Origin of the sequence: Lysobacter koreensis (assembly GCF_042677045.1) — a bacterium.
GTDB classification, from domain to species: domain Bacteria; phylum Pseudomonadota; class Gammaproteobacteria; order Xanthomonadales; family Xanthomonadaceae; genus Lysobacter_K; species Lysobacter_K koreensis.
Map to the genome: position 1 here is coordinate 55,153 of NZ_JBHTIH010000008.1, position 108,875 is coordinate 164,027.

At 69.0% G+C, this 108,875-nt stretch carries 113 protein-coding genes and 2 pseudogenes (1 of these 115 running past the window's edge); 50 read left to right on the forward strand and 65 right to left on the reverse strand.

Going from position 1 to position 108,875, the window contains the following annotated elements:
- Window positions 1-443: 443 nt before the first annotated feature.
- From hsdR to ACFQZQ_RS14025, 5 genes are all read right to left on the reverse strand, one after another.
- On the reverse strand, window positions 444-2,774 hold the full coding sequence (hsdR, locus tag ACFQZQ_RS14005; protein WP_386813544.1) for an EcoAI/FtnUII family type I restriction enzme subunit R: 2,331 nt from the start codon (window positions 2,772-2,774) through the stop codon (window positions 444-446).
- Window positions 2,775-2,852: 78 nt separating this feature from the next.
- Window positions 2,853-3,017 carry a hypothetical protein gene (locus ACFQZQ_RS14010; RefSeq protein WP_386813545.1) on the reverse strand — a complete coding sequence of 55 codons (165 nt, stop codon included), beginning with the start codon at window positions 3,015-3,017 and terminating at the stop codon, window positions 2,853-2,855.
- A 9-nt stretch (window positions 3,018-3,026) separates the two neighbouring features.
- On the reverse strand, window positions 3,027-3,740 hold the full coding sequence (locus ACFQZQ_RS14015) for a zeta toxin family protein (protein ID WP_386813546.1): 714 nt from the start codon (window positions 3,738-3,740) through the stop codon (window positions 3,027-3,029).
- A gap of 10 nt (window positions 3,741-3,750) precedes the next feature.
- Complete coding sequence (locus tag ACFQZQ_RS14020; protein ID WP_386813547.1) at window positions 3,751-4,944, reverse strand: restriction endonuclease subunit S; 1,194 nt, start codon at window positions 4,942-4,944, stop codon at window positions 3,751-3,753.
- Entirely contained in the window at window positions 4,941-6,395 is a 1,455-nt protein-coding gene (locus ACFQZQ_RS14025; protein WP_386813548.1) for a class I SAM-dependent DNA methyltransferase, read from the reverse strand. Before ACFQZQ_RS14025 ends, ACFQZQ_RS14020 begins: the two co-directional genes overlap by 4 nt.
- Window positions 6,396-7,259: 864 nt before the next feature.
- Between ACFQZQ_RS14025 and ACFQZQ_RS14030 the strand changes: the two genes are divergently transcribed.
- Window positions 7,260-7,742 (forward strand): hypothetical protein, encoded by a 483-nt coding sequence (locus ACFQZQ_RS14030; RefSeq protein ID WP_386813549.1) that lies wholly within the window; start codon window positions 7,260-7,262, stop codon window positions 7,740-7,742.
- A 197-nt stretch (window positions 7,743-7,939) separates the two neighbouring features.
- On the opposite strand, the gene ACFQZQ_RS14035 is transcribed toward ACFQZQ_RS14030, so the two are convergent.
- Complete coding sequence (locus ACFQZQ_RS14035; protein WP_386813550.1) at window positions 7,940-10,618, reverse strand: excinuclease ABC subunit A; 2,679 nt, start codon at window positions 10,616-10,618, stop codon at window positions 7,940-7,942.
- 261 nt (window positions 10,619-10,879) lie between these two features.
- Between ACFQZQ_RS14035 and ACFQZQ_RS14040 the strand changes: the two genes are divergently transcribed.
- Both ACFQZQ_RS14040 and ACFQZQ_RS14045 read left to right on the forward strand, forming a co-directional pair.
- Window positions 10,880-11,389 carry a hypothetical protein gene (locus tag ACFQZQ_RS14040; RefSeq protein ID WP_386813551.1) on the forward strand — a complete coding sequence of 170 codons (510 nt, stop codon included), beginning with the start codon at window positions 10,880-10,882 and terminating at the stop codon, window positions 11,387-11,389.
- A 252-nt stretch (window positions 11,390-11,641) separates the two neighbouring features.
- The gene (locus tag ACFQZQ_RS14045) at window positions 11,642-12,100 is read left to right on the forward strand and encodes a hemerythrin domain-containing protein (protein ID WP_386813552.1); all 459 of its coding nucleotides are present in this window, start codon (window positions 11,642-11,644) and stop codon (window positions 12,098-12,100) included.
- 121 nt (window positions 12,101-12,221) lie between these two features.
- Here ACFQZQ_RS14045 and ACFQZQ_RS14050 read toward each other — a convergent pair whose 3' ends face one another.
- The 10 genes from ACFQZQ_RS14050 to putP form a co-directional block, all read right to left on the reverse strand.
- Window positions 12,222-12,755: an REP-associated tyrosine transposase gene (locus ACFQZQ_RS14050; protein WP_386813553.1), complete on the reverse strand. Its 534-nt coding sequence runs from the start codon at window positions 12,753-12,755 to the stop codon at window positions 12,222-12,224.
- A gap of 116 nt (window positions 12,756-12,871) precedes the next feature.
- Complete coding sequence (locus tag ACFQZQ_RS14055; protein ID WP_386813554.1) at window positions 12,872-13,411, reverse strand: DUF2058 domain-containing protein; 540 nt, start codon at window positions 13,409-13,411, stop codon at window positions 12,872-12,874.
- A gap of 253 nt (window positions 13,412-13,664) precedes the next feature.
- Complete coding sequence (locus ACFQZQ_RS14060; protein ID WP_386813555.1) at window positions 13,665-14,957, reverse strand: adenylosuccinate synthase; 1,293 nt, start codon at window positions 14,955-14,957, stop codon at window positions 13,665-13,667.
- 219 nt (window positions 14,958-15,176) lie between these two features.
- Window positions 15,177-15,365 (reverse strand): DUF2065 domain-containing protein, encoded by a 189-nt coding sequence (locus tag ACFQZQ_RS14065; RefSeq protein ID WP_386813556.1) that lies wholly within the window; start codon window positions 15,363-15,365, stop codon window positions 15,177-15,179.
- Window positions 15,366-15,368: 3 nt separating this feature from the next.
- Window positions 15,369-16,232 carry a protease modulator HflC gene (hflC, locus tag ACFQZQ_RS14070; RefSeq protein ID WP_386813557.1) on the reverse strand — a complete coding sequence of 288 codons (864 nt, stop codon included), beginning with the start codon at window positions 16,230-16,232 and terminating at the stop codon, window positions 15,369-15,371.
- Window positions 16,229-17,371, reverse strand: a complete 1,143-nt coding sequence (hflK, locus tag ACFQZQ_RS14075; RefSeq protein ID WP_386813558.1) for an FtsH protease activity modulator HflK — start codon at window positions 17,369-17,371, stop codon at window positions 16,229-16,231. Before hflK ends, hflC begins: the two co-directional genes overlap by 4 nt.
- 217 nt (window positions 17,372-17,588) lie before the next feature.
- The gene (hflX, locus tag ACFQZQ_RS14080) at window positions 17,589-19,022 is read right to left on the reverse strand and encodes a ribosome rescue GTPase HflX (RefSeq protein ID WP_386813559.1); all 1,434 of its coding nucleotides are present in this window, start codon (window positions 19,020-19,022) and stop codon (window positions 17,589-17,591) included.
- Window positions 19,023-19,119: 97 nt separating this feature from the next.
- Entirely contained in the window at window positions 19,120-19,407 is a 288-nt protein-coding gene (gene hfq / locus ACFQZQ_RS14085; protein ID WP_386813560.1) for an RNA chaperone Hfq, read from the reverse strand.
- Window positions 19,408-19,568: 161 nt separating this feature from the next.
- Window positions 19,569-20,534 carry a tRNA (adenosine(37)-N6)-dimethylallyltransferase MiaA gene (gene miaA / locus ACFQZQ_RS14090; RefSeq protein WP_386813561.1) on the reverse strand — a complete coding sequence of 322 codons (966 nt, stop codon included), beginning with the start codon at window positions 20,532-20,534 and terminating at the stop codon, window positions 19,569-19,571.
- A 90-nt stretch (window positions 20,535-20,624) separates the two neighbouring features.
- Window positions 20,625-22,112, reverse strand: coding sequence for a sodium/proline symporter PutP (gene putP, locus ACFQZQ_RS14095; RefSeq protein ID WP_386813562.1), 1,488 nt, complete (start codon window positions 22,110-22,112; stop codon window positions 20,625-20,627).
- Between the two features lie 258 nt (window positions 22,113-22,370).
- On the opposite strand from putP, the gene ACFQZQ_RS14100 reads away from it, so the two are divergent.
- The gene (locus tag ACFQZQ_RS14100; RefSeq protein WP_386813563.1) at window positions 22,371-23,441 is read left to right on the forward strand and encodes an alkane 1-monooxygenase; all 1,071 of its coding nucleotides are present in this window, start codon (window positions 22,371-22,373) and stop codon (window positions 23,439-23,441) included.
- Window positions 23,442-23,490: 49 nt separating this feature from the next.
- Here the strand turns inward: ACFQZQ_RS14100 and folP are convergent, their stop codons facing one another.
- The 4 genes from folP to rlmE all read right to left on the reverse strand — a co-directional run bounded on the left by folP (window position 23,491) and on the right by rlmE (window position 27,310).
- Complete coding sequence (folP, locus tag ACFQZQ_RS14105) at window positions 23,491-24,390, reverse strand: dihydropteroate synthase (RefSeq protein ID WP_386813564.1); 900 nt, start codon at window positions 24,388-24,390, stop codon at window positions 23,491-23,493.
- The gene (locus ACFQZQ_RS14110; RefSeq protein ID WP_386813565.1) at window positions 24,383-24,577 is read right to left on the reverse strand and encodes a hypothetical protein; all 195 of its coding nucleotides are present in this window, start codon (window positions 24,575-24,577) and stop codon (window positions 24,383-24,385) included. The genes folP and ACFQZQ_RS14110 overlap by 8 nt, the downstream gene beginning before the upstream one ends.
- Before the next feature lie 98 nt (window positions 24,578-24,675).
- On the reverse strand, window positions 24,676-26,568 hold the full coding sequence (ftsH, locus tag ACFQZQ_RS14115; protein WP_386813566.1) for an ATP-dependent zinc metalloprotease FtsH: 1,893 nt from the start codon (window positions 26,566-26,568) through the stop codon (window positions 24,676-24,678).
- Between the two features lie 94 nt (window positions 26,569-26,662).
- Complete coding sequence (rlmE, locus tag ACFQZQ_RS14120; protein WP_386813567.1) at window positions 26,663-27,310, reverse strand: 23S rRNA (uridine(2552)-2'-O)-methyltransferase RlmE; 648 nt, start codon at window positions 27,308-27,310, stop codon at window positions 26,663-26,665.
- Window positions 27,311-27,395: 85 nt separating this feature from the next.
- On the opposite strand from rlmE, the gene yhbY reads away from it, so the two are divergent.
- Both yhbY and ACFQZQ_RS14130 read left to right on the forward strand, forming a co-directional pair.
- Window positions 27,396-27,701 carry a ribosome assembly RNA-binding protein YhbY gene (gene yhbY, locus ACFQZQ_RS14125; RefSeq protein WP_386813568.1) on the forward strand — a complete coding sequence of 102 codons (306 nt, stop codon included), beginning with the start codon at window positions 27,396-27,398 and terminating at the stop codon, window positions 27,699-27,701.
- A gap of 54 nt (window positions 27,702-27,755) precedes the next feature.
- Window positions 27,756-28,130 (forward strand): Mth938-like domain-containing protein, encoded by a 375-nt coding sequence (locus tag ACFQZQ_RS14130; protein WP_386813569.1) that lies wholly within the window; start codon window positions 27,756-27,758, stop codon window positions 28,128-28,130.
- 72 nt (window positions 28,131-28,202) lie between these two features.
- On the opposite strand, the gene ACFQZQ_RS14135 is transcribed toward ACFQZQ_RS14130, so the two are convergent.
- The 4 genes from ACFQZQ_RS14135 to surE all read right to left on the reverse strand — a co-directional run bounded on the left by ACFQZQ_RS14135 (window position 28,203) and on the right by surE (window position 31,247).
- Complete coding sequence (locus tag ACFQZQ_RS14135; protein WP_386813570.1) at window positions 28,203-29,006, reverse strand: peptidoglycan DD-metalloendopeptidase family protein; 804 nt, start codon at window positions 29,004-29,006, stop codon at window positions 28,203-28,205.
- A gap of 77 nt (window positions 29,007-29,083) precedes the next feature.
- A complete protein-coding gene (locus tag ACFQZQ_RS14140) occupies window positions 29,084-29,740 on the reverse strand; it encodes an exopolysaccharide biosynthesis protein (protein WP_386813571.1) in 657 nt (218 codons plus the stop codon).
- A gap of 5 nt (window positions 29,741-29,745) precedes the next feature.
- Window positions 29,746-30,441, reverse strand: coding sequence for a protein-L-isoaspartate(D-aspartate) O-methyltransferase (locus tag ACFQZQ_RS14145; RefSeq protein WP_386813572.1), 696 nt, complete (start codon window positions 30,439-30,441; stop codon window positions 29,746-29,748).
- Window positions 30,438-31,247, reverse strand: coding sequence for a 5'/3'-nucleotidase SurE (gene surE, locus ACFQZQ_RS14150; RefSeq protein ID WP_386813573.1), 810 nt, complete (start codon window positions 31,245-31,247; stop codon window positions 30,438-30,440). The genes ACFQZQ_RS14145 and surE overlap by 4 nt, the downstream gene beginning before the upstream one ends.
- A 200-nt stretch (window positions 31,248-31,447) precedes the next feature.
- On the opposite strand from surE, the gene ACFQZQ_RS14155 reads away from it, so the two are divergent.
- A complete protein-coding gene (locus ACFQZQ_RS14155) occupies window positions 31,448-32,026 on the forward strand; it encodes a Smr/MutS family protein (protein WP_386813574.1) in 579 nt (192 codons plus the stop codon).
- Between the two features lie 7 nt (window positions 32,027-32,033).
- Here the strand turns inward: ACFQZQ_RS14155 and ACFQZQ_RS14160 are convergent, their stop codons facing one another.
- From ACFQZQ_RS14160 to ACFQZQ_RS14205, 10 genes are all read right to left on the reverse strand, one after another.
- Window positions 32,034-32,210 carry a hypothetical protein gene (locus ACFQZQ_RS14160; protein WP_386813575.1) on the reverse strand — a complete coding sequence of 59 codons (177 nt, stop codon included), beginning with the start codon at window positions 32,208-32,210 and terminating at the stop codon, window positions 32,034-32,036.
- 210 nt (window positions 32,211-32,420) lie between these two features.
- On the reverse strand, window positions 32,421-33,479 hold the full coding sequence (gene truD, locus ACFQZQ_RS14165; protein WP_386813576.1) for a tRNA pseudouridine(13) synthase TruD: 1,059 nt from the start codon (window positions 33,477-33,479) through the stop codon (window positions 32,421-32,423).
- Between the two features lie 87 nt (window positions 33,480-33,566).
- A complete protein-coding gene (ispF, locus tag ACFQZQ_RS14170; protein ID WP_386813577.1) occupies window positions 33,567-34,049 on the reverse strand; it encodes a 2-C-methyl-D-erythritol 2,4-cyclodiphosphate synthase in 483 nt (160 codons plus the stop codon).
- 100 nt (window positions 34,050-34,149) lie between these two features.
- Window positions 34,150-34,887 carry a 2-C-methyl-D-erythritol 4-phosphate cytidylyltransferase gene (gene ispD, locus ACFQZQ_RS14175; RefSeq protein WP_386813677.1) on the reverse strand — a complete coding sequence of 246 codons (738 nt, stop codon included), beginning with the start codon at window positions 34,885-34,887 and terminating at the stop codon, window positions 34,150-34,152.
- Window positions 34,887-35,231, reverse strand: a complete 345-nt coding sequence (ftsB, locus tag ACFQZQ_RS14180) for a cell division protein FtsB (RefSeq protein ID WP_386813578.1) — start codon at window positions 35,229-35,231, stop codon at window positions 34,887-34,889. The genes ispD and ftsB overlap by 1 nt, the downstream gene beginning before the upstream one ends.
- Before the next feature lie 17 nt (window positions 35,232-35,248).
- Window positions 35,249-36,535 (reverse strand): phosphopyruvate hydratase, encoded by a 1,287-nt coding sequence (gene eno / locus ACFQZQ_RS14185; protein WP_386813579.1) that lies wholly within the window; start codon window positions 36,533-36,535, stop codon window positions 35,249-35,251.
- Between the two features lie 124 nt (window positions 36,536-36,659).
- Complete coding sequence (gene kdsA, locus ACFQZQ_RS14190; protein ID WP_386813580.1) at window positions 36,660-37,490, reverse strand: 3-deoxy-8-phosphooctulonate synthase; 831 nt, start codon at window positions 37,488-37,490, stop codon at window positions 36,660-36,662.
- Window positions 37,487-39,181 (reverse strand): CTP synthase, encoded by a 1,695-nt coding sequence (locus ACFQZQ_RS14195; RefSeq protein ID WP_386813581.1) that lies wholly within the window; start codon window positions 39,179-39,181, stop codon window positions 37,487-37,489. Before ACFQZQ_RS14195 ends, kdsA begins: the two co-directional genes overlap by 4 nt.
- A gap of 162 nt (window positions 39,182-39,343) precedes the next feature.
- On the reverse strand, window positions 39,344-39,991 hold the full coding sequence (locus ACFQZQ_RS14200; protein ID WP_386813582.1) for a hypothetical protein: 648 nt from the start codon (window positions 39,989-39,991) through the stop codon (window positions 39,344-39,346).
- A 305-nt stretch (window positions 39,992-40,296) separates the two neighbouring features.
- Window positions 40,297-40,548 (reverse strand): hypothetical protein, encoded by a 252-nt coding sequence (locus ACFQZQ_RS14205; RefSeq protein WP_386813583.1) that lies wholly within the window; start codon window positions 40,546-40,548, stop codon window positions 40,297-40,299.
- A gap of 269 nt (window positions 40,549-40,817) precedes the next feature.
- Between ACFQZQ_RS14205 and parE the strand changes: the two genes are divergently transcribed.
- On the forward strand, window positions 40,818-42,740 hold the full coding sequence (parE, locus tag ACFQZQ_RS14210; protein WP_386813584.1) for a DNA topoisomerase IV subunit B: 1,923 nt from the start codon (window positions 40,818-40,820) through the stop codon (window positions 42,738-42,740).
- Between the two features lie 2 nt (window positions 42,741-42,742).
- Complete coding sequence (locus ACFQZQ_RS14215; protein ID WP_386813585.1) at window positions 42,743-43,375, forward strand: methyltransferase domain-containing protein; 633 nt, start codon at window positions 42,743-42,745, stop codon at window positions 43,373-43,375.
- 125 nt (window positions 43,376-43,500) lie between these two features.
- Here the strand turns inward: ACFQZQ_RS14215 and hutG are convergent, their stop codons facing one another.
- From hutG to ACFQZQ_RS14235, 4 genes are all read right to left on the reverse strand, one after another.
- Window positions 43,501-44,280, reverse strand: a complete 780-nt coding sequence (gene hutG / locus ACFQZQ_RS14220) for an N-formylglutamate deformylase (protein ID WP_386813586.1) — start codon at window positions 44,278-44,280, stop codon at window positions 43,501-43,503.
- A 149-nt stretch (window positions 44,281-44,429) separates the two neighbouring features.
- Window positions 44,430-45,779, reverse strand: coding sequence for a glutathione-disulfide reductase (gorA, locus tag ACFQZQ_RS14225; protein WP_386813587.1), 1,350 nt, complete (start codon window positions 45,777-45,779; stop codon window positions 44,430-44,432).
- A 156-nt stretch (window positions 45,780-45,935) separates the two neighbouring features.
- A complete protein-coding gene (locus ACFQZQ_RS14230) occupies window positions 45,936-47,192 on the reverse strand; it encodes an NAD(P)/FAD-dependent oxidoreductase (RefSeq protein ID WP_386813588.1) in 1,257 nt (418 codons plus the stop codon).
- 122 nt (window positions 47,193-47,314) lie between these two features.
- Window positions 47,315-47,794, reverse strand: a complete 480-nt coding sequence (locus tag ACFQZQ_RS14235) for an FKBP-type peptidyl-prolyl cis-trans isomerase (RefSeq protein WP_386813589.1) — start codon at window positions 47,792-47,794, stop codon at window positions 47,315-47,317.
- Window positions 47,795-47,952: 158 nt separating this feature from the next.
- On the opposite strand from ACFQZQ_RS14235, the gene ACFQZQ_RS14240 reads away from it, so the two are divergent.
- The 3 genes from ACFQZQ_RS14240 to ACFQZQ_RS14250 all read left to right on the forward strand — a co-directional run bounded on the left by ACFQZQ_RS14240 (window position 47,953) and on the right by ACFQZQ_RS14250 (window position 50,476).
- The gene (locus ACFQZQ_RS14240) at window positions 47,953-48,576 is read left to right on the forward strand and encodes a C40 family peptidase (RefSeq protein WP_386813678.1); all 624 of its coding nucleotides are present in this window, start codon (window positions 47,953-47,955) and stop codon (window positions 48,574-48,576) included.
- 140 nt (window positions 48,577-48,716) lie between these two features.
- Complete coding sequence (locus tag ACFQZQ_RS14245) at window positions 48,717-49,388, forward strand: C40 family peptidase (protein WP_386813590.1); 672 nt, start codon at window positions 48,717-48,719, stop codon at window positions 49,386-49,388.
- A 155-nt stretch (window positions 49,389-49,543) separates the two neighbouring features.
- Window positions 49,544-50,476, forward strand: a complete 933-nt coding sequence (locus tag ACFQZQ_RS14250; protein WP_386813591.1) for a TolB family protein — start codon at window positions 49,544-49,546, stop codon at window positions 50,474-50,476.
- An 87-nt stretch (window positions 50,477-50,563) separates the two neighbouring features.
- Here the strand turns inward: ACFQZQ_RS14250 and ACFQZQ_RS14255 are convergent, their stop codons facing one another.
- Window positions 50,564-51,058: an acyl-CoA thioesterase gene (locus ACFQZQ_RS14255; RefSeq protein WP_386813592.1), complete on the reverse strand. Its 495-nt coding sequence runs from the start codon at window positions 51,056-51,058 to the stop codon at window positions 50,564-50,566.
- 224 nt (window positions 51,059-51,282) lie between these two features.
- Between ACFQZQ_RS14255 and ACFQZQ_RS14260 the strand changes: the two genes are divergently transcribed.
- The 3 genes from ACFQZQ_RS14260 (at window position 51,283) to ACFQZQ_RS14270 (ending at window position 53,198) form a co-directional block, all read left to right on the forward strand.
- On the forward strand, window positions 51,283-51,705 hold the full coding sequence (locus tag ACFQZQ_RS14260; RefSeq protein WP_386813593.1) for a hypothetical protein: 423 nt from the start codon (window positions 51,283-51,285) through the stop codon (window positions 51,703-51,705).
- 96 nt (window positions 51,706-51,801) lie between these two features.
- Window positions 51,802-52,710, forward strand: a complete 909-nt coding sequence (bla, locus tag ACFQZQ_RS14265; protein ID WP_386813594.1) for a subclass B3 metallo-beta-lactamase — start codon at window positions 51,802-51,804, stop codon at window positions 52,708-52,710.
- On the forward strand, window positions 52,710-53,198 hold the full coding sequence (locus ACFQZQ_RS14270; protein ID WP_386813595.1) for an NUDIX hydrolase: 489 nt from the start codon (window positions 52,710-52,712) through the stop codon (window positions 53,196-53,198). The genes bla and ACFQZQ_RS14270 overlap by 1 nt, the downstream gene beginning before the upstream one ends.
- Window positions 53,199-53,316: 118 nt before the next feature.
- Here the strand turns inward: ACFQZQ_RS14270 and ACFQZQ_RS14275 are convergent, their stop codons facing one another.
- Genes ACFQZQ_RS14275 through ACFQZQ_RS14285 form a run of 3 tightly spaced genes read right to left on the reverse strand, consistent with a single transcriptional unit; the run spans window position 53,317 to window position 55,709 of the window.
- Entirely contained in the window at window positions 53,317-53,874 is a 558-nt protein-coding gene (locus tag ACFQZQ_RS14275) for a hypothetical protein (RefSeq protein WP_386813596.1), read from the reverse strand.
- 42 nt (window positions 53,875-53,916) lie between these two features.
- Entirely contained in the window at window positions 53,917-54,363 is a 447-nt protein-coding gene (locus ACFQZQ_RS14280; protein WP_386813597.1) for a GNAT family N-acetyltransferase, read from the reverse strand.
- Window positions 54,363-55,709: a dicarboxylate/amino acid:cation symporter gene (locus ACFQZQ_RS14285; RefSeq protein WP_386813598.1), complete on the reverse strand. Its 1,347-nt coding sequence runs from the start codon at window positions 55,707-55,709 to the stop codon at window positions 54,363-54,365. The genes ACFQZQ_RS14280 and ACFQZQ_RS14285 overlap by 1 nt, the downstream gene beginning before the upstream one ends.
- Window positions 55,710-55,897: 188 nt before the next feature.
- On the opposite strand from ACFQZQ_RS14285, the gene ACFQZQ_RS14290 reads away from it, so the two are divergent.
- A complete protein-coding gene (locus ACFQZQ_RS14290) occupies window positions 55,898-57,619 on the forward strand; it encodes an alkaline phosphatase (protein ID WP_386813599.1) in 1,722 nt (573 codons plus the stop codon).
- 155 nt (window positions 57,620-57,774) lie between these two features.
- Here the strand turns inward: ACFQZQ_RS14290 and ACFQZQ_RS14295 are convergent, their stop codons facing one another.
- Together ACFQZQ_RS14295 and ACFQZQ_RS14300 are read right to left on the reverse strand one after the other, a co-directional pair.
- Window positions 57,775-58,194, reverse strand: coding sequence for a CopD family protein (locus ACFQZQ_RS14295; protein ID WP_386813600.1), 420 nt, complete (start codon window positions 58,192-58,194; stop codon window positions 57,775-57,777).
- Between the two features lie 132 nt (window positions 58,195-58,326).
- Window positions 58,327-58,593 (reverse strand): hypothetical protein, encoded by a 267-nt coding sequence (locus ACFQZQ_RS14300; RefSeq protein WP_386813601.1) that lies wholly within the window; start codon window positions 58,591-58,593, stop codon window positions 58,327-58,329.
- 113 nt (window positions 58,594-58,706) lie between these two features.
- On the opposite strand from ACFQZQ_RS14300, the gene ACFQZQ_RS14305 reads away from it, so the two are divergent.
- From ACFQZQ_RS14305 to ACFQZQ_RS14315, 3 genes are all read left to right on the forward strand, one after another.
- On the forward strand, window positions 58,707-59,315 hold the full coding sequence (locus ACFQZQ_RS14305; protein WP_386813602.1) for a class I SAM-dependent DNA methyltransferase: 609 nt from the start codon (window positions 58,707-58,709) through the stop codon (window positions 59,313-59,315).
- A gap of 136 nt (window positions 59,316-59,451) precedes the next feature.
- The gene (locus ACFQZQ_RS14310) at window positions 59,452-60,720 is read left to right on the forward strand and encodes a polyhydroxyalkanoate depolymerase (RefSeq protein WP_386813679.1); all 1,269 of its coding nucleotides are present in this window, start codon (window positions 59,452-59,454) and stop codon (window positions 60,718-60,720) included.
- Window positions 60,721-60,795: 75 nt separating this feature from the next.
- Window positions 60,796-61,074, forward strand: a complete 279-nt coding sequence (locus tag ACFQZQ_RS14315; protein WP_386813603.1) for a TFIIB-type zinc ribbon-containing protein — start codon at window positions 60,796-60,798, stop codon at window positions 61,072-61,074.
- An 88-nt stretch (window positions 61,075-61,162) separates the two neighbouring features.
- On the opposite strand, the gene ACFQZQ_RS14320 is transcribed toward ACFQZQ_RS14315, so the two are convergent.
- The gene (locus ACFQZQ_RS14320) at window positions 61,163-62,116 is read right to left on the reverse strand and encodes a sensor domain-containing protein (protein ID WP_386813604.1); all 954 of its coding nucleotides are present in this window, start codon (window positions 62,114-62,116) and stop codon (window positions 61,163-61,165) included.
- Window positions 62,113-62,478, reverse strand: a complete 366-nt coding sequence (locus tag ACFQZQ_RS14325) for a PadR family transcriptional regulator (protein WP_386813605.1) — start codon at window positions 62,476-62,478, stop codon at window positions 62,113-62,115. The genes ACFQZQ_RS14320 and ACFQZQ_RS14325 overlap by 4 nt, the downstream gene beginning before the upstream one ends.
- Before the next feature lie 170 nt (window positions 62,479-62,648).
- Here ACFQZQ_RS14325 and ACFQZQ_RS14330 point away from each other — a divergent pair.
- Both ACFQZQ_RS14330 and ACFQZQ_RS14335 read left to right on the forward strand, forming a co-directional pair.
- Window positions 62,649-62,819 (forward strand): annotated as a pseudogene (locus ACFQZQ_RS14330) (HupB); the annotation flags it as partial.
- A gap of 304 nt (window positions 62,820-63,123) precedes the next feature.
- Complete coding sequence (locus tag ACFQZQ_RS14335) at window positions 63,124-63,948, forward strand: peptidylprolyl isomerase (RefSeq protein WP_386813680.1); 825 nt, start codon at window positions 63,124-63,126, stop codon at window positions 63,946-63,948.
- Between the two features lie 116 nt (window positions 63,949-64,064).
- Here ACFQZQ_RS14335 and ACFQZQ_RS14340 read toward each other — a convergent pair whose 3' ends face one another.
- A complete protein-coding gene (locus ACFQZQ_RS14340) occupies window positions 64,065-64,643 on the reverse strand; it encodes an NADPH-dependent FMN reductase (protein WP_386813606.1) in 579 nt (192 codons plus the stop codon).
- A gap of 75 nt (window positions 64,644-64,718) precedes the next feature.
- Window positions 64,719-65,291, reverse strand: coding sequence for a spermidine N1-acetyltransferase (gene speG, locus ACFQZQ_RS14345; protein ID WP_386813607.1), 573 nt, complete (start codon window positions 65,289-65,291; stop codon window positions 64,719-64,721).
- Between the two features lie 104 nt (window positions 65,292-65,395).
- Between speG and ACFQZQ_RS14350 the strand changes: the two genes are divergently transcribed.
- The gene (locus tag ACFQZQ_RS14350) at window positions 65,396-65,704 is read left to right on the forward strand and encodes a hypothetical protein (RefSeq protein ID WP_386813608.1); all 309 of its coding nucleotides are present in this window, start codon (window positions 65,396-65,398) and stop codon (window positions 65,702-65,704) included.
- A 7-nt stretch (window positions 65,705-65,711) separates the two neighbouring features.
- On the opposite strand, the gene ACFQZQ_RS14355 is transcribed toward ACFQZQ_RS14350, so the two are convergent.
- Window positions 65,712-66,581, reverse strand: coding sequence for a DUF2785 domain-containing protein (locus tag ACFQZQ_RS14355; RefSeq protein ID WP_386813609.1), 870 nt, complete (start codon window positions 66,579-66,581; stop codon window positions 65,712-65,714).
- A 148-nt stretch (window positions 66,582-66,729) separates the two neighbouring features.
- Between ACFQZQ_RS14355 and ACFQZQ_RS14360 the strand changes: the two genes are divergently transcribed.
- From ACFQZQ_RS14360 to ACFQZQ_RS14395, 8 genes are all read left to right on the forward strand, one after another.
- Entirely contained in the window at window positions 66,730-69,189 is a 2,460-nt protein-coding gene (locus ACFQZQ_RS14360) for an FdhF/YdeP family oxidoreductase (protein ID WP_386813610.1), read from the forward strand.
- Window positions 69,186-69,422 carry a helix-turn-helix domain-containing protein gene (locus ACFQZQ_RS14365; RefSeq protein WP_386813611.1) on the forward strand — a complete coding sequence of 79 codons (237 nt, stop codon included), beginning with the start codon at window positions 69,186-69,188 and terminating at the stop codon, window positions 69,420-69,422. The genes ACFQZQ_RS14360 and ACFQZQ_RS14365 overlap by 4 nt, the downstream gene beginning before the upstream one ends.
- The gene (gene fdhD, locus ACFQZQ_RS14370) at window positions 69,407-70,225 is read left to right on the forward strand and encodes a formate dehydrogenase accessory sulfurtransferase FdhD (protein WP_386813612.1); all 819 of its coding nucleotides are present in this window, start codon (window positions 69,407-69,409) and stop codon (window positions 70,223-70,225) included. Before ACFQZQ_RS14365 ends, fdhD begins: the two co-directional genes overlap by 16 nt.
- Before the next feature lie 96 nt (window positions 70,226-70,321).
- Window positions 70,322-72,136: a DUF885 domain-containing protein gene (locus ACFQZQ_RS14375; RefSeq protein ID WP_386813613.1), complete on the forward strand. Its 1,815-nt coding sequence runs from the start codon at window positions 70,322-70,324 to the stop codon at window positions 72,134-72,136.
- 470 nt (window positions 72,137-72,606) lie between these two features.
- Window positions 72,607-72,816 (forward strand): hypothetical protein, encoded by a 210-nt coding sequence (locus tag ACFQZQ_RS14380; protein ID WP_386813614.1) that lies wholly within the window; start codon window positions 72,607-72,609, stop codon window positions 72,814-72,816.
- Entirely contained in the window at window positions 72,816-73,694 is an 879-nt protein-coding gene (locus ACFQZQ_RS14385) for a DUF72 domain-containing protein (protein ID WP_386813681.1), read from the forward strand. Before ACFQZQ_RS14380 ends, ACFQZQ_RS14385 begins: the two co-directional genes overlap by 1 nt.
- 90 nt (window positions 73,695-73,784) lie before the next feature.
- Entirely contained in the window at window positions 73,785-74,753 is a 969-nt protein-coding gene (locus ACFQZQ_RS14390) for an aldo/keto reductase (RefSeq protein ID WP_386813615.1), read from the forward strand.
- Between the two features lie 7 nt (window positions 74,754-74,760).
- Window positions 74,761-76,104: an NTP/NDP exchange transporter gene (locus tag ACFQZQ_RS14395; protein WP_386813616.1), complete on the forward strand. Its 1,344-nt coding sequence runs from the start codon at window positions 74,761-74,763 to the stop codon at window positions 76,102-76,104.
- A 79-nt stretch (window positions 76,105-76,183) separates the two neighbouring features.
- Here the strand turns inward: ACFQZQ_RS14395 and ACFQZQ_RS14400 are convergent, their stop codons facing one another.
- Window positions 76,184-77,110 (reverse strand): cyclase family protein, encoded by a 927-nt coding sequence (locus ACFQZQ_RS14400; RefSeq protein ID WP_386813617.1) that lies wholly within the window; start codon window positions 77,108-77,110, stop codon window positions 76,184-76,186.
- Complete coding sequence (locus ACFQZQ_RS14405; protein WP_386813682.1) at window positions 77,110-77,991, reverse strand: DMT family transporter; 882 nt, start codon at window positions 77,989-77,991, stop codon at window positions 77,110-77,112. Before ACFQZQ_RS14405 ends, ACFQZQ_RS14400 begins: the two co-directional genes overlap by 1 nt.
- Window positions 77,992-78,242: 251 nt before the next feature.
- Here ACFQZQ_RS14405 and ACFQZQ_RS14410 point away from each other — a divergent pair, with 251 nt between their 5' ends.
- Window positions 78,243-79,127: a LysR substrate-binding domain-containing protein gene (locus ACFQZQ_RS14410; protein WP_386813618.1), complete on the forward strand. Its 885-nt coding sequence runs from the start codon at window positions 78,243-78,245 to the stop codon at window positions 79,125-79,127.
- 19 nt (window positions 79,128-79,146) lie between these two features.
- On the opposite strand, the gene ACFQZQ_RS14415 is transcribed toward ACFQZQ_RS14410, so the two are convergent.
- The gene (locus tag ACFQZQ_RS14415; protein ID WP_386813619.1) at window positions 79,147-79,281 is read right to left on the reverse strand and encodes a hypothetical protein; all 135 of its coding nucleotides are present in this window, start codon (window positions 79,279-79,281) and stop codon (window positions 79,147-79,149) included.
- 24 nt (window positions 79,282-79,305) lie between these two features.
- A complete protein-coding gene (locus tag ACFQZQ_RS14420; RefSeq protein ID WP_386813620.1) occupies window positions 79,306-79,506 on the reverse strand; it encodes a TfoX/Sxy family protein in 201 nt (66 codons plus the stop codon).
- Between the two features lie 224 nt (window positions 79,507-79,730).
- On the opposite strand from ACFQZQ_RS14420, the gene ACFQZQ_RS14425 reads away from it, so the two are divergent.
- From ACFQZQ_RS14425 to ACFQZQ_RS14435, 3 genes are all read left to right on the forward strand, one after another.
- Window positions 79,731-80,672 (forward strand): DMT family transporter, encoded by a 942-nt coding sequence (locus ACFQZQ_RS14425; protein ID WP_386813621.1) that lies wholly within the window; start codon window positions 79,731-79,733, stop codon window positions 80,670-80,672.
- Window positions 80,673-80,834: 162 nt separating this feature from the next.
- The gene (locus ACFQZQ_RS14430; protein WP_386813622.1) at window positions 80,835-82,439 is read left to right on the forward strand and encodes an ExeA family protein; all 1,605 of its coding nucleotides are present in this window, start codon (window positions 80,835-80,837) and stop codon (window positions 82,437-82,439) included.
- Window positions 82,440-82,442: 3 nt separating this feature from the next.
- Window positions 82,443-83,234, forward strand: coding sequence for a general secretion pathway protein GspB (locus ACFQZQ_RS14435; RefSeq protein WP_386813623.1), 792 nt, complete (start codon window positions 82,443-82,445; stop codon window positions 83,232-83,234).
- A gap of 20 nt (window positions 83,235-83,254) precedes the next feature.
- Here the strand turns inward: ACFQZQ_RS14435 and ACFQZQ_RS14440 are convergent, their stop codons facing one another.
- Window positions 83,255-83,596: a cupin domain-containing protein gene (locus tag ACFQZQ_RS14440; protein WP_386813624.1), complete on the reverse strand. Its 342-nt coding sequence runs from the start codon at window positions 83,594-83,596 to the stop codon at window positions 83,255-83,257.
- Window positions 83,597-83,785: 189 nt separating this feature from the next.
- Here ACFQZQ_RS14440 and ACFQZQ_RS14445 point away from each other — a divergent pair, with 189 nt between their 5' ends.
- Entirely contained in the window at window positions 83,786-84,181 is a 396-nt protein-coding gene (locus ACFQZQ_RS14445; protein ID WP_386813625.1) for a DoxX family protein, read from the forward strand.
- Between the two features lie 67 nt (window positions 84,182-84,248).
- Here the strand turns inward: ACFQZQ_RS14445 and dbpA are convergent, their stop codons facing one another.
- Complete coding sequence (dbpA, locus tag ACFQZQ_RS14450; RefSeq protein WP_386813626.1) at window positions 84,249-85,640, reverse strand: ATP-dependent RNA helicase DbpA; 1,392 nt, start codon at window positions 85,638-85,640, stop codon at window positions 84,249-84,251.
- A gap of 227 nt (window positions 85,641-85,867) precedes the next feature.
- Between dbpA and ACFQZQ_RS14455 the strand changes: the two genes are divergently transcribed.
- The 6 genes and pseudogenes from ACFQZQ_RS14455 to ACFQZQ_RS14480 all read left to right on the forward strand — a co-directional run bounded on the left by ACFQZQ_RS14455 (window position 85,868) and on the right by ACFQZQ_RS14480 (window position 91,620).
- Entirely contained in the window at window positions 85,868-86,359 is a 492-nt protein-coding gene (locus ACFQZQ_RS14455) for an RNA polymerase sigma factor (protein WP_386813627.1), read from the forward strand.
- Window positions 86,360-86,384: 25 nt separating this feature from the next.
- Window positions 86,385-87,056 (forward strand): serine/threonine protein kinase, encoded by a 672-nt coding sequence (locus ACFQZQ_RS14460; RefSeq protein WP_386813628.1) that lies wholly within the window; start codon window positions 86,385-86,387, stop codon window positions 87,054-87,056.
- 84 nt (window positions 87,057-87,140) lie between these two features.
- A complete protein-coding gene (locus ACFQZQ_RS14465; protein WP_386813629.1) occupies window positions 87,141-88,943 on the forward strand; it encodes a hypothetical protein in 1,803 nt (600 codons plus the stop codon).
- Window positions 88,944-89,061: 118 nt separating this feature from the next.
- Window positions 89,062-89,388, forward strand: a pseudogene (locus ACFQZQ_RS14470) (toll/interleukin-1 receptor domain-containing protein); the annotation flags it as partial.
- Between the two features lie 3 nt (window positions 89,389-89,391).
- Window positions 89,392-91,140: a hypothetical protein gene (locus ACFQZQ_RS14475; RefSeq protein WP_386813686.1), complete on the forward strand. Its 1,749-nt coding sequence runs from the start codon at window positions 89,392-89,394 to the stop codon at window positions 91,138-91,140.
- Between the two features lie 78 nt (window positions 91,141-91,218).
- Window positions 91,219-91,620 (forward strand): hypothetical protein, encoded by a 402-nt coding sequence (locus ACFQZQ_RS14480; RefSeq protein WP_386813630.1) that lies wholly within the window; start codon window positions 91,219-91,221, stop codon window positions 91,618-91,620.
- Between the two features lie 120 nt (window positions 91,621-91,740).
- Here the strand turns inward: ACFQZQ_RS14480 and ACFQZQ_RS14485 are convergent, their stop codons facing one another.
- Entirely contained in the window at window positions 91,741-92,760 is a 1,020-nt protein-coding gene (locus tag ACFQZQ_RS14485) for a fatty acid desaturase (protein WP_386813631.1), read from the reverse strand.
- 205 nt (window positions 92,761-92,965) lie between these two features.
- On the opposite strand from ACFQZQ_RS14485, the gene ACFQZQ_RS14490 reads away from it, so the two are divergent.
- The 3 genes from ACFQZQ_RS14490 (at window position 92,966) to ACFQZQ_RS14500 (ending at window position 94,047) form a co-directional block, all read left to right on the forward strand.
- Complete coding sequence (locus ACFQZQ_RS14490) at window positions 92,966-93,307, forward strand: YkgJ family cysteine cluster protein (protein WP_386813632.1); 342 nt, start codon at window positions 92,966-92,968, stop codon at window positions 93,305-93,307.
- Between the two features lie 101 nt (window positions 93,308-93,408).
- The gene (locus ACFQZQ_RS14495) at window positions 93,409-93,714 is read left to right on the forward strand and encodes a GIY-YIG nuclease family protein (RefSeq protein ID WP_386813633.1); all 306 of its coding nucleotides are present in this window, start codon (window positions 93,409-93,411) and stop codon (window positions 93,712-93,714) included.
- Window positions 93,715-93,819: 105 nt separating this feature from the next.
- A complete protein-coding gene (locus ACFQZQ_RS14500; RefSeq protein ID WP_386813634.1) occupies window positions 93,820-94,047 on the forward strand; it encodes an RNA-binding S4 domain-containing protein in 228 nt (75 codons plus the stop codon).
- A 154-nt stretch (window positions 94,048-94,201) separates the two neighbouring features.
- Here ACFQZQ_RS14500 and ACFQZQ_RS14505 read toward each other — a convergent pair whose 3' ends face one another.
- The 4 genes from ACFQZQ_RS14505 to ACFQZQ_RS14520 form a co-directional block, all read right to left on the reverse strand.
- The gene (locus tag ACFQZQ_RS14505) at window positions 94,202-95,248 is read right to left on the reverse strand and encodes a COG3904 family protein (RefSeq protein ID WP_386813635.1); all 1,047 of its coding nucleotides are present in this window, start codon (window positions 95,246-95,248) and stop codon (window positions 94,202-94,204) included.
- A gap of 475 nt (window positions 95,249-95,723) precedes the next feature.
- A complete protein-coding gene (locus ACFQZQ_RS14510; RefSeq protein ID WP_386813636.1) occupies window positions 95,724-96,644 on the reverse strand; it encodes a methyltransferase domain-containing protein in 921 nt (306 codons plus the stop codon).
- Between the two features lie 217 nt (window positions 96,645-96,861).
- The gene (locus ACFQZQ_RS14515) at window positions 96,862-97,338 is read right to left on the reverse strand and encodes a hypothetical protein (protein ID WP_386813637.1); all 477 of its coding nucleotides are present in this window, start codon (window positions 97,336-97,338) and stop codon (window positions 96,862-96,864) included.
- A gap of 240 nt (window positions 97,339-97,578) precedes the next feature.
- A complete protein-coding gene (locus tag ACFQZQ_RS14520; protein WP_386813638.1) occupies window positions 97,579-98,271 on the reverse strand; it encodes a GNAT family N-acetyltransferase in 693 nt (230 codons plus the stop codon).
- Window positions 98,272-98,409: 138 nt separating this feature from the next.
- Here ACFQZQ_RS14520 and ACFQZQ_RS14525 point away from each other — a divergent pair, with 138 nt between their 5' ends.
- From ACFQZQ_RS14525 to ACFQZQ_RS14540, 4 genes are all read left to right on the forward strand, one after another.
- Window positions 98,410-99,621 carry a GAF domain-containing sensor histidine kinase gene (locus tag ACFQZQ_RS14525; RefSeq protein WP_386813639.1) on the forward strand — a complete coding sequence of 404 codons (1,212 nt, stop codon included), beginning with the start codon at window positions 98,410-98,412 and terminating at the stop codon, window positions 99,619-99,621.
- 203 nt (window positions 99,622-99,824) lie between these two features.
- Window positions 99,825-100,190, forward strand: coding sequence for a DUF1428 domain-containing protein (locus ACFQZQ_RS14530; RefSeq protein ID WP_386813640.1), 366 nt, complete (start codon window positions 99,825-99,827; stop codon window positions 100,188-100,190).
- 173 nt (window positions 100,191-100,363) lie between these two features.
- Window positions 100,364-100,738 (forward strand): hypothetical protein, encoded by a 375-nt coding sequence (locus tag ACFQZQ_RS14535; RefSeq protein WP_386813641.1) that lies wholly within the window; start codon window positions 100,364-100,366, stop codon window positions 100,736-100,738.
- Between the two features lie 658 nt (window positions 100,739-101,396).
- Window positions 101,397-102,707, forward strand: coding sequence for an aminotransferase class V-fold PLP-dependent enzyme (locus ACFQZQ_RS14540; protein ID WP_386813642.1), 1,311 nt, complete (start codon window positions 101,397-101,399; stop codon window positions 102,705-102,707).
- A 144-nt stretch (window positions 102,708-102,851) separates the two neighbouring features.
- On the opposite strand, the gene ACFQZQ_RS14545 is transcribed toward ACFQZQ_RS14540, so the two are convergent.
- Complete coding sequence (locus ACFQZQ_RS14545) at window positions 102,852-103,310, reverse strand: REP-associated tyrosine transposase (protein ID WP_449284332.1); 459 nt, start codon at window positions 103,308-103,310, stop codon at window positions 102,852-102,854.
- 114 nt (window positions 103,311-103,424) lie between these two features.
- On the opposite strand from ACFQZQ_RS14545, the gene ACFQZQ_RS14550 reads away from it, so the two are divergent.
- Window positions 103,425-104,228, forward strand: a complete 804-nt coding sequence (locus ACFQZQ_RS14550) for a hypothetical protein (RefSeq protein ID WP_386813644.1) — start codon at window positions 103,425-103,427, stop codon at window positions 104,226-104,228.
- Window positions 104,229-104,346: 118 nt separating this feature from the next.
- On the opposite strand, the gene ACFQZQ_RS14555 is transcribed toward ACFQZQ_RS14550, so the two are convergent.
- The 4 genes from ACFQZQ_RS14555 to ACFQZQ_RS14570 form a co-directional block, all read right to left on the reverse strand.
- Window positions 104,347-105,066 carry a hypothetical protein gene (locus tag ACFQZQ_RS14555; protein ID WP_386813645.1) on the reverse strand — a complete coding sequence of 240 codons (720 nt, stop codon included), beginning with the start codon at window positions 105,064-105,066 and terminating at the stop codon, window positions 104,347-104,349.
- A 65-nt stretch (window positions 105,067-105,131) separates the two neighbouring features.
- Window positions 105,132-106,796 (reverse strand): urocanate hydratase, encoded by a 1,665-nt coding sequence (gene hutU, locus ACFQZQ_RS14560; protein WP_386813646.1) that lies wholly within the window; start codon window positions 106,794-106,796, stop codon window positions 105,132-105,134.
- A 122-nt stretch (window positions 106,797-106,918) separates the two neighbouring features.
- Window positions 106,919-107,263 carry a hypothetical protein gene (locus tag ACFQZQ_RS14565; RefSeq protein ID WP_386813647.1) on the reverse strand — a complete coding sequence of 115 codons (345 nt, stop codon included), beginning with the start codon at window positions 107,261-107,263 and terminating at the stop codon, window positions 106,919-106,921.
- 89 nt (window positions 107,264-107,352) lie between these two features.
- A complete protein-coding gene (locus ACFQZQ_RS14570) occupies window positions 107,353-107,949 on the reverse strand; it encodes a DUF4440 domain-containing protein (protein ID WP_386813648.1) in 597 nt (198 codons plus the stop codon).
- Window positions 107,950-108,053: 104 nt separating this feature from the next.
- On the opposite strand from ACFQZQ_RS14570, the gene ACFQZQ_RS14575 reads away from it, so the two are divergent.
- Window positions 108,054-108,875, forward strand: partial view of an alkaline phosphatase family protein gene (locus tag ACFQZQ_RS14575; RefSeq protein WP_386813649.1) — the 5' portion only. 486 nt of this gene lie beyond the right edge of the window; only the first 822 of its 1,308 coding nucleotides appear in the window; its start codon is at window positions 108,054-108,056; its stop codon lies beyond the right edge, outside the window.

A 108,875-nucleotide genomic window follows, 5' to 3' on the forward strand; every position in this document is an offset into this window, starting at 1 on the left:
CAGGGGCCAGGCGGTCAGCGATGGTCGTCGCGTTTGCCGCTGCTCTTCTGCGAGTGGTCGTTTCCGGACATCCCTGACTTGGACATCCGATCCTCCGATCCAGCGGTCTGCTTCCTGACCCGATCCTGGTCGGATGTGCCGGTGTTCCGACGGCCATCCTGACTCGGCTTACCGGTCTGGTTGCGATCATGGATCGGCATTGCCTAGCACTCCTCCCGTTCGACGACCCGCATGGGTCGATGCGGAGAGTACCCAGCCCCACGTTACGGACGCGAAACCCGGGCGTGACGCCCGCCTAACATTTCGTAGGATGGGTTGAGCCGAAGGCGATACCCATCGCCTCGTGACACATGCCGGGTGTGTGTCGCTTGATTCGAGTTGTGCAGCCTTGACCCAGGCGATCATCTTGTCGATGTCAACAAAATGATCCTCGGCCGTCGAATTCACGCCGGCGCGGTGTAAAGGTACTTCTGGAAACCCACGAACACGCCACGAATTTGCTCGGCGGTTCCCAGATCGGCGGCGGCGTCCGCAATCGCGCCGCTGTACTGGAGTCGCAGCAGCGGGGAGAGCTTGTCGAGGTCGAGTTCGTCGACGCCCTCCTCCACGTAGTGGCCCAACACGAACTCCAGGAAGGCCAACTGCTTGTTGTTCCGGTAGCTGGTGTTGATACCCGCTTTTGCCAGAACCGCTCGCTCGCCACGAGTGATCGGTGCGCGCGCATAGGCCACGTAGGCGAGCACGTCGAACAGGTCGCTGTCCTCGGCCTCGATGATCTTCTGCATCTCGACCAGTTGCGTGCGGCCGAAACCCTTGTCGGCCAGTCCCGCCAGCAGCGCCTTGCGGGTGGAGGGATCGCTCCAGATCGCGCGCAGTTGGTCTTCGTCAGCGAAGAACTCGGGCAGTGCGCCGAACAGACTCTCGATGAACTGCTTGCCCGACATCGGCTTGCCGTCGGCGCCGAGGTAGCTGGTCGACGACATACTCTGGATCTTGCGAGCCTTGCCGTCGGCTAGCTGGATCTTCAGCGGAGGCAGACAAGCGGCTCCTTCGTCGCCGTCGACGCCACTAGGCCCGTCTATCGATGGACCATCGCCCTCGACCCGCGCCGCACGCGGCCCGGTCAGAACTGGCTCGGCCGGCTCGCCGTCCCATTCCGGATCCTCGAAGTGCTCGTAGGCCTTTACGAAATCGAAGATCGTGAAGTAGTCCTTGCCGTCTAGCAGGCGCGTGCCACGTCCGATGATCTGCTTGAACTCGATCATCGAACCGACCGGCCGCATCAGCACGATGTGGCGCACGCCGCGCGCATCCACGCCGGTGGACAGCTTCTGGGAGGTGGTGAGCACGGTCGGGATGACGTTGTCGTTGTTCTGGAAATTCTTCAGGTGCTCGTCGCCGATCGCGCCGTCGTTCGCGGTCACCCGCACGCAGTAGTCGGGGTGGGCGACTGTCTTGCGCTGGTTGATCAGGTCCCGCACCAGCGCCGCATGTTCCTGGGTGGCGCAGAACACCAGCGTCTTCTCCTGCGGCCCGATTTCGGCCATGAACAGCCCGACGCGGTAGGCCTCACGCTCCGGGATGATGATCAGGCGGTTGAACTCGGTCTCGGTATAGCGCTTGCCTGGCACCACCTCGCCGGCCACCACGGCGTCGTCGGGCGTCCAGGTGTAGTCGTCCATGGTGGTCGCGAACTGGCGCACCTTGAACGGAGTAAGGAAGCCGTCGTTGATGCCCTCCTTCAGCGAGTACGTGTACAGCGGCTCGCCAAAGTAGGCGTAGGTGTCGACATTGCCGCGGCGCTTGGGGGTGGCGGTCAGGCCCAGCTGCACCGCTGGTGCGAAGTGCTCGAGGATGTCGCGCCAATTGCTCTCATCGTTGGCACCGCCGCGGTGGCACTCGTCGATGACGATGAAGTCGAAGAAGTCCGGCGGGTACTCGCCGAAATAGGGCGCGCCGCCCGGCCCGCTCATGAAGGTCTGGAAGATGGTGAAGAAGACGCTGCCGTTGGTCGGCACCGTGCCCCTCTGGCGGATGTCCGCCGGCGAGATGCGCACCAGCGCATCGTCGGCAAAGGCCGCGAATGCGGCGAAGTCGGAGAACGCCTGGTTGGCCAGCGTGTTGCGGTCGGCCAGGAACAGGATGCGCGGCCGGCGCGTGGGTTCGCCACTGAGATTCCAGCGCGTCTGGAACAGCTTCCACGCCAACTGGAACGCGATCGAGGTCTTGCCGGTGCCGGTCGCCAGCGTCAGCAGCATCCGATCGCGGCCGGTGGCGATCGCCTCCAGCGCGCGGTTGACGGCGATGTCCTGGTAATAGCGGATCTGCCACTGGCCGCTCTTGTCCGGGAATGGCACCGTGGCGAAGCGGTCGCGCCACACATTGGCCTGCGCGAAGGTCGCATCCCACAGCGCCTCCGGCGTTGGCCAGGCGTCCACCGGCCCCTCGGCGCCGGTCAGCATGTCGACCCGGTAGATGCCGTCGCCATTGGTCGAGTATGCGAACCGCACCTGCAGCTTGGCGGCGTAGCGCTTGGCTTGGCCCAATCCCTCAGTGACCCCAGCGGCGCGCTTCTTGGCTTCGATCACCGCCAAGCGCTGGCCGCGGTGCACCAGCACGTAATCGGCGATCTCGGGTTTGGCGCGCTGGCCAGCGCCCTGCAAGCGGCCCAGGGTGATGTGTTCGCGGCGGACGCGGCTGGCGTCCACCACGCCCCAGCCGGCGTCATGCAAGGCGGGGTCGATCAGCTCGGCCCGGGTCTCGGCTTCATTCACGCGGTTCTATCCCCTGTTCCTCCGGGGATAGTAGCCATTGCGGGGTGGGATCAGAAACGCGGAAGCACCGCGTCTGGCTTACTTGGCAGTGGCAGCCTGGAACAGGACGCGCTGCTGACGCTCGGTGGCCCGTTCGAGCACGACTTTGTACACCTTCTTCTTCTCGGCAGAAGAGGCGTTACGGATGAAGTCGGAGAAGGGCGTGGACGCCACTTTCTTGGGCTTGGGGCGCAGAGAAAACATGGTTCTTGCCTAGGTCAGGCCCAGCATCGTGCGCAGGGCAATGGGATCGTATTTCTCGGGCACGTGGCTGTCAATTTGGTCGACGTTGTTCACAAATGTCCGGTTGGTGCCATCCAGGTTCTTCAATAGCAGGTCGATCCGGATGTCGCCGTCAAAGTGGCGCTTGAGCCGGTTGACCACGTCGCGGGCCGCGAAATACTGCTCAACAAAGGTTTCCGGGTGGATCTTGCGTCCTTCCAGACACTCCCTGGCCTGAACGAAGGCCCAGGCCTGCGCCGGCTCCTGGTACACGTACAGCACCTGAACGGCCCGGCCCTTGGCCAGCGAACGGTCGATGTTGTCGACCGCCCGGTCGAAGTGGGTCAGGGTGCCGTCGAGCAGAAAGCTCTGCGACTGGCGGAACGCCACATCCAGTATCCGGTCGACCAGCACCGCCACCGCGCGCTGGAACAGCCAGGCGTTCTCGCCGGTGTATCCCGGCAACTCCTTGCGCAGTTCGTCCGGGTCGATCCGCAGGACGCAGCCGCCGACCCGCTCGATCAGTTCGATCGAGGCCTCGGTCTTGCCGGCGCCGGGCGAGCCGGCCATGAACACCGACACTGGCGATTCCTCGGCCGGAAACGTGTCCGGGTTGGCCAGCCGCGCCGCCAGCGCCTTGCGATTCGCCTTGGCGAACGCCAGCGCTTCGTCGTAGATCTGCTGTTCGGCGACGGTGAGCGCCATCGCGCCTCCTTCAGGACAACTCGCCGGCGAAGGCTTTGGCAAGCAGGGATTGTTTGAGTTCGTCGAGGGCGGCGAGCTTCTGGCGTTGGGTGCGTTCTAGACGCAACGACTCTGACTTCAATGCGTCCAATTGAGAGACGAGTCGCTGCTGCTCGGCGAGATCACGGGGAAAACTGATCTCGATTTTCTTCAGCAGGCTCGCCTTTATCCCGAGCGCGGTTGCACCGGTAGCCTTGTCGCGAATGCGTTCTTGGACCGTCGGCGAAAGCAGCAGGTACTTGAGGAGCGTGTTGTCGAGCACAGCTGGATCGGGCTGCATGATGATCACGCGCTGGGCGAAGACCACCTTTTCATCCGTATCCAATTGCGCCACGTTGCCGAGCGGCGCTTCCGTGGTGAACAGCACGTCCCCCTTCTTTGGTATCCCACGCGTCATCCAGCTGCCGTAGCTCCTCGGATCGACGAACTCCATAGGGGTTCTCTGAAGAAATCCCATTTTGACGTTCTTGGCGGTTATGAGGCGCAGCCCGGCTTCGGTCTTGGTGGGCGTCCGCCCCCGGTAGTCAATGAAACGGATGCAGCGGTCAATCGTGGTGTCGACCCATCCTTCTTTACCGCTACCAAACACTTGCTGCAGATGGCTCTCGAACAGCGCCCGGGCGTTCTGCAGGTTCTTCTCGGAATTGGCCTTGGCGGTGGCGATACCGGCAAACGCTTGGTCGAGGATGGCGACGATGCGCTTCTGCTCGTCCATAGGCGGCAGGAAAATCTCAACAGCCTTTAGCTTTCCTCCGGATAGCTCCTTGAACGTGGCTCCGGTTCCGAGACTTTCGAGCAGTTCTGCGACGTTGCCCAAGTAGTAGTAGAGGAACTTGTGGTGCACTCCGGACGCGGGGACGAGACCCTTACAACCTTGATTGGTCGCCATCGGCTCTGCATTGATCACTAAATGACCGATTGGTGCCCGCGACGAAAGGATGACTGAGTTCGCGGGCAGCAATTTGGCTGAGCAGTCTTGTAGCCCCGCATCGGTCAGCGTACGCGCCGTCTCATCCACATACGGATTGCTTCGCTTGCCCATCTCTGCCGGCGTGATCCACCGATGATGACCGCCCCAGTACTGGGCAACGCTGGTCTTTGGCGTCGCGCCATTCACAACCTCGCAAACTTCTCCGATGGTGCTGAGCTGCCAGCCCGCTCTCACAACAAACCCCGGATACCCAGCAGGATTTCCCCACTCTCCGCGTCCAGCGCCGCGATTTCGTCGAGGATCGCCTGCGGACTGCGCAGCGCCACGGCATCGCCTCCATTCGGATTCTTCACCGACAGATCGAACGTCGACGCATCGATCCCGCCCACATCCACCGACCACGACTGCGCACTGTCGGCGAACGTCTTCTGCCGCGCGACAAAATCGGCCAGGTCGTTGTCGTTGAGCGGGCTGGTCTTGCCGAAGTTGCGCCCCGCATCGAGCTGGTAGTACCAGACCTGGCGTGTCGGCGCGCCCTTGTCGAAGAACAGCACCACGGTCTTGACGCCGGCACCCTGGAACGTACCGCCGGGCAGGTCGAGCACCGTGTGCAGGTTGCAGCTTTCCAGCAGCAGCTTACGCAAGGACACGCTGGCCTTGTCGGTGTTGGACAGGAAGGTGTTCTTTATGACGATGCCGGCGCGGCCGCCGGCGCGCAGGCTGCGGATGAAGTGCTGCAGGAATAGGTACGCGGTCTCGCTCGACTTGATCGGGAAGTACTGCTGGAGCTCGGCGCGCTCCTTGCCGCCGAACGGCGGGTTGGCCAGCACCACATCAAAGCGGTCCTTGTCTTGGATGTCGTCAAGGTTCTCGGCCAGGGTGTTGGTGTGGATGACGTTCGGCGCCTCGATGCCGTGCAGGATCATGTTCATGATCGCGATCACGTAGGCGAGGCTCTTCTTCTCCTTGCCGACGAAGGTGCGCTTCTGCAGCGTGTCGACGTCGTTGGTGCTCAGGCCGGGCTTGGCGTTGAGGTAGTCGAATGCCTCGCAGAGGAAGCCCGCGCTGCCAACGGCGCCGTCATACACGCGCTCGCCGATCTTCGGATCGACCACCTGGATGATCGCGCGGATCAGCGGGCGCGGCGTGTAGTACTCGCCGCCGTTGCGCCCGGCGTTGCCCATGTTGCGGATCTTGGCTTCGTACAGGTGCGAGAGCTCGTGCTTCTCGGTCTGGCTGCGGAAGCGCAGGCCGTCGATCAGCTCGATCACCTCGCGCAGGTTGTAGCCGGACTGGATGCGGTTCTTCAGTTCGCCGAATATCTCGCCGATCTTGTACTCAATGGTGTCGGCGCTACTGGCCTTGCCCTTGAACGCGTGCAGATAGGGAAAGAGTTTGCCGTTGACGAACTCGCGCAGGTCGTCGCCGGTCATCGCCTTGTGGTGGTCGATGCGGCCATCGGCCTTCTTCGGCGCGGCCCACGTATCCCAGCGGAACTCAGGATCGAGGATGTGGCGGTACTTCTTGCCCGCAAGACCGGCGTCGATCGCCTTGTCCTGCTCCAGCGCATCGAGGTACTTGAGGAACAGCAGCCACGACGACTGCTCGGTGTAATCCAGCTCGCTGGTGCAGCCGGCATCCTTGTGCAGGATGTCGTCGATGTTCTTGAACGCTTGCTCAAACACTACGGTGGGATCCCCAAATTGCCCGGACGTGACTTTACAGGAGCGTCCGGGTTGGCCCGTTCCGCCGCGGTGGCGCTTGGCGGATTGCTCCCTCAGCCATTGCGCCCTGCAAGTGCCCCGATCTCAACTGGCTCTACTCCTCTCTCGGGCGTGCCCTCGTCGTGGGTCTCACCGTCGGCGACCGGGGGCTAGAAAAAGCCCTGATCGCGGCTGGGCGGGGAGCGGTTCCTAGGGGCGCGATGGGCGGGATGGCAGTGGTGACCTGAAGGGGCCAAGCCCAGCCTACGGCGCTGGCGCGCAAGCTGTTGTTTTTGCGTGACTTTGGCGGCCGTGAGATGCGGATACGGCCGCTCCGATGCGGTTGATGGGCCGCTCTAAAGCAGTGCAACAACCGCTCTAGATCGTTTCCGGACCCCTCTAGAGCGGTGCAGTAGCCGCTCTGGAGGTATCGGACAACCGCTCTCGACCTATGCGATAGCCGCTCTCGACCCTTCGGGAACCGCTCTGGAGCGGTGGGGGAACCGCTCTAGAGCGGTGCAAGAGCCGCTCTCGACCCTCGGCAGACCGCTCTGTCGGGTTCCGGAACCGCTCTGGAGCGGTGCGGTGACCGCTCTCGAGGTACGGCGTGACCGCTCTGGCCCATCCGCAGGTGGACTGAGCCGGAGGCGGTGCGCATCGCCGGTGGCGTGGCGGTCGGCTCGGGTGGTGCATGGCGGTGATGGGTATCGCTGCGCTCAACCCATCCTACGGGTGACGGGTAGGTGCATCGGCCGCTTGGACGCGGCCGTGCTCGCGGATAAGCTGCGGCGGCGGGCCAATGACGGCCTGCAACGGGAAGTTCAACCAAGACAGGGAGTAAGGGACATGAGTCAAAACCTCGCAAGCAAGCATTTCGACGACGCCCAGTGGAGCGGTGTCGACCAGGCGATCGCGGCGCTGGAACAAAGCTGGGGGCCGGTGCTGGTGGCTCTCAACGGCACCGCGCAACGCCGCAGCCTGATCAAGATGGGCGACGGCTCCGAGGCGTTCTGCCGCAAGGCATTCGATGTGATGCGCGAGAACGCGGACCTGCTGCCGCGCAACCTGGACCTGGCCGAGATGGGCCGCGACCTGGCCAGCCACGACGCGCTCAACGCGCGCCTGCAGCGGCTGACCCGGCTGCTGGAAAAGGTGCGCGACACCGACATGGCATTGGGCAGCGACGTGATGGTCGCCGCGCTGGGCGGTTACGCGATCCTGAAGGTGGCCGGCAAGGGCGAAGGCCTGGACGCGGTCAACCGCGACCTGGGCAAGCGCTTCGAAGGCAACGGCCCGCGCGCGGTGGAGCCGGGGTCGGTATCGGAATAAGCGCGTCGCTGGTTGCAGTACGAAAGGCCCCGCATTGCGGGGCCTTTTTTGTGCGGTCGCGGAGCGTGTGTGATGGGTATCGCTTTGCTCAACCCATCCTACGAACTGCGGCAACGGCCTTGCGTAGGGCGGGTTTCAACCCGCCTTCGGGGGTGGCGCGGTGGTCGCGTATGGCGATGGCGGGTTGAAAACCCGCCCTACCCCGGCGCGAACCAGCGGCGCAGGTAGGGCGCGGTGCGGCTGGCCTTGGCCTGGCTGACCTGGCGCGGGGTGCCGCTGGCGACGATGCGGCCGCCCTCCTCGCCGGCGCCGGGGCCGACGTCGATCACCCAGTCGGCGTCGGCGACCACGCGCAATTCGTGTTCGACCACGATCACGGTGTTGCCGGCGTCGACGAGGCCGTGCAGCTGCCTCATCAGCTTGTCGACGTCGAACGGGTGCAGGCCGGTGGTCGGTTCGTCGAGCACGTACAGGGTGTCGCCGCGCTGGCTGCGCTGCAGCTCGGTGGCCAGCTTGATGCGCTGCGCCTCGCCGCCGGACAGCTCGGTCGCCGGCTGGCCCAGGCGCAGGTAGCCCAGGCCGATGTCGTGCAGCAGTGTCAGGGGCCGGTGCACCGCCGGCTCGTCGGCGAAGAACGCGCGCGCCTCGTCGACGGTCATCGCCAGCACCTGGGCGATGTTGCGCTCGTTCCAGGTGACCTCCAGGGTCTTGGCGTTGTAGCGCGCGCCGTGGCAGGTCGGGCATGGCGCGTAGACGCTGGGCATGAACAGCAGCTCGACGCTGACGAAGCCTTCGCCGTCGCAGGTCTCGCAGCGGCCGGACTGCTTGCCGGCGCGGGCGACGTTGAACGAGAAGCGGCCGGCGTCGTAGCGGCGCGCCTTGGCGGCCTTGGTCGCGGCGAACAGCTTGCGCACGTGGTCGAACAGGCCGGTGTAGGTGGCGAGGTTGGAGCGCGGCGTGCGGCCGATCGGTTTCTGGTCGACGTTGACCAGCCGGCGGATCGCGTCCGCGCCGGCGTGCAGGCGGCCGGTGGTGGTGGCGGCGACAGTCGGCGGCAGTTCCTCCTCGCCGGACGGGGTCTCGTCGGCGGGCGGCTCGTGGCCCAGGTGCGCGCCGACCAGTTCGACCAACGCCTGGCTGACCAGGCTCGACTTGCCCGAGCCGGACACGCCGGTCACCGCGGTGAAGGCGCCCAGCGGAAACCGCGCATCGAGGCCGTGCAGGTTGTTGCGGCTGACGCCGCGCAGTTCCAGCCACGCGGCAGGCGTGCGCGGTTCGCGGTGTGCGCTGGCGTCGGTGGCGAACAGGTAACGGGCGGTGTGCGAACGCGCGACCGCGCGCAAACCGTCCGGCGGACCGCTGTAGAGCACCCGGCCGCCGTGTTGGCCGGCGTCGGGGCCGACGTCGACCAGCCAGTCGGCGCGGCGCATGGTGTCGAGGTCGTGCTCGACGATGAACACGGAGTTGCCCGAGGCCTTGAGCTGGTCGAGCGCGCGGTGCAGCGCCTCGCTGTCGGCCGGGTGCAGGCCGGCCGACGGTTCGTCGAGCACGTACACCACGCCGAACAGGTTGGAGCGGATCTGGGTGGCCAGGCGCAGGCGCTGCAACTCGCCGGGCGACAGCGTCGGCGTGCTGCGGTCCATCGACAGGTACCCCAGGCCGAGCGCCTGCAGCGTGGCGATGCGTTCGACCAGGTCGCCAGCGATGCGCTGCGCGGCGATGCGTTTCTCCTCCGACAGGTTCGGCGTGCGCCGCACGTCCGAGCCGCCGGCGTGCGCCGAACCACCGGCGGCGACGCGGCGCGCGGTGTCCTGGCGCGCGGCGGCGCGGCTGAGGGTGACTTGCGCCCGCGCGGCGGCCTGGTCGAAACGGCCGTGCGCGGCCGGTTCCAGCACCTGCGCCATCGCGTTGAGCGACAGCTGCGACAGCGTGCCGATGTCGAGCCCCGCGAACGTCACCGACAGCGCCTCGCGCTTGAGGCGGCGGCCGTCGCAGGCCGGGCAGCGGCTGCCGACCATGTAGCGCGCGACGCGCCGCTTCATCAGCGCGCTCTGGGTGGTGGCGAAGGTGTGCAGCACGTATTTGCGCGCGCCGATGAAGGTGCCCATGTACGCCGGCTCGGTCTTGCGGCGCAGCGCGGCGCGGGTCTCGGCGGGGGTGAAACCGGGGTACACCGGCACGCTGGGCTGCTCGTCGGTGAACAGGATCCAGTCGCGGGTCTTCTTCGGCAGGTCGCGCCAGGGCGTGTCGACGTCATGGCCGAGCGTGACCAGGATGTCGCGCAGGTTCTGGCCGTGCCAGGCCGGCGGCCACGACGCGATCGCGCGCTCGCGGATGCTCAGCGACGGGTCGGGCACCATCGACTGCTCGGTGACCTCGTAGACGTGGCCGAGGCCGTGGCAGTTCGGGCACGCCCCTTGCGCGGTGTTCGGCGAGAAGTCCTCGGCGTAGAGCATCGCCTGCTTCGGCGGGTAGCTGCCGGCGCGCGAGTACAGCATCCGCAGCAGGCTCGACAGCGTGGTCACGCTGCCGACCGAGGAACGCACGCTCGGCGTGCCGCGCTGCTGCTGCAGCGCCACCGCCGGCGGCAGGCCCTCGATCGAATCGACATCGGGCACGCCGACCTGGTCGATCAGCCGGCGCGCGTACGGCGCGACCGATTCGAAGTAGCGGCGCTGCGCCTCCGCGTACAGCGTGCCGAACGCGAGCGACGACTTGCCCGATCCGGACACGCCCGAGAACACCACCAGCGCATCGCGCGGGATGTCGACGTCGATGTCCTTGAGGTTGTGCTCGCGTGCACCGCGGACGCGGACAAAGCCACCAGAGGCGGCAGGGTCGGTCGGGTCGGGGCGCGGCGGGGAGCGACGGGTCATGCGCGACGGCCCTGCACGGGGGTGCGGAAAGTGGCCGCCACTCTAGCGCCGCGGAGGTGAAGCGCCCGCGGCGGCGAAGCGCCTCCGCGCATCGACTGCGCGCACGGTTTCGCCGGATGCACCAGGCAGGCCCGGGGGTCGGCGCGCGCGACGCCACCGGTGACGGATTTGTGTAGCCGCGTCTATACGCGCCGTTGATTGCGTGCCGCGCACATTGACGGCATCCGGCGATCCGGCCGGCTCTTCCGCAAAGGAATCCCGATGAGCATCAACGACAAGAACGACAGCAACGACATGAACCGCGATCCGATCAGCGGCACCCCGGGCGCGCATCCGGTCGGTACCGGCCTGGGCGCGACCGCCGGTGCGGTGGCCGGTGCGGCGGTGGGTTCGGTCGCCGGCCCGGTGGGCACGGTGGTCGGCGGCGCGATCGGCGCGGTGGTCGGTGGGCTGGGCGGCAAGGCCGCCGGCGAAGCGGTCAACCCGACCGCCGAGAACGCCTACTGGCAGGAGAACTACAAGAACGAGCCGTATGTCAACAAGGACTACGACTACAACGAGTACGCGCCGGCCTACCGCACCGGTTACGAGAACCGCGCCAAGTACGAAGGCCGCACCTTCGAGCAGGTCGAGTCGGAACTGCAGAACGACTACGAGCGCGTCAAGGGCAACTCGCGCGTGGCGTGGAACGAAGCCAAGGGCGCGACCCGCGCCGCGTGGCACCGCGTCGAGCGCGCCGTACCGGGTGATGCGGACGGCGACGGCCGCTGAAGCTGGCGTAATCAGGTAACAGCAGAAGGCCCCGGTTTCCGGGGCCTTTTTTTGGTTGTTCGTAGGATGGGTTGAGCGAAGCGATACCCATCGGCGGTTGCACCATCGACGTGGCGGCGGGGTCTGCGCGGTGATGGGTATCGCCTTTGGCTCAACCCATCCTACGAATGCGCAAGGCGGTGTGTGCGTGGCGTTGACGCGGGCGCCGGTATCGTCGGCGGCGCCCTTCCACTCACTTCCCGGAACCCCTGCATGGCCGAGTCCATCTACGACGCGCTGCGCGAAAGCCACGAGATCCAGCGCGCGCTGCTGCGCAAGCTGCTGCGCAGCAAGGCCGGCACCCAGGCGCGGATCGCGCTGTTCACCCAGGTGCGGATCGAGCTGGCCGCGCACGAGGCGGCCGAGGAGCGCTACCTGTACGCGCCGATGCTGATGGACGACATGGGACTGATGTCCACCCGCCACGCGCTGCACGAGCACCACGAGATCGACGAGCTGGTCGAGGAGCTGCAGTCGTTGGCGCCGGCCGGCGCGGCGTGGATCGAGAAGGCGAAGGAGCTGTCGCACGAGGTCCACCACCATTTGCGCGAGGAGGAGAAGAAGTTTTTCCAGGTCTCGGGCAAGGTGCTCAGCGCGGCACAGAAGACCAAGCTGGCGAAGCAGTACCGCCGGGATTACCAGCGCATGCACAAGGTGCTGGCGGCGGCGTGATGGGTTGAACATAGCGATGCCCATCGCCTGCTGCACCCGCGAGGGGTGATGGGTATCGCCTTTGGCTCAACCCATCCTACGGATGGCATTGCGTAGGATGGGTTGAGCGTAGCGATACCCATCAACCCCGCTCGCCGAAGCCAGCCCCGGTTCCCACCGCGATGCCCCAGTCGGGTGGCAATCGCCCTTCCGCCACATGGCGGTGAAAGGTCGAATACGGCCAATCCGCCACCCGCGCCACGTGCCCGTGCTTGACCGGGTTGAAATGGATGTAGTCGACATGGCGACGCAAGTCGTCGTCATCGCGGATCAGGTGTTCCCAGTAACGTCGCTGCCAGATGCCGCGTTCGCCCTTGGCAATGCGGCTGTCGCCGCGTCGTTCGCCCCGCGGCAGTTGCCGCGAGAACCACGTCTTCAGCAGGCGCCAACGCAGGGAGTGGTCGGCATCGTCTTGCGGCAGCGTCCACACGGCGTGCAGGTGTTCGGGGAGCACGACCATCGCGTCGATCGCGAATGGGTGGTGGGCGCGGACGTAACGCAGCGCGTTGCGCAGGTCGTCGATGCGCTCGGTCAGCAGCGTGCAGTCGCGGCGGGCGAGGTTGACGGTGAAGAAGTAGCTGGCGCCGGGGGCATGGGCGCGGCGGTAGTTGGTCATCCTTGACCTCTTGGTATTGCGCGGTGATGGGTATCGCTTTGCTCAACCCATCCTACGGGTGGGTATCGCGGGGTGATGGGTATCGCCTTTGGCTCAACCCATCCTACGGGGACGGGTTACCAGGTCAGGTCGTCGGGGACGACGAACTGGCTGTAGTAGTCGTCGTCGCTGCCCGGCTCGGCGGGCGATGGGTTGCGGCCGTGGTCGAGCACGATTGCGGCGGCCTCGCGCTCGTAGACCATCTGGGCCGCGGCGCGCGGCAGCAGTTCGTAGCCATCGCCGTGGCGCGCGATCACCAGCGCGCCGCTGGCCAGTTGCAGGCGCAGGGCCTCGTTGACCAGCACGTTCCTGATCTTGCCGGCGTCGGTGAAGGCGTAGGCGATCTCGCCCTCGCGGCGGACCTTGTGGGTGTCGACGATCTGCTTCACCTGCGCGCGCAGTTCGTGCGCGCGCGCCTGCGCGTTGCGCTGTGCCGACAGCGCGCGGTCGCGTTCGGCGCGCTCGGCCTGCAGCTTGTGCGCATCGACCGCGTCGGCGGCGGGCGCGGCCGGCGCCTTGGCGTGGCGCTGGCGGGCCTGCTCGCGCACGGCTTCGGCGACCTTGTGCTTCTTGGCCAGGCCGGCCTTGAGCAGTTGCTCTTGCAGGGGATTGCGCATGGTGGGGTCGAACGATGGCGTCGCAAGGTCGCGAACAGTGATTGTAGCGTCGGCGGTTGCGGCGGACCGCCGTGGGCGGTGGGGCGCAGGGCGATGGGTATCGCTGCGCTCAACCCATCCTACGGGGGCGTGTAGCGCGGGTTTTCAACCCGCCGTCGGGGGAGACGCGGGTGGCGGGACGGCGGGTTGAAACCCGCTCTGCGAAAAGGCCGCCCGGAGGCGGCCTTTTCTTCGCACGGTTCAGCGCCGACGCTTACGCCCAGGGATCGCGCAGGGTCATGGTCGCTTCGCGGCCGGGGCCTGTGGATACCATCGCCAGCGGGCAGCCCGACAGTTCTTCCAGCGCGCGCAGGTAGGCGCGCGCGGCGGCGGGCAGCTTGTCCCACTCGGTGACGCCGGCGGTGGATTCGGTCCAGCCCGGGAACTCCAGGTACACCGGCTCGCACTCGTCCCAGCCCTGCGCATCGAGCGGGGCGTACTCGGTCTGCTTGCCGTGGTACTTGTAGGCCACGCACAGCTTGAGCTTGTCCATGCCGTCGAGGATGTCGAGCTTGGTGATGCACAGGCCGTTGATGCCGTTGATCGCGACCGCGCGCTTGAGCGCGACCAGATCGATCCAGCCGCAGCGGCGCGGGCGGCCGGTGGTGGCGCCGTATTCCTGGCCGCGGTCGCGGATGCCCTGGCCGATCTCGTCGTTGAGCTCGGTCGGGAACGGGCCGCCGCCGACGCGGGTGGCGTAGGCCTTGGCGATGCCGAGCACGTAGTCGATCGCGTCCGCGCCGACACCGGTGCCGGCCAGCGCGCCGCCGACGGTGGTGTTGCTGGACGTGACGTACGGGTAGGTGCCGTGGTCGATGTCGAGCAGCGAGCCCTGCGCGCCTTCGAACAGCACGCGCTTGCCCTGCTTGCGCAGGTCGTGAAGGATGCCGGCGACGTCGGACTTCATCGGCTGCACGTAGTCGCCGAATGCCAGCGCCTCGTCGAAGGTCTGCTGGAAGTCGACGGCGTCGACGCCCAGGTACTTGGTCAGCACGAAGTTGTGGTAATCCAGCGCGGTGCGCAGCAGTTCCTCGAGCTGCTTCGGGTAATGCAGGTCGGCGACGCGGATGCCGCGGCGCGCCACTTTGTCCTCGTACGCCGGGCCGATGCCGCGGCCGGTGGTGCCGATCGCCTTGCCGCCGGCCTTCTTCTCGCGCGCCTGATCCAGGGCGATGTGGTACGGCATGATCAACGGCGTGGCCGGGCTGATCTTGAGGCGCGAACGCACCTCGACGCCGGTGGCCTCGAGCTCGGCGATTTCCTTCTTGAGCGCGGCCGGCGAGAGCACGACGCCGTTGCCGATCAGGCACAGCGCGCCTTCGCGCAGGATGCCCGACGGGATCAGGTGCAGGACGGTCTTCTTGCCGTTGATGACCAGGGTGTGGCCGGCGTTGTGGCCGCCCTGGAAGCGCACGACCGCACCGATCTCCTCGGTCAGCAGGTCGACGATCTTGCCCTTGCCTTCATCGCCCCACTGGGCCCCGAGAACGACGACTGACTGACCCATTGCAACGCTCCTGTTGAGTCGTCCGCGCGGCGAGGCCGCCGCGGACGGGACGCCACGGACGGAGCCGGGCGCCACAAACGATAAAAGCCGAAGGGAATGCCCCTCCGGCTTTTGTGCATTATCCGGGTTTTGTCGGGTGCCGGCCACCCCGGCGAGCGGGGAATGCCGGCGAGCGGTAAATGCCGGCGGGCGGTAAAAGCCGGCGGGCCTGGGCCCGCCCTACCCGCGCACGACCCACAGCGAGAGCAGGCCGACGCCGGTTACGACCGCGCCCAGCACCCGCAGCTTGGGGTTGGGCACCGCGTACAGCTGCGCCGCGGCGCGCTTCCAGCTGCCCGGCGCGGCAAACAGCAACAGGCCCTCCAGCACCGCGACCAGGCACAGGGCCGACAGCAATCCCTCGCCCATCGGTCAGCGGTCGGACTTCATGTACTGCAGGAACGGATCGTCGCGGTCGAGCACGATCACGCCCTCGCCGTCGGCGAACGAGGCGCGGTAGGCCTCGAGGCTGCGCTGGAACGCGTAAAAGCCCGGGTCCTTCTGCGCCGCCGCGGCGTAGGCGCGGGTGGCCTGGGCATCGCCCTCGCCGCGCAGGCGCTGCGCGTCGCGCTCGGCCTCGGCGACGATCACGGTGCGCTCGCGGTCGGCCTGGGCGCGCACGGTCTGGGCCTGCTCGGCGCCCTCGGCGCGCAGCTGGCTGGCGACCTGCTGGCGCTGCGCGCGCATGCGCCGGTAGACGTCCTGGATCACCTGGCTGTCGGTCGGCAGGTCGATCTGCTTGATGCGCAGGTCGATGATGCGCACGCCCATGGTCGCCGCGCCCTGGTTGATCGACTTGAGCTGGCGGCCGATGACCTCGGCGCGGTCGCCCGACACCACCTGCTGCAGGGTGCGCGCGCTGATCTCGTTGCGCAGCGAGTCCCTGATGATCGGCGCCAGGCGCTGGATCGCGACCGACTCGTCGCCGCCGGTGGCGCGGAAGAACGCGCGCGCGTTCTCGATCTTGCCGATCGCGAAGAAGTCGATGCTGACGTCCTTGCGCTCGGAGGTCAGGTAGCGCTCGGGCTCGGCGTCGAGCACCTGGAAGCGCTGGTCGAACACGCGCGCGGTTTCCAGCAGCGGCACCTTGAAGTGCAGGCCGGGCTTGAGGTCGGTGCGTACGACGCGGCCGAGGTTGAGCACCATCGCGGTCTGGCCTTCGCTGACCACGAACACCGAGCCGAGCAGCGCCAGCAGCACGGCGACGGCCGTGGCAATCCAGAACGAGAACTTCATCGCGTCACCTCCTCACGGCCGGCCGGGCGCGGCGTGCGCGCCCCGCGGGTTTCCTCGGCCTGTTCGAGCACATTCACCGTCGGCGCCAGCGCTTCGGGCGCCAGCAGGTTGGGCAGGCTGGACTTGGCGGCGGTGCCGGGCTTGTCGTGCATCGGCACGTAGATCAGCTGGCGCGAATCGCCGCCAACGATCTTGCGGTTGCCGGCCAGCACTTCCTGCACGGTCTCCAGCCACAGGCGCTTGCGGGTGACGTCGGGCGCGGCCTTGTACTGGTCGACCAGCAGCGAGAAGCGGTCGGCATCGCCTTGCGCGCGCGCGACCGAGGCGGTCTTGTAGCCCTCGGCGACGGTGCGCACGCGTGCGGCCTGGCCGCGGGCTTCGGGCACGACCTGCGCGGCGTAGGCGCGCGCCTCGCTGATCAGGCGGTCCTTGTCCTGCTGGGCGCTGTTGACGTCGTCGAAGGCCGGCTTGACCTCCTCGGGCGGGCGCGCGTTGGGCAGGTTGAGTTCGGTCACGACCAGGCCGGTGCGGTAGGCGTCGAGCGACTTCTGCAGCTGGTCGCGGGCGAGTACCGCCAGCGCGGCGCGCGCGCCGAGCACGGTATCCAGCGTGGAGCGGCCAACCTGCTCGCGCACGGTGCTGAGCGCGGCCTGCTGCAGCACCTGGTCGGCGTCGCGGCTGCCGAACAGGTACATCTGCGGATCACTGACGCGGTACTGCACGTTGACCTCGACCTGGACGATGTTCTCGTCGCGGGTCAGGACCGGCACGTTGTCGCTGAAGGTCTTGATCTGGGTGGCGTTGAGCTTGGTGACGCGCTCGATCGGCCACGGCGCCTTGAGGTGCGGGCCGGGCTGCAGCACGCGCGCGAACTGGCCGAAGCGCAGCACCACGCCGCGCTGCTGCTCGGTGATCAGCACGAAGCAGTTGAACAGCAGCCACAGGCCCAGCGCGATGCCGGCCCAGCGCAGCATGCTGCGGCCGTCGCCGGCAGCGCCGCCACCACCACCACCACCGCCGTTGCCGCCGCCGAACAGGCCGCGCAGGCGCTCGAGCAGTGCATCCAGTCCGCCGTCGTTGGGCCTGCGCCGCGGCGAGCGATCGCCGGAATTGTCACTGCCGGGGGTGTTCCAGGCCATGCCTGCTCCTAGGTTGGGGGGTCGCGCGGGCCATCCGTGGTCCGCCTGCGGGCCGTGGCAACGGCGCCGCGTCGAGGTGTGGGCTGCGGTCAGGATCGCATGGGATCGCAGCGTCGGGGGATTCTAGGTGGGGGTGTGGCGGGTCTCAAGCAAGCCGGTTTGCCGTCGCTCCCGCGGCGGGCGAATGCCGCGCAGGACTGCAGCGGCACCCATTCGATCAGAACAGCTCGCTTTCCTCGACATCCAGCAGATGCCGCAACGCCTCGCCGTGCGCCTGCACGAACAGCTTCTGCACGTCGACGTGGGCCATGTCGACCTGCAGCAGCCAGCCGTCGTGGTCGGCCTGCTCGCCGCGCACCGCGCCCAGTTCGTGCAGGCGTGCGCGCAGCCGCGCGGCCTGCGACGGCAGCCGCACTTCGCCGATCACGTGGCGCAGTTCCAGCGCTTCGGCCAGCGCGCCGCGCAGCAGGTCCAGGCCGAGGCCGTCGCGCGCCGACACCCAGACGCGCTGGCGGCCTTCGCCGGGGCGGTCGTGGCGCGGCGCCATGCTGTCGGGCACCGCGGTGGGCGACGCATCGACGAGCGGCGCATCGACAATCTGCTTATCGACAGCCGGCTCATCGACAGCCGGCTCATCGACAGCCGGCGACTCGCCGAGCGACGCCTCGTCGAGGGGCGCCGGCACGATCCGGTCGATCTTGTTGAACACCATCAGCTGCGGGATGTCGCCGGCGCCGATTTCATTCAGCACCAAGTCGACCTGGGCGATGCGTTCGTTGCGTTGCGGGTCGGCGGCATCGACCACGTGCAGCAGCAGGTCGGCCTCGCGCGCCTCGGACAGGGTCGAGCGGAACGCGGCGACCAGTTCGTGCGGCAGGTTGCGGACGAAGCCGACGGTGTCGGCCAGCACCGCGGCGCCGCCGGACAACTCGATCCGGCGCACGGTCGGGTCGAGCGTGGCGAACAGGCGGTCGTCGGCGTAGGCCTCGGCGCCGGTCAGGGCGTTGAACAGGGTCGACTTGCCGGCGTTGGTGTAGCCGACCAGCGCGACGCGCGGCAGTTCGCTGCGCAGGCGCGCGCGGCGCATCTGGGTGCGCTGCACCTCGACCTTGTCGAGCCGCTTCTGCAACTGCTCCAGGCGCTTCTGCAGCAGCCGGCGGTCGGTTTCGAGCTGGGTTTCACCCGGCCCGCGCAGGCCGATCGAACCGCCGCGCTGGCGCTCCAGGTGGGTCCAGCCGCGGATCAGGCGCGTGGCCATGTGCTTGAGCTGGGCCAGCTCGACCTGCAGCTTGCCTTCGGCGCTGTGCGCGCGCTGCGAGAAGATGTCGAGGATCAGGCCGGTGCGGTCGACCACGCGGCGCTCGAGCAGGCGCTCGAGGTTGCGCTCCTGGCCGGGGCTCAGCGGGTGGTTGACCAGGATCAGGTCGGCGCCGCTGGCGTCGGCCGCGGCCTTGACCTCCTCGAGCTTGCCGCTGCCCAGCAGCATCGCCGCGTTGGGCTTGTCGATGCGCGCGGTCAGCACCGCCGCGATCGACGCGCCGGCCGAGCGGGCCAGGTCGGCGAACTCCTCCAGCAGGTCCTGGTCCGGCTTGCCGCCGGCGTGGGGCTGGATCAGCAGCGCGTGCTCGCCCTTCTTCGATCGTTCAAACAAGGGCGTGTTTCTCCGCAGGGCATGGTGTGGTCATGCCCATGGAGATGGTGGCGCGGCCACCCGAACGCAAGTGCGCTAGGGCCGCGCGACGGACCGGCTATTCGGCCTCGTCGTGGGCCTCGTCGCCGTGCTCGCCGGCGCCTTCACCGGACTGCACGAAGCCGCCGCCCGGACCCACGCGCACGTTGCGCGCCGGGACCACGGTCGAGATCGCGTGCTTGTAGACCATCTGGCTGACGGTGTTGCGCAACAGCACCACGAACTGGTCGAACGACTCGATGGTGCCCTGCAGCTTGATGCCGTTGACCAGGTACACCGAGACCGGGACGCGTTCGCGACGCAGCGCATTCAGGAAAGGATCCTGCAAAGATTGCCCCTTGGACATTCGTAACTCCCCAACTGGTCTTAATTGCTGTTTCTAGTTATGTGGTGCGGGGCGCCCGTGGAGCGGCATCCGCATCGCCGGCAGGTTCCCCACCGCGGCGACCGTTCGATGGTAGCGCAACTGGGCTTGGCCAAGTCTGCCGGCAGGTCTCAGTCCGGGATTTATGCCTGCCCCGGCCCGATGAACATCGCCAGCGCGTGCTCCAGGGCCGGGCGATCGGACGCCGGATCGAACCAGCGCGCGTCGAGCTGGCCGCGCAGCCAGGTCAGCTGGCGCTTGGCGAGCTGGCGGGTGGCGTAGATGCCGCGCGCGCGGAACTCGGCCGCGTCGGTCGCCCCGTCCAGGTGCTCCCAGGCCTGCCGGTAACCGACCGCGCGCAGGGCCGGCAGCTCCAGCGGGCGCTGCTGCGCCGCCAGCTCAGGCAGCGCGCGCAGACGGCGCACTTCATCGAGGAAGCCGTCGCCGAGCATCGCGTCGAAGCGGCGTTCGATGCGCGCGTGCAGCACCGCCCGGTCGTGCGGCGCCAGCACCAGCTTGAGCACGCGGAACGGCAGGCGCGGCGACGCCAGGCCTTGGCGACGCCACTCGCTCATGGTGCGGCCCGACAATCGATGCACTTCCAGCGCGCGCTGGATGCGCTGGGCGTCGGTGGCGTGGATGCGCGCGGCCGCTTCGGGGTCGAGTGCGCGCAGCTCGTCGTGCAGCGCCGCCCAGCCGCGCCGGTTCGCCTCGGCCTCGATCTGCGCGCGCGTCGCCGGGTCAGCGGTCGGCATCGGCGACAGGCCGTGCAGCAGGGCGTGGAAGTACAGGCCGGTGCCGCCGGCAAGGATCGGCAGCCTGCCGCGTGCGGCGATGGCATCCATGGCCAGGCGCGCGTCGGTGGCGAACTCGGCCGCCGAATACGGTTGCCACGGTTCGCGGAGGTCGATCAGGTGGTGCGGCACCTGCGCGCGCTCGGCCGGCGTCGGCTTGGCCGCGCCGATGTCCAGCCCGCGGTAGACCAGCGCCGAATCGACGCTGACGATCTCGCCGCCCAGCCGCTGCGCCCACTCCAGCGCGAGCGCGGTCTTGCCCGAGGCGGTCGGCCCCATCAGCGCGATCGCCAACGGGCGGGGGTCGGCCTTCATAGGTTTCTGTAGGGCGGGTTTTCAACCCGCCGACACGATTGCGGACGGCGCCACGATTCCCGACAGCGGGTTGAAACCCGCCCTACGGCTTCAGTAGCCATTCTCTTTCAACGACGCGCGCACCTGCTGGTGGGTGACCTGCACCTCGTGCGGTGGCTCGCGGTCGAGCAGGCTGCCGATCAAAATCGCGACGGTCGCGGCGATGAAACCGGGCACGATCTCGTACAGCGCGCTGCCGGTGTACTTCCACAGAATCACGGTCAGCGCGCCGACCACCATGCCGGCCAACGCGCCGTTGCGGGTCATGCGCTGCCAGAACAGCGACAGCAGCACCACCGGCCCGAACGCGGCGCCGAAGCCGGCCCACGCATAGCTGACCAGGCCGAGCACGCGGCTCTCCGGGTCGCGCGCGATCGCGATCGCCAGCAGCGCCACCAGCAGCACGGTCAGGCGGCCGACCCAGACCAGCTCGCGCTGGCCGGCATGCTTGCGCACGAAGCCGCGGTAGAAGTCCTCGGTCAATGCGCTGGAGCACACCAGCAACTGGCACGACAGCGTGCTCATGACTGCGGCAAGGATCGCCGACAGCAGCACGCCGGCGATCCAAGGATTGAACAACTGTTCGGCCAGGGTGATGAACACCCGCTCGGCGTTCTGGTTGACCGGGCCGGCATCGGCCGGGTGCGCGGCGTAGTGGGCGATGCCGAAGAAGCCGACCGCGATCGCACCGGCCAGGCACGCGATCATCCACGCCATGCCGATGCGCCGCGCCTTGGGAATCGTGGCGAGGTTATCCGCGGCCATGAAGCGCGCGAGGATGTGCGGCTGGCCGAAGTAGCCCAGTCCCCAGGCGATCGCGGAGACCACCGCGACCAACCCACCCTTGCCGATCCACTCCAGCCGCGCCGGATCGACCTGCTCGATCAGCGCCAGGCTGTTCGCCACGCCGCCGTTGCTGAGCACCACCACCACCGGCGCCAGCACCAGCGCGAAGATCATCAGCGACGCTTGCACGGTGTCGGTCCAGCTGACCGCGAGGAAGCCGCCGATCAGGGTGTAGATGATCGTGGCCGCCGCGCCCCACCAAAGCGCCTGTACGTATGGCAGGCCGAACACGCTCTCGAACAGGCGCGCACCGGCGACGATGCCCGAGGCGCAGTACACCGCGAAGAACACCAGGATCACCAGCGCCGACAGTACGCGCAGGATGCGGCTGTGATCGGCGAAGCGGTGGGTGAAGTAGTCCGGCAGCGTCAGCGCGTTGTGGGTGCGCTCGGTATAGACGCGCAGCGGACCGGCGACGAAGCGCCAGTTGCACCACGCACCGATGATCAGCCCGATCGCGATCCAGGCCTCCGACAGCCCGCTGAGGTAGAGCGCGCCGGGCAGGCCCATCAGCAGCCAGCCGCTCATGTCCGAGGCGCCGGCCGACAGCGCGGTGACGTAGCTGCCCAGAGAGCGGCCGCCGAGGATGTAGTCGTCGAAGTTCTTGGTCGATCGCCAGGCCAGGAAGCCGATCATCACCATCGCGATGAGGTAGATCGAGAACGTGATCAACAACGGCGTGCTGGCGGTCATGCGGCGGCGTCCCCCGGATCGAGCGGGCAAGCTTACCGTGTCGCCAGCCGGGGGTTGGCGGAGCGCATGCCCGCGCCCGGTTGTGCACAGGGCTTGTGGACAACGGCCCGGAGGAAGCTGTGGACAACTGGCGCAGAGGCAAGCCCGGCGTGGTACGCAGACGGATTGCTCAATTATTGGCCACGGCCGGCGACCGGCACGCGCCAGGGGGTGCCGCGCGCCCGGCGTCACCCCTAGTGGCAGGCGTAAACTGCGCACATGCCACTGTGGAAACGCCTAGGGTTCCTGGCCGTGTTCGTGGTGCCGCTGCTGATGCCGGCCGCGGCCTGGCTGGGCACGCGCTTCGGACACGTCGACGTACTGGCCTGGTTTCCGCTGTTCTTCCTGTTCGTGCTGCTGCCGCTGCTGGACTACGCGCTCGGCCACGACCCTCACAACCCCGCGCCTGCCGCGGCGGCGGCACTGGAACGCGACCGCTGGTTCCGCGGCATGACGCTGGTGGCGCTGCCTGCGCAGGCGGCGGTGCTGGGGTGGTCGGCCTGGCACTTCGCCGGCGCGGGATTCGGCCCTGCCGGGATCGCCGGCTGGCTGCTGTCGCAGGGGATCGTCGGTGGCGTGCTCGCCATCAACGTCGCCCACGAACTGATCCACAAGGACACGCGACTGGAGCGTGGCGCCGGCGGCGTGCTGCTGGCCAGCGTCGGCTACCACGGCTTCAAGATCGAACACCTGCGCGGACACCACGTGCACGTGTCCACGCCACGCGACGCGTCGAGTGCCCGCCTGGGCCAGTCGTTGTGGCATTTCCTGCCCCGGGCACTGGTGCGCAACACGGTCAACGCCTGGCGATTGGAAGCCCGGCGCCTGCAGCGCCTCGGCCGCCCGTGGTGGCATGCGCGCAATGAAATGATCGGCTGGAGCGCGCTATGGCTGGCGTTCGCCGCCGGATTCACGCTGTGGCTGGGCGCGACCGGGCTGGCGTTTTTCCTCGCACAGGGATTCTTCGCGGCCTGCGCACTGGAGGTCATCAACTACGTCGAGCACTACGGGTTGCAACGCGAGCGGCTTGGCGACGGGCGCTTCGAACGCACCACCCACCTGCATTCGTGGAACTCCGACTATGCGTTGAGCAACCTGTTCCTGTTCCACCTGCAGCGACATTCCGACCACCACGAAACGCCGCGCCGCCGCTATCAGTCGCTCCTGCACCACGCTGACAGCCCGCAACTGCCGGGCGGGTATGCGGTGATGTTTGTCCTGGCGCTGTGTCCGCCGCTGTGGTTCCGGCTGGTGGATCCCCGTGTCCGCGCGTTCCGCAGGTCGGGCTGAGACAGTCGCGACGCCGCGTCCGGGTCGTCCGGCACGTCCGGCGCGCGACTCAATCGTCGTCCGGCCAGCGAATTGAGGCTGCACCTGCGCTCGCCCGGGGCATCGGTTGCGCGGCCACGGCGTGCCAGACCTTGAGCGCATCGACGGTGGCGGCGACATCGTGCACGCGCACCAGCCTGGCGCCGCGCTGCACCGCGACCAGGTGCGCGGCGACCGAGCCGTGCACGCGCTCGCGCGGCTCGTCGCGGCCGGTGAGGTCGCCGATGGTTTTCTTGCGCGACAGCCCGGCCAGTACCGGCACGCCCAGTTCGGTGAAGCGTTGCAGCTGCGCGAGCAGCGCGAGGTTGTGCTCGCCGCTCTTGCCGAAGCCGAAGCCCGGGTCGACCACGATCTGCTTCTTGGGAATACCCGCCATCTCGGCGGCGAAAATCCTCTCGGCGAGGAAGCGGTGCACCTGCGCGACGACGTCGTCGTAGTTCGGCGCCGCCTGCATCGAACGCGGCTCGCCGAGCATGTGCATCAGCACCACCGGCACGCGTAACTCCGCCGCGGCGTCGAGCGCGCCGTCGCGGCGCAGTGCGTAGACGTCGTTGATCATACCAGCGCCGGCGGCGACCGCGGCACGCATGACCTCGGGCTTGGAGGTGTCGATGCTGATCGGCAGCGAGGTCTCGCGCGCGAGGCGCTCGATCACCGGGATCACCCGGCGCAACTCTTCCTCTACGCCGACCTCGTCGGCGCCGGGGCGGGTCGATTCGCCACCGACATCGAGCACGTCCGCGCCCTCCCCGGCCAAGCGCAGGCCATGGGCGACCGCGGCCTCGAGCGTGTCGTGCGCGCCGCCGTCGGAGAACGAATCCGGGGTGACGTTGACGATGCCCATGACCCGGGCGCGATCGAGGGTGAGCACGCGGCCGTTGCAGCCGAGTTGTGGAGCCAGGTCAAACATCGCCGCCACGTCCTCCATGTCGAATCATCGCCGCACCTGCCATCACCAGCCACACCGATGCCAGCACGATACCGACGCCGGCGAAGATGCGCAGCTGCCCCAGCCACCAGCCGAGCAGCGGAAACATCAGCACGGCAAACAGCGCTGCCAGCAACAAACGTCTCGTCGAGGCCGGCGACCAGGCCATCACGCCACCAAAGAAAAAGGCCAGAGCGGACTCTGGCCTTTTCGTCATGGCGCGGCAAGCGGACCCCGCGCGATGGGTATCGCTGCGCTCAACCCATCCTACGTCTGCGCCGCTGGCCCGCCGATCGCCGGACGGCCGCGGTCTTCCTTCGACGTGCGCCCCGACTTGATCCAGTCGGCCGGCGGACCGGGCTCGCGGCCGTTCATGATGTCGTCGATCTGGTGGGCGTCGATGGTCTCGTACTGCAGCAGCGCGTCGGCCATCACGTGCAGCTTGTCGAGGTTGGCCTTCAGCAGTTCGGTCGTGCGCACGTAGGCCTTGTCGAGAATGTCGCGCACAACCTCGTCGATCTTGCGCGCGGTCTCGTCGGAGACGTTCTTGTGCTGGGTCACCGAGCGGCCGAGGAACACCTCGTCCTCTTCCTCGCCGTAGGTGATCGGCCCGAGCTCGGACAAGCCCCACTTGGTGACCATGTTGCGGGCCATCTTGGTGGCGCGCTCGATGTCGTTGCTGGCGCCGGTAGTGACCATGTCGGCGCCGAAGATCAGTTCCTCGGCGACGCGACCGCCGTACAGCGAGCACAACTTGCTCTCGATGTTGATCTTGTTGTAGCTGTAGCGGTCGCCTTCCGGCAGGTACATGGTCACGCCCAATGCCCTGCCACGGGGAATAATGGTGACCTTGTAAACCGGGTCGTGGTCCGGCACCAGGCGGCCGACAATGGCGTGGCCGGCCTCGTGGAAGGCGGTGTTGCGCTTCTCTTCCTCGCTCATCGCCATCGAGCGGTTCTCGGTGCCCATCATGATCTTGTCGCGGGCCTTGTCGAAGTGCTCCATGCGCACGTCCTTGCCGTTCTCGCGCGCCGCGAACAGGGCCGCCTCGTTGACGAGGTTGGCCAGGTCGGCACCGCTGAAGCCCGGGGTACCGCGCGCGATCGTCATCGGCTCGACGTCATCGGCCAGCGGCACCTTGCGCATGTGCACGCGCAGGATCTGCTCGCGGCCACGCACGTCCGGCAGGCCGACCACGACCTGCCGGTCGAAACGGCCCGGGCGCAGCAACGCCGGATCGAGCACGTCGGGACGGTTGGTCGCGGCGATCACGATCACGCCCTCGCCGCCCTCGAAGCCGTCCATCTCGACCAGCAACTGGTTGAGTGTCTGCTCGCGCTCGTCGTGACCGCCGCCCAAGCCGGCACCGCGATGGCGGCCGACCGCGTCGATCTCGTCGATGAAGATGATGCACGGCGCCTGCTTCTTGGCCTGCTCGAACATGTCTCGCACGCGGCTGGCGCCGACGCCGACGAACATCTCGACGAAGTCCGAACCGGAGATCGAGAAGAACGGCACCTTGGCCTCGCCGGCGATCGCGCGCGCGAGCAGGGTCTTGCCGGTACCCGGCGGGCCGACCATCAGCACGCCGCGCGGGATCTTGCCGCCGAGCTTCTGGAAACGGCCCGGGTCGCGCAGGAACTCGACCAGTTCGCCGACTTCCTCCTTGGCCTCGTCGCAGCCGGCGACATCCGCCAGGGTGACCTTGACCTCGTTCTCGCCCTGCAACTTGGCGCGCGAGCGGCCGAAGCTCATCGCGCCCTTGCTGCCGCCCTGCTGCATCTGGCGCATGAAGTACACCCAAATGCCGATAAACAGCAGCCAGGGCAGCACGTTGATCAGGATGTACAGAAGCGACGGGCCAGTGGCCGGCGCCACCCGCTCAATCGTGACCTTGTGCTGGAGGAGATCGTTGACCAGATCCTTGTCATTTGGGTTGATGGTGGTGAACGTCTTGCCGTCCTTGGCCTCGCCGGTGATGGTGATGCCGTCTTCGGCGATCTTGACCTTCGACACGCGGTCGTTCTGGACCTGCTGCACGAACTGGTCGTAGGCCATCGTCTCGGTGCCGGCGGCGCGCGGCCCAAAGGCCTGGAACACCACCATCAGCACGACGGCGACGACCACCCAGAGCAACAGATTCTTGGCCAAATCGTTCATTCGTTCCTACCTGTCCGCCCTTGCGGGCCTGGTTACAACCGTTGGTGCTGCTGGCGCGTCGCCGCGTCCGTGAATGATCTAGCTACGTCGCACCTTACTTAATCTGCGCCCGCTTGCCCTGTGCCAGCGCGTAGACCTCCGGCGACCGCTTGCGCGACGCCTCGGGCTTGCGGATCGACACCTTGGCGTAGCGCCGGCGCAGTTCCTTTACGTATTCATCGAAGCCCACGCCCTGGAACAGCTTGATCAGGAACGTGCCGTCGGTGCGCAAATGCCGGTCGGCGAAATCCATGGCCAGCTCGGCCAGGTACATCGCCCGCGGCATGTCGACCGCGTCCATACCGCTCTTATTGGGGGCCATATCCGACAGCACAAGGTCCACCGGCTTGCCGCCCAGCATGTCGACCAGCTGCGATAGGACCGCATCCTCCCTGAAATCCCCATGAAGGAATTCGACCCCGGCCAGGGTGGGCATCTCGAGGATGTCGAGCGCGATCACCCGCCCCGGGTTGGCCTTGTCCACATCGCCCAGCGCCGCGCGCACCCATTGCGACCAGCCGCCGGGCGCGGCGCCCAGGTCGACCACCACCATGCCCGGTTTGAGCAGGCGGTCGCGCTCGACCAGCTCCTCGAGCTTGTACGCCGCGCGCGAACGCAGGCCCTCCTTGCGGGCCTTGATCACGAACGGGTCGGAATGGTGCTCTTTGAGCCAGCGTTGGCTGCTGATGCTGCGGGTTGCCATGGGGGGTGCTGGAACGCAGGGACTGCGGAGCCGGAGGGCCGCCATGATACCCTGCCGACCCTGTATGACTTCGTTTGCGTGCCCGATGCCTACCGTCCTGACCTCCGCCCAGACCCGTTTCCTGCGCGGACAGGCGCATGACCTCAAGGCGATGCTGCAGGTCGGCGGCAAGGGCATCAGCGACACGCTGGTGGCGGAAATCGATCTGGCGCTCGAGCACCACGAGCTGATCAAGGTCAAGGTCGCCGCCGAGGACCGCGACGGCCGCGACGCGATGATCGGGGAAATCACCGAACGCACCGGCGCGGCGCTGGTCCAGCGCATCGGCCACACCGCGGTGCTGTACCGCCAGAGCAAGGACAAGCGGCACATCGTACTGCCGCGCGCCTGAGCGAACGCCGCCGGAACCGCCACGAGGCGGCCGCCGGACTGATCGGACGCTGCCATGCAACTCACGCTCGAACGCCCCGACCATGAATTCTTCCTGCGCGGCGCCGACGGCGCGGTCGCGCTGGTCAACGAGCGGCGCCTGTCCGCCAGTTTCGTGATCGCCCCCAATACCCTGCTTGAGGACTGGGCCGTGACCGATGCGCGCACGCTTGCCGCGGACGACCTGGCGCCGTTGCTGGCCCTGGACCCGGAAGTGATCCTGCTCGGCAGCGGCGCGACCCAGACGTTCCCGCCGGCGGCCACGCTGGCCGCGTGCCTGGGCCGCGGCATCGGCCTGGAAGTGATGACCAATGCCGCCGCGGCGCGAACCTTCAACGTGCTCGCCGGCGAAGGCCGGCGCGTGGTCGCGGGGTTCATCCTGAATCCGTAGGGCGGGTTTAAACCCGCCGCCACTGCCGACGTACGATCCGATGGCGGGTTGAAACCCGCCTTACAACCCGCCCTACCGCTTGGGCAGGTACTGCAGTGGATCCACCGGCTTGCCGTTATAGCGCACCTCGAAATGGAGCATGTCGCGCGCGGCGCCGCTGCGGCCCATCTCGGCGATCTGCTGGCCGCCTTTCACCAGCTGGCCTTCGTTGACCAGGCGGTTGCGGTTGTGGCCGTAGGCCGACAGCCACGCATCGTTGTGCTTGATGATGATCAGCTCGCCGTAGCCGACCAGGCCCGAGCCCGAATACACCACCACCCCATCGCCGGCGGCCCGCACCGGCGCGCCACCGCTGCCGGCGATGTCGATGCCCTGCTTGGTGGGTTCGCCCGACACGTAACGGTTCAGCAGCTGGCCGTCGGCCGGCCAGCGCCAGGCGATGCCGCTGTCGATCGGCAGCGCCGCCCGGGGCGTGGGCGGCGCGATGGTCGGGCGCGAAACGGCCGGCCGCGTCGCGCTCGGCGGGACGGCGCTGCGGGTCGGGGCGCGACTCGCGCCGCTTGCGGCCACGCGGCCGCCCGTGGGCGCGCTGCCGCGCGACGCCGATTTCGGATACAGGTGCAGCCGCTGCCCCGGGTAGATCGTGTAAGGCGCGCCGATGCCGTTCCACGCGGCCAGCTCGCGCACGTCGACGCCATTGCGGAACGCGATGCCGAACAAGGTGTCGCCGCGTTGCACGACGGTGGTGGCGCCGTACTTCGGCGTCGACACGCGTGGTGCGACGCGCGCACTGCCGCTCTCGCGCACCACGGTGCTGGAGCACGCCGCCAGCGACACCACCAGCACGGCCGCCACGATCTTGCGAAAACTGATCATCTCTATTGGGTCCTCCCGACCCGCCAGCCCGGTGCGGCCGGCAGCAGTATCGAGCGCGCTACGCACCAGCGACCTGCTCAACTTGAAAGCCGCTGGAACAGCTCGCGCGCGGCAACACCGCCGCCGCCGATCAGGATGCCGAAGTAGACGATCGTCCCGACGTTCGCCAGATGGCCGAGCAACATTGCCCCTCCGTCGCGCTGGATCAAGCCGACGGCGTAGAACAGCAGGGCCAGCGCCGGCAGCGTGTTGCTGAACGGAACGAATCCGAACGGTGCCATCAGCAGCAAGGCTGCCAGGATGAAACCGAGGTTGTTGAGCAGGTTTTGCACGCGTCCCTCGACGAACACGCGCAGTCGGTGCGGTCGACTGATCTTCTCCAGACGCTGCACCCACACCATGCCCGCGGTCAGGCCTGGACGCAGTTTTTGAGCCGGCAGGGCTTTGTCCCGCAGTTTGGCCGGAAGCCACAGCGGCCGGCCGACCAGGCGACTGATGCCGACCAGCAGGATCACCGCCCCGAATACTGTGCTGACGCCAGGGATCGACACCGGGATCAGGAAGACCACGGTCAGCAGCATGGTCAGCAGCAGCAGGCCGTCCTCGCCGAACACATCCAGCAGTTCGCGCAAGGTTAACTGATCCTCGGGAAGTTCGCGGATGATCGTGGCGAGTTGCTCGCCCAGCGTCGCTGCATCGAGGTTGTGCGCGTCCTGCGGGTTCGGATCTGCCATGGTGCTCAATCGATCATGCCCGACAGCAGCGGCACGAATACCACCGGCGCCAGCGCCTGCTGGGTGACGACGCCGTCGGCGTCCTTGCGCAGCTTGAGCAGCGACTGCGACGACGACGGCCCCACCGGCGCGATCAGGCAGCCGCCCGGCGCGAGTTGCGCGGTCAACGCCTCGACCAGGGCCGGCGCCGCGGCGGTGACGATGATCGCGTCGAACGGGCCGTTCTCGGGCCAGCCGATGCGGCCGTCGTCGTGCTTGCTGCGCACGTTCATGCCGAGCTGGCGGAAGCGCTTGCGCGCGGTGCGCAGCAGCTCGCCGATGCGCTCGACGGTATGAACTTCCAGCCCGAGCGCGGCCAGCACCGCGGCCTGGTAACCCGAGCCGGTGCCGATCTCGAGTACCTTGCCGGGCATCACGTCGGCGATCAGCGCCTCGGTCATCTTCGCCACCACCCACGGCTGCGAGATGGTCTGGCCATGGCCGATCGGCAGCGCGGTGTCCTCGTAGGCACGCATCGCCAGGGCCTCGTCGACGAACAGGTGGCGCGGCACGGTGCGGATCGCGTTGAGCACGCGCTCGTCGACGATGCCGCCACCTTCATAGGAGCCCGCGCGCAGGCGCTCGACCAGGCGGTCGCGCACGCGCTGCGAGGTCATCCCCGAGCCGAGCGCCTCGGGTTGCAGGCGCATGCGCAGGCTCATGCCCGGTCCTCGGAAACGGGTTGCGCAGACGCCGGCGATCGCAACGACGCGGCCAGCCCCCCGACCCAACTGGCGACGTGCTCGAGCGCCTGGTAGCGGGTCAGGTCGACGTGGATCGGGGTGATCGAGATGTGCCCGGATTTCACCGCGTGGAAGTCGGTGCCCGGGCCGGCGTCCTGCTCGCGACCGGCCGCGCCGATCCACCACCACTGGCGGCCGCGCGGGTCCTTCTGCGGGATGCAGGCTTCGGCGCGGTGGCGGTTGCCGAGCCGGCTGACCTCGAACCCGGCGATCTCGTCCCAAGGCAAGTCCGGCACGTTGACGTTGAGGATGGTGTCGGCCGGCAGCGGGTCGGTCCTGAGCCGGGCGATGATCTCGACCGCGGCGCGCGCGGCGGTCTCGTAGTGACGGCCGGCGTGGTCGGCGGTCGCCAGCGACACCGCGACCGCGGGCAGGCCCAGGAAGCGGCCTTCCATCGCCGCGGCGACGGTGCCCGAATAGATGACGTCATCGCCAAGGTTGGCGGTGTTGTTGATGCCCGAGACCACGATGTCCGGCTCGGCCTCGAGCATGCCGGTGATCGCCACGTGCACGCAGTCGGTCGGGGTGCCGTAGACGCGCCAGGTCGCCTCGCCCTGCTGGACCACGCGTACCGGCATGTCGAGCGTCAGCGAATTGCTGGCCCCGGAACGGTCGCGGTCGGGGGCGACCACCAACACCTCGTGGCCGGCGTCGCGCAGGCCCTGCGCGAGCACGCGGATGCCGGGGGCGTCGACGCCGTCGTCGTTGCTGACCAGAACTCGCATGGACTCCCTTGCACGGCTGCGGATTTCGAACGATCGCGGCGGACGGTGGTGAATCGCCGTCGCCGCGCGCAGCCATGATAGCCGATGCGGTTTGCCGCCCCGCTGCGAAACCGCGACCGCGTGGGATCGGCGCAGCGGGCTTGACGTGCGCGCTTGACGTGCGGGATTGCGCGGCGTCGCGGTCGGGTTAGGCTGGCCGCATGGCAGCGGGCCCAGACAACCCCGAAGACGACCTCGACCTGTTCCGGGCCGCGGTCGGGCCGGTGCGCAAGTTGCCCGAGACCGCGCCGCCGCCACGCGCGCCGAAACCCAAGCCCCGCGCGCGCATGGCCGAACGCGACGAAGCCGCGGCCCGCGACGAATTCCGCCATGCGCTCGACGCCAGCCTGCTCGATACCGACGATCCCCTGGCCTACCGCCGCGATGCGCTGCCCCCGCGCCTCTACCAGCGGCTCAAGCGCGGCGAGATCGCGGCCCAGGAGGAACTCGACCTGCACGGCGCCGGTACACGCCAGGCCGAAGCGCTGCTGCGCGACTTCCTCAACGGCGCGCGCCAGCACGGCGTCGGCTGCGTACGCATCATTCACGGCAAGGGATTGCGCGGCCAGGCATCGCGGGGCGATGCGCCATTCGATGGCAGTGGCCTGCCGGTGCTGAAGAACCTGGTGGACCGGATGCTGCGGCAACGCGCGGACATCCTCGCCTTCCACTCCACGCCGCCCGCGCAGGGCGGCACCGGGGCGGTGCTGGTACTGCTCGCGCCGCCGAAGCGGCGCTGAGCAGGATTTACTTGTTGTCGTCCTGTTGGGCGACCAACTGCTTGCGCGGCACGTTGACCCAGACGATCTCGATGCCACGACGGCGGGCGATACGCTCCACCGCGGCCATGTAGGCCTCGTCGTTGTCCATGATCGAGGGCGCCCGTTGCGGCGCGACGAAAGCCGAATCCGACTTCTCGTGCATGCCGGCACAGGCGGCCAAGCCCAACACTGACAACGACAGAACCGCAATACGACACGATGCGTTCATGACGACGTCTCCGTATGCGTGCGCCCGTCGCTCGACGCCGGCGCACGCGCTGCGCCCGGCCCGATGCCGGGCGTCAACTTCGGTTTATACGCCCGCGGTTTGGGGCCTCCAGTGCCGCCGGGTGCTTTCCGACCAACGGTCGATCTAGCGGCCTGCAGCGGCGCGGATCTGGCCAAGTTCGGACAACACCACGGTCGCGTAGGTGCCCGCCGGCAGCACGAAGGCCAGCTCCAGCGCACCGTCTTCGAGCCAGCGCCACGCCAGTTCCGCGGGCCGCAGCCGCAGCGCGCGGCGCTCCTGGTTGAGGCCGGCGTGTTCGAGGCCGTCGCGCAACGCCAGTGCCTCGTCGTCGGCCAAGGCGGCCAGTTCGACTGCCCTCGCCGCCGCGCGGCTGCGCAGTTCGCCGCGTCCCCACAGCGGGCCGCTGGGGTGGATGTCGAACGCCGCCAGCCGCTGCGCCAGGGTGTCATCGAAACCCTCGGGGCCGAACACGCTGCGGCTGCCGTCGAGCATCCAGACCTCGCCGTCCAACGGTTGGTCCCAGCTGCCGGCGAGCACCCGCGCCGCGAGCACCCGGTTGAACAGTTCGGAACGCGCGGCCGACAGCAGCAGGCTGCGCTGTTCGCGCCGCACGCGGCGGCCGGCGAACATCGCGCGGGCGTTGGCGACGTTGTCGCCGTCGCGGCCGAAACGCTGCTCGCCGAAGTAGTTCGGCACGCCGCGCGCGGCCATCTGCTGCAGCCGCGCCTCGACCGCGTCGCGGTCGCCCTGTGGATCACGCAGCACCAGCACGAAGCGATTGCCGGCCAGCGCGCCGCGCGGCAGCTTGCGCGCGTGCCAGTGGTGTTCGATCACGCGCAGGCTGTCGTCGGCCGCGGCATCGTCCTGCAGCGCGGCCAGGTCCGGGGCCACGCGCTTGGGCAGGTGCACGCTGAAGCGCTGGCGGGTGACGGCGTGGCGGTCCTTCAGGCCGGCGTAGCCGATCGCGACCTCGCCCACGCCGGCCCACTGCGCGATGCGCTTGGCGGCGAACGCGGTGTTCATGCCGCGCTTCTCGATCGTCAGCAGCAGGTGCTCGCCCTCGCCGCTGGGCTCGAAACCGGGCAGCTCCTCGACGAAGAAATCCTCGGGCGTGGCACGCATCTGCGCGCTGAGCACAGCAGCGCCGTGAGCGCGCGGCAACGTGGTGTCGATATCGGTCATTCGTGTCCTTGTGGTGCCGAGCTTGCTCGGCGCCAGTGCGCAAAGGTGGCTGGCACGGACGCAAGAGCGTTCCGCGCGGGCTCGGAATTACGGAGAGCGAACCAGCAGCACCACCGCCATCGCCGCGATGCCCTCGCCGCGACCGGTGAAGCCCAGGGTCTCGCTGGTGGTCGCCTTGACGCTGACCGCATCGAGCGCCAGCCCGAGTTCGCCGGCCAGTGTTTCGCGCATCGCCAACGCGTGCGGCCCGACCTTGGGGCGCTCGCAGACCACGGTGATGTCGGCGTTGCCCAGCTGCCAGCCGCGTTCGCGCAGCAGCGCGCGGCAATGGCGCAGGAACGCGAGACTGTCGGCGCCCTTCCATTGCGGGTCGCTGGGCGGGAAGTGCTGGCCGATATCGCCCAGCGCCAGCGCGCCGAGCATCGCGTCGCACAGCGCGTGGATGACCACGTCGCCGTCGGAATGGGCGAGCACGCCGCGGTCGTGAGCCACGCGCACGCCGCCGAGCATGACGTGGTCGCCGTCGCCGAACGCGTGCACGTCGAAGCCTTGGCCGATGCGGATGGTCATGTACAGGGCCTCGTTGAAATAGCGGTCATTGTAGGAGCGGCTTCAGCCGCGATCGGAGTTCGACCGCTCGACCGTTTGCCAATCGCGGCTGAAGCCGCTCCTACGCCCCGAAGGAAGTTCCCTTGGGGGACATGGCCATCGCCGGATCGCGCCGGGCGAGCAGGTAATGCACCAGCGCAAGGTCGGCCGGGGTGGTGACTTTGAGATTGTCCTCGCGGCCCTCGACGAGCCGCGGTCGCGCACCGAGCCGCTCGACCGCCATCGCCTCGTCGGTGACGGCGATGCCGGCGGCGTGCGCCTGCTCGAGCGCGGCGATCAGCATGCCGCGGCGGAAGGCCTGCGGCGTCATCGCGCGCCAGAGGCCGTCGCGCGGCTGGGTCGCGGCGATGCGGGTATCGGCGTCGGCGCGCTTGAGAGTGTCGCGCACCGGCGCGGCGAGGATCGCGCCGTCGGCGTGGGCGGTAGCCGCCTTGATCAAACGGTCCAGGTCATCGGCGTGCAGGTTCGGGCGTGCGGCGTCGTGGACCAGCACGAGCGCGTCATCGCCGACCGACGCGGGCAGCGCGCGCAAGGCCGCGAGCACCGAATCGGCGCGTTCGCCGCCGCCGATGCATTGCGATACCGGCTTGCCGCGGCGTTCGGTCCAGCCCGGCCAGAGCGGATCGTCGGGCGCCAGCGCGACCATCGCCCCCGCCACCCGCGGGTGCGCGAGCAGCGCATCGAGCGCGTGCGCGATCAGCGGCTGGCCGGCGGCTTGCAGGTACTGCTTGGGGATGTCGCCACCAAAGCGGGTGCCGCGACCGGCCGCGGGGATGACCGCCCACAGCGGCGCGTCAATCACGGCGTGTCGCTGTTATCGGCGGCCGCCGGAGCGTTGGCGTCCGGTGCGGTCGACCCGCCATCGGCCTCGACCACGCGGTAGAACGTCTCGCCGGGCTTGATCATGCCCAGCTCGCTGCGCGCGCGTTCCTCGACCGCGGCCTCGCCCGACTTGAGGTCCTCGACCTCGGCGGCGAGTGCGTCGTTGCGCTGCTTGAGGCCGGCGTTCTCGCGGCTTTGCTGCTGCACCTGCTCCTGCAGCGTGGCGACCGAGCGGCTGCCGCCCTCGCCCAGCCACAGGCGGTACTGCAGCAACGCGAACGTCACCAGCAGCACCACCAGCAGCACCCGCAGCACGCGCATCGCCCTGGTTCCCTGCCTCAGCGCTTCAGCGAGACGAACGCGTTGCGGCCGGCGTACTTCGCGGCGGAACCCAACTGCTCTTCGATCCGCAGCAACTGGTTGTACTTGGCCACGCGGTCGCTGCGGCACAGCGAGCCGGTCTTGATCTGGGTCGCGGTAGTCGCCACGGCGATGTCGGCGATGGTGGTGTCCTCGGTCTCGCCCGAGCGGTGCGAGACCACCGCGGCGTAGCCGGCGGCATCGGCCATCGCGATCGCTTCCAGGGTCTCGGTCAGCGTGCCGATCTGGTTGACCTTGATCAGGATCGCGTTGGCGACCTGCTGGTCGATGCCCTGCTGGAAGATGCGCGGGTTGGTCACGAACAGGTCGTCGCCGACCAGCTGCACCTTGTTGCCGATCTTGTCGGTGAGCAGCTTCCAGCCGGCCCAGTCGCCCTCGTCCATGCCGTCCTCGATCGTCACGATCGGGTACTGCGCGGCCCAGTTGGCGAGGAAGTCGACGAACTGCTCGCTGGTCAGGCGCTTGCCTTCGCCGACGAGGTGGTACTTGCCGTTGTCGAAGAACTCGCTGGAGGCGACGTCGAGGCCGAGCAGGATGTCCTCGCCGGCCTTGTAGCCGGCCTTGCCGATCGCCTCGAGGATGGTTTCCAGCGCTTCCTCGTTGCTGCGCAGGTCCGGCGCGAAGCCGCCCTCGTCGCCGACCGCGGTGCTGAGGCCGCGGCCCTTGAGCACGCTCTTGAGCGCGTGGAAGATCTCGGTGCCGGCGCGCAGGCTTTCCGCGAACGTGTCGAAGCCGACCGGCAGCACCATGAACTCCTGCATGTCGACGTTGTTGTCGGCATGCGCACCGCCGTTGATGATGTTCATCATCGGCACCGGCAGCACCGGCGTGCGGTCGCCGGCCAGGTGCTGCCACAGCGGCACCTTCTTGCTCATCGCCAGCGCATGCGCGTTGGCCATCGACACGCCGAGCAGCGCGTTCGCGCCGAGCCGGCCCTTGTTCTCGGTGCCATCCAGGTCGATCAGGCGGCGGTCGAGGCCGGCCTGATCGGCGGCATCGAAACCGGCCAGCGCGGTGGCGATCGTGGTGTTGACGTTCTCGACCGCCTTGCGCACGCCCTTGCCGAGGTAGCGGGTCTTGTCGCCATCGCGCAGCTCGACTGCTTCCTTGCTGCCGGTGGACGCGCCCGACGGCACCATCGCGCGGCCGAAGCTGCCGTCGGCCAGCGTGACCTCGGCTTCGAGCGTGGGATTGCCGCGGGAGTCGAGGATTTCGCGGGCGTGGATCTTGGCGATGCTGGTCATGGGTGGGGTCGGGTCTTGAGTTGGGATTCGTAGGGCGGGTTTTAACCCGCCGGCTTGGGCGATGACGATGGAATTGCAGGCGCGATGGTTGCTGCCGGCGGTGGCGACGGGTTGAAAGCCCGCCCTACGCGGACTCGAGGAAGCCGTTCTTCTTGGTGACCTGGTCGATCGCCATCAGCGTTTCCAGCAGCGCGCGCATCTTCGGCAGCGGCCACGCGTTCGGGCCATCGGACAATGCCTTGTCGGGGTCCGGGTGGGTTTCCATGAAGATGCCGGCGATGCCGACCGCCATCGCCGCGCGCGACAGCACCGGCACGAACTCGCGCTGACCGCCGGACTTGCCGTCGGCGCCGCCGGGCAGCTGCACCGAATGGGTGGCGTCGAACACCACCGGGCAGCCGGTGTCGCGCATCACGCTCAGCGAACGCATGTCCGACACCAGGTTGTTGTAGCCGAAGCTGGCCCCGCGCTCGCACGCCATGATCTGCTGGTTGCCGGTGGCCTGGGCCTTGGCGGTGACGTGCTTCATCTCCCACGGGGAGAGGAACTGGCCCTTCTTGATGTTGACCGGCTTGCCGGCGCTGGCGACCTTCTGGATGAAGTCGGTCTGCCGGCAGAGGAATGCCGGCGTCTGCAGCACGTCGACGACCGCGGTCACCTCGTCGAGCGGGGTGTACTCGTGCACGTCGGTCAGCACCGGCACGCCGAGTTGGCGCTTGACCTCGGCCAGCACCTTCAGGCCTTCCTCCACGCCCGGGCCGCGGAAGCTAGTGCCCGAGGTGCGGTTGGCCTTGTCGAAGCTGGACTTGAAGATGAAGGGGATGCCGAGTTCGCCGGTGATTTCCTTGAGCTTGCCGGCGGTGTCGAGCTGCAACTGCATCGATTCGATCACGCACGGGCCGGCGATCAGGAAGAACGGCTGGTCGAGGCCGATCTCGAATCCACAAAGCTTCATGCGGTGGCTTCCTTCAGCAAACGTCCACCGACAGCTTGCCCTTTATTGGCCTTGTGCTCGCGCGCGGCGCGGATGAATCCGATGAACAGCGGATGCCCGTCGCGCGGGGTCGACAGGAACTCCGGGTGCGCCTGGCAGGCCAGGTACCACGGGTGCTGCGACTTCGGCAGCTCGACCATCTCGACCAACAGGTCGTCCATCGACTTGGCCGAGATCACCAGGCCGGCGTCCTCGAGCTGGGTGCGGTAGCGGTTGTTGAACTCGTAACGGTGGCGGTGGCGCTCGCCGACCACGTCCTTGCCGTACAACTCGCGCGCCAGCGTGCCCGGCTTGAGGCGCTGGTCCTGCAGGCCCAGGCGCATGGTGCCGCCCAGGTCGCTGTCCTCGCTGCGGCGCTCGACTTCGCCGGTGGCCGTGCGCCATTCGGTGATCAGTCCGATCACCGGATGCGGGCTGGCCTTGTCGTTCTCGGTGCTGTTGGCGCCTTCCAGGCCGGCGACGTGGCGGGCGTAATCGACCACCGCCGCCTGCATGCCGTAGCAGATGCCGAAATACGGGACGCCGGTTTCGCGCGCGTGTTGCGCGGTCAGCACCTTGCCCTCGAAGCCGCGATCGCCGAAGCCGCCCGGCACCAGGATGCCGTCGACGCCGGCCAGGGTCGCGACTCCGTCGTTCTCGATCTCGCTCGATTCCAGCCACTTCAGCTTGACCTTGGTCCGCTGGCGCAGGCCGCCGTGCTTGAGCGCCTCGGCCAGCGACTTGTAGGCGTCCTGGTGGTCGATGTACTTGCCGACGATGCCGATCGTGACCTCGTCGACCGGGTGTTCGCTGGCGTCGACCACCGCGTTCCATTCGGTCAGGTCGGCCGGGCCGGCCTTCAGTTTCAGGCGCTCGATGACGATGTCGTCCAGGCCCTCGTCGTGGAAGCGCGCCGGCATCTTGTAGATGTTGTCGAGGTCGACGGCCGAGATCACCGCGCGCTCGGAAACGTTGGTGAACAGCGCGATCTTGCGGCGGTCGCTGTCGGGCAGCGGCTGCTCGGAGCGGCACAGCAAGATGTCGGGCTGGATGCCGATCGAGCGCAGTTCCTTGACCGAGTGCTGGGTCGGCTTGGTCTTGAGCTCGCCGGCGGCGGCAATCCACGGCACCAGGGTCAGGTGCATGAACAGCGCGCCCTCGGGACCGCGCTCGCTGCGGATCTGGCGGATCGCCTCCAGGAACGGCAGCGACTCGATGTCGCCGACGGTGCCGCCGATCTCGACCAGGCCGACGTCGAAACCGTCGGTGGCATCGACGATGCAGCGCTTGATCTCGTCGGTGACGTGCGGGATCACCTGCACGGTGCCGCCGAGGTAATCGCCGCGGCGCTCCTTGCGGATCACGTTGTCGTAGATGCGCCCTGTCGTGATCGAATTCTTGCGGCTAAGGCGCGTGCGCAGGTAGCGCTCGTAGTGGCCCAGGTCGAGGTCGGTCTCGGCGCCGTCGTCGGTGACGTACACCTCGCCGTGCTGGAACGGGCTCATCGTGCCGGGGTCGACGTTGATGTACGGGTCGAGCTTCATCATCGTCACGCGCAGGCCGCGCGCTTCGAGGATGGCCGCCAGCGAGGCCGCCGCGATGCCCTTGCCGAGCGAGGAGACCACGCCGCCGGTGACGAAGATGAGCGGCGTGACAGAGCTGGGGGGAGTCATGGTTTTGCTGCCGCTGGAAAGCGGTAGTTTACCGGCTGCAGGATCGGGCCGCGACCGCTTGACGGCGGCCGGGGCAGGCGTTCCGTTCACGAGTGCCCGCCGCTGCAGGCAAACGCCCCGGCGGCCGGGGCGTTTGCGGGCTACGGCCGGGACGAGGTTGAGTTACTCCTCGTGGCGGCTTTGCTCGCGCTTGGCGCGGCGCTCGGATGCGCGCGCGGCCTGGCGTTCGGCACGCGACGACGGCTGCTCGGAGCCCGAGGCGTCATTCGCATCGGCCTGTGGGACCTGACCTTGCTGGCCGGCGGTTACCGCGCTGTTCGCCGCGGCGTTGGCGTTGCCGGATACCGTCGCGATCGCGCGGTCGTCGGCATTGGCAGCGCCTTGGGCGTCGAGCGAGCCGCTGGCGTCAATACTGGCGCTACCCGAACCGGCCGTCGCCGCCTCGGCCAGGGCGCGGCCGCTGACCGCGGCACCCGTCGCCGCGGCCGCCTGCGCCGTGCCCGACGCCGCCCCGATCACGTGGGTGCCGGCCTGGTGAGCGGCCGAGACGCCGGCCGCCGCTGCGGCCTGCCCCTGCGTTTGCGTACGTGCGGCGAGGTCGCGCGCACGACGGCTGCCGGCGCGCGCGGCATCGGTGTGCACGCCGATGTCGCCGCGGGCCTGCGCGCCGGCGCCGATGCCGACGGGCCCGGCCTGCACGCCGGCGCCGCCGCCGATGTTGACCCCGCCACCCAGGACCTGCGCCAAGGCGGTCGGGGCCAGCATCGCGCCAGCGACCAGGAGCGGAACGACGAATTTGTTCTTGTGCATTGCGGATCTCCGTTATCGGGGGAATAGCCGCCATGTCTATGATGGCGGCGCGGCGACCGTAGCCACGCGCGTTTGGCTGGGCACTGAACCGGGCGCCGGCGTGGGGGTATTCCCGGATTGACCTGGTTCTGGTCGCAAGGCGGGTTTCAACCCGCCTTGCGCGTTGCGGCGGACGTGGTACCGAGCAGCCGAAAAACCGGCGGGTTGAAACCCGCCCTACCTCGGGCTCGGTTTGCCGGACTTGGGGGAAACAAAAAAAATGCCCCGGAAAGCCGGGGCATTTTGTTGGGAGCTTCGAACGCCAATCAGCGGCGATCGTCTTCCTCGGGTTCGTCGGCCTGCGCCTCGCGATCCTTCCTGGCCTTCTTGGCCTGGTCGGTTTTCTTGTCGGCCTTGGCCGGCGCGTCCTTGCTCGTGTCCTGGGCGGCGGCGTCTCGCGCGGCCTGCTCGGCCTGCGCCTTGGCCTGCGCGTCGGCGTCCGCGGTCTGCGCCATGGCGAGCGGCGCGGCCAGGGCGGCGGCGATCAGGGTCGGAAGCAACAACTTGCGGGTGGTCATGCGAGGTCTCCAAAATGGGGATATGCGGGTGAAACCAGGACGAAATGCCGTCCCAAGCCGCTCCCCTCAGCGACGCCGCAGACCGTAACGGCCGCTTCCATGCTCGCGACTGAACAAGGATACGCCGCTGCGGCGGCCCTCTGCGGGCGCCGCTGGACGCCAGCGCGATCCCATCCCGCTTTGTCCAAGCTGTTGTCCGTCTTGTTGTCCAGCTTGACCCCCCTGCCCGCCGTCGCCATCCTCGCCGCTTCGCTAATCCCCCGTGACGCATGAACAACCGCTACAACGCCGCCGACATCGAAGTCCTTTCCGGGCTGGACCCGGTCAAGCGCCGCCCGGGCATGTACACCGACACCACCCGGCCGAACCACCTCGCCCAGGAAGTCATCGACAACGCGGTCGACGAGGCGCTCGCCGGCCACGCGCGCAGCATCGACGTCACCATGCACGCCGACGGGAGCTGCGAGGTGTCCGACGACGGCCGCGGCATGCCGGTCGACATCCACCCGGAAGAGAAGATCCCCGGCGTCGAGCTGATCCTCACGCGGCTGCACGCGGGCGGCAAGTTCAGCAACAAGAACTACACGTTCTCCGGCGGCCTGCACGGCGTCGGCGTCAGCGTGGTCAACGCGCTGTCGACCCAGGTCGAGCTGTTCATCAAGCGCGACGGCAACGAATACCGGATGGCGTTCCGCGACGGCGACCGCGCGTCCGAGCTCGACATCGTCGGCACGGTCGGCAAGAAGAACACCGGCACCCGCCTGCGCTTCTGGCCCGACCCCAAGTATTTCGATACCCCCAAGTTCAACCTGCGCGCGCTCAAGCACCTGCTGCGCGCCAAGGCAGTGCTGTGCCCGGGCCTGACCGTGCGCCTGCACGATGTCGCCACGGGCGAGAAGCTCGAGTGGTTCTACGAGGACGGCCTGCGCGACTACCTCAGCGTCGAGCTGCACGCCGGTTACCCGCAGGGCCGCGAGCTGCTGCCGCCGGAGCTGTTCGTCGGCAAGCTCAGCAAGGACACCGAGACCGCGGACTGGGCGGTGGCATGGGTCCCGGACGGCGAGTTGGTGCAGGAGAGCTACGTCAACCTGATCCCGACCGCGCAGCACGGCACCCACGTCAACGGCCTGCGCACCGGCTTCACCGATGCGCTGCGCGAGTTCTGCGACTTCCGCAACCTGCTGCCGCGCGGCGTCAAGCTCGCGCCGGAGGACGTCTGGGACCGGGTCGCGTTCGTGCTCAGCATCAAGCTGACGGATCCGCAGTTCAGTGGCCAGACCAAGGAACGCCTGAGCTCGCGCCAGGCCGCCGGCTTCGTCGAAGGCGCCGCGCACGATGCGTTCTCGCTGTGGCTCAACCAGCACACCGAGCTGGGCGAGAAGATTGCGCAGCTGGCGATTGAACGTGCCAGCGCAAGGCTGAAGACCGAGAAGCAGATCACCCGCAAGAAGATTACCCAGGGCCCGGCCCTGCCCGGCAAGCTCGCCGACTGCAGCTCGCAGGACCTGTCGCGCACGGAACTGTTCCTGGTCGAGGGCGATTCGGCTGGCGGTTCCGCCCGACAGGCGCGCGACAAGGACTTCCAGGCGATCCTGCCGCTGCGCGGCAAGATCCTCAACACCTGGGAAGTCGCATCCGGCAGCGTGCTCGCCTCCCAGGAAGTGCACGATCTGGCCGTCGCGATCGGCTGCGACCCGGGCAAGGACGACATCTCCGGCCTGCGCTACGGCAAGGTGATCATCCTGGCCGACGCCGACTCCGATGGCCTGCACATCGCCACCTTGCTGACGGCGTTGTTCCTCCGGCATTTCCCAACCCTGGTGTCGGCCGGGCACGTGTTCGTGGCGATGCCGCCGCTGTTCCGCGTCGACGTCGGCAAGCAGGTGTTCTACGCGCTCGACGAGGAAGAGAAGCGGATCCTGCTGGAGAAGATCGAGCGCGAGAAGGCCGACCGCAAGAAGGGCATGACCGGCGCGGTCAACGTTACTCGCTTCAAGGGCCTGGGCGAGATGAACCCGTCGCAGCTGCGCGAATCGACCGTGCACCCGGACACGCGCCGGCTGGTGCAGCTGACCGTCGGCGAGGAGGACGGCACCCATTCGCTGATGGACATGCTGCTGGCCAAGAAGCGCGCGGGTGATCGAAAGGCGTGGCTGGAAACCAAGGGCGACCTGGCAACGCTGGAAGTCTGACGATGGCCCTGCCCGATCGCCACCTCGACCTCGGCTGCGGCCCGGTGCCGCGCAATCCGTACCGGCGCGGCCAGCTGTGCGGGATCGACATCCGCCCGCCCTCGGGCGACGTGGCGTTCGAGCACCGCAGCGCGAACCTCACGCTCGAACCGATCCCCTACCCCGACGACAGCTTCGGCTCGGTGTCGGCCTACGACTTCCTCGAACACGTGCCGCGGATCTTCCCCAGCGCGGACGGGCGCGACACCATCTTCCCGTTCGTGCGGCTGATGCAGGACATCTGGCGCGTGCTCGCCCCGGGGGGGCGGCTGTACGCGCTGACGCCGGCATGGCCGCATTCGGAAGCGTTCGTCGACCCGACCCACGTCAACTTCATCACCGCCGAAAGCCACACCTATTTCTGCGGCGAGCAACCCAAGGGCCGCATGTACGGCTTCGATGGCCGGTTCGAGGTGATCCGCGTGGCCTGGGTCGATCGCGCCGAGGCCTACAGCGCGCTGCCGGGCTCGGACGAGAACCACCCCCCGCTCAAGCGCCTGTCGCGGCGGCTGCGACGCTGGTCGCGCTGGCTGCGCGGCAAGCGCGCGAGCGCGAATCCCGGCTACCTGTTGTGGGAACTGGAAGCACGCAAATGATGCGCGCCGCGTAGGGCGGGTTTTCAACCCGCCATTGCCATCTTGCCCTGTCGACGCTGCGCCACCGAGAGGACGACGCGCGACGATGCCGCATCGTCATAAGGCGCGGCGGGTTGAAACCCGCCCTACTGCAACGCGGCTTCCAACAGCTCGCGGATCAGCCGTTGCAGGCTAGCCGCCTTGCCCTCGTCGTACTCGAAAGACGCCTCGTCCATGTAGTTGCGCTGGCTGATCTCCAGCTGCACCGCGTCGATGCCGGCCGCCGGAGCGGCGTAGTGGCGGGTGATGTAGCCGCCCTTGAAGCGTCCGTTCGCGACCCAGTCGTACCGGGACTGCGCGGCGAGCACCGCCTCCAAGCGTGCCTGCAACGCCGGTGCGCAACTCGCGCCGGCGGAGGTGCCCAGGTTCAGGTCGGGCAGGCGTCCGTCGAACAGGAACGGCAGCTCGCTGCCGCGAATCGAATGGCCTTCCCACAGCAGCACCCGGCCATGACTCGCGCGCAGGCGGTCGAGCTCGGCGCGCAAGGCGGCGTGGTACGGCCGCCAGTAGCTGTCGACGCGTGCGGCGATCTGGTCCGGAGTCGGCGACTCGCCCTCGCGGTACACCGGCGCGCCGCTGAACTGCACCGCCGGGCACAGGCCGGTGGTGTTCTGGCCCGGGTACAGCGAGGTGTCGTCGGGGGGACGGTTGAGGTCGACGACGTAGCGCGAATAGCGCGGTACCAGCACCGACGCGCCCAGATCGCGCGCAAATGCGTACAGCCGCGACACGTGCCAGTCGGTGTCGGGCGCGCCGCGCGCGGCGTCGGTCATGCGCGCGGCGAGCGCGGCGGGGATCTGGCTGCCGTCGTGCGGCAGGCTGACCAGCAGCGGCGCGCTGCCGCGGTGCAGGGTGTAGGTGTCCATCGGACTTCCTTCCAAGGGGTCGGAGCGACCTTAGTCGCGGCCTTGTTGATGATGGGGTGGGTGGTTCGCAACTTACGTCGCGCCTACAAAAAATTGGGGGCGCAGGGCGGGTTCCACCCGCCATCCCGCGGCGGCGGGTTGAAACCGCCCTACCGCATCAGCACCACTTCCTCGGCGCTGGTCGGGTGGATCGCGATGGTCTCGTGCAGGTCGTCCAAGGTGATGCCGCGCTTCAGCGCGACCGCGAAGCCCTGCAGGATCTCGTCGGCGCCGTCGCCGAGCAGGTGGATGCCGGCCACGCGCCGCTGTTCGCCCACGCACACCAGCTTGAATGCGCTGCGCTGCGGCACGTCGGCCAGCGCGTTGAGCATCGGCCGGAAGCCGCTGCGGTAGACGTGCACGTCGCTGCCGTGCCGCTCGCGCGCCTGCGCCTCGGTCAGCCCGACGGTTGCCAGCGGCGGGTGCGAGAACACCACGGTGGCGATGTCGGACTGGTCGAGCGCGTTGTCGCTGCGGCCTCCGAACAGCCGGCCCATCAGGCGACGCGCGGCGGCGATCGCGACCGGGGTCAGCGCCAGGTTGGTGGTGACGTCGCCGACCGCGTGCACGCCGGCCACGTTGGTGGCGTGCAGCGCGTCGACGACGATCCGGCCGCGCGCATCGGTGGCGACGCCGGCCGCGTCCAGGCGCAGCGCGGCGGTATTGGCGCGGCGGCCGGTCGCGAACAGCGCCGCGTCGAAGCGTGGCGTGGGCTCGCCGTCGACCGCGCGCAGCTGCACGCCGCCGCCGACCGCCTCCACCGCGGCGAGCCGATGCTGGAAGTGGAAGTGCACGCCGGCCTGGCGGTAGTCCTCGGCGAGTTGCTCGGTCAGTTCGGCCTCGAAGCCGTCGAGCAGCCGCGGGCCGCGCACGAACACCTCGACGCGGCTGCCCAGCGCCTGCAACACGCCGGCCAGCTCGACCGCGATGTAGCCACCGCCGACGATCGCCACCCGCTCCGGCGCGGCGGTCCAGTCGAAAAAGTGGTCGGAGACGCCGCCCAGCTCGGCGCCGGGAATGTCGGGCTTGACGGCGTGGCCGCCGGTGGCGATCAGGATGTGCTTCGCACCCAGGCGCACGCCGTCGTGGCATTCCACGGTGTGCGCGTCGACGAAATGCCCGCGCATCGGCAGCAGCGCGATGCCGGAGGCTTCCAGGCGCTTTCGGTAGCTGTCGTGGATGTTGCCGATGTAGCGCTGGCGGTGGGCGATGAAGGTCGGCCAGTCGAGCGGCGCCGGCGGCAGCGCGAAACCCAGCGTCCGCGCGAGCTGCAGCTTATGGGCGACGTCGGCGGCCAGCCACATCGCCTTCTTCGGCACGCAGCCGACATTGACGCAGGTGCCCCCGAGCAGCGCCGGTTCCAGCAGCGCGACCCGCGCGCCGTGCTCGGCGGCGCGGAACGCACCGGCCAGGCCGCCGGAGCCGCCGCCGATCACGATCAGGTCGAAGTCCTTGCTCATGCTGGTCCCTCAGGGCGAGATGTTGTCGCTATTGGCTCGCCCGGTTGTGCTCCCTCCTTTAGTAAAGGAGGGATGGGGAGGATTTGCTTCCACAGTTTCGCAGCAGGCGAGAGCAAATCCCCCTTGATCCCCCTTTTGCAAAGGGGGAGAAAGAACTCAGACGAACCGCTCCGGCCGGTACGGCGCCGGATCGATCGCCGGCGCGCGGCCGGCCAGCAGATCGGCGAGCAATTGCCCGGTGCCGGCGCTCATGCCCACGCCCATCATGCCGTGCCCGGTGGCAAGCCAGAGGTGCTCGCGGCCCGGCGCGCGGCCGATGATCGGGATGTCGTCGCAGCTCATCGGCCGCCAGCCGAACCAGCGCTCGTGCACCTGCGGGCCGACCGGCTGGTGCAGGTACTCGCGCGCGCCGCGCTCGAGCGCGGACAGGCGCCGCGGGTTGAGCGTGTCGTCGAAGCCGGAGAATTCCATCGTGCTGCCCAGCCGGAAACCGCTGCCCCACGCTGTCACGCAGACCGAACGTTCGCGCAGCACCAGCGGCCGCCTGGGCACCAGCGACGGCGAGGAGTAAGTGATCGAGTAACCCTTGCCCGGCTGCATCGCGCGGCGCAGCCACGGCTGGCCGACCGCATCGGCCAGGCGCGGCGACCAGGCGCCCGAGGCCAGCACCACGTCGCGCGCGCGCAGGTGGCCCTGGACGGTGTGGATGGTGACGCCGTCGCGATCGAACGCCAGCGACTGCATCGAACAGTGTTCGACCACCGCGCCACCGCGTTCGCGCACCGCTCGGGCGAGTTCGGCGACGTATCGGTCCGGTCGCAGTGCCGCGTCGCCGGCGAAGCGGATCGCGCCGGCCGCGCCGGGCCTGATCGCCGGCTCCTGGGCTTCGTAGGCCTGGCCGTCGATGACCTCGACCCCGACCCCGAGCTGGTGCAGCAGTTCGGTTTCGCGCTGGCCGTGCGCGAACGCGCGTGGGTCGCGATAGACGTAATCCTCGCCGGACTCGACGAACTCGCAGTCCAACCGGTAGTCATGCACCCACTGCCCCAGGCGCGCGCGCGAATCGTTGAGCAGCGCTGACTTGACGCGCGCGCTGTGTTCCCAGTCGCGCACGTTGCAGCGGCTGGCGAAGCCCAGCAGCCAACGCCACAGCACCGGATCCACGCGCGGCTGGATGTACAGCGGCGCGTCGGGCATCAGCATCATCCGCAACGCGGTGGCGACCATGCCCGGGGCCGCCAGCGGCGGCGCGTGGCTGGGGGTGACGGTGCCGCAGTTGCCGTGGGAACTGCCGCCACCGACCCGCCCGGCATCGATCACCCGCACGCTGCGTCCGGCTTCGACCAGGGCCAGTGCGCACGCCAGCCCGACCACGCCGGCGCCGATGATGACCACGTCTTCGGGTTGCTCCATGCGCGCAGTTTACGGTGCATGCACGGCCGCGGGCCGCGGTGCTCCCGCGTGGTGCTGGACCGCAAAAACGAAACGGCCCGCTTGCGCGGGCCGTCGTCGCACACCTGCAGTGGGGGCAGCACTCAGTGCTGGTGGCCGCCCTCGCCGTGCACGTGGCCGTGCTGCAATTCTTCCTCGCTGGCCTCGCGCACTTCGACCACTTCGATCGCGAAGCTCAGGTCCTTGCCCGCCATCGGGTGGTTGAGGTCGACGTCGACCACGCTCATGCCCACCTTCTGGATGGTGACCGCGCGCGGGCCGAAGTTGGTCGGCAGCACCGCCTGCATGCCCGGCACCAGGCGCGCGCCCTCGAAGTGCTTCTTCGGCACGCGCTGGGTCAGGCCTTCCTGACGCACGCCGTAGGCGTCGGCCGCGGCCACGTCGACCTCGAACTTGTCGCCGGCCACGTGGCCTTCCATCGCCTTCTCCAGGCCCGGAATGATGTTGCCGTGGCCGATCAGGATCGCCAGCGGCCCGCGGCCTTCCGAGCTTTCCAGCGGCTCCTGGCCCTGTTCGGACACGGTGTAGTGGAAACGCACGACGCGGTCTTTCTCGATGTTCATGGCAGGACTCGGTTGGGCTGCGACGGGGCAGCGGAACAAGATGCGGTGGCAAGGCCGGTTTCGCCCGGCAGCCGGTAACTTCAGGATCGGTGGCAAGCCCGTCGGGGCCGGCTCTGTCCAGCCGCCGCGGCTTGCTGGCGACGGCGGGACCGGCCAAGCTGTCGGCCGTGACCAAGCCTGCCCTGAGCGCCGCCGAAGGGGCCGCGCATTATCCCGGCAACACCGCCCCCGCGCCAGCGTGCGCGGCGCCGGTTCCGTTCTCCTTGCATTTCCGTGGGCGTTGGCTCGGCGCGCTGGTGCTCGGCGCCGCCCTCGCCGGCTGCGGGGGCGGACGCGAGAACGTCCGCCAGCGCCCCCCCGTCCCACCCACGCGCAGCTGGGCCACGGTCGCACCGGCCGACCCGGCCGCCGCCAACGCGGTGCTGATGCGCGCCATCAGCCTGGTCGGCACCCCCTACCGCTACGGCGGCAATACCCCCGATGGCGGCTTCGACTGCAGCGGGCTGGTCAACTACGTGTACCGGGACATGCTCGACCTGCGCCTGCCGCGCACCTCGCGCGACCTGGCCGGCTGGCAGGGGCCGCGGATCGCCCCCGACCGGTTGGCCGCTGCCGACCTGGTGTTCTTCGGCAGCGCCGGCGCGGTCAGCCACGTCGGCATCTACGTCGGCGAGGGCCGCTTCGTGCACGCCCCGAGCAGCGGCGGCACGGTGCGGCTCGACCACCTCGACGGCCCCTATTGGCGCGACCACTACAGCGGCGCCAAGCGCGTCGTCGAGTAGGCGCCACGCAAAACCTGAACAGGGGAAGCGGTCGAATCTGCGACTCAGCCCGTCAAACTTAACTAAAAAATAACGAAATCTGAACCAACTGTCCGGCTTCGGCGGGCATGATCGCCCGGTCAAGACTTCGTGATGAGCGCGTGACGTCCTTTCCGACCTACTCAGGCCACCAGGCCACCGCCACCACCGGCCGCTCCCTTCGGGCGCCGATTCGGGTGTTTTTCGCGCTGGCATTGGCGGTCGCCGCCCTGCCGGCGTTTGCCGACCCCGCGCTGAGCATGGGCTTGGCCAGCGACTCGGCCGACGCGCCCGCGCCGACCACCCGCACCCTGCTGCCCGACTCGATGGGCCTGTCCGACCGCGCGCTGCTGCTGGCCAGCGACTTCCAGCGCCGCGTGGGTCCGGCCGAGCCGGCCTCGCCGGCCGAAACCGGCCGCGTCAAGACCATGCTGGAGCGCGCGCTGGGCTTGCTCGGCACGCCCTACCGCTGGGGCGGCACTTCGCCCGACGGCGGTTTCGACTGCAGCGGCCTGGTCGGCTACGTGTTCCGCAACGCCCTGGGCATCGAACTGCCGCGCGTCTCGCGCGAGATGGCCAAGAGCGGCCGCTTGATCAGCGATCGCGCCGCGTTGAACGAGGGCGATCTGGTGTTCTTTGGCCGCAAGGGTCGCGTCGACCACGTCGGCATCTACCTGGGCGAAGGTCGCTTCGTGCATGCGCCCAGCACCGGCAAGGACGTGATGGTGTCCAGCCTCGACGGCGGCTACTGGGGCAACAAGTTCATGTCGGCCCGCCGCGTCGCCGGCATCTGACCGTCGGCGCAAGCGCAGACAACAAGACTTGACCGAAAGGCCGCCGCGAGGCGGCCTTTTGCATGTGTTGGCCAGGTAGGCCGGGGGTGACCTTCGACCCGCCACCGCTCGACGCCAGGCCGCTACCCTGCCAGCGCCAAAGCAGAGGCCACGACATGCGATCGAAACTGCGCCTGGGGACCTCCCGCAGGCAGCCACGGGCTGCGGGTGTACCGCACTGGCTCACGCCGCTGGCGATCGCGGCCGGCATTGCCAGCCTGGCTCCCATTCCGGCAGCGGCGGCCGAGGCGCCCACACGCCTGGTGCGCGTCGTCGATTACGAATCCTCGGTTTCGCGCGATGGCCGGCTTGCGTTCGTCTCGAACCGCAGCGGCGCGTTCGAGCTGTACACGACCGACGCCGATGGCAAGCAACCGCGACAGCTGACCTTCGATGGCGGCGGCAAGGACAACCCGTCGTGGTCGCCCGATGGCACCCGGATCGCCTACGTCGCACAGGTGGGCGACAACGCCGACATCCACCTGATCGACGCGCACGGCACGCGGCAGCGTCGATTGACCACAGGTCCGCACCGCGAGCTGCACCCGTTCTGGTCGCCCGACGGCACGCGCATCGTGTTCACCCGCTACGTCGATTCGCCGCCGGGCGCCGGCGTGCTCAGCGTGCACGCGATGGACGCCGACGGCGGCAACGAAACGGCGCTGACGCACGGCACCTCGGCGAGCTATGCCTCGTTTTCACCCGATGGCAAGCACCTACTCTACTGGCGGCTGTTCGGCGACAACGCCGAGATCGTGATCGCCGACGCCGATGGCCGCGACGAGAAGCGACTGACCCGCGACCCCGCGTTCGACGGCTGGCCGTCGTGGGCGCCGGACGGAACCAGGATCGCGTTCGCGCGCGAGCGCGGTGATGCGGCCGACATCTACACCCTCGACCTGGCGACTGGCACCGAGCGCCTGCTGTCCGGCGGCCGCGGACGCAAGACGGCGCCCAAATGGACCGCCGATGGAACCGCGGTGCTGTTCGACCGGACGCTGGACGGGGAAACCGGAATCTGGCGGATCGATGCGGGCGGCGGTCGCTAGCCGCGGCGCCAACCGCGCTCGAGGTTGGGCGTGCTCGTCGGGCTTCGGCAGGCCGGATCAACCGGTGCCGCCGGGAAGACCTTCTTTCTACGCCGCCGGGTCGCGGTAGCGCGCGATGGTCTGCTCGATGCCCTTGCTCAGCTCCATCACCTTCATCGCGTATTCGGCCAGGCGGTGGTCGTCGTCGCTGGTGGGCACCCACGCCGGTACCGGACTGGGCTTGCCCTCGGCCTGGTCGAGCGCCACGAACACGATTACGCAGTGCGTGCACAACCGCTCCGCCGCGGCGCCGAGCATCGGGTCGCGGGCGGTCACGTCGACCGAGAAATGCATGCTGCTGGTGCCGGTGTGGACCAGCTTGGTGGTCACCGTGACCAGGTCGCTGGTGCGGATCGGGGCGACGAAGCGGATCCCGCCGACCGCGACGGTGACGCTGTAGCGGCCACTCCAGCCGACCGCGGCGGCGTAGCCGGCCTGGTCGATCCACTTCATCACCACCCCGCCGTGGACTTTGCCGCCGTAATTGACGTCGGTCGGCTCGGCCAGGAAGCGCATCGTGAGTTCGCGCTGCTGGCCGCTCATGCGGGCAGCCCCGGCGAGCGGCCACCCAGTGCGGGCGCCAGGCAGGTGCGCGCGCGGCGTGGAAAAGCGGTTGCGGCCATCGGGGATTCTCCAGTCGGCGAGCGGGGTCGCCGGGCGATTATGCGCGGGACCATCATGCGCAGGGCCGGGTGGTTGCGGCGTCACCGCGCGCGCGCGATCCTGCGGCCTGGGCCGGGCGTCTGGTCGACACAAGGGAACGCCGCATGGGTCGCACGATCCTGGGAATGCTGGCCGGCATCGTGGCCATGGTGCTGGTGATCATGGGCGTGGAAGCCGTCGGCCACATGCTCCATCCACCGCCGCCGGGACTGGATCCGCTCAACCCGGCGCACGCGGCCGCATTCGCCGCGTTCGTCGCGCAGATGCCGTTCGCGGCCAAGGCGATGCTGGCCTTGGCGTGGACCTCGGGCGCGTTCGTCGGCGGCCTGGTCGCGGCGAAGATCGCGCGCCACCAGCGCGCGGCGGCGCTGCTGGTCGCGTTGGTGGTGATGAGCGGCGTGGTGGGCATGGTCGTGGCGGTGCCGCATCCGTCGTGGCTGGTCGCGGCCGGCCTGCTGCTGCCGATCCCGGCCGCGTTGCTGGCCGCGCACCTGGTCGACCGGCGCAGGACCGTGCCCCACGTGTGATCGAAGCGCGCGCGGTGCACCGACACCGCAAAGGCCGACGCTGGCCGTGCCAACGCGAATCATCGACACTGTCGCGCCCGCCGCGAGCCGTTGCCGATGCCGTCGATCCGTTGCTCCGCCCTGGCTTGCGCACTGCTGGTCGCCGCCCCGCCCTCTCTTGCCGCCGGTGCCGAGCCCGTCCTGCCGCCGTCGCAGGCCTACCAGACGCGCGACAGCTGGCGCCAGCCGGTACCGCCGTTCCGCATCGCCGAGCGGACCTGGTACATCGGCACCGCCGGCCTCAGCGCGCTGCTGGTCAAGACCGAAGCCGGTGCGGTGCTGATCGACGGCGGCATGCCGCAGGCCGCGGACATGCTGCTGCGACGCATGGCTGACCTCGGGGTCGCGCCCGGCGAGCTCAAGCTGATCCTGCACAGCCACGCCCATGCCGACCACGCCGGCCCGCTGGCCGCGGTCCAGCGCGCGACCGGCGCGCGCCTGCTCAGCAACGCCGAGTCGGCCGTGTTGCTGGCCCGTGGCGGCAGCAACGACCTGCATTTCGGCGACGGCATGCTGTACCCGGTGCCACGCGTCGACCGCCTGCTGATGGACGGCGAAGTGGTCGAACTGGGCGGCATGCGCTTCACCGTGCATTTCACACCGGCGCATACACCCGGCAGCATGAGCTGGACCTGGGAGGACAACAGCACCGACGAAACCAGGACCGGCCAGCGCGGCGGCAAGCCGCTGCGCATCGCTTATGTCGATAGCGTCAGCGCGCCGGGCTACGAGTTGATTGAAAACCCGCGCTACCCGCGCATCGTCGACGACTACCGCCGCGGCTTCGCCGCCGTGCGCGCGCTGCCCTGCGACCTGCTGCTGACCCCGCACCCCGATGCCAGCGGCTGGGCGCCGGCCGATCCGGCCGCGTCGCATCCCTCGCCGATGACCTGCGATGCCTACGCCGAGCGCGCCGAACGCGCGCTCGATGCGCAGATCGAGAAGCAGCGCGAGGCCCGCCGCTGATGCCGTACACGCCGATCGTCGCGACCCTGGGCTACGTGCTCTCGCCCGACGGCCGCGAGGTGCTGCTGGTCCACCGCAACGCGCGCGCCGATGACGCCCACCTGGGCAAGTACAACGGCCTGGGCGGCAAGATCGAGCCGGACGAGGACGTGCTCGCCGGCATGCGCCGCGAGATCCATGAGGAAGCCGGGATCGACTGCGAGCAGCTCAGCCTGCGCGGCACGATCAGCTGGCCCGGCTTCGGCAAGCACGGCGAGGACTGGCTGGGTTTCATCTTCGTGGTGACCCAGTTCAGCGGTTCGCCCTTCGCGAGCAACCCGGAAGGCACGCTCGATTGGGTGCCACTGGACCAGATCGAAGCGCTGCCGATGTGGGAAGGCGACCGCCAGTTCCTGCCGCTGGTGTTCGATGCCGACCCGCGCCCGTTCCACGGCGTGATGCCGTACCGCGACGGGCGCATGGTGTCGTGGCGGTACTCGCGGATGTAGGGCGGGTTTCAACCCGCCCTCCCGCCGCTACGACCTCGCGAGGAGTTGCGTAGCCGAGACGACACCCCGCATGCCGGGAACGCGGGGATGGCGATGGCGGGTTGAAACCCGCCCTACATCATTTCCCGATCCGCACCGAACCGTGACCGTCGCGCTGCTCGAACACGAAGCGGTAGGCCAAGCTCACCGGCACCGGGACTTCCTCCCCGCCGCTGCAGCTGGCCTCGACATGCTCCTTGGCCGCGACCGTCGGAAACACGCAGCGCAGCGCCGGATCGAAGCGCCAGCCGGAAACCACCGTTTGCGCCGCGTGGAAGAAGGCGGCGTCGATGGCATGGATGTCCGGGCATGCAGGCGCACCCTCGTCAATCGGCGCCGACGCCATCACCGCGCCATCGACGCCGATGCTGACCCGCAGGCATAGCGCCTGCGGCGGCAGCCGCCGCGCCAGCAGCGACTCGGGGTACACCGGCATCGCGTTGTCGTGGTCGTCCAGCGGCATCAGGAACGATTCGTGGTCCGCCAGTTCCATGCGCGCCGCCAGCGGCACCAGTCCGGTGATATCCCGCACGCCGACCTGGCCCGAGAGTGCCACGTCGTCGACGAGCGACTGCGTCGCACATCCACCGGATAGCATGGCCAACCCCCAGATCAACACCCTCGCGCTGCGCTTCATGCACATGTTCTCCCGGCTATCGAAAGCCAGCGCGCCCATCGCTCAACCGGCGTCGGTCGAGCGCCGGCCGCCCGCCAGCATCATGTATTCCATGTTGATCGACGCGGGCGCCGAATCGACAAAGCCGAACTTGGCATAGAGAAACTTCGCGTCGCCATCGGCGATCAGGGTCACGTAGGCCGACTCGGGCACGTTCGCGCGCAGCCACGCGTCGAGCGCGACCAGGATGCGCCGGCCCAGGCCCCTGCCCTGCAGCGCCGGGACCACGGCGATGTCGGCCACGGTGAACACCGTGCCGTTGTCGCCGATGATGCGGCCCATGCCGACGACCTGGCCATCGCGGACCAGGCTCACGCCGTACAGCGTGTTGGGCAATCCACGGGTCGCGGCCTCGCGTGTCTTCGGGGTCATTCCGGCTGCGACGCGCAACCGGCAGTAGTCGTCGACGTCCGGAAAGCGCTCTATCAGCTCGATTCCGTGATCGCCCATCACGCGCCCTCCTTCGCGCCACGCTCCGCGGACTCGTGTTCGGCCAGCCCGACGTTGCTCGAGGCGGCGTTGTACACCTCGTGATCGAGCAGCCCGGTCTCCTTCGCCACCAGCACCGGCACCAGCATCTGCCCGGTCACGTTGGTCATCGTGCGCATCATGTCGAGCACGCGGTCGATCGCGTACAGGTAGCCGATCGCTTCCAGCGGCAGGCCCGCGGCGCTGAGCACCACGGTCGCCATGATCACCGCGGTGCCGGGCACGCCGGCGGTGCCGAAGCTGCCGAGCACCGAGGCCAGCACGATGATCACGTACTGCGCCAGCGACAGCTCCAGGCCCATGTACTGGGCGATGAACACCGAGGCCAGCGCCGGGTAGATCGCGCCGCAGCCGTCCATCTTGATGCTCGCGCCCAGTGGCACCGCGAACGCCGCGTAGTCGCGGTCGACGCCGTGGTTGTGGGTCGCGCTGCGCAGCGACACCGGCAGCGCCGCGAAGCTCGACGAGGCCACGAACGCGACCTGCATCGCCGACGCCGCGCCGCGGAAGAACTTCAGCGGGTTGAGCCCGTGCGCGAGCAGCAGGCCGCCGTACACGACCACGATGTGGATCGCGCAGGCGAGGTACAGCGCGAGCACGAAGCTGCCCAGCGGCAGCAGCTTCTCGAAGCCGTAGGCACCGACCAGGCCGGCAATCAGGCCGAACGTGCCCAGCGGGGTGAACTCCAGCACGAAGCGCGTGACCTGGATCATGGTCTCGCTGGCTTCGCCCATCAGCGTGCGCAAGCTCGCGGTCTTCGCGCCGAGCTTGACGAACGCGAAGCCGATCAGGCCGGCGAAGAAGATCACCTGCAGCACCGTGCTGTTGCTCGGCACCAGCACGTTGGTGCCGTCGGCGGTCTTGCCCGCGGCCGCGCCGGACAGCGCACGGAACGGGTTCTGCGGGACGATGTTGAACAGCACCTCGAGCGGCCCGGGCACGTCCCTGGGCTTGTAATCCGCGGCGACCTGCAGCACGCCCACGCCGTGGCCGGGCTGCACCACCAGCCCGACCAGCAGGCCGACGCACACCGCCAGCACCGCGGTGATCGCGAACCACCCGAACGTGCGGCCGCCTAGCGCGGCGATGGATTTCTGCCCGTGCAGCGACGAGACCGCGCTAATCACCGCGAAGAACACCAGCGGGATCGCGATCATTTTGATCAGGTTGACGTAAACGTCGCCGAGCGGCTCGAACCAGGTCTTCGCCGCCGGGCCCATCAGCCAGCCGACCAGCGCGCCGAGCACAAAGCCGGCCGCGACCCGCTGCCAGAAGGGAATCTTCAACCAGGCCGACACCAGCTTCATCGCCATTCCTCATGCAGTCCTGCGCGGGCGACGCCGCGAACGCCCCGGACCGGGCACGCTTCCAGGACAGGAATCGCACCATAGCCGAGCCGCGGCGGCGCTGGCGAGGGCGCGAGCGCGGTATCTGCATTCCATTGCGGCAACGACGCCCCGGCATAATCGACCGATTCCCACCGATCACGCCGTCCATGCCCCGACTTCGCCTCGCCTGCCTCGCCCTTGCCTCGACCCTCGCCGCCGCCTGCGCCAGCACCGCGCCGACCCGCGGCAGCTCGCCGGCCACAGCGGGCAGCGCGGGCGCATCGATAAAAGTCGCGGTGCCGATGATCAAGCACCCCGACGGCGAAACCCCGGCGTGGTGGTTCCGCGACGGCGCTGCGCAGGCCGCGCAGCGTGGCGCGATGGCGGGCCGGGCGAAGAACGTGATCCTGTTCGTCGGCGACGGCATGAGCCTGACCACCGTCGCCGCCGCGCGCATCCTCGACGGCCAGCGCCAGGGCCGCCCGGGCGAGGAGAATCGGCTGGCGTGGGAGCACTTTCCGGCCACGGCGCTGAGCAAGACCTACAACACCGACACCCAAACACCGGACTCGGCCGGCACCATGAGCGCGATGGCGACCGGGGTGAAGACTCGCGCCGGCGTGCTCAGCATCGGCCAGCAGCCGCTGCTCGGCGACTGCGCCGGCGCGCGCGCGAACCCGCTGCTGACGCTGTGGGAGCTGGCCGCGCACAGCGGCCTGGCGACCGGCGTGGTCACCACCGCGCGCGTGACCCACGCCACCCCGGGCGCGACCTTCAGCCACTCCGCGCACCGCAACTGGGAGAACGACAGCCAGGTGAGCGAGGCGGGCAAGGCCGCTGGTTGCATCGACATCGCCCGCCAGCTGGTCGAGTCGCCCTACGGACGCGGACCCAACGTGCTGATGGGCGGCGGCCGCCGCGAGTTCATGCCCGTGCAGCAGCGCGACCCCGAGTACGACGACAAGGTCGGCCAGCGCCTCGACGGCCGCGACCTGATCGCCGCATGGCAGCAGCGCCATCCCGGCGGCCGCTACGTCTGGAACGCCGCGCAACTGCGCCAGGCGCCCGCCGACGCGCCGCTGCTCGCGCTGTTCGAGCCCAGCCACATGCAGTTCGAGCACGACCGCAAGCGCGATCCCGCCGGCGAACCGACCCTGGCCGAGATGACGCGCGCGGCGATCACCCGCCTGCAGCAGAACCCCGCCGGCTACGTGCTGCTGGTCGAGGCCGGCCGCATCGACCACGCCCACCACTTCGGCAACGCCCACCGCGCGTTGACCGACACCATCGCCCTGAGCGAGGCGGTGCAGGCCGCGACCGAACTGGCCTCGGCCGACGACACCCTGATCCTGGTCACCGCCGACCACTCGCACACGCTGAGCTTCGTCGGCTACCCGGTGCGCGGCAATCCGATCCTGGGCAAGGTGCGCGGCAGCAGCGGCGAGGATGACGACCCGGGCCAGTACGCGCTCGACGCGACCGGCCTGCCCTACACCACGCTCAGCTACAGCAACGGCCCGGGCTACACCGGTGCCAGCGCGCAGCAGCCCGAGGGCATCAAGACCTTCGAACACACCGCCAGCGGCTACCAGGCCGCAACCCGCGGACGCCCGGACCTGAGCCAGGTAGACACCGAGCACCCGGATTTCCTGCAGGAAGCGATGGTGCCGGCCAGCAACGAATCGCACGGCGGCGATGACGTCGGCATCTGGGCGCGCGGCCCGGGCAGCGAGGCGGTGCGAGGCAGCGTCGAGCAGAACGCGATCTTCCACTTCATGCTGCAGGCGACGCCCAAGCTGCGCGCGGCGCTGTGCGCGAAGGGCGGCTGCGACGCGAACGGAGTGCCGGTGGAGTTGCCACGACCAATCGATTTTCGCGCGAAGCCGTGAGCGTCGCCATCGGTTGCCTTGTAGTGCCGAGCCTTGCTCGGCACGCTTCCGCCGCGCAAGAACGTGCCGAGCAAGGCTCGGCAACACGACGGCGGTAGCTCGGGTGGAGCTGCGGGACTCTCAACCGCAGCGTAGGACAGCCCCCGACATCGCGATCAGAACGGCTTTGCCAGCACCAGGTACACGATCGCCACCAGCAGCAGCACCGGCAGTTCGTTGAACCAGCGCAGCGCCTTCGACGACGGCAGGCTGCGCCCGGCCTCGGCGCCCTTGAGCCAGCGCCCGCTGACGACGAAGTACGCCAACATCAGCGCCACCAGCGCCAGCTTCGCGTGCAGCCAGCCGCCGCTGACCTTGAAGTGCAGCCACAGCACCAGGCCGAGCACGAAGGCGAAGCCGAACATCATGTGGCCGAAGCGGTACAGGCGCCGGCCCATCAGCAGCAGCCGCGCGCGCACCGCGGGCTCGTCGCGGGCCTCGGCCAGGTTGACCAGGATCCGCGGCAGGTAGAACACCCCGCCCATCCACGCCATCACGAACACCAGGTGGGCGGTTTTGGTCCATAGATAGGCCACGGCAGTCACTCGGAAAACGCGGCCGCAGAGGATGCCACGGAGCGGTCGCCGACGCAGCGGACGCGCTCGCCTACCCCGCGCTCGGGCCACGAAGCAACGGCCATGGGTTTCCTGGCCGAAGAACCTCAGGCCTCAGGCACTGTCACCGGCCTGGGGCTTGTCGCGCTGCTCGGCTTCGGGCGGGTTGTCGACGCTCTCGTGCGCGTGGTCGCGCGGCGCATCGCCGTCCTTGTACATCTCGCGGGCGCGCGTGTTGGAGGGGTCGGTGTCGTCGTCGACCTGCGCCGGCTTCTTGCCCGGCTGCGGTTGCACGGCGGCGTTGCCGGTCGGGTCTTCGCCGCGGTTGCGTTTCTCGTCGGCGACCTTCTTGTCATGGGCGATGTTGCGCTCGTCGGTCATGCGGCGTTCCTTGGAGTGGGGAGCGTGCACGCTAGCGCCGCGCCTGCGCGCATCGCGTGAACAGCCACGCTAGGATGCCCGCGCCGAATTCCGCGATTGCATTGAGCCTGCCGATGACCAAGCACTACGACGCCGCCTACTTCGACCGCTGGTACCGCGGTCCCGTCGCCCGCGGCGAGGAAATCGGCGGGCGCGCGCGGCTCGTGCGCAAGGTCGCGCTGGCGGTCGCCACCGCCGAGTACCACCTCGAGCGCCCGATCCGCAGCGTGCTCGATATCGGCTGCGGCGAAGGCCCGTGGCGCGCACCGCTGCTGAAGCTGCGGCCGAAGCTGCAGTACCTCGGCTTCGACAGCAGCGAATATGCGATTGCGCGCTTCGGCGCGCGCCGCAACCTGCACCACGCGCGCTTCGCCGACTTCGCGCACCTGCGGCCGTGCGCGCCGGTCGACCTGCTGGTGTGCAGCGACGTGCTGCATTACCTCGACACCCGCGAACTCGACCGCGGCCTGCCGGCACTGGGCGAGCTGTGCGGCGGGGTCGCGTTCCTGGAGACCTTCACCCGCGAGGACGGCATCGACGGCGACACCCACGGCTTCAAGCGCCGCCCGGCGAGGTTCTACCGGCAGCGCTTCGAGGCGCTGGGGCTGGCCGCGCTGGGCTCGCACCTGTGGCTGTCGCCTGGGCTGCGCGACGGCGTGGCGGCGCTGGAAATCCCATCCTGAATCAGTCACTTGGGCGCGCAATCCGGGCGTGACGGCTGTTCACTTTCGGGCCCGGCCGATCCGTTACGCTGCAACGCAACATGAGCTTCCGCAAGCTCTGCGAACCAGGCTCTGTTACAGGGGATCGAACACGATGTTGCTTTATCAGATGCACGAACTCGGCCGCGCCTGGATGGCCCCGATGACCTACTGGGCCGACGCGGGCGCGAAGATGTTCGCCGCCCCCGGCAGCTGGCTGTCGACCCTGCCCGGCGCGACCCGCATGTCGGCCGGCTACGAGCTGCTGTACCGGATCGGCAAGGACTACGAGAAGCCCGAGTTCGGCATCCACCGCATCGAGGTAGACGGCCGCGAGTACCCGGTGATCGAGCGGGTGGTGGTCGACAAGCCGTTCTGCCGGCTGCTGCGCTTCAAGCGCTTCGCCGACGACGCCGACAACATCGCCGACTTCAAGGACGACCCGCCGGTGCTGGTGGTCGCGCCGTTGTCGGGCCACCACGCCACGCTGCTGCGCGACACCGTCAAGACCCTGCTGCGCGACCACAAGGTCTACATCACCGACTGGGTCGACGCGCGCATGGTGCCGGCCGAGGAAGGCGCGTTCCACCTCGACGACTACGTGCAGTACATCGAGGAGTTCATCCGCACCATCGGTGCGGCCGATCTGCACGTGATCAGCGTTTGCCAGCCGACCGTGCCGGTGCTGGCCGCGGTGTCGCTGATGGCCGCGCGCGGCGAGCCGACGCCGCGCTCGCTGGTGATGATGGGCGGGCCGATCGACACCCGCCAGAACCCGACCCAGGTCAACGACCTCGCGGTGCAGAAGCCGCTGTGGTGGTTCGAGGGCAACCTCATCCACAACGTGCCGGCTAACTACCCCGGCGCGGGCCGCCGCGTGTACCCGGGCTTCATGCAGCACGGCGGCTTCGTGGCGATGAACCCCGAGCGCCACTTCCAGTCGCACTGGGACTTCTACCAGGACCTGCTCAAGGGCGACCTCGAGGACGCCGAATCGCACCGCCGCTTCTACGACGAGTACAACGCGGTGCTCGACATGCCCGCCGAGTACTACCTCGACACGGTGCGCATCGTGTTCCAGGAGCACCTGCTGCCGCGTGGGCTGTGGGACGTGAAAGGCGAGCGCGTGAACCCCGGCGCGATCACCGGCACCGCGCTGATGACGGTCGAGGGCGAGCTGGACGATATCTCCGGCCAGGGCCAGACCCGCGCCGCGCACCAGCTGTGCAGCGGCATCCCCGAGCGCGACCAGCAGCACTACATCGTCGAGGGCGCCGGCCACTACGGTATCTTCAGCGGCCGCCGCTGGCGCGAGCAGGTTTACCCGCAGGTGCGCGACTTCATCGCGCGCCATGCCGCGTCGGCCACGTCGGCCAGCGCGGCTTGATTTCCGCGAGTAACGCCCGGACCTAGTGGGGAGGCCCGCGCGATCCGCGCGGACCGCGCAACCAAGGAGACCGCGATGGATTGTCCCGTCTGCAAAGGCGTGAACCTGGTGATGTCCGATCGACAAGGCATCGAGATCGACTACTGCCCGCAGTGCCGTGGCGTGTGGCTGGACCGTGGCGAACTGGACAAGCTGATCGAGCGCGCCAGCGCCGAGTCACCGCCGCCGTTGCCGCCGCAGCGCCACGCCCAGCCGCAGCCGTCGCAGCCGCCGCCGCGCTACGACGAGCGCGGCTCGGACCACTACCGGCACAAGAAAAAGAAGGGCCTGCTCGGCGAGCTGTTCGACTTCTGATTCCAGACAAGTAACCCAGCAAGCGATCCAGCAAGCACAAGGCCCGGCGAATCGCTTCGCCGGGCCTTTACTTTTGCCTGCGCGGCGGTCAGTCGTACTGCGCCGTCTTCACCAGCAGGTGCTTGGCCAGCTGGCCGTGCATCGTGCCGATGCCGCGCGCCAGGTGCAGGGTCGCGAACAGCAGCAGCACGCCGGCCACGAACAGCAGCGGCAGGTGCCAGATCTCCAGCGAGGTCGTCGCCGTCAGGTCGCCGATGTGCACGAACCCGTCGTCGATCCACAGCCCGCTGCCGAAGCCGTCGAACAACACGGCCACCGGCGCGGCGATAAAGGCGAGCGACACCGACAACAGCGTCACCGCGAGCGTGAAATAGACGATGCCCAGCGGCAGCATCAGCAGGAAGTACAGCAGCGTGCCCCAGGTGCGCGGGTCGACGAACAGGTCCTTGATCCGCTCCAGCCACGGCTTGCCGCGCCCGCTGTACAACGGGCGGCGTGGCATGCGTTGGCCGAGCATGACCTCGACCAGCCGGCCCTCGACCAGCGACAGCACCCGCACCGAACCCAGGAACAGGATTACGAACGGGATGCCGATGATCAGCACCGCAAGCCCCGCCGACAACGATGCGCCGGTGACTACCCAGGTGAAGTAGAAGATGCCGGTGGCCAGCGACAGCAGCATGTAGAACAGCGCCGCATAGGTGCGCGGTTCGGCGGCGACGCCGAAGAAGCGACCGAAGACCGACTTGCGCGGCGGCGGCGGCGGCGCGCGCAGCGCGGTCTGCACCGTGACCTCGGTGTCGCGGTAGATCTCGGCGACCTCGTCGGGCGCGCCGTAACTGCCGGCGACCGAGGCGATCACCTGCGCCTCGCTCTTGCCCGGGTTCTCGGCCAGTTCCGAACGCAGATACTCCTCGGCGTCGTACAGCGCGTCGTGGACCAGCGCCGGGTCGGCCCCGGCCAGCGACCTGCGCAGCTGCTCGAGGTATTCGGGGATCGTGGCCGGCAAGGCGCTGGCGTTGAAGGTATTGGAGGCGTTCATGCGGGCAGCCCTTCGAGGACGGAATCGACGGAATCGCGGGTCGCGCGCCAGGCGGCGACCCATTCACGCAGGACGTCGTGCCCGGCGCGGGTGATGCGGTAGTAGCGGCGCGGCGGACCGGCGTCCGACGGCTCGACGTGGCTTTCGAGCAGGCCGGCGGCGCCGAGGTTGCGCAGCACCGGGTACAGCGCGCTCTGCTTGCCGCTGAGCACGCCCTCGCCGGTGCGCTCCAGGCGCTTGGCGATCTGGTAGCCATACATCGGCTCGGCCGCCGCGGCCAGCACCGCCAGCAACGCCAGCGACACGGTGCCGGCGCTGAGTTCCTTCTGGAACTTTCGCAGTTGGGTATCGAGGTCGCTCATCGCGGCGTCCACAGGTTCGCTGGGCTTGGGCACAAGCTAGTGCGCACTTCGCTATAGCGCCCCTGCCGTTAGTCACCGCAGGTCGTTGGTCATGGGTTTTTGGCGCTGCATCCACCCCTGCGCTGCTACATCGCCCGTGCGCCACTCCCGCTTGGCGCCAGGAGAGTCCCATGCCCCGCGGCGACAAATCCGCCTACACCGACAAGCAGAAGCGCCAGGCGCAACACATCGAGGAAAGCGAGCGCAAGGAAGGCCGCTCGCAAGAGGATGCAGAACGCATCGCCTGGGCGACGGTCAACAAGCTCGATGGCGGCGGCAAGAAGTCGGGCTCGGGCCGCAAGAAGCATTGAGCAGGTGCTGGCCAGACGCGATGGCTGGCGTGCATTGCGATGCACGTCTCTTCTTGCTCGTCATTCCCGTGGAGGCGGGGATGACGAGCCAGGCAAGCATGCTCCGCTGCTGCCTGAAACAGGCCCGCTGGCTGAAGCTGCACAGCTGCGCCAGAATCGGCCGCTCATCCACCTGGGGAGCACCACCGTGTCGAAACCGCAGCTGCTGTCGTCCGCGTTGTTGCTTGCCCTGCTCGGCGCCGTGACGGCCGCCCACGGCCAGGCTGCCGAGCCGCCCGCGGCCAAGCCGCGCGGCATGCAGGAAATTCTCGACGCCTCCACGCCGGGCGACTGGCGCCGGCTCGACCCGAAGAACACCGTCTACCTCGAACTTGATGCCGGCCGCGTGGTGATCGAACTGGCGCCGGGCTTCGCGCCCGCGCACGTCGGCAACATCCGCACCCTCGCCCACGCCGGCTACTGGAACGGCATGAGCATCAACCGCTCGCAGGACAACTTCGTCGTGCAGTGGGGCGACCCGGCCGAAGACGACAAGGATCGCAAGTCGCTGGGCAAGGCCAAGGCCAAGCTGCCGGCCGAGTTCGAGCGCAAGGCGGCCGGGCTGGACTTCCACGCCCTGCCCGACCGCGACGGCTGGGCGCCGCAGGTCGGCTTCGCCCAGGGCTTCCCGGCCGCGCGCAACCCCGAGGCCGGAACCGCGTGGCTCGCGCATTGCTACGGCATGGTCGGCGCCGGCCGCGACACCGCGGCCGACTCCAGCAACGGCACCGAGCTATACGTGGTCACCGGCCAGTCGCCGCGCCAGCTCGACCGCAACATCACGATGGTCGGCCGCGTCGTGCAGGGCATGGAGAAGCTGTCGGTGCTGCCACGCGGCACCGGCCCGCTGGGCTTCTATGAGAAGCCCGAGCAGCGCACCGCGATCAAGGCGATCCGCTTGGCCAGCGACGTGCCGAAGAAGGAGCGTACGGCGCTGGAAGTGCTGCGCACCGGTACGCCGCTGTTCGAGGAACTGGTCGAGGCACGCCGCAACCGCCGCGACGACTGGTACAAGGTGCCGGCCGGCCACATCGACCTGTGCAACGTGCCGTTGCCGGTGCGCGAGGTGGCGAAGAAGTAGCCGCGCCTGGATGGCAAGCGGGCCGCGCGTGGCACGGCCCCGCCGGCCCGCGTCGACTGCCAACGCCCACCGTCGGGCCACACCAGCGTTCGTCGCGGGCCCGGGAAAACCAGCGACTACATCGCGGCCGCGCGGCGCTCCAGGCAGAACCGCGCGAAGCCCTGCACGAACTCGCGCAGGCGCCCACGCACCGCCTCGTCCTGAAGCTCGCCGTCGCCGTCGAACACCGCGCCGGCCTTGGACACCAGCAGCCGCCCGCCGTTCCATTGCGCCGTGCCCAGCGTCCGCAGCACCGGCAACCAGGCGTTCTGGGCCAGGATCGTGCCGAAGCCGCCGGGCGAGGCGCCCAGCAGCGCCACCGGGCGATCGCCGAACACCCGCGGGATGTCCGCGGCCGGGCGCGACAGCCAGTCGATCGCGTTCTTGAACACCCCGGGGATGCCGTTGTTGTACTCGGGCGTGACCAGCAGCAAGCCGTCGCAGGCGACGACCCGCGCCTTGAGCGTCTCGACCGCGGCGGGCAAGCCGTGCTGCTGCTCGAGGTCGCCGTCGTAGAGCGGGATGTCGTGCAGGGTGGCGACCTCGAGCGAGGCCGCCGGTGCCGCCAGCGATTGCGCCGCACGCAGCAGCGCGGTGTTGTACGAGCCGCGGCGCAGGCTGCCGGAGATGCCGAGGAGGTTGATGGGGCTGGACATGGCCGCTCCTGCGCTGGGGGAGTTGCCGACGATACGCCGCGGCGCGCTCGGGCGTAGCCCGGCGCTAGCAAGCTCTCAGCGCGGCGCAGGCGCCTGGTCGAGCACCTCGTGCTGGAACAGGCACATGCGCACCACCGACCGGTAGCGGCCGTCGCTGAAGAACTCGTCGACCAGCACGCCCTCGGGCTTGAAGCCGGCGTCCTCGTAGACGTGGATCGCCGGCGCGTTGTCGACGTCGACCAGCAGGTAGAGCTTGTAGAGGTTGAGCACCCGGAATGCGTAGTTGATCGCCGCGCGGGTGGCGGCCTTGGCGAAACCGTGGCCCTGCTGCTCGGGCGAAATCATGATCAGGAACTCGGCGCGCCGGTGCAGGTGGTCGATCTCGACCAGCTCGACCAGGCCGGCGCGCTCCTTGTTGTGGTCCTCGATGATGAAGCGGCGCTCGGACTGGTCGTGGATGTGCTTGCGGTACAGCTCCTCGAGCTCGACGTAGGACTCGTACGGCTCCTCGAACCAGTAGCCCATGATGCTGCGGTTGTTGTTGAGCTGGTGGACGAAATTGAGGTCGCCGCGCTCGAGCGGGCGCAGGGTGACGTTGGCCAGGGTCGGCATGGCGGCTACGGCGGGGGTCGCGGGGGGCGTGTTCATGTGTAAACCCTACTCCAGCCCGGCGCCAATTCGCATGACGCCATCACGCCGCGTTAGCCGCGCGCTTCCTAGCCTGCAGTCCCCCCTGATCTGGAACCGCCCCCATGCCCCTGATGCGTTTACGCGTGACCGGTAGCGACGACGATGCCCGTGCGATCGGCAACCTGCTGTCCAGCATCGATGGCATCGAACATGTCGAGGAAGTCGCCGACCTGATGCCGGGCATGGACGACGCCGATTCCAGCTCCGCCGGTCTCAGCGATGTCAGCGGCCCGGACGCGCACGAGATCGAGATCGACGCGCCCAACGATGCGACCGCCAAGCGCGTGCGCGAGGCGGTCGAGGCACTGGCGTTCGACCTGGACGTGCTGGTCGAGTTCGAGTCCGACGAGGACTGGCACGACAACCAGTAGCCCAAGCTCAGGGTAGTGACTTCAACGTCGCGGTGACGCCCGGCAACAGCACCTTGAAGCGCGCGTCGTCGCTGGCATCGGCGTTGACGTACAACGCCTGCAGGAACGCGAGCAGATCGTGGCGCCGCGCCAGCCACGCGCTGTCGCGGTAGGCCAGGCCGGGGTCGCCGATCCGGCCCGGCAACGCGGCCAGCCAGGCCGTCCATGCCGCCTCGTCGCGGAAGCCGCGTTGCGCGGCGTACAGCACCGGGCGCGCGAGCCGCTCGGGCTCGCCGAACACGTAGGCGTGCGGCTGCGCCGGCACGACCTGGGCGCCGGCCGCATCGACGATGCGGTCCAGCTGGGTGGCATTGACCCGCGGGTTCAACGCCAGCTGCAGCAGCCAGTCCGCACCGTGGGCGACGCCGTGGCGCCAGCCGGCACGGTCGTCGTAGCCGCGGTAGTCGCGCACCGCGGTCACGTAGGTCGCGGCGCGCTCGACCATCGTCGCGCGCTCGGCCGGCGTCATCCACGGCGCGATGCGGTCGGTGCGCGCGACCTCCGCCAGCACCAGCGCCGCGAACGGCGGCGCGAAGCCGTCGCCGGCCGGTGCATTCAGCAACGCGCCGAGCCGGCCGCGCAGCACCCGCAGTTGTGCGGGCGGCAGCTCGCTCTTGCGCATCCACGTCGACAACCCCTCGTAGGCGATGCCGTCGCGCACGCCCGGGTCCGGGTCGCCGAGGCAGTCGACCAGGCCCAGCGCCAGGGCCGCGCGCGCGCGGGCATCGGCCAGCAAGAACCCGCGCGCCTTGAGCGCGGTGAGCGACGCCGGCGTCCAGTCGTGCGGGGCGCACGCCGCGGCCAGCGCCGGGGAGGCGAAGAAAAATAGCGCGCACACTGCCAACGTCCAACCCCTTGCCTGTCGCATCGCGATTCCCCTGCCCTGGCCAAGATCCAGATCCCGCACGAACGCTAGCAGCAACCCTCACCAGCCGCCTGTCCGCGATTGGCTATCATCGCGGCGAACCACGCGAGGCGCCGGCACCATGGCCGATGACGACAAGATCGAGCCCTACGCCAAGCCGGCCGGCGGCTGGGATGCGCTGAAGAGTTCGTGGCAGGCGTTGCGCGAGCAGCATGTCGGGCTCAAGGGCGCGACCACCCTGCTGCGTACCAACCAGCCGCGCGGCTTCGACTGCCCGGGCTGCGCGTGGCCGGACCGCAACGCGCACTCGACGTTCGAGTTCTGCGAGAACGGGGTCAAGGCAGTGGCCAACGAGGCGACGGCCAAGCGCGCGAGCCGCGAGCTGTTCGCCGCGCACACCGTCAGCGTGCTGGCCGGGTTCGATGACCAGTTCCTGGAGGCGCAAGGCCGCCTGACCGAGCCGATGATTTACGACCCCGCGAGCGATCACTACGTGCCGATCGCATGGGACGCCGCGTTTGCGACGATCGCCACCGCGCTCAACGGCCTGGCCTCGCCGGACGAGGCGATCTTCTACACCTCCGGGCGGACCTCCAACGAAGCCGCGTTTCTCTACCAGCTGTTCGTGCGCGAGTTCGGCACCAACAACCTGCCCGACTGCTCGAACATGTGCCACGAGGCGTCGGGCGTGGCGATGACCGAGCAGATCGGCAGCGGCAAGGGCTCGGTCACGCTCGACGACTTCGAACTGGCCGACGCGATCTTCATCTTCGGCCAGAACCCGGGCACCAACCACCCGCGCATGCTCGGCGAGCTGCGCAGCGCGGCCAAGCGCGGTGCCCGCATCGTTTCGTTCAATCCGTTGCGCGAACGCGGGCTGGAGCGCTTCGCCGACCCGAAGTCGCCGGCTGACCTGCTCGGCGGTGGCGTGCGCCTGAGCTCGCACTACTTCCAGCCGCGGATCGGCGGCGACCTCGCGGTGGCGACCGCGCTGTGCAAGCTGGTGGTCGAGCACGACGCCGTCGACCACGCAGCCGTAGACGGGGATTTCATACGCAATCATTGCAGCGGCTACGAGGCATTCGCCACGACGCTGCGGGCAACGGACTGGGCGGACCTCGAGCGCGAGTCCGGCCTGTCCCGCACGCAGCTGGAGCAGGCCGCGCAGGTCTACCTCGACAGCGGCGCCACGATCCTGTGCTGGGGGATGGGCATCACCCAGCACCACCGCAGCGTCGCCACGATCCAGATGCTCAACAACCTGCTGCTGCTGCGCGGGAACATCGGCCGGCCCGGCGCCGGCCCGTGCCCGGTGCGCGGCCACTCCAACGTGCAGGGCGACCGCACGATGGGCATCTTCGAGAGGATGCCCGACGCGTTCCTGGACAAGCTCGGTCGCGCGTTCGCGTTCGCTCCACCGCGCGCGCACGGCTTCGACACCATCGCCGCGATCGAGGCGATGCACGACGGCCGCGGCCAGGTGTTCTTCGCGATGGGCGGCAACTTCGCCGCAGCCACGCCCGACAGCGCGCACGTGCACGAGGCACTGCGTCGCTGCGCACTGACGGTGCACGTGAGCACCAAGCTCAACCGCTCGCACCTGGTGCACGGGGGGCAGGCGCTGATCCTGCCGTGCCTGGGCCGCACCGAGATCGACCTGCAGGCGGGCGGCCCGCAGGCGGTAACGGTCGAGGACTCGATGAGCATGGTGCACCTGTCGTCGGGGATGAACCCGCCGGCTTCCACCCAGCTGCTGTCGGAACCGGCGATCGTCGCGCGGCTGGCCGCGGCGACGCTGCCGCACAGCCGCACGCCGTGGCTGGCGCTGGTCGAGGACTACGACCGCATCCGCGACAAGATCGCCGAAGTGGTCGAGGGCTTCGCGGATTTCAACGCGAGGGTGCGCGTGCCGGGCGGCTTCCACCTGCGGCATCCGGCGCGCGAGCGTGAGTTCCCGACGGCGAGCGGCAAGGCGGTGTTTTTCCCGCATCAGTTGGTCCCGAATGAGCCCCTCTCCCGCCGGGAGAGGGGTTGGGGTGAGGGGCCGCCGCAAGCGTCAAATCTCCACCACCCGTCGACCCCTCATTCGCCCTTCGGGCACCTTCTCCCGCCGGGAGAAGGAAAAACCGATGACGCGCCGTTCACCCTCATGACGGTGCGCTCGCACGACCAGTACAACACCACCATCTACGGCCTCGACGACCGCTACCGCGGCGTGCACGGGACGCGGCGGGTGTGCTTCATCTCGGCCACCGACCTGGCCCGGCACGGTTTTGCCGCCGGCGAGCATGTCGACATCACTTCGGTGTGGAGCGACGGCGAGCGCAGCGTGCACGACTTCCGCCTGGTCGAGTACGACATCCCGCCCGGCTGCCTGGCGAGCTACTTCCCGGAAACCAACGCGCTGGTGCCGCTGGGCAGCTACGCCGAACGCGCGCGCACGCCGGCATCGAAGTCGATCCCGGTGCGGCTGTCGCGTAGGGGCTCCAGCCCGCCGAACGCGACCCGCGACGTGGCCACGGCTGCCGACGCGATCCTGGACGGCGGGCTGGAGCCCGCCCTACGCGACGACCCAGCATGAGCGACGACCAGGCCCTCGCGCTCCTGCGCCTGCTGGCGTCGGAAGACGGCCAGTCGATCCACCGCGTCGCCAAACGGCTGGGCCTGGGACTGAGCGAACTGCAGCGGCTGCTGGCCGCGCTCGGCGACGACCCACGCTTCGACGGCCTCGACCTGGTCGAGCAGCGCGCCGACGGAGAGCGCTGCGTGCTGTGGCTGACCGACAAGGGACGGCACCTGTGCGCGACGACCTGAGCCACGGCCTGCACCGGCTGCGCGCGCAGCGCATCCACCACGGCACGCGCAGCGAGCACGAGGATGCGGTCGTGGTCGAGACCCCAGTCGCGCTGCTCTACAACGGCCTGCCGTTCGCGGTGATGATGGCCACGCCGTCCGACCTGGACGACTTCGCACTCGGTTTCGCGCTCGGCGAAGGCATCGTCGCGCGCGCCGACGAATTCCGCCTGGTCGACACCGTGCGCAGCGACGCCGGCATCGCCTTGCACGGGGCGATCCCGCAGGCCCGCTTCGACGCGCTGGAGCACCGCCGCCGCAACCTCGAAGGCCGCAGCGGCTGCGGCTTGTGCGGGGTCGAATCGCTGCGCGATGCGCTGCGGCCGGTGCCTCGGGTGGCTGTCCCCGCCGATGTATCCACCGCCGCGATCCGCACCGCGTTGGCGGCGCTGTCCCACCAGCAGCCGCTCAACGCGCTCAGCGGCGGGGTGCACGCCGCGGGCTTCGTGCACCCCGACGGCCTGCTGGTGCGCGAGGACGTCGGCCGCCACAACGCGCTCGACAAGCTGGTCGGCGCGCTCGCCGTGCACCCCATGCCGATCGACCGGCGCCATGGCTTCCTGGTCATCACCTCGCGCGCGTCCTACGAGATCGTGCACAAGGCCGCGACTGCCGGCATCGGCGCGGTGATCGCGATCTCCGCCCCGACCGACCTGGCGATCCGCATCGCCGACGAAGCCGGGATTACCCTGGCCGCGTTCGCGCGCGGCGACACGCTCAACGTCTACACCCATCCCGCGCGGATCGTCGCCTCGCGCGACTGAGCACGCCGCCACGTCAAGCCAAGCCACACCCGCGCGCGCGTCGGCCCACCGGGCTTATTCTTGCCACTTCGTCCCGCACCGTTCGATGAGAACCCCATGCGCCCCACCCCGCTCGCCGTCGCCGTGTTGATCGCCACCCTCGCCGCGTGCCAGCCGCGGTCCGCGCCGGCGCCGAGCGCGGCCCCCGTGGCGCAGGCCGCCGCGTCGACCGCGCAGGCCGATGCGCGCTTCGCCGACCTGTCCAAGCGCTGGCTCGACGGCTGGCTCGCGCTGCAGCCGGTCGCGGCGACGCAGACCGGCGACCACCGCTTCGACGAGCAGATCGACGACCTCAGCGCCGCCGGGCGCCAGAAATCCATTGAGTTCAACCAGAAGATGCTGGCCGAGCTCGACACCCTCGACGCCAGCACGCTGTCGCGCGAGAACCAGGTCGACGCGGCGATCCTGCGCAACCAGGTCAAGTACGACCTGTGGGGCGCGCAGACCCTGCAGAGCTGGGCCTGGGACCCGCAGCTCTACAGCCAGCTGGCCGGCGGCGCGCTGTACACGCTGATGGCGCGCGAGTTCGCGCCGATGCCGCAGCGGCTCAAGGCCGCGACCGCGCGCATGGAGAAGATCCCGGGCCTGTTCGCGCAGATGCGCGAGAACCTTGATCCCGCGCGCGTGCCGAAAATCCACGCCGAGACCGTCGCCAAGCAGAACGCCGGCGTGCTCAGCCTGGTCGACGAACTGATCGTGCCGCAGGCCAAGCAACTGTCCGGCGACGAGCGCAAGCGCCTGGACACCGCGATCGCCGGCCTGCGCAAGGCGGTGGCCGAGCAGCAGGCGTGGCTCGACAAGACCCTGGTGCCCAATGCCAAGGGCGACTTCCGCATCGGCCAGACGCTGTACGACGAGAAGCTGGCGTTCGCGCTGAACTCGCCGCTGTCGCGCGCCGACATCCGCCAGCGCGCCGAGGCCGAGATCAAGCGCGTGCGCGCCGAGATGTACGGGATCGCGCGCACGGCGCTGGCCGGCAAGCCGGGCGCGCCGGCGCAGATGCCCGACGCCCCCAGCGACGCGCAGCAGCAGGCGGTGATCGAGGCCGCGCTGGCGCTCGCTTACGCCGACCGCCCCGCCCGCGACAAGGTGGTAGAGCTGGCCAAGACCTCCACCGCGCAGGCGACCGCGTTCGTGCGCGAGAAGAACCTCGCGACCGTGCCCGACACGCCGGTCGAGATCATCCTGATGCCCGAGTTCCAGCGCGGCGTCGCGGTCGCGTACTGCGATTCGCCTGGCCCGCTCGACAAGGGCCTAGACACGTTCTACGCGGTGTCGCCGATCCCGGACGACTGGAGCGCCGAACAGGTCGACTCGTTCCTGCGCGAATACAACACCCGCTCGATCCACGAGCTGAGCATCCACGAGGCGATGCCGGGCCACTACCTGCAGATCGCCCATTCGAACAAGCATCCGTCGACGCTGCGCGCGGTGCTCGGCTCCGGCCCGTTCATCGAGGGCTGGGGCATGTACGGCGAGAAGGTCATGGACGACGCCGGCTACATGGGCGGCGACCCGCTGATGCAGCTGATCCAGCGCAAGTGGGCGTTGCGCGCCACCGCCAACGCGATCCTCGACCAGGCGATCCACGTCGACGGCATGAGCCGCGAGGACGCGATGAAGCTGATGACGGTCACCACGTTCCAGCAGGAGCGCGAGGCCGCCGGCAAGTGGGTGCGCGCGCAGCTGACCTCGGCGCAACTGCCGACCTACTTCGTCGGCTACAGCGAGCACATCGACCTGCGCAACGAGGCGCAGAAGCGCGCCGGCGACAAGTTCGACCTCAAGGCGTACCACGACAAGCTGCTGTCGTACGGCTCCCCGCCGGTGCGCTTCGCCCGCCAATTGATGCTCGACGAGCCGATCAAGTGACGGATTGGCCCGCGCAAAGCGCGGCTTTGCCAATCCGTCATCCCCGCATGCTGTAAGCGGGGATCCAGTGACGTCGCTCTCTCGCAAAGCGCGCGGCTGTACCAATCCACCATCTCCGCGAAAGCGGGGATCCAGCGCCTTGGCTTTCGCTCCCTCCTTTGGAAAAAGGAGGGTTGGGGAGGAATTGCCGTTGCCGTTGCACGGCGAAACCGCGGATCCGCCACTCTGGTGGCTCCGGCCTGCGCGTTTGAGCCGTGGTCGATCGCCATGGCGATCATGCAGGCAAGCAGCAAAGGCCAATCCCCCTAGCCGCCTTTTTCAAAGGGGGAACTCCTGGGGATGGCGACAACGCGATCCACTGCTGCAGAGCGCGCGCCCCGCCAATCCGTGACCTTTCCATGATCAAACGCGAGACGGCAACTTCACGCACGTCGGCGCTATCCTCCGGCACGTCCCAGCGGAGTCATGCCATGGCCGCACCCACTGGCAGCGCCATCATCCCCCACCATGCCGTGCAAGCCGACGAGACCGGCGGTTGCCAAACCCGCGGCGTGGTCGCGGACCTCGACATGCCTTGCGCATGGACGAAAGCCGTCGGCGCAAGGATGCAGAGCGAGGCGGGCGACTTCGGAGGCCACCTGCTGCGGTTCCGCAGTCACGATGCGTGGGCGGTCGCCTGATGCCGGCGCGGAAGAAATCGCCGGACACCGAAGCGCCCGACCTGTTCGCGAGCGCGGTATCGCCGACGCCGGCACCCACGCCGGTCGACGGCATCCGCGTCGGCATCGGTGGCTGGACCTACGCGCCATGGCGCGACAACTTCTACCCGGCCGGCTTGGTGCAGCGGCGCGAGCTCGAGTACGCCAGCCGCCAGCTCACCGCGATCGAGATCAACGGCACCTATTACGGCGCACAGAAGCCGGCGACCTACGCCAAGTGGGCGGCGGATACGCCGGACGGCTTCGTGTTCTCGCTGAAGGCGCCGCGCTACGTCACCGAACGCGGCGCGCTCGCCAAGGCCGCCGGCGGCGCGGCCGCGTTCGTGTCCGGCGGCCTGGCCGAGTTCGGCGCCAAGCTAGGCCCGATCCTGTGGCAGCTGCCGCCCAGCCGCGTGTTCGATCGCGACGACCTGGCCGCGTTCCTCGACGCCCTGCCGCGCGAGCTCGACGGACGCGCGTTGCGGCATGTGCTGGAGGTCCGCCACGACAGTTTCCGCAGCGACGACTACCTGGCGCTCGCCCGCACGCATCGCATCCCGACCGTGTTCACCGATTCGCCCGACTACCCGTCGCTGGCCGACCTCACCGGCGACTTCGTCTACGCGCGCCTGATGCGCTCGCGCGCGATCGCGACGGGCTACCCGGATGCCGAACTCGAGCGCTGGGCGCAACGCGCGCGGCAGTGGGCCGGCGGCGGCGATCCGGACGATTTGCCGCATGTCGGCACAGCCGCGGACCAAGGCGGGCAACGCGACGTGTTCGTTTACTTCATCGGCAGCGCCAAGCAACGCAACCCCGCGGCGGCCCAGGCGTTGATCGCGCGCTTGGGAGCGCGCTGACCCCGTGTCGAACGGCACTTTCCCAGCGCGTGATGGGCGCCGAGCCTAGGCGGGGCATCGACCGCACCCTCCGCCACACGGGACCGCGCCATGGCCAGCCGTCGGGACTTCCTCACTACCGCCACGCTCACCGCCGCCGGATTCGCCTTGGCGCCGTTGGTCGCCTGCAGCCAGGAGGGCGCGCCGCCACTGGCGGCGCCTCCCGCTCCCCACGCAGACACGCCATTCAGCGGCACCCTGTTGAAGCGCGCGATTCCCGTATCCGGCGAACAGATCCCGGTCATCGGCATGGGTACCTCCGGCAGTTTCGAAGTCGGCCGCGATGCCGCCGCGCGCACGCCGCTGCGCGAGGTGTTGCGGCGATTCACCGCCGCCGGCGCCACCGTGATCGACACCGCGCCGACCTACTCCAGCGCCGAGGACGTGCTGGGAGATCTGGTGGCCGACGCCGGCCTGCGCCCCAAACTATTTCTCGCCACCAAGCTGTCGGGCGTGAGCGGCCGCGACGAGGGCCTGGCGCAATTCAACGACTCGCTGCGCCGATTGCAGACCGACAAGGTCGAGCTGCTGCAGGCGCACAACCTGCGCGACACCCAGACCCAGTTCGCACTCGCACGCGAACTCCAGCAGCAAGGCAAGGTGCGCTACACCGGCCTCACCCACTACCGCGAGGAGGCGCAGGCGGAGCTGGCCGACGAGATGCGCCGGCTCAAGCCCGACTTCGTGCAGATCAACTACTCGCCGGTGTCGCGCGGCGCCGAAACGGCGATATTCCCGCTGGCGCGCGAGCTCGGCATCGCGGTGATGGTCAACCGCGCGTTCGAGGACGGACGCCTGTTCGCGCAGGTCAAGGGCAAACCTGTGCCGGCCTGGGCCAGCGAGGTCGGTGCCGATTCGTGGGGCCAGCTGTTCCTCAAGTTCGTGCTGAGCGAACCGGCGGTGACGGTGGTGATCCCGGCCACCTCCAAACCGCACCACCAGACCGACAACCTCAAGGCGGGCACCGGCGCGCTGCTCGACGAGAAACAGCGCGCGGCGCTGGTCGCGGCGATCGGCTGAAGCCGCAATGGCCGCGCCCGCGCTGCAGCGCGTCGTGGTCCGCCTGTTCGGCGTGGCCGAGAACGAGGCGATGCCGGTGCTGGCCGGCGCGACGTTGTTTTTCCTGCTGTTCGCCGGCTACTTCATGCTGCGGCCGGTGCGCGAGACGATGGGGATTGCCGGCGGCGTCGACAACCTGCAGTGGCTGTTCACCGGCACCTTCTTCGCCACGCTCGCGGCGATGCCGCTGTTCGGCTGGATCGCCTCGCACGTGCAGCGCCGGCGCATCCTGCCGTGGACCTTCGCGTTCTTCGCGCTGAACCTGGCGCTGTTCGCGCTCGGCTTCCACTGGCAGCCGGACAACCTCTGGTTTGCGCGGACGTTCTACATCTGGCTGTCGGTATTCAACCTGATCGCGATCTCGGTGGTGTGGAGCGTGCTCGCCGACCTGTTCCCCACCGCCCAGGCCAAGCGCACGTTCGCGTTGATGGCGTCGGGCGCCAGCCTGGGTGGGCTGGTCGGGCCGTTGCTCGGCGTGGCCCTGGTCGGACCGATCGGCCACGCCGGCCTGCTGTGGCTGGCCGCGGCGCTGCTGGTCGTGGCGACGCTCGCAGCGCGCCACCTGCAGCATTGGCGCGATGCGCATCCGCTGCACGAACAGGTCAGCGCAAGCGCGCGGCGCCAGTCGCTAGGTGGCAGCCCGCTGGCCGGCATCACCGACGTGCTGCGCTCGCCGTTCCTGCTCGGCATCGCCGCGTTCGTGCTGCTGCTCGCGAGCGTCACCACCTTCCTGTACTTCGAGCAGGCCCGGATGGTCGAGATCAACTTCCCGGACCGCGACGACCAGACTCGCGTGTTCGGCACGATCGACGCACTCGTGCAGGCGCTGGCGATCGTGTCGCAGCTGTTCATCACCGGCCGCATCGCGCAGCGCCTCGGCATCGGCGTGTTGCTGGTTGCGGTGCCGGTGATCACCGTGCTCGGCTTCCTGTGGCTGGGGCTGGCGCCGGTGTTCGCGGTGCTGGCGGTGGTGATGGTGGTGCGGCGCGCCGGTGAGTATGCGTTCGTGCGGCCCGGCCGCGAGATGCTGTTCACGGCCGTACCGGTCGAGGCCAAGTACAAGGCCAAGAACTTCATCGACTCCGTCGTCTACCGCGGTGCCGATGCGGTCAGCGCCTGGATCAAGGTCGGGGTCGACATGCTCGCGCAGCAACCGGCGCTCGCGGCGGTGATCGGCGCCGGCATTGCCATGGCGTGGGCGGCGACCGGGTTCGGCCTTGCTCGCGCGCAAGGGCGTCACGCACACGTACCGGCGCCACCCCACGCGCTGAACGCCGCCGCTTTTCCTCCCCCTTTGGAAAAGGGGGACTAAGGGGGATTTGCTTTGACTGCAAATCTTCCCCGACCCGTCTTTTCCAAAGAGGGGCGTCTTGCAGCGAGAGCGCGTGGAATCAGCCCAACCGCGCCAGCGCCCGCACCGGGAACGTGCCCACGCCACGCACCTTTGGCGGGATCGCGCTGAAGGTGAAGCCCTCGTCCGGCAATGCGGCCAGGTTGCACAGGTGCTCGACAATCAGGATGTCGGCCCCGAGCAACGTCGAATGCACTGGCCGCGACTTGCCGTGGGTGTCATCGCGGCTGGTGTCGTCGATGTTCATCGAATCGATGCCGACCAGGCGCACGCCGCAATCGCGCAGGTACAGCGCTGCGTCCTCGGTCAGATGCGGGTGCTGGTGGGCGTATTCGGCCGTGGTCCAGTGCGCGTCCCAACCGGTATGCACGAGCACGGCGCGACCGCGGACCTCCTTGTCGCGAAAGAAGCCCGCATCGATCGCGCGCGCGTTGCGGTGATCGGCGCGCACGACGATGCCGTCCAGGTCGGCGAACGCCTCTGGCGCGATCTGCGCCAGGTCCTTGCCGTCTTCGTAGCGATGGAACGGGCAATCGAGGTAGGTCCCGGTGTTGCCCACCATCTCGATCTTGGCGATCTGGAACTCGGTACCCGGCGCGTAGATCTCGCGCGAACGTTCGCGGCTGAGGTAATCGCAGATGCGCGCCGCGGGCAGGCCCGGGTAGGTCACCAGGCCGTCCTCGATGACGTGGCTCAGGTCGACGTAGGCACGCCGCGTAAGCAAGGCGCCGTCATCCTTGCGCTTGTGCGCCTCGACGATGACCCGCTTGTTGAGGATCCGTGCCGGGCCCACCATCAGCAGCCGCAGGTCGTCCACGATGTAATCGACCAACGCCGCATCGGCGATGTCGTCGCCGTCGATGTCGAGGCGGAAGTCCTGACCTTGGATGCCGCCGCCGTTGGTGAACGCGATCTCGAAGTCGAACACGACGCGCTTGTCGATGCGCTCCGACGCATTGCCGCCCATCACTTCGCCCCGCGCTGGCTGAAGGCCACGCTGCCCAGGATCAACGCGCCGGCGATTCCCATGCTCAAGGTCAAGGGCTCGTCGAGCAGCATCCACGCCCAGGCCACGCCGAACAGCGGTACCAGGTAGGTCACGGTCGCCGCGCGGCTGGCGCCGATGCGCGCGATCAGGCGGTAGTACATGACGAACGCGACGCCGGTGCACAGCACGCCGAGCATCGCCGCGGAGAACCACGAGGCCGCGGGGATCGACGTGGCCGGCCACTGCGCTATCGCGAATGGCAAGGTCAGCAGCGCCGCACTGCCGAGCGTGGACGCCGCGACCGCCGCCGGCGGCAGGCCGCCCAGGTGGCGGCGCACCAGGTTGATGCCGATGCCGTACAGGAACGCCGCGCTGGCGCCGGCCACGACCGCCCAGCCGACGCTCGCGCCGGCGGTCTTGCCGCTGGCCAGCACGACCACGCCGGCGAAGCCGGCCAGCAGCGCGCCCGCGCGTCGCGCGCCGATCTTCTCGCCGAAGAACAGGAACCCGACCAGAGCGGTGAACAACACGGTCATCGCGTTGCTGATCGCACCGATCCCGGCCGGCGCGCGCTGCGCGGCCCACGCGAACAGCACGAACGGTATCGCCGAGTTGATCGCGCCGATCAAGGCCAGCTTCGGCCACAGCTTGCGCGGGAACGCGGCGCGGTCGCGCCACAGTAACGGCAACAGCACCAGCGCCCCAAGCGCCAGCCGCATCTCGACCAGCGGGGTGGCACCGAAGTCCTTGGCCGCCACGCGCATGAACAGGAACGACGCGCCCCAGATCGCGCCGAGCACGCCGAGTTCCAACGGCGTGACCCACTGGCGGACGGCAGGCGTGGGCAACGGCAGGGTCATCGATTCGGTGGCGCGCATGGAGGACTCGAAGTGGGAGGTGAAGTTCGCGCCTGCCGGGTCAGGCGGCCACCGCAGTGAGTTGGAGCCGACCAGAGGCACGTCGACCTCATTACCGGTGAGCTTCCCGGAGTTGAGCGCCGCACCGTCGCGACAAGAATCTGGCTACAGCCAGGCACCCATTGTCGTTTCGCGGGTTGCCGGCGCAAGCGCATACTTTCGCCGCCAGGCACAAGCCAGATTTGAGGCTAACCATGTCACTGCGTCCCGATTGGCTGTCGGCTCTGGCGGCGTTCGAATCCGCCGCGCGCCACCAGAACTTCGCCCATGCCGGCGAGGAGCTGCACCTGACCGCCAGCGCGGTCAGCCACCATGTGCGCAAGCTCGAGGCGCGGCTCGGGGTGGTCCTGTTCCAGCGCCATGCGCGCGGGGTGGCGCTGACTGCGGAGGGTCGGCAGCTGGCCGATGCGGCCAGCACCGCGATGGCCGACCTGGAAGGCGTGCTCGGCGGCCTGCGCGCGGCCAGCGACGACAGCGACCGGGTTCGCGTGTCGACCCTGCACTCGCTGGCTTACACCTGGCTGTTGCCGCGCCTGCCGCTGTTCGCCGCGGCGCACCCGCACCTGCGGCTGAGCTTCGATACCGAGATCGCGTTGACCCGCTTCGACGAGGGCGGCGCCGACCTGGCCATCCGCCACGGCCCCGGCCACTGGCCGGGCCTGAGCGCGCACCTGCTGATGGGCGACACCCTGTTCCCGGTCGCCTCGCCGGCGTTCCCCGGCCTCGCGCGCATCACGCAGGCCGCGCACGTGGCGCGCCTGCCGCTGGTGTCGGACCTGTCGCGGCAGGGTTGGCACGACTGGTTCCGCGCCGCCGGCGTGCACGGCACCAACCTCGACGAGCGCTACAGCTTCAGCGACGCCACCGACGCGCTCAACGCGGCCGCGTTCGGCCTCGGCGCGGCGCTGGCGCGCGAGCGCGTCGCCGCGCCGTACCTGGCGGCCAAGCGGCTGCTGCGCCTGCCCGGCCCCGGCGTCCCCGCGCGCTGGAACTACTACGTGGTCTACCCGGCGCACCGACCGCTGCGCCCGGCCGCGCGCGTGTTCCTCGACTGGCTGCTGGCGGTGCCGGTGGATTGATCGACGCAGCGTCCGCGCGCTAGCGCGAGGGCGCCGAGCCGGCCTTCGACGCCGGCACCGGCTTGCGCAGCGCCGCCTGCAGCGCCAGCCGCGCCCACGGCAGCATCGCCTGCGGCGAGTCCAGCGCCGCCTCGGGCGCCGACCAGTAGCTCATGGTGATGCGCTTGTCGCCGCTGTCTTAGACGAACGGCGCGCTGCCGGCGGCCTGGAACTGCGCCCGGGTCGCCGCGTCGACCTTGAGGTAGAGGCCGTCGTCCATCACCACGCCGATCATCACCGCGTCCAGGTACAGGCCGTAGCCCCCGAACATCCGCCGCGCGGACAGCTCGCCCAGCGGCGCGAACAGGTCCTGCAGGTAGGTGATGAAGTCGTCACTCATCGGCGGCTCGGCATGCGCTCCAGTAGGCGATCCACAACACCAGCAACGCACCGACCACCGGCAACAGGCCGGTCGGCGAAGCCGCGTTACGCCGCAGCGGCGCCGGCAGCGCACGCGATCCTGCCGCGCGCCGCACCGTGGGCGAGCTTGGCACGCTCCGGACGCCGCGTGCACGGCCCCGTCGACCATGGCGATAATGCCGCCACTCCACCGCTGGCAACCCGATGACCCCGACCGGCAAGGCCCAGCTGCAGATCCATTTCTGCGTCGTGCTGTGGGGATTCACCGCGATCCTCGGCAAGCTGATCACGCTGCCGGCGCTGCCGCTGGTGTGGTGGCGGATGCTGATCGTGGTCGCGACCCTGGCGCTGGTGCCGCGCGTGTGGCGTGGGCTGCGGGCGATGCCGGCGCGGTTGATCTGGTCCTACGCCGGCATCGGCGTGCTGGTGGCGCTGCACTGGCTGACGTTCTACGGCTCGATCAAGTTGTCGAACGCCTCGGTCGGCGCGACCTGCATCGCGCTGGCGACGGTGTTCACCGCGCTGGTCGAGCCGTGGCTGGCGCGCACGCGCTTCTCCAAGCGCGAACTGGCGCTCGGCATCGCGGTGCTGCCGGGCGTGGCGATGGTGGTCGGCGGGGTTCCGGACTCCATGCGGCTCGGGATCGCGGTCGGCGCGCTGTCGGCGTTGCTGGTCGCGTTCTTCGGCTCGCTCAACAAGCGCCTGGTCGAGCACGGCGACCCGCTCACCGTGACCGCGATCGAACTGGGCGCCGGCACGCTGGCGCTGACGGTGCTCGCGCCGCTGATGCCGGTGCTTTTCCCTGCGTTCGCCGGCGACCTGCTGGCGTGGCCCGGCGCGCAGGACGCCGCCGGGCTGCTGGTGTTGGCGCTGGCCTGCACGCTGCTGCCGTTCGCGCTGTCGCTGGTCGCGCTGCGGCACATGAGCGCGTTCTCGGCGCAGCTGGCGATCAACCTCGAACCGGTCTACGCGATCGTGCTGGCGATCGTGCTGCTGGGCGAGCAGCGCGAGTTGAGCGTGCAGTTCTACCTCGGCGTGGCGATCATCCTGCTCGCGGTGCTGGTGCACCCGCTGCTCGGCAGGCCACGGCCGATCGAGCACCCCGAGGTGCTGGCCACGGCTGAGGCGAAGGGCGTGGCGGAGTAGCGCGCGCCGCTTCTTGTAGATCCGAGCCTGCTCGGATTGCTGTTGGCCGATGACGCGGAGCGTGATCCGAGCAGGCTCGGATCTACCGGGGCCGTCCCTTTCCGATTCCAGGATTCCGGAAAACCGTGGCACGCTAACCGCCCGTCCCCCACCGGTCCGCGCATGTACCACGAGCACTACGGCCTCACCGAGCCGCCGTTCTCGATCACGCCCGACCCGCGCTTCGTGTTCCTCAGCGAGCGCCACCGGGATGCGCTCGCGCACCTGCTGTTCGGCATCGGCCAGGGCGGCGGCGGCGGCTTCGTGCAGCTGACCGGCGAGGTCGGCACCGGCAAGACCACGCTGTCGCGGCTGCTGCTGGAGCAACTGCCGGAGAACACGCGCGCCGCGCTGGTGCTGAATCCGCGGCTGTCACCGGTCGAGCTGCTGGAGACCGTCTGCGAGGAGTTGCACATCGACCTGGCCGGCGGCGCGGCAGGCGACCGCCGCGGCAGCCTCAAGGCGCTGGTCGACGCGCTCAACGCCTACCTGCTCGACGCCTATGCGCAGGGCCTGCGCGTGGTGCTGATCATCGACGAGGCGCAGAACCTGTCGCGCGATGCGCTCGAACAGGTGCGGCTGCTGACCAACCTGGAAACCGACACCCAGAAGTTGCTGCAGATCATCCTGATCGGCCAGCCCGAGTTGCGCACCCTGCTGGCGCGGCCCGACATGCGCCAGCTCGCGCAGCGCATCACCGCGCGTTACCACCTGACGCCGCTCAGCGAAGTCGAAACCGGCCACTACCTGCGCCACCGCTACCGCGCCGCCGGTGGCACCCATTTCCCGTTCACCGCCGCCGCCGTCAAGCGCATCCACGCGCACGCCGGTGGCGTGCCGCGGCTGATCAACGTCGTCGCCGAACGCGCGCTGCTGGGCGGCTACGCCAGCGACCGCAGCACGCTCGACGAACGCTGGGTCGACCGCGCCGCGCGCGAGGCGTTGGCGCCGGCGCGCAACCGGCCGTGGTGGGGCTACGCGGCCGCGGGGCTCGCCGCGGTCGCGCTCGCCGCGCTCGCGTTGTGGTGGCGACCGGCGCCCGAGGCGGTCGCGCGCGCGCCGGCAGCATCGGTTCCTTCCAAGCACGCGAAGGCGCTGAAACCGGCGACACCGGTACTGGATGCCGACGCGTTCGCCGCGCGCGTGGCGGCCGCCGACCCGTCGCCGCTGCCGGCCACCCGGCAGTTGCTCGCTCACTGGCAGGTGCCCGCCGATGCCGCGGCCGACGCCGCGACGTGCGCGCCGTCACCCGCGCCGGGCCTGTACTGCCTGCGCGCGTGGGGCGGCCTGGACAAGATTGCCGCGCAGGGTCGGCCGGTGCTGCTGCGCCTGCGCCACGGCGATCGCGAGGCGTGGGCGCTGCTGCTCGGTGCCGATGCGGTGAACGTGCGCCTGTGGCTGGCCGGTGCGACGTTCGACACCGACCGGATCGCGCTCGAGCGTGTCTGGCGCGGCGATTACCTCGCGCTGTGGCGCGCACCGGCCCACCTCGCCGACGGCATTCCCTCCGGCACGTCCGGGCCGGCGTCCGACTGGGTCCGCGAGCGGCTCGCGCCGCAGTACCTCGCGCGCGACGCGGCGCCGCCGCCGGACGCGTCGATACGCGACGCGTTGCGCCGCTTCCAGGCCGCACGCGGGCTGGCCAGCGACGGCGTGGTCGGTCCGGAAACCCTGATGGCCCTGGCCGCGCGCGACTCCGGCCCGCGCCTGCAACGAGTGCTGGACTAAGCGATGTCGATGATCCTCGATGCGTTGCGCAAGTCCGAAGCCGAGCGCCGCCGCGCGCAGGCGCCGGACCTGTTCGCCGAGCCGGTGGTGGTGGCGCAGCCGCGCGCGGTGCACGCACCACGCTGGTTGTGGTGGACGCTGGCGGCGATCGTGGTGCTGCTGGTGACGTGGCTTGCGCGCGGGTTGTGGTCGCCGAGCGGCGCTGGGGATCCGCCGCTCGCGCGGCAGGCGGAGCGGCCCGCCGAGATGGGCGAGCAATCGCCGATGGCTGACCCGTCGCCGGCGCGCGTGGCCGCGACGGACGCACCCGCGCCCACCCGCGCGGCCGCTGCCGAACCCACCGCGGCGATGCCAGCCGCCACCGCGCCGCCACCGGCAGGCGCCGCTTCGCAGCCAGCCCCGCCGCTGGTCGCGCCGGTCGCCATCGCCGTGCCTCCGCGACCCGCTCCGACCCCCGTACCGCCCCCCGTACCGGCCGCCGACCCACCGCTTGCCGAACCCGTCGCTCCGCCGTCCGCGCCCGCGCCAGCGCCAGCGCCAGCGATCGTTGCCGCGCCCGACGCGCCCGGCACCCTGCGCCTGTCCGACCTGTCCGCGGGCGAGCGCCGGCAGTTGCCGCCGCTCAAGATCAGCATGCACATGTGGGCATCCGCACCGAACCAGCGCTTCGTGATCATCGACGGTCAGCGCAGCGGCGAAGGCGATCGCGTCGGCGAGGCGGTGATCGAGGAAATCACCGCCGATGGCGTGGTGATCGCCTGGGCGGGCCGCCGCCTGAAACTCGCGCTGCGTTAGCGCACTGCCGAGCCCGTGCATTAGGACCGTCCCGGCCCGACCGGATCGCCCTGCGCATCGAACGCCGGCGGGGTGTAGAAGTTCAAGGTCTTCAGCAGGGTGCGGCCGGTGTTGCGCACCTCGTGCCGTTCGCGCCGCTCGATCACCAGCAAGGTGCCGGCCTTCAACGGCACGCGCCGTCCCTCGACGATCGCCACGCCGCTGCCCGACACCACGTACAGCCATTGGTCGGCGCCGCGGTGGCGGTTGTCCGCTCCGCCTTCGCTGGCGCCCGGCGCGAGCACCATCTCGGCGGCCTGCGCCTTGCGCACGTCGAACGCGACCCGGAACCCCTCGCCGAACCGTAGCGATTTGCTGCGCATGCACCGCCTCCCGCACGTCGTGGCCCTCGCGACGGGTCGACCTTGCCGGATCGGGCGTCAATGCCGGATGCAGGCGAGGCGCCGGTGGAAACGCCGTAGCGTGGCGCAGCGCAGCACGCCGCGCGCGCACGACGCGTCTATCCTTCGCGGCGATCCATTCACACCACCATCGGCCACCAGGGGAACCGGATGAACCAGAACACCCAGCAAGACCTCGGCAAGTTGCTGCTGCGCCTCGTGCTCGGCGCGCTGATCCTGTTGCACGGCGTGGCCAAGCTCAAGGGCGGCATGGCGGGCATCGTCGGCATGGTCGAGGCGCAAGGGCTGCCGGGCTTCCTCGGCTACGGCGTGCTGGTCGGCGAGGTGATCGCGCCGCTGATGTTGATCGCCGGCTTCCATGCGCGCATCGGCGCGGTGCTGGTCGCGTTCAACATGCTGGTCGCGATCGTGCTGGTGCACATGGGCGAGCTGGGCCAGCTCAACCAGCAGGGCGGCTGGGCACTGGAACTGCAGGGCATGTTCCTGGTGACGGCGGTCGCGATCGCGTTGCTGGGCCCGGGTCGTTATGGGGTCAACGGCCGCTAGTCGGAGTCGAACGCCACCCACGAAAAAGGCCGGCAATCGCCGGCCTTTTTTTTTGCATCGCCACCGGTTACATCCTGCTGACCCGGAACTTGCGGCCCTTGATCTTGCCCTCGCGCAGGCGCGTCAACGCCTGCTCGGCCTTGTGGCGCGCGATCGCCACGTACGAGCGCGTCGCGAACACGTCGATCTTGCCGACGGCCTCGACCGGCAGGCCGGCGGTCCCGGTCAAGGCACCGACGATGTCGCCCGGGCGCAGCTTGTCGGTCTTGCCCGCGTCGATGCGCAGCGTCGTCATCGCCGCGGCCGGCACGTTGTGCGCCTTGCCGGCCAGCGGCGCGGCGCGCAGCCACTTCAGCGGTGCGCCCTGGATGGCCTGCAACGCGTCGGCGCGCGCGACCTCGCGCGGGCTGCACAAGTTGAGCACCACCCCGCCCTTGCCGGCGCGGCCGGTGCGGCCGATGCGGTGCACGTACACGTCCGGGTCGGTCGGCAGTTCGTAGTTGATCACCGCGGCCAGGTCGGCCACGTCGAGCCCGCGCGCGGCGACGTCGCTGGCCACCAGCACGCTGCAACTGCGGTTGGCGAACCGCACCAGCACCTCGTCGCGGTCGCGCTGCTCCATGTCGCCGTGCAGCGCGAGCGCCGAGAAGCCATAGTGCGCGAGCGAGCCGACCACCTCCTCGGTGTCGCGGCGCATGTTGCAAAACACCACCGCCGACTCCGGCCGGTACTCGAGCAGCAACGCCGCCAGCAATGGCGACTTCCTGGCCGGCTCGACCTCGTAGAACACCTGCTCGACCAGCGGCTGCTCGACCGCGCCGGCGACGCTGACCTCGAGCGGATCGCGCAGCATCGCGTTGCTGATCGCGCGGATGTTGTCGGGGAAGGTCGCCGAGAACAGCAGCCCCTGGCGGGTCTTCGGGGTCTTGCCGATGATCTCCTTGATCGGCTCCTCGAAGCCCATGTCGAGCATGCGATCGGCCTCGTCCAGCACCAGCGTGCGCACGCCGTCCAGGTGCAGCGCCTTCTTGCGCAGCAACTCCTGGATGCGGCCGGGCGTGCCGACCACCACGTGCGGGTCGTGGGTTTCCAGCGACGCCAGCTGCGGCCCGAGCGGCATGCCACCGCACAGGATCGAGACCTTGAGGTTGGGGATGCCGACCGCGAGCTTGCGCAGTTGCTTGGCGACCTGGTCGGCGAGCTCGCGGGTGGGGCACAGCACCAGCGCCTGGGTCTTGATCTTGAGGGGATCGAGCCGGTGCAGCAGGCCCAGCCCGAACGCCGCGGTCTTGCCGCTGCCGGTCGGCGCCTGCGCAATCAGGTCGCGGCCGTCGAGGATCGCCGGCACGCTCTGCGCCTGGATCGGCGTCATCTGGGTGTAGCCCAAGGCGTCGATGCCCTGCAGCAGGGCCGGCGCCAGCGCCAGCGAGGAGAACGAATCGGGGGCAAGCGGGTTCATGCCGCCATGATCGCAGCATTGGCCTGAGCGCGGACTCAGCCAGCCCCCGGCCGCTATCGCGTCGATGCCTGTCCGGCCCCGAGACGCGACTGTGATGTTTCGCGCCCCGGTGCGAATCATGGGTCGACAAGGGCAATCGCCGTGACCGCCGGATGCAAGCCGTGGACTTCGCGCACACTTCAATGAATCCGACCTCGCCCCAGCCCGCGTCCTCGCGGGCCGCCCGCATGCCGACCGATGCCCGCCAGCAGTTCGCCGACCTGCTCGAACGCCATCGCAAGATCGTGTTCAAGGTCGCCAACACCTACGCCTGGCACCCGGACGACCGCGCCGACCTGGCGCAGGAGATCGCCGCGCAGGGCTGGCGCGCGTTCCCGGGCTACGACCCGGCGCGCAGCTTCCCGACCTGGCTGTACCGGGTGGCGTTGAACGTGACGATCTCGTTCGTGCGCGGCCACAGCCTGCGCCAGCGGTACAGCGTGCCGCTGGACGAGGAACTGCACGACGTCGCCGCCGTCGACATCGATCACGAGGCTGGCCAGCAGCTGCGCGCCCTGCAGGCCTTCATTGCCCGGCTCGACCCGCTCAACCGCGCGCTGCTGCTGCTGTACCTGGAAGACCACAGCCACCGCGAGAGCGCCGAGATCCTCGGCATCAGCGAAAGCAACGTCGCGACCAAGCTCAGCCGCCTGCGGCAACGCATCCGTACCGAACTCTGATCCCGCCCACCACTGGCCCACCCACATGGACACGATCATGGAACTCGACGAACTCAAATCCACCTGGCAGGCGCTCGACCGCCGGCTGCAGCAGGGCAACGCGCTCAACCTGCAGTTGCTCCGCGACGGCAAGCTCGACAAGGCCCGCTCCCACCTGCGTCCGCTGTTCTGGGGGCAGGTGGCGCAGATCGGTTTCGGCGCGCTGTTCGTGCTGCTGGCCGCTGCGCTGTGGATCGGCACGCGCGACCTGCCGGCCTCGGTGCTGGTCTCGGGGATAGTGGTCCACGCCTACGGCGTGGCCTGCATCGTTGCCGCCGGGATCACCCTGGGGTTGATGTCGGGCCTGGACTACGCCGCGCCGGTGCTGGAGATCCAGAAGCAGCTGGCCAAGCTGCGGCGCTTCTACGTGGTCTCCGGGATGGTGGTCGGCCTGGCGTGGTGGCTGCTGTGGCTGCCGGTGATCGTGGTGCTGGCCGGTTTCGACGGGCGCGACCTGCTGATGCAGGCGCCGGAGTTCATCTGGATCAGCGCCCTGGTTGGCGTCGGCGGGCTGCTCGCGACCTGGTGGTTCCACCGCTGGTCCCGCCACGCCAGCCGCCCGCGCCTGGCCCAGGCGATGGACGACGCAGTCACCGGCCGCAGTCTGCGCAAGGCGCAGCGCGCGCTCGACGAGATCGCGCAATTCGAGAAAGAGTGACGCCGCGCCGGGCCGTTCACAGCCCACCCAGGGAACGAGCCCCGGCCCGCTCCCCTGGACGGATCGGCCCGCGCAGCCAGAATCTTGCCGCCTGACCAGGCGCAGCCGAATGGCCTGCACGCCGGCGCGCCACCGTTCGCCAAGGAGACTCGCGGCCACGTGCCGCCCAAGGCGCGCGCACACCGCATGGCCAATCGCATCGGCTCCAGTGCTCCGGCCACCGGCCTGGTGATCGGCGTCACCGGCCACCGCAAGCTGCGCGAATCCGAACTCCCGGCCCTGCAGGAAAAGGTGCGCGGCTTCCTGCTTGGCCTGCAGGCGCGTTATCCGCAGCTGCCGCTGGTGCTGGTGTCGTCGCTGGCCGAGGGCAGCGACCAGCTCGCCGCGCAGGTCGCGCTCGACCTGGGCCTGCGCGTGATCGCGCCGTTGCCGATGCCGGTGGACCTGTATCGCGACGACTTCGACCAGCCCCACAGCCTCGCCATCTTCGAGCGGCAGCTGCAGCAAGCCGAAGTCCTCACTTTGCCCCTGCGCCACGGTGCCAGCCCGGAGTCGGTCGCGACCCCGGGCCTGGCCCGCGACCAGCAGTACGCGCAGGCCGGGATCTTCATTTCCAGCCATTGCCACATCCTGCTGGCGCTGTGGGACGGCCGCGATTCCGACCGGCTCGGCGGCACCGCGCAGGTGGTGCGCTTCCACCTGCACGGCGAGATGCCCGGGCAGATCGAGCGGCGCCGCGCCGCGACCACCCTGCTCGGGCTGGACGAGGAAACCCTGATCCACCACATCCCGACCGGCCGCAACGGCAGCCCGGACACGCCTGACCCGCGCCCGCGCTGGTTGACCACCGCCGAGGACGTCCAGGCCAGCGCCGAGCTGCCGCCGGCGTTCGACCTGATGTTCCGCAGGCAGGCCGGGTTCAACGCCGATGCCGCCAAGTACGCCACGCCCATCGCCGCCCAAGCGTCCACCCTGCCCGACCCCGCGCCCTGCCCGATCCAGCGCGTGTTCGGGATTGCCGACTGGCTCGCGCGCACCTACCAGCGGCGGGTGACGCGCGTGCTGCGCATCACCTACCTGCTGGCGGCGCTGATGGGCGTCGCGTTCTTCACCTACACCCATGTCGCCGCGCAGGACCTGGTGATCTACGGCTTCCTCGCGCTGTTCCTGATCGGCATGGGGGTGATGCTGCTCGCCAGCCGGCGCGAGTGGCAGCGCAAGTACCTCGACTACCGCGCGCTCGCCGAAGGCCTGCGCGTGCAGTCGTACTGGCGCCGCGCCGGCATCGTCGACCTCAACACGCCGACCTTCGCGCACGACAATTTCCTGCAGAAGCAGGACGTGGGGCTGGGCTGGATCCGCAACGTGATGCGCGGCGCCAGCCTCGACGGCATGCTGGTGCCGGAGGCCCCGGGCGCGGCCCAGGTCGATGCGGTGATCGACGACTGGATCGGCACGCCGCAGGCCGGCGGCCAGCTCCACTATTACGCGCTCACCGCCGCGCGGCGCGCGCGTGTGCACAGCCGCGCGGAGTTGCTGGGCCTGCTGTGCGTCGGGCTCGGCGTCGGCATCAGCGCGCTGCTGGCGATCTTCGCGCGCCAGTTCGACGACCACCTCAAGGAAACGCTGGTGGCGATCATGGGCATCCTGTCGGTGGCCGCGGCGGTGCACGAGGCCTACGCCTACAAGAAGGCCGACAAGGAACTGATCAAGCAGTACCGCTTCATGCAACGCATCTTCGGCGCCGCGCAACGCCGCCTGAAGACCTGCGCGGGCGTGCAGGACAAACGCCGGATCCTGCGTGCGCTGGGCGAGGCGGCGCTCACCGAGCACGCCGAGTGGACCCTGATGCACCGCGAGCGGCCGCTGCAGCATTCGCGGATCTGAGCTCGCGCGCGGGCGCTTGCAACGGCGCCGGTCGTCACTGCAACGCGCCGACAGCGGGCTGCGTGTCCGGTGCAATCGGCGGGCGGCGTTTGAACCTCCGCGACCGAGGCACTCCCCCATGCGATTCGGTGCTTTCCTTAGCTACAGCCATGCCGACGCCGCCTGGGCGCGCTGGCTGCTGCGGCGCCTGGAGACTTACCGGGTGCCATCGCGACTGGTTGGCACGCAAGGTGCGTACGGCGAGATCGGGCGCCGCCTGGGCGTTTGCTTCCGCGACCGCGAGGAGCTGCCCACGGCCGGCGACCTCGGCGCGACGATCCGCGAAGCCCTCGCCGACTCCACGGCGTTGATCGTGATCTGCTCGCCGGCCGCGGCGCAGTCGCGCTGGGTCAATGCCGAGGTCGAAGCGTTCCACGCCAGCGGCCGCGGCGATCGGGTGCTGTGCTTCGTGGTCGCCGGCGTGCCGGGCAGCGCCGATCCGGCCCAGCACTGCTTCCCACCGGCGCTGCTGCAGCCCGGCGCCGACGGCAGGCCGCGCGAGCCGCTGGCCGCCGATGCGCGCCGCGAGGGCGACGGCCGCGAGCGCGCGTTCCTGAAGCTGGTCGCTGGATTGCTGGGAGTGGGCTACGACGCGCTCGCGCAACGCGAGGCGCAGCGCCGCAACCGCAAGCTGACCCTGATCGCCGCCGCCTCGGTCGCCGGCATGGCGATCGCGCTCGCGCTGGCCGCGACCGCGTACGTCGCCCGCAACGACGCACAGCGCCGGCAGGCGCAGGCCGAGGACATCCTCGGCTTCATGCTCGGCGACCTGCGCAAGAAGCTGACCACGGTCGGCCGGCTGGACCTGATGCGCGCGGTCGACGACAAGGCCATCGGCTACTTCGCCACGCTGAAGCCGCGCGACCTGTCCGACCGCGCGCTGGAGGAACAGGCGCGCTCGCTGACCGGGATCGGCGAGGTGCGGCTCAACGAGGGCAAGCACGACGCCGCGATGCGCGCGTTCCGCGAGGCGCATGCGCGCAGCACCGCGTTGCACGAGCGCCAACCTGCGGATGGCCAGCGACTGTTCGATCTTGCCCAAGCGGAATACTGGATCGGCGCGGTCGCCCTGCAACAGGGTCGTCAAGACGAAGCTGGCGTGTGGCTGCGCAAGTATCGCGATAGCGCGATCAAGTTGGCTGCGCGGGACACCGACAAGTTCGCTTGGCAACGGGAAGTGGCTTACGGCCACCACAACCTCGCCGTGCTCGACGAGAGTTTGGGGCGTTACGCGCAGGCCGAGCGCGCCTTGAGGGACGAGTTGGCACTGTATCGCCGCTGGATGCCGAACCACGCAGACGACACCGCCTTGCGTTTCGAGGCCTCCAATGTGGCGTCATGGCTCGGCACGCTCCTGATGCGTCAAGGGCGATTGAAGGAAGCAGAAGCTTCCTTTCGCGAAGAAGTGGACGGTCACACCCGCAACCGCATGGCCGAGCCAGACAATGCGCGTTGGCAGGAAGAACTGGTCGACGCACTGTTGCTATTGGCCGATGCACAAGCTCAGCGGGGACAACTGGACGCCGCCCGCGCAAGCATCGACCTCGCGGCTCCGTTGAGCGACGCCTTGGCGCGCCAGGATCCAACCAACAACTCCTGGCAAGTCACCCCCGGGATTTGCCGCTGGTGGCAGGCTCAACTGGCGAAGGCAGCAAACGCTGCAGCGGCCGACGCGCTAGCCACGCAAGCCACCACCATCGTCGCCAACGCTCACAAGGTCGAACCGGAAAACAAGCGCGTGCTGCTCTGGCTGGCGAAAGCCCACAACCTGCAGGCACAGCTGGCGCTTTCGCGTGGCGATACCGCTCTCGCGAAAACCCATCTGACCCAAGCGCTGGCACGGCTCGAACCCGCGTGGAAAGCGGACCCGAGCGAAACATTGCGGCTGGTCCTGGCCAGCAGCCGTTTGTTGTCCGGCGAAGCCGCGCTATTGGCGAACAACCACGACGCCGCACGGATTCATTGGCAACAGGCCGAGCACCTGCTGATGGCCGACGCCAGCACGGCGTTGCCGTTCGAGCGCCTCGACCCCTTGGTACGCGCGCTGCACCAGTTGGGTCGCAGCGAACAGGCCCGGCCACACGAGCTACGACTCGCCACTGCCGGCTATGTGCCGCTGAGGCCCTGGCCGTCGTCGCGGGGCGTCGCCGCGCTTTGAATGTACTCGATGCGATTGGACCGGCAGATCCCCCTGCCCACCCGGCCCGGAACGGCCATCACCCACGAGGAGTTACCCATGTCGAACGTCAATGTGTCCCTGGATATCCGCAATTCCGCCGCTCCCCCACCCCCCGGCAACGGCTACACCGACACGACGGCAAGCAACGGCGCGGTTTACAGCTACCAGTACAGCGGCGGCACCGACGGCGCCGGCGGCGTGCAGGAAACCACCGGGTCTGGCAGCGGCACGATCACCGTTACCGCGGGCGGCGATCCGCGCTATCAGGTCAACAACGTGGTATTCGGCCCGGACCCCGGGAACCAGCTGTCCTGGGCGTGGGGCGCCACCCCAAACATCGCCGTCATCACCGACATCGACACCCAAAGCGAGGACAGCAGCTACGGCATCATCGTGCGCGACTCCACAGCCAACTGCACCTTCCGTTGCGATCCCCCGATCAGCAACAAGCCGGGGTAACGGGCGCTGCATGACGAGGACCTATCCGGTCCAATCGACGGGCGTTCGTCCATCTCGTGCCGCCACAAACAAGAAGCGGGCCGTAGCCCGCTTCGTGTTTGATTCAATGACGCCCTGCAATCAGGCGCGCACGCGCTTCGGGAACCCGACCATGCGCTGCTTTTCCTCGTCCCACAGCTTCAGGCCCGCGCACTTCAGGCTCGACCAGATCGTCAGCTTCGGCGCGGCCTGCAGCAGAGGGCTCGACTCATAGGCCTCGCGCAGACGGTAGTTGGGGATGCGGCTGGCGAGATGGTGAATGTGGTGGTAGCCGATGTTGCCGGTGAACCAGTGCATCACCTTCGGCAGGTCGTAGAACGAGCTGCCCGCGACCGCGGCCTGGTTCGAATCCCAGTCTTCCTTGCGCGTCCAGTAAGCGGTCTCGAACGTGTGCTGCACGTAGAACAGCCACACACCCAGCGCGCCGGCGATCAGCACGATCGGCAAATGCACCAGCAGCACCGTGTGCCAGCCGATCGCAAAGCCGAGCGCACCGCCCACCAGCAGCAGCATCGCGTTGTTGAGCAGCACGCTCGCCCATTCCTTCTTCCACGAGAACGGCAGGTCGAACGGGAAGCGGTGCTTGATCACGAACTGGTACATCGGGCCGATGCCGAGCAGCACCGGGGTGCTGCGGTAGAACCGGTAGCACAGGCGACCGAACCAGCCACGCGACTGATACTCGCTGACGGTCAGGGTCTCGATGTCGCCCATCTCGCGGCGGTCGAGGTTGCCGGAAGTGCCGTGGTGCACGGCGTGGGTCTTCTTCCAGTAGCCGTACGGGAACAGCGTGACCAGGCCCAGGCAGCGGCCGACCAGGTCGTTGGCGCGCTGGTTGGCGAAGAACGAGCCATGCCCGCAATCGTGCTGGATGATGAAGGTGCGCACGTACAGGCCGGCGGCTGGCAACGCCAGCAGCAACGTCCAGCCATAGCCCCACTGCGCCACCACGCTCCACGCCATCAGCGCCCAGATCGCGGCGAATGGCAGCAGCGTGTTGATCAACTGCCACACCGCGCGGCCGAGGTGCGGCTTGGCGAAACTTGCGCACAGCTTGCGCAGGTTGACGACGGTGGACTGCGGTTCGACGGCGGTGCTCAAAGGGCATCTCCCAACTGGAACCTGCATTGTCCGGCCCGGCCGAGGCCACGGCAATGACGTGCGCAGGCGTATGGGCTTGCTCATTCAGCAATTCACCGGCCGCGGTTCACGCTGAACAGCAACCACCATCACGGAAGGGGCCGTCACCGCACCGGGCGTAGACTCGTGCGACTAGCGCCATTCCACGACGCGGATCCACCAGCCCATGTCGGCTACACGCGTCACGCCGGTCTACGAGCCGGTCATCGACCCCAGCGTCCATTGCAGCAACTGCCAGGCGGTGTGCTGCCGGCTGCTGGTGGTGCTGATGCCCGACGACGTGGTGCCCGCGCGCTTCATCACCCGCGACGAGCGCGACCTGGAGGTGATGGCGCGCGGCGAGGAAGGTTGGTGCGCGGCGCTGGATCTGGACACGATGCAATGCTCGATCTACGAGCAACGCCCGTACATCTGCCGGGGCTTCGCGATGGGCGGGCCGTACTGCCTGTCCGAGCGCGAGAAATGGCCGGACCTGGCGAAAGCGGGCATCCCCATCGTCCTGTGCTGAAGCGCGCGCCGCGTTGAAGCGCGCCGGGCTGAAGCACGCGCTGCCGCGGCCCGCGTTGGTCGCGCTTCGCCAACCCGCGGCGGGCCGGCTACCCTGACGCGATGTCCGCCTGGTACGTCTACCTGCTGCAATGCCGCGACGGCAGCCTCTACACCGGCATCGCCGTCGACGTCGAACGCCGCTACGCGCAACACGCCGCCGGCAAGGGCGCGCGCTACACCCGTGCCCACCCGCCCGAGCGCGTGCTCGCGCGGTTCGGCTACCCGGATCGCGCGTCGGCCAGCCGCGTCGAGTACGCGATCAAGCAGCTCACGGCGGTGCAGAAGCGCGCGTTGTGTGCGGATCCGAGCGCGTCGCCGGCGCTGCTGGCGGGGATGGCGCCGGCCGCGCTCGACCAACCAGCCTGACGAATCCGGCCTGAGAGTCCACTTGCGACCCGGTGTGCCGTCCTTGCGAAGCGGTCGCGCCGCTGCGACCCTGCACGCCCGCCGTCGCCACCGAGCCGCCCTCCCATGCCGTCCGTCGACTTCGAACTAGACCCCGGCCGCGACTTCGTCGAGCTCAACCAGCTGCTGAAGCTGGTCGGGCTGTGCGACAGCGGCGGCGCCGGCAAGGCCATCGTGGCCAGCGGCGCTGTCTGCGTCGACGGCGCGGTCGAACTGCGCAAGACCTGCAAGATCCACGCGGGCCAGCTTGTGCAGCTGGGCGACGTGGAGATCCGAGTGGGCGCCGCAGCGTAGGGCGGGTTTCAACCCGCCATCCCGCCCCCGCAAGCTCGCGAGGCACCACAACTCCGGATCGACATCCGCCACGTCGGGACGCCGAACGTGGCGACGGCGGGTTGAAACCCGTCCTACAGTTCCTGGGGATGGCGATGGCGGGTTGAAACCCGCCCTATTGATACCGCGCCAACGGGCCTTCCGAAGGGCACTTCGCGTCCGGGAAGCCAAAGCGCTCGCGCAGCGCGATCCCGCAATCGTTCATCGCTTCCAGCGCCTGCTTCGGGGTCGCGCATTCGGCGTCGAACGCCTGCGCGAATGCGTCCTTGCGCCGCACGAACTCGTCGCCGCACTTGCGCGTCAGCTGGATGCGCTCCAGGTCGTCCTGGGCGGCGTTGGTGCCCTGCAGGCCGAACTGGGCCAGCTCGCCGTCGCCGAGGATGCGCAGCTGGCGGTTGGGCACCGTCATCATCAGGTCGGCGACGGCCACGGCGGCGCCGTTGCGCTCCAGGTAATCCTTCATCTGCGCGTAGACGTCGCGCAGCTCCTGGCTGAGTTCGCGCCGCGAGGTCGCGGTCGAGCCGATCCGCACCATGCGGTGGATGCCGACCTTGCCCGCGATCGTGCGGGTGTCGCCCGCGGCCAGCACCAGCACGCAGGCGCTGTGGCAGACCGCCTGGTCGCCGACCTGGATCGCCCAGTGCGCGGCGCCGATCGCGTCGCCGGCGCGCATCGCGTCCTCGACCTGGCCCCCGGCCGAATCGATATCGAGCAGGCGCGTGTCGATGTCCATGCGCGTGGCCATCGCCGCCACCCGCTCGACCAGCGCGGTGAAGCCGGCGTCGATCTTGCCCACGTAGCGCAGCCGCACCACCCCGGCGTCGCGGCACGGGGTCAGCGCGTCGACCAGGGCGAAGAATTCCAGCGAGTGCAGTGGCTGGCCGTTGTCGGTTTCGGACGCGTCGGCGCTGCAGCCGATCCACGCCTCGCCGGCACCCAATTGCGCCGGCGGCCAGTTGGTGCCGCTCATCACGTCGGCCGGGACCGGCTTGGCTTCGACCTGCGCGGCGCTCACCGCGCCGCCCTGGTCGGCACTGGTCGCCACTTCCACCCTGGCCGCCGCCGCGGGGTCCTCCGACGACCCAGGCTGGCGGCTGCAAGCTGCCAGCAGCGACCACGCCAGCAGCGCCGAGGCGGTCAGCCAGAACCGGGGTTTGCACATGCGTCGCATCGACATCCGCTTAGCCGGCGCGCAGGCCGTGCGCGCGGCATCCGTGAACAAGTGGTTTCCAGTCTAGTGGCCCCGGCCGCAGCCGGCCCCAACGGGCGATGAACATTTCAGCCCGTATGCGGCCCACCGCCGGTGCTGAATGGGAGCGAGCCGCTGCGGTCCCTCTCCTGCTGTCACGGGCGCGAGCGGCGCGATCGGCCATCGGGCCGCGCCGTAGCGCCACGGCATTGGTCGCCGGGCGGTGTGCGTACCGGTCGCGATGGTCTAGGAGATCCGGCCGACCCAGTCTACCCGCGCGCGCTGATCGGCGTGACCTGCCGCCACCACCGCAACGGCTGGCTGGCGATCGCCGACCAGGCACCAAGCTGCTCTGAGTTCCGCGCGGTCGCGCGGGACTTGGCCGACACCGAAGAAAAAACAAAGGCCCGGGTTCACCGGGCCTTTGCGGTTCGTCCGGACGCGCGACTCAGGCGCGCTCGAGCACCATCCAGAAGCCCAGCCAGGACAGTTCGTCGGTCGGCACGTCGCGGAAGGTGGCCGCCAGCTTCGGCCGGATGCGCTCGATCTTGTCGGCCTCCAGCCGCCCGGTATCGACCAGGGTGCGGAAGCGCAACCCGGAACGGCCCACGACTTCCTTGTACTTGTCCACGCGCCAGCGGTTGGGGCGGCCCTTGTGGCTGTGCATCAGCTGGTAGATCGACTCGGGCCAGGTCAGGAAGTCGAACGGCAGGTAGCGGTCCAGGTTGTGGCTCTTCAGGTCGACCTTGTGGATCGCGATGCCGTCGGGCCGCAAGGTGGCGGCCATGTCGCCGATGGTCTTGTCCAGGCAGTTGACATGTTCCAGCACCGAGCGCGACATCACCACGTCGTAGGCGTTCTTCTCGCCGATCAGGCCGTCTCGGGTCACCGAGTAGCGCACCCGGTTCGGGTTGAAACCGCTGGCCGGGTCGCCGAAGTCGTTGAACGCGCCATCGGCGCGCTTGCGCTGCGCGGGCTCCAGCCCGTCGAGCAGCTCCTTGTAGGTCTGGATGTTCTTCGCGGTGGCCTTCTCGCGCGCGAAGCGATCGACGCAATGCACGTAGTCGGCCCCGTGCGCATACAGCAGCAGGGCCACGCCAAGCACGTCGCCGGGGCCGTATTCGAGCACCGCCTTGCCGCGCAGGAACGCCTCGAACTGCGCCACGTCGAAGCCGAGCCGGTGGCGGTAGTCGTCGAAGCAGCGCCGGAAATACTCGGCATTCTGGCTCGCATCGCTGCTGTCTTCCTCGCCGCGACCGGTCTCGTGACTGAGGTTGAGGTACAGCTTGGGTGCGAACCGCGCCAACTGGTTGGTCGCCACCGCCTTGGTGAACCGGACCGCGTCCTTGCCCAGGCTCTCTGTGTACATGCTGCTCTCCGCCCCTCGGTGAACCGGTCCGCGCCGCGGCCACGCCGGTATCGTCCCGGCTCGCAGCCGGGTCGTAGTGGACTACGTCCGAAACCGGGGCGATCGGCCATCGCGGCGTGCACCGTGGAGGGCGGTCCGCGGCGGGCGGGTGGCCCAAACCCGCGCCCGCTGCCCGCCCACACGGGTGCGCGATTCGGCTACGCGGGCGGCGCAGCCCTCAGTCGATCCGGTAGACCCGCGCCTTCGGCAGGTCCTCGTCGACCTGCAGGAACCAGCGCCCGGCGACGCCCGGCACGACCACGATCTGCGGCGGGTCCAGCGGCTTGCGCAGTGTCATGCGGCCCTTGAGCACCTTCCATTGCTGGCCGTTTGCCAGCTCGAACACGGTGCCCGGCTCCCAGCCCGCCACCGGCGTTTTCAGGCGGCTGCGGATTGGCTGGTCGTCCAGTCCGATGTACGACGAAGGCGGCCGTTCGCGTTGCGCCGATGGGCGCACGGCATCCGCGGCGGTCGTGGCCTCCGCGGTAGCACCCGCCTTGTCGCGCAACAGGCGGTTCAGCGCCTCCAGTTGTGCCGGCGACAACGTGTCCAGGCCGGTGGCATGCAGCTGATCGGCCGACAGCCCCTGCTCGATGTTGACGTAAGGCGGTTGTGCGATCGCGACGAAAGTCGTCGACGCCAGCAGCAGCGCCACGCTCCAACCCCACACCGTTCTTTTCACCATGGTCGTGTCTCCGTCGGCCGCGTGAAGTATGTGTCGCCCTGATGTCAGTTCTGCGACGGCGCCGCCTTGCGTTCGATCGCTCCCATGAGCCCATCGCTGCGGCCGCGCCAGCCATCGTTGCGGTTGCCACGGCACAGCGTCGCCGTTCACCCGTGCGTGGACCGGTCTGGATTGAGGGCGGGTCGCGGCCGGACACCCAGCGCCCGCTGCCTAGCCACGGCGCAGCGACCAGAACGCGATGTCTGGGCGGAAGTGGTAGCCGGCCTGCTGGTACAGCTGCTTGGCGCGCGCGTTGTCATGGCTCACGTGCAGGAACGGCGTGCGCCCGCGCGCGAGCACGTCGTTCGACAGCCACGCGAGCAGGTGCCGCGCGTAGCCGCGGCCGTTGAAGTCGGGGTGGGTGCAGACCGCGCTGATCTCCTGCCAGTCGTCCGTGCCCATGCGCTCGCCGATGATCGCCGCCAGCCGCGTGTCGCCGGCACCATCGGGCAGGTAGATCCCGAAGTAGCGGCCCAGCGCCATGGTGCGCGGGCGGAAGTAGTGCGGGTACACCAGCGCGGTCAGCGCCAGCACGTCGGCGCGGTGCGCCTCGCCCAGTTCGGTGATCCCCGGGCCGTCGGGTTCGGCGAGCGGTTGCGTGCAGGCCATCTGCGCGAGCATCGCCAGGTGCCGCAGCTGCCAGCCCTCCGCCACCGCCGGCGTCGGCCCGAGCAGGAACACCGAATCCTCCGGCGCCACCAGCGCCTCGAGCGCCGCGGCCGCGTCGATGCCGGCCTTCGCCACGCCGAGGAACGGCGCCACCGGCGCCGGGTAGCGCGCGACGTCGCCGTGCCGCAATGCCAGCGCGCGGTGGCGGCTGGCCAGCGACTCCCAGATCGGGTTGTCGAGCGGATGGGCGTTCATGGAGGACATCTCGGCGGCGTTCGCGCGCAGGCGGAAGCGTCATCCTATCGCCGCCGCATTCAGCTTTGCGCACGCTGCGCACCGTGGGCAAGCGGCCGCCGGCTAGACTGCGGATTCGACTTCACCCGCGGTCACGCCTTGAACCGACCCCCGCCAACCACCCTCGCCGCCCTGCCGCCGCCCGGCCAGCACGCGCGCATCGCGGCGTTGCGCGCGTACGGCATCCTCGACACGCCCGAGGAAGGCGCGTTCGACGACATCACCCGGATCGCCTCGCTGGTGTGCCACACCCCGATCGCGGTGGTGAACCTGATCGACGAACACCGGCAGTGGTTCAAGTCCGAAATCGGACTGGGCGTGCGCGAAACGCCGCTCGAGACGTCGCTATGCGCGCACGCGATCCTCGAAGCGGATTTCATGGAGGTTCCCGACACCACCCTAGACGCGCGCTTCCAGTGCAACCCGCTGGTCACCGGCGCCCCGTACCTGCGCTTCTACGCCGGCGCGCTGCTCAAGACCTCGGCCGGGCACGCGCTGGGCACGGTGTGCGTGCTCGACACCCAGCCGCGCCAGCTCAGCGACGAGCAACGCAGCGTGCTGCGCGCGCTGGCACGGCAGGCGATGGCGCAGCTGGAACTGCGCCGCGCGCTGTTGCACGCCGAACGCGGCCGCCGCTACCGCAGCCGGCTGATGGCCGTGGCCGGCCACGACCTGATGCAACCGTTGACCGTGCTGACCACGGTGATCCACGGCCTGCGCGCGCAGATGGCGGATGCCGGCGACAGCGAGCAGTTCGGCCTGGCCTCGGCCGCCGCGCAGCAACTGGGCACCAGTTTGTCGCGCCTGGCCCAGGCCTCGCGCCAGGACGCCGACCAGGACCCGGCCGAGCTTGCCGCGCTGCCGCTGGACGAGGTGCTGAACGCGGTGCGCGACACCTGGAGCTACATCGCCCAGCGCAAAGGCCTGCAGTTCGCGGTTGCACCCTGCGCGCTGCGCGTCGACAGCGACGCCGGCATGCTGCGCACCGTGCTCGACAACCTGGTCGGCAACGCGGTGAAGTACACGCCACACGGCGCGATCCGCATCGACTGCATCCCCGCCGACAGCCACGTGCGGATCGAGGTCACCGACACCGGGATCGGCATCGCGGACCATCTGCTCACCCGCATCTTCGACGAGTTCCGCCAGGCCGACCCGAGCAGCGACGGCCTCGGCCTGGGCCTGTCGATCGCCAAGCGCACCGCCGACCTGCTCGGCTGCGGCCTGACCGTGGCCTCGCAGCCCGGCGCGGGTTCGACGTTCGCCGTGATCGTGCCGCGCTCGGCGACCACGCTCGCGTCAGCTGCCTGAGCGCGGCGCACGCGGCCCCGGCTGGCGATATGCCGGCACGCGCGAGCCGCATTCCTCCGCGACCGGCGCAGGCGCAGCCTGCACGCCTCGATGACCCGGGGACGAGTTACCCCGCGCGTCTGCCGCAATTGGCGAATTACCCGGTCTTAACCCGTGAAGGGGCAAGTTGGCAGGCGTGAATCCCACCACCGAGGAGACGCGCAATGCCGTACATCGACGGGTTCGTGCTGGCGGTCCCGACCGCCAACAAGCAGAAGTTCATCGACCACGCCACCCAGGGCGACTCGGTATTCCTGGAGTACGGTGCCACCCGCATCCTGGAGTGCTGGGGCGACGACGTCCCCGACGGCAAGCAGACCGACTTCCGCCGCGCCGTGCAGGCCAAGGAGGACGAGACCGTGGTGTTCTCGTGGATCGAATGGCCGGACCAGGCCACCCGCGACGCCGGCATGGCCAAGGCGATGCACGACCCGCGGCTGAAACCCGAGGTGAACCCGATGCCGTTCGACGGCATGCGCCTGATCTACGGCGGCTTCGCGCCGGTGGTCGAGCTGGGCGCGAAAGCCTGAGCCGGCGCTCGTTCGAACGCCGGCAGGCCGGTGGGTAACCGCACGCGGCGCGGGCTTCGACCCGCCGCCACCGGCAGCAGTCGCGGTGGACGAGGCAGCCGGGCGGGACTTCCTTCACTTCCTGTCGGGCGCCCCGGATCGCTAATCTGCGGGCACAGCGCAAGAGGTGTGGGATGTCGTTCGAAATACGTGTGCATGAAGAGGCGAAATACTTCGAGGTGCGCTATGCCGGCGCGGTAAGCGTCGCCGAGCGCGCGCAGGTGCTGGAGCAGCTGGCCGTCGCCGCCGAGCGAGCCGGTTTTCGCCGCTGCCTGATGGACCTGCGCGACGCGCAGTTCGTGCCGGACGCCTTCGCCGCCAGCAACCAGTTCGCCTCGCGCGTGGCCCGGGAAACGGTCGACCGGGACGCCCGCGTCGCCTATGTGGCGAAAAACACCAGCCAGATCGACCCGACCGTCGAGAATCTGACCTCCGCGCGCGGCGTGCCCTTCCGCCGCTTCAACCACCGGCTGCCGGCGCTGGCGTGGCTGCTGGCGAGGCAGCCGTAAGCCGCGGCAAACCGGTGGTGGCGGTGAACACCGGCTCGGCGGAGAGGTACCTGCCGGAGCTGCGGCATCTGATGTAGCGGCCGCGCCGGAACCCGGGCGCGGCAAGGCCGGGACGGCGACCGCGTCCGGTCGCGGGCTCCATCGATGGGGTCGCGGACCCCAAGCATGGAGTCGGGACCCCCATCGGATGCAGTCGTCGACCCCACGCGTGGGGTGATGGACCCCATCGATGCAGTCGCTGACCCCGAACGTGGGGTCGCGGACCCCATCGGATGCAGTCGCCGACCCCGAGCGTGGGGTCGTGGACCCCATCGGATGCAGTCGCCGACCCCGACCGTGGGGTCACGGACCCCATGGGATGCAGTCGCCAACCCCAAGCGAGGGGTCGCGGACCCCATCGGATGCAGTCGCCAACCCCGAGCGTGGGGTCGCGGACCCCATCGATGCAGTCGCCGACCCCAAGCGCGGGGTCGCGGACCCCGTCGATGCAGTCGCCGATCCCAAGCGTGGGGTCACGGACCCCATCGATGCAGTCGCGGACCCCATCCATGCCCTCCGCCACCCCAGTCCCTGTGCCGCCTGCCCCTGACCGCACTCCCCTGATCCGCGCGTTATCGGCGATATCGCGCCTCCCGGTTGCGATGGGAGAACAGCTGCCATGTCCATGTCGCGCCGCCAGTTCCTGGCCGCCCCCGCCGCGCTCGGCGCCACCGCCGTGCTGCCTTCCTTCCTGGCCGCGCTCGCCACCGAAACCCCGGCACTGCCCGACCTGTCCGACTGGGACGGCGTGCGCGCCCAATTCGACCTCGACCCGGCGTTCGCGCACTTCGCCAGCTTCTTCATCGCCAGCCACCCGACGCCGGTGCGGGCGGCCATCGACGGCTACCGCCGCGCCATCGACCGCAACCCGTTCCAGGTCGTCGAGCACGGCATGTTCGAGGGCGACGCGTCCAACTTGCCGCTGCGGGTGCAGGCCGAGGTCGCCGGCTACCTCGGCGGGCGCACCGAGGAGGTCTGCCTGACCCGCAACACCACCGAGGGCCTGGCGCTGGTGTACCACGGCCTGCTGCTGCGCGCCGGCGACGAGGTGCTGTGCACGACCCACGACCATTACTCCCATCACGAATCGATCCGGCTCGCGAGCGAACGCGCCGGGGCGACGATGCGCAAGATTGCGCTGTTCGACGACGCGGCCACCGCGACCACCGACCGCCTTGTCGAGCGCCTGCTCGCGGGCCTCGGGCCGAAGACGCGCGTGGTCGGCCTGACCTGGGTGCATTCCAGCAGCGGCATCCGCCTGCCGATCCGTGAACTGGCCGCGGCGTTGCGCCAGCGTCGCCCGGAGCTGTTGCTGGTGGTGGATGGCGTGCACGGCATCGGCGCCGTGGACGAGACCATCGCGACGATGGGCGCCGACTACTTCTGCGCCGGCACCCACAAGTGGATGTTCGCCCCACGCGGCACCGGCCTGGTCTGGGCCAACGCCGGCAACTGGGCGCGGCTGCGCCCGACCATCCCGAATTTCAGCGAGCTGGAGAGCTACGAAGCCTGGCTGCAGGATCGCGCACTGGGCACGCCGAACAATGCCAACCGGATGACGCCCGGTGGCTTCCACGCCTTCGAACATCAGTGGGCGATGGCCGCCGCGTTCGCCATGCACCGGCAGATGGGTCGCGCCCGCGTCGCCGCGCGCATCCGCAGCCTCAACGACCAGCTCAAGACCAGCCTCGCCGAGGATCGCAAGGTCACCGTGCATACGCCGATGTCGGGCGACCTTTCGGCCGGGCTGGTCGCATTCGAGGTCGCCGGACTGACGCCGCAGGAGGTGGTGAAACGCCTGCTCGCCCAACGCATCATCGCCAGCACCAGCCCGTACGCGGTCACCTATGCGCGCCTCGCCCCGAGCTTGGTCAACACACCGACCGAAGTGGAGCGCGCCGCCCGAGCGGTGCATGCGCTGACAGGCTGAGCGGCGGACGTCGCCAGGAACGGGGTCAGGTTCACTTCCGAAGTGGCATCAAACCATTCGTAGGATGTGGTGAGCGCAGAACCGCATCAATCGCGCCTGTCCCGAACACGCGAATGATGCGGTGCGCCTTCGGCTTACCGCATCCTACGGGGCCTCCCAGTAGCGACGCTGCCAGATGCCGCGTTCCACTTTCACCATCCGTTGCGGCGAGCATCGCTCGCCATGTGGCAGTGATCGCGAGAAGCCGGATTTGATGTGCGCCCAGCGCGTCGCGTTGTCGGTATCACCGACCGGCAGTCGCCAGACGCAATGCAGGTGATCGGGCAGCACCACGGCCGCGATAACCTCGAACGGCCGCGCCGCACGCGACGCGCCGCACGCGGTGCGCAGCAAGCCAATGTGTTCGACCAGCAGGCGTCGATTTCGCTCGAGCAGATTGACGGTAAAGAAATAGGTGCCGCCAGGCACCCAGGCGTGTCGATAGTTGGATATGCGGGAAGGATGCGCAGCCGGCGCACGCCCGGGGATCAGCCGCTGCCGAACGTCGTGTCGGATAAGTCTAAAAGTCGGCGGATTGAAAACTCGCCCTTCCAGGCTTGGCAGGGCGGGTTTTAACCCGCCTTACGGGTTGTTCGTCGCGCACAGTGTGCGAAAGCCTCTAGCGCACAGCTGTTGTGATAGAAGAGACGTCTCACCCCGCCTCTTGGAATTCAAATAGTGCGCGTAGTTATCGACAAGTCTGCGTTGTTTGGACTACCTGCACAGCGCATCGATGCCATATGCCGCGAACATGAAGTCTGGATGCCAGAAGTCCTTTTCTATGAGCTGCTTACCACGGATCCCGCACAGCGTGCGCGCCTGTTTCGCAAGATCCCGCGGCGCGAAAGGCCGTTTGTTCTAGTCGGAGACGGTGGCTTTCTATTTGGACGAGAGCTCGAATACGGCCGACCTGTCGATGTTGTTCGTGACTCCGGGATGGAAGAGGTGCGGTGGATCTTCAACGAGCGACTGGGTGAAGAAGACTGGTTCCCAGAGGAGTATCGCGGCGCGCTAGATGAGTGGCGAACCGCCATGAACGCGAGCATAGAATCGTTTCGCGAGCGGGCTGCATTCACGACTCATGCGTTCTTCCCAGAACTCAACAACCTTCGCAACGGGCAGATCGATCGCATTCAAGCTATCCAACGCGAACTCTCAGGCAACTCAGCGCGAGTGAGAGAGATCTACGGGGCCGTCACTGAGGCGAATGGCGCTGCCGTGCCTGCCGATTTCGGCCCCAACTGGATTGGCTACCGACTGATCCAAGCCGAGCTGATGTGGGCTCTCGAGCACGCTGCCCGATACGGGACCGGCATCGTCGATGCTCCGATGCCGCGGCTCGAAAATTATGTCTGCGACTTGAAGTATGCCGTTGTAGCCTCAATGGCTGACGCATTCATCTGCCACGATGTAATCGCTTGCAGGTTGTTTCGACTTGTCGCGCCGGACGTCTTGTGTGGGTCCGACCTACAAGAACTGTAGGCCGTGTTGGCTTCACCAACCCAGCGATGTGCGCGACGAAGCTGGGTCTGCGACCTGCGCGGGCTACACCGCTGGGTAGGGCGGATTTTAGCCCGCCTAGCGCGTTACGCGTTACGCGTTACGGAGCCTTCGAGCCAGTACTCGAAGAGGTACTTGCATGCTTCTCAAGCCCACCTCTGTAACCAGCAGAATAGGATTGAGAAACGACGAAGAACAATACAGAAGCAACAATGACCCATGCCGCTAAGCTCAATGGCCCGGTCAGAAAGATGTCAACGAGCCGAGCGGCTAGTCCCTTAGCAGTTACTGAAAACGATCGTTCGACCAAATGGTCGTCATGACTTACGCCGACATCACGTCCATACCAATACGTGAACCAAATGTCAGCGGTAACGGTTTGCCCAGGTCTAAGCTCATCAAGCCTGAAAACTGTGCCGTCCAATCTAACTTCATCTGACGAGAACTTCGTATCCATCGGATTGCCGCCGAGATCAACAACAATTTTTTTCGCGGCCCTTTTCCCGGTGTTCTTTAGAACAATGCGAACTAGCGTTGTAGGCACTTCGGGAACCAAATGATACCTACTGGACGACTTCAGTGGGTCGCCAACCTCTTGAGGCGATGATTGCAGGCCTTTTAAAGCAGACAATTCGAGGACCTGCTGATCAATCCATTGCTCGATGCGGCCCGCAATTGGAGGAACAACCTTATCAATCCGCAAGAAGTCGTAGCTAACGTCGTGTTTCTTCTGAAAGACATTCCGATAGATCTGTACAGCAGCCCAGGCACCACCAAGGACGACTGCGATCTTTCCAGACAAACTCCAAAGCCATTCCATACGAACTCCCAGCGAACTAGGGCCGATTCACTCGGCGATATTTGGTTACATCGGTTCTGGTGAAATCAAACCATCGGCAGCTTCAGCCCCTGCTCCCGCGCACACCGCTTCGCAGTCTCATACCCCGCATCCGCATGCCGCATCACGCCCGTGCCCGGGTCGTTCCACAGCACGCGAGCGATGCGCTTGTCGGCTTCCTCGCTGCCGTCGCACACGATCACCACGCCGGAGTGCTGCGAATAGCCCATGCCGACGCCGCCGCCGTGGTGCAGCGACACCCAGGTCGCGCCGCCGGCGACGTTGAGCATCGCGTTGAGCAGCGGCCAGTCACTGACGGCATCTGAGCCGTCCTTCATCGCCTCGGTCTCGCGGTTGGGTGACGCGACCGAACCGCTGTCGAGGTGATCGCGGCCGATCACGATCGGCGCCTTCAGCTCGCCGTTGCGCACCATCTCGTTGAACGCCAGGCCGAGCTTGTGGCGCAGGCCCAGGCCGACCCAGCAGATGCGCGCGGGCAGGCCCTGGAACGCGATGCGCTCGGCGGCCATGTCGAGCCAGCGGTGCAGGTGCGCGTCGTCCGGGATCAGTTCCTTGACCTTGGCGTCGGTCTTGGCGATGTCTTCCGGGTCGCCGGACAGCGCGACCCAGCGGAACGGGCCGACGCCGCGGCAGAACAGCGGCCGCACGTAGGCCGGGACGAAGCCGGGGAAATCGAACGCGTTGACGCAGCCTTCGTCCTTCGCCATCTGGCGGATGTTGTTGCCGTAGTCGAACACCGGGATGCCCATGTCCTCGAACGCGAGCATCGCCTCGACGTGCATGCGCATCGACTTCTTGGCCGCGTCGCGCACGTGTTCCGGGTTGCGCTTCTGTTCGGCCAGCCATTGCTCGACGCTCCAGCCGATCGGCAGGTAGCCGTGCACGGGGTCGTGCGCGCTGGTCTGGTCGGTGACCGCGTCCGGGCGCACGCCGCGGCGGACGAGCTCGGGCAGGATTTCCGCAGCGTTGCCGAGCAGCGCGATCGACTTGGCCTCGCCGGCGTCGCAGTACTTCTCGATGCGCGCGAGCGCGTCGTCGAGGTCGGTCGCCTGCTCGTCGACGTAGCGCGTGCGCAGGCGCATGTCGATCCTCGATTGCTGGCACTCGATGTTGAGGCTGCAGGCGCCGGCCAGAGTCGCGGCCAGCGGCTGCGCGCCGCCCATGCCGCCCAGGCCGGCGGTGAGGATCCACTTGCCGGTGAGGTCGCCGGCGTAGTGCTGGCGGCCCATCTCGACGAAGGTCTCGTAGGTGCCCTGGACGATGCCCTGGCTGCCGATGTAGATCCAGCTGCCGGCCGTCATCTGGCCGTACATCATCAGGCCCTTCTTATCGAGCTCGTTGAAGTGCTCCCACGTCGCCCAATGCGGCACCAGATTGGAGTTGGCGAGCAGCACGCGCGGCGCGTCGGCGTGAGTGGGGAAGATGCCGACCGGCTTGCCGGACTGGATCAGCAGGGTCTCGTTGTCTTCCAGGTTGCGCAGCGATTCGAGGATCGCGTCGTAGGACTCCCAGTCGCGCGCGGCGCGGCCGATGCCGCCGTAGACCACCAGCGCGGTCGGGTCCTCCGCGACTTCGGCGTCGAGGTTGTTCTGGATCATCCGGTAGGCGGCTTCGGTCAGCCACGACTTGCAGTGGAGCGTCGTGCCGCGCGGGGCGCGGATCACGCGGGACGGATCGATGCGGGTGGACATCGCGGCTTCCTGTTGCGGGTGCGGGAAAGGCGGCGATTATCGCATCGGCTACTCGCACCCGACCCCGTCAACGACGACGCCCGGCAGGGCCGGGCGTCGCGGGGTGATGCAGGCGATGACGCTCAGCGGATCGCGGGGTCCAGCTTGCGCAGCGCGTCGGCGATATCGACCTCGCCGGTGCGGTTGATGTCCTCGCGGCTGTAGACGCGGCCGTTGGCCGCCACGCAGCCCTTGTCGCCGAGCCGGCTCGCGGGGATGCGCGTGCCGGTGTAGCGCAGGCAGTTGCGGTGGGTGTCCTGCTTGAGTTGGGCCTTGGCGTCCAGCTCGGTGGTGGTGGTCGCGGTGTCGACCTGGGCCTCGGCCTTGGCATCGGCCTGGGTCTGGGTGGCGTACTGGGCGGAGGCCGGGAACGCGAGCGCCGCGAGCAGGCCGGCGGTCAACGCACTGGCAATCGACAGGTTCTTCATGGCGTTACCTCGTGGGGGTGCGTGCCCCATTACCATACGCCGCCGGCCCCGGCCGGGCAGTGGGTCGGAGGCGTCCGTTTAGGGCACCGTCAGGCTTTCGGGCAGGCACTCGGCCTCGCCGCGCGGAACGCCGCGACCTCGGCGTCGGTGGCCGGTTTCTGCTCGATGCCGTCGTCGAACAGCACCCGCCAGACGCCATCGCCGCCGCGCAGCCAGACGGAGTGGAAGCCGCCGATCGAGTAGCGCTGCTTCGTGGCGGGGTCGCGGTCCTCCAGCAACGACGGGCCGCTCGACCAGGCGACGTCGCCGGCGCCGCCTGCAGCGGCGGCGGCCGCGTCAACCGCACCACCCGCGCCGATCGTGGTGCGGGTCGGGTACCACTCCAGGCCGACCGCCTTGCCCTCGACGATGCCGGCCCAGCGCCGGGCGATCGCGTCGCGGCCGCGGGTCGGTTCGGCGCGGCTGGCGCCGAACGCGGCATCCGGGTGCAGGTGCGCGGCGAATGCGGCCGCGTCGTGGTCGGCGACCGATTGCGCGAAGCTCATTTCGCGCGCCCACACCGCGCATTCGTCGGCGCTGAGCTTCGCTGCCGCGGGCGCGGCCGGCGGCGTCTGCGCGAGCGCGGAGCCGGCGATCAGCAAGGCCAGCGGAAAGCAGCGGACGACGAAGGCAGCGTGACGGCGCATGGGGAGACTCCGTGGATCCGACGGGGCCCGTCGGCTGGCCGCGACTATCGCATCCGGCCAGCGGCGAAAGTCAGGCCGCCACCTGGGCTGGCTATGATCGGGCAATGCCTGCAAACCGCTTGGCCGCAACGGCCGCCCTTCTCGTCCTCTTGCTGTCTGCCTGCGCCACCGCGCCACGCCCGCGCACGCCGCCTGCTGGCGCCGAGGCGCGCATGCCAATCGCGGGCGCCGAGGCACGCATGCCAATCGCGGGCGCCGAGGCGCCCGCGGCGATCCTGCTGCTGTCGATCGACGCGTTCCGCCCCGACTACCTGGCACTGGGCATCACCCCGAACCTGGCGCGCGTCGCGCGCGAGGGCGTGCGCGCGGCGTGGATGAACCCGTCGTACCCGTCGCTGACATTCCCGAACCACTACACGATCGTCACCGGCCTGCGCCCGGACCGCCACGGCATCGTCCACAACACGATGCGCGATGCGGCATTGGGCACGTTCACGCTGTCCGACCGCGAGGCGGTGGGCGACGGCCGCTGGTGGGGCGGCGAACCGCTGTGGGTCAGCGCCGAGAACGCCGGGCTGCCAACCGCGACCCTGTTCTGGCCCGGCAGCGAGGCCGCGGTGCGCGGCGTGCGGCCGCGGCGCTGGTCGGCGTTCGACAAACGCATGCCGCTGGCGGCGCGCGTCGACACGGTGCTGGGCTGGTTGCGCGAGGGCAACGCGACGCGGCCGCGCTTTACGACGATGTACTTCGACACGCTCGACTCGGCGAGCCACGACTTCGGTCCGGACTCCAGGCAGGCGCACGCCGCGATCCGCGAGGTCGATGCCGCGCTCGGCCGCCTGCTCGACGGACTGGCGACCGGCGCGTTGCTCGAGCGCGTCAACCTGGTGATCGTGTCCGACCACGGCATGGCGACGGTCGCGCCG

Excerpts from the sequence above, each read along its gene's own strand:
- ACFQZQ_RS14455 (WP_386813627.1), top strand. The coding sequence starts at position 85,868 with ATGCCGACCGATGCCCGCCAGCAGTTCGCCGACCTGCTCGAACGCCAT.
- ACFQZQ_RS14365 (WP_386813611.1), top strand. The coding sequence starts at position 69,186 with ATGAGCGACGACCAGGCCCTCGCGCTCCTGCGCCTGCTGGCGTCGGAA.
- ACFQZQ_RS14460 (WP_386813628.1), top strand. The coding sequence starts at position 86,385 with ATGGACACGATCATGGAACTCGACGAACTCAAATCCACCTGGCAGGCG.
- ACFQZQ_RS14495 (WP_386813633.1), top strand. The coding sequence starts at position 93,409 with ATGTCCGCCTGGTACGTCTACCTGCTGCAATGCCGCGACGGCAGCCTC.
- hflK (WP_386813558.1), bottom strand. The coding sequence starts at position 17,371 with ATGGCCTGGAACACCCCCGGCAGTGACAATTCCGGCGATCGCTCGCCG.
- ACFQZQ_RS14250 (WP_386813591.1), top strand. The coding sequence starts at position 49,544 with ATGCGATCGAAACTGCGCCTGGGGACCTCCCGCAGGCAGCCACGGGCT.
- hutG (WP_386813586.1), bottom strand. The coding sequence starts at position 44,280 with ATGGACACCTACACCCTGCACCGCGGCAGCGCGCCGCTGCTGGTCAGC.
- ACFQZQ_RS14510 (WP_386813636.1), bottom strand. The coding sequence starts at position 96,644 with ATGTACACAGAGAGCCTGGGCAAGGACGCGGTCCGGTTCACCAAGGCG.
- ACFQZQ_RS14280 (WP_386813597.1), bottom strand. The coding sequence starts at position 54,363 with ATGGGCGATCACGGAATCGAGCTGATAGAGCGCTTTCCGGACGTCGAC.
- ACFQZQ_RS14445 (WP_386813625.1), top strand. The coding sequence starts at position 83,786 with ATGAACCAGAACACCCAGCAAGACCTCGGCAAGTTGCTGCTGCGCCTC.
- ACFQZQ_RS14375 (WP_386813613.1), top strand. The coding sequence starts at position 70,322 with ATGCGCCCCACCCCGCTCGCCGTCGCCGTGTTGATCGCCACCCTCGCC.
- gorA (WP_386813587.1), bottom strand. The coding sequence starts at position 45,779 with ATGAGCAAGGACTTCGACCTGATCGTGATCGGCGGCGGCTCCGGCGGC.
- ACFQZQ_RS14110 (WP_386813565.1), bottom strand. The coding sequence starts at position 24,577 with ATGGCCTGGTCGCCGGCCTCGACGAGACGTTTGTTGCTGGCAGCGCTG.
- ACFQZQ_RS14410 (WP_386813618.1), top strand. The coding sequence starts at position 78,243 with ATGTCACTGCGTCCCGATTGGCTGTCGGCTCTGGCGGCGTTCGAATCC.
- hflC (WP_386813557.1), bottom strand. The coding sequence starts at position 16,232 with ATGAAGTTCTCGTTCTGGATTGCCACGGCCGTCGCCGTGCTGCTGGCG.
- ACFQZQ_RS14255 (WP_386813592.1), bottom strand. The coding sequence starts at position 51,058 with ATGAGCGGCCAGCAGCGCGAACTCACGATGCGCTTCCTGGCCGAGCCG.
- ACFQZQ_RS14405 (WP_386813682.1), bottom strand. The coding sequence starts at position 77,991 with ATGACCCTGCCGTTGCCCACGCCTGCCGTCCGCCAGTGGGTCACGCCG.
- ACFQZQ_RS14385 (WP_386813681.1), top strand. The coding sequence starts at position 72,816 with ATGCCGGCGCGGAAGAAATCGCCGGACACCGAAGCGCCCGACCTGTTC.
- ACFQZQ_RS14350 (WP_386813608.1), top strand. The coding sequence starts at position 65,396 with ATGCCCCTGATGCGTTTACGCGTGACCGGTAGCGACGACGATGCCCGT.
- ACFQZQ_RS14300 (WP_386813601.1), bottom strand. The coding sequence starts at position 58,593 with ATGACCGACGAGCGCAACATCGCCCATGACAAGAAGGTCGCCGACGAG.
- ACFQZQ_RS14135 (WP_386813570.1), bottom strand. The coding sequence starts at position 29,006 with ATGATCAGTTTTCGCAAGATCGTGGCGGCCGTGCTGGTGGTGTCGCTG.
- truD (WP_386813576.1), bottom strand. The coding sequence starts at position 33,479 with ATGACCGATATCGACACCACGTTGCCGCGCGCTCACGGCGCTGCTGTG.
- ACFQZQ_RS14065 (WP_386813556.1), bottom strand. The coding sequence starts at position 15,365 with ATGGGCGAGGGATTGCTGTCGGCCCTGTGCCTGGTCGCGGTGCTGGAG.
- ACFQZQ_RS14380 (WP_386813614.1), top strand. The coding sequence starts at position 72,607 with ATGGCCGCACCCACTGGCAGCGCCATCATCCCCCACCATGCCGTGCAA.
- folP (WP_386813564.1), bottom strand. The coding sequence starts at position 24,390 with ATGTTTGACCTGGCTCCACAACTCGGCTGCAACGGCCGCGTGCTCACC.
- ACFQZQ_RS14305 (WP_386813602.1), top strand. The coding sequence starts at position 58,707 with ATGACCAAGCACTACGACGCCGCCTACTTCGACCGCTGGTACCGCGGT.
- ACFQZQ_RS14440 (WP_386813624.1), bottom strand. The coding sequence starts at position 83,596 with ATGCGCAGCAAATCGCTACGGTTCGGCGAGGGGTTCCGGGTCGCGTTC.
- ACFQZQ_RS14535 (WP_386813641.1), top strand. The coding sequence starts at position 100,364 with ATGTCGTTCGAAATACGTGTGCATGAAGAGGCGAAATACTTCGAGGTG.
- ACFQZQ_RS14285 (WP_386813598.1), bottom strand. The coding sequence starts at position 55,709 with ATGAAGCTGGTGTCGGCCTGGTTGAAGATTCCCTTCTGGCAGCGGGTC.
- ACFQZQ_RS14395 (WP_386813616.1), top strand. The coding sequence starts at position 74,761 with ATGGCCGCGCCCGCGCTGCAGCGCGTCGTGGTCCGCCTGTTCGGCGTG.
- ACFQZQ_RS14015 (WP_386813546.1), bottom strand. The coding sequence starts at position 3,740 with ATGGCGCTCACCGTCGCCGAACAGCAGATCTACGACGAAGCGCTGGCG.
- ACFQZQ_RS14505 (WP_386813635.1), bottom strand. The coding sequence starts at position 95,248 with ATGTGCAAACCCCGGTTCTGGCTGACCGCCTCGGCGCTGCTGGCGTGG.
- ACFQZQ_RS14425 (WP_386813621.1), top strand. The coding sequence starts at position 79,731 with ATGACCCCGACCGGCAAGGCCCAGCTGCAGATCCATTTCTGCGTCGTG.
- bla (WP_386813594.1), top strand. The coding sequence starts at position 51,802 with ATGCCGTCGATCCGTTGCTCCGCCCTGGCTTGCGCACTGCTGGTCGCC.
- ACFQZQ_RS14100 (WP_386813563.1), top strand. The coding sequence starts at position 22,371 with ATGCCACTGTGGAAACGCCTAGGGTTCCTGGCCGTGTTCGTGGTGCCG.
- ACFQZQ_RS14040 (WP_386813551.1), top strand. The coding sequence starts at position 10,880 with ATGAGCATCAACGACAAGAACGACAGCAACGACATGAACCGCGATCCG.
- ACFQZQ_RS14145 (WP_386813572.1), bottom strand. The coding sequence starts at position 30,441 with ATGAGCCTGCGCATGCGCCTGCAACCCGAGGCGCTCGGCTCGGGGATG.
- ACFQZQ_RS14320 (WP_386813604.1), bottom strand. The coding sequence starts at position 62,116 with ATGAACGCCTCCAATACCTTCAACGCCAGCGCCTTGCCGGCCACGATC.
- ACFQZQ_RS14060 (WP_386813555.1), bottom strand. The coding sequence starts at position 14,957 with ATGGGTCAGTCAGTCGTCGTTCTCGGGGCCCAGTGGGGCGATGAAGGC.
- ACFQZQ_RS14045 (WP_386813552.1), top strand. The coding sequence starts at position 11,642 with ATGGCCGAGTCCATCTACGACGCGCTGCGCGAAAGCCACGAGATCCAG.
- ftsB (WP_386813578.1), bottom strand. The coding sequence starts at position 35,231 with ATGCGCGTGCTGCGGGTGCTGCTGGTGGTGCTGCTGGTGACGTTCGCG.
- kdsA (WP_386813580.1), bottom strand. The coding sequence starts at position 37,490 with ATGAAGCTTTGTGGATTCGAGATCGGCCTCGACCAGCCGTTCTTCCTG.
- ispF (WP_386813577.1), bottom strand. The coding sequence starts at position 34,049 with ATGACCATCCGCATCGGCCAAGGCTTCGACGTGCACGCGTTCGGCGAC.
- ACFQZQ_RS14235 (WP_386813589.1), bottom strand. The coding sequence starts at position 47,794 with ATGAACATCGAGAAAGACCGCGTCGTGCGTTTCCACTACACCGTGTCC.
- dbpA (WP_386813626.1), bottom strand. The coding sequence starts at position 85,640 with ATGAACCCGCTTGCCCCCGATTCGTTCTCCTCGCTGGCGCTGGCGCCG.
- ACFQZQ_RS14500 (WP_386813634.1), top strand. The coding sequence starts at position 93,820 with ATGCCGTCCGTCGACTTCGAACTAGACCCCGGCCGCGACTTCGTCGAG.
- ACFQZQ_RS14430 (WP_386813622.1), top strand. The coding sequence starts at position 80,835 with ATGTACCACGAGCACTACGGCCTCACCGAGCCGCCGTTCTCGATCACG.
- ACFQZQ_RS14275 (WP_386813596.1), bottom strand. The coding sequence starts at position 53,874 with ATGAAGCGCAGCGCGAGGGTGTTGATCTGGGGGTTGGCCATGCTATCC.
- ACFQZQ_RS14215 (WP_386813585.1), top strand. The coding sequence starts at position 42,743 with ATGGCCCTGCCCGATCGCCACCTCGACCTCGGCTGCGGCCCGGTGCCG.
- eno (WP_386813579.1), bottom strand. The coding sequence starts at position 36,535 with ATGACCAGCATCGCCAAGATCCACGCCCGCGAAATCCTCGACTCCCGC.
- ACFQZQ_RS14195 (WP_386813581.1), bottom strand. The coding sequence starts at position 39,181 with ATGACTCCCCCCAGCTCTGTCACGCCGCTCATCTTCGTCACCGGCGGC.
- ACFQZQ_RS14035 (WP_386813550.1), bottom strand. The coding sequence starts at position 10,618 with ATGACCCGTCGCTCCCCGCCGCGCCCCGACCCGACCGACCCTGCCGCC.
- ACFQZQ_RS14205 (WP_386813583.1), bottom strand. The coding sequence starts at position 40,548 with ATGACCACCCGCAAGTTGTTGCTTCCGACCCTGATCGCCGCCGCCCTG.
- ACFQZQ_RS14490 (WP_386813632.1), top strand. The coding sequence starts at position 92,966 with ATGTCGGCTACACGCGTCACGCCGGTCTACGAGCCGGTCATCGACCCC.
- ACFQZQ_RS14570 (WP_386813648.1), bottom strand. The coding sequence starts at position 107,949 with ATGCGCCGTCACGCTGCCTTCGTCGTCCGCTGCTTTCCGCTGGCCTTG.
- ACFQZQ_RS14340 (WP_386813606.1), bottom strand. The coding sequence starts at position 64,643 with ATGTCCAGCCCCATCAACCTCCTCGGCATCTCCGGCAGCCTGCGCCGC.
- putP (WP_386813562.1), bottom strand. The coding sequence starts at position 22,112 with ATGACCGCCAGCACGCCGTTGTTGATCACGTTCTCGATCTACCTCATC.
- rlmE (WP_386813567.1), bottom strand. The coding sequence starts at position 27,310 with ATGGCAACCCGCAGCATCAGCAGCCAACGCTGGCTCAAAGAGCACCAT.
- ACFQZQ_RS14540 (WP_386813642.1), top strand. The coding sequence starts at position 101,397 with ATGTCCATGTCGCGCCGCCAGTTCCTGGCCGCCCCCGCCGCGCTCGGC.
- ACFQZQ_RS14055 (WP_386813554.1), bottom strand. The coding sequence starts at position 13,411 with ATGCGCAATCCCCTGCAAGAGCAACTGCTCAAGGCCGGCCTGGCCAAG.
- ACFQZQ_RS14390 (WP_386813615.1), top strand. The coding sequence starts at position 73,785 with ATGGCCAGCCGTCGGGACTTCCTCACTACCGCCACGCTCACCGCCGCC.
- ACFQZQ_RS14415 (WP_386813619.1), bottom strand. The coding sequence starts at position 79,281 with ATGAGCTACTGGTCGGCGCCCGAGGCGGCGCTGGACTCGCCGCAGGCG.
- ACFQZQ_RS14480 (WP_386813630.1), top strand. The coding sequence starts at position 91,219 with ATGTCGAACGTCAATGTGTCCCTGGATATCCGCAATTCCGCCGCTCCC.
- ACFQZQ_RS14010 (WP_386813545.1), bottom strand. The coding sequence starts at position 3,017 with ATGTTTTCTCTGCGCCCCAAGCCCAAGAAAGTGGCGTCCACGCCCTTC.
- ACFQZQ_RS14565 (WP_386813647.1), bottom strand. The coding sequence starts at position 107,263 with ATGAAGAACCTGTCGATTGCCAGTGCGTTGACCGCCGGCCTGCTCGCG.
- ACFQZQ_RS14400 (WP_386813617.1), bottom strand. The coding sequence starts at position 77,110 with ATGGGCGGCAATGCGTCGGAGCGCATCGACAAGCGCGTCGTGTTCGAC.
- ACFQZQ_RS14230 (WP_386813588.1), bottom strand. The coding sequence starts at position 47,192 with ATGGAGCAACCCGAAGACGTGGTCATCATCGGCGCCGGCGTGGTCGGG.
- hutU (WP_386813646.1), bottom strand. The coding sequence starts at position 106,796 with ATGTCCACCCGCATCGATCCGTCCCGCGTGATCCGCGCCCCGCGCGGC.
- speG (WP_386813607.1), bottom strand. The coding sequence starts at position 65,291 with ATGAACACGCCCCCCGCGACCCCCGCCGTAGCCGCCATGCCGACCCTG.
- ACFQZQ_RS14050 (WP_386813553.1), bottom strand. The coding sequence starts at position 12,755 with ATGACCAACTACCGCCGCGCCCATGCCCCCGGCGCCAGCTACTTCTTC.
- surE (WP_386813573.1), bottom strand. The coding sequence starts at position 31,247 with ATGCGAGTTCTGGTCAGCAACGACGACGGCGTCGACGCCCCCGGCATC.
- hfq (WP_386813560.1), bottom strand. The coding sequence starts at position 19,407 with ATGTCCAAGGGGCAATCTTTGCAGGATCCTTTCCTGAATGCGCTGCGT.
- ACFQZQ_RS14270 (WP_386813595.1), top strand. The coding sequence starts at position 52,710 with ATGCCGTACACGCCGATCGTCGCGACCCTGGGCTACGTGCTCTCGCCC.
- ACFQZQ_RS14030 (WP_386813549.1), top strand. The coding sequence starts at position 7,260 with ATGAGTCAAAACCTCGCAAGCAAGCATTTCGACGACGCCCAGTGGAGC.
- ACFQZQ_RS14315 (WP_386813603.1), top strand. The coding sequence starts at position 60,796 with ATGGATTGTCCCGTCTGCAAAGGCGTGAACCTGGTGATGTCCGATCGA.
- ACFQZQ_RS14260 (WP_386813593.1), top strand. The coding sequence starts at position 51,283 with ATGGGTCGCACGATCCTGGGAATGCTGGCCGGCATCGTGGCCATGGTG.
- ACFQZQ_RS14520 (WP_386813638.1), bottom strand. The coding sequence starts at position 98,271 with ATGAACGCCCATCCGCTCGACAACCCGATCTGGGAGTCGCTGGCCAGC.
- ACFQZQ_RS14555 (WP_386813645.1), bottom strand. The coding sequence starts at position 105,066 with ATGGAATGGCTTTGGAGTTTGTCTGGAAAGATCGCAGTCGTCCTTGGT.
- ACFQZQ_RS14130 (WP_386813569.1), top strand. The coding sequence starts at position 27,756 with ATGCAACTCACGCTCGAACGCCCCGACCATGAATTCTTCCTGCGCGGC.
- ACFQZQ_RS14325 (WP_386813605.1), bottom strand. The coding sequence starts at position 62,478 with ATGAGCGACCTCGATACCCAACTGCGAAAGTTCCAGAAGGAACTCAGC.
- parE (WP_386813584.1), top strand. The coding sequence starts at position 40,818 with ATGAACAACCGCTACAACGCCGCCGACATCGAAGTCCTTTCCGGGCTG.
- ACFQZQ_RS14420 (WP_386813620.1), bottom strand. The coding sequence starts at position 79,506 with ATGAGTGACGACTTCATCACCTACCTGCAGGACCTGTTCGCGCCGCTG.
- ACFQZQ_RS14155 (WP_386813574.1), top strand. The coding sequence starts at position 31,448 with ATGGCAGCGGGCCCAGACAACCCCGAAGACGACCTCGACCTGTTCCGG.
- ACFQZQ_RS14200 (WP_386813582.1), bottom strand. The coding sequence starts at position 39,991 with ATGCACAAGAACAAATTCGTCGTTCCGCTCCTGGTCGCTGGCGCGATG.
- ftsH (WP_386813566.1), bottom strand. The coding sequence starts at position 26,568 with ATGAACGATTTGGCCAAGAATCTGTTGCTCTGGGTGGTCGTCGCCGTC.
- miaA (WP_386813561.1), bottom strand. The coding sequence starts at position 20,534 with ATGAAGGCCGACCCCCGCCCGTTGGCGATCGCGCTGATGGGGCCGACC.
- ACFQZQ_RS14160 (WP_386813575.1), bottom strand. The coding sequence starts at position 32,210 with ATGCACGAGAAGTCGGATTCGGCTTTCGTCGCGCCGCAACGGGCGCCC.
- ACFQZQ_RS14530 (WP_386813640.1), top strand. The coding sequence starts at position 99,825 with ATGCCGTACATCGACGGGTTCGTGCTGGCGGTCCCGACCGCCAACAAG.
- ACFQZQ_RS14290 (WP_386813599.1), top strand. The coding sequence starts at position 55,898 with ATGCCCCGACTTCGCCTCGCCTGCCTCGCCCTTGCCTCGACCCTCGCC.
- ACFQZQ_RS14140 (WP_386813571.1), bottom strand. The coding sequence starts at position 29,740 with ATGGCAGATCCGAACCCGCAGGACGCGCACAACCTCGATGCAGCGACG.
- yhbY (WP_386813568.1), top strand. The coding sequence starts at position 27,396 with ATGCCTACCGTCCTGACCTCCGCCCAGACCCGTTTCCTGCGCGGACAG.
- ACFQZQ_RS14335 (WP_386813680.1), top strand. The coding sequence starts at position 63,124 with ATGCAGGAAATTCTCGACGCCTCCACGCCGGGCGACTGGCGCCGGCTC.
- ACFQZQ_RS14360 (WP_386813610.1), top strand. The coding sequence starts at position 66,730 with ATGGCCGATGACGACAAGATCGAGCCCTACGCCAAGCCGGCCGGCGGC.
- ACFQZQ_RS14435 (WP_386813623.1), top strand. The coding sequence starts at position 82,443 with ATGTCGATGATCCTCGATGCGTTGCGCAAGTCCGAAGCCGAGCGCCGC.